Below are 115343 nucleotides of genomic sequence, written 5' to 3'. Positions count from 1 at the left end.
CCGTAAAGTGTACGCTCAGTACGCGCCTGATATCGCTCGCGATCGCTACTATGCGTTTCTCGATAAGTACTTCTTGGTTTTGCAAGTCCCTCTTGCACTTTCTCTGTACGCTATTGGCGGCTGGTCATTCGTCATCTACGGTGTGTTCGTCCGCGCTGTTTTGCTGTGGCACTGCACTTGGCTGATCAACTCTGCCAATCACCTGTGGGGGTATCGCAATTTCGAGAGCGACGACAACTCTCGTAATCTTTGGTGGGTAGCGCTGCTCACCTATGGTGAAGGCTGGCACAACAACCACCATGCGTTTCCAAAAATGGCTAAGGCCGGGCTGAAGCCGTGGGAAATCGATATGACCTGGTGGCTGATTAAAGGTCTGAAGTCAGTTGGACTGGCTACTAAGGTGGTGATGCCGCCGACAAAAGCGAGAATTTGATCCAAGAATTTGGTCGTAGAAACTAGTCGCTACCTATATATTGTTCTCACTCATCGATAGCGCTGGTCACTTAAATTACGCTCTAGATCTCACAGCACTGTGCGGGTTTAGGGCGTATTTTTTTGTGGGCTACTTTGCTCTCTTATAAAAAGGATTTCACTGTTATGGAGTGTGTGGAGTAAAGTGACGAATGCTACAAAAAAAGGTGCTCTAGGGGCTCGAATTTTAGATCTGAGTACAGTAGGAAAGTCTTTCTTTGTTCATGCTGAAAAATCCTGTAACTGCCGCATAGAGGGGCTTTGCGGCTGAGTGCATAATACTTGTACCTGCGCTGAGAAATGCTTGTCCTTAATGCCTGAAATACTAGTGGGTCTACCTCGAACAAATTTGCAAAGGACGCTGGCAAAGGGCTCTAGCGTTTGAGTGCAGGCTTAATAGTTCTAGTAAATTTGGATTGGGCGGTTGCGATCGCCCCGTCAAAACGCGGCTGCTATAAACGAACAAACAAAGTTTTCTATAGCGGCCATTCAGTCGGCCACCCGTGTTATGTTTCCCTCCTTAAAGAGAGTTATCACTTATTATCTGCGGCAGTTGACTGATCTTGTTCCATCGCAGTGGCCTCTGTTCTCAGACTTTGCCATTATCTTCGAGCGCGATCCGGCAGCTCGCAGCTGGCTAGAAGTGCTGTGTTGCTATCCCGGACTTCATGCAGTAACAGCCCATCGTCTGGCCCACTGGCTACATTGTCGGCATATTCCCTTTCTGCCTCGATTGCTCTCACACTTGGCTCGCTGTTTTACGGGTATTGAAATTCATCCTGGGGCGCAGCTAGGGGTGGCAGTGTTTATCGATCACGGAATGGGGGTTGTGATTGGAGAAACCGCTGTTGTCGGCGACTATAGCCTGATTTATCAGGGTGTCACTTTGGGAGGCACCGGTAAAGAAACGGGCAAGCGCCATCCTACTGTCGGTAAAGGCGTTGTGATTGGGGCAGGTGCAAACGTATTGGGGAATATCCACATTGGCAATCATGCCCGGATTGGCGCTGGCTCCGTCGTTTTGCATGCGGTTCCGGCTCACTGCACCGCCGTCGGCGTCCCTAGCCGCAATGTCGGTGAATGCAACACCACCGCAGCCCCGTTAGAACACGGCCACCTGCCCGATCTCGAAGCCGAAACAATACAGCATTTTTGGACTCGGATTCAACGATTAGAAGATCAGCTATACCATCTCAAGCTCTCTGCCCATTCGTCTTTAACTACACTGGAGTCTTCATCTCATGGATAACTACACTTCTGTTGCTATCTCTCGTGCCAGCCAGCCTGATTCAGACCCCGATGCTCTAGGCTATGTTGTTTCAGTTCCTCGGGTCGATCGCTGGTCAATCAATCTTCGCTTGCAAGAACTCGACATTCCCTGCGCCTGTCCAATTGATGGCACTTTGCGTGTCGATGCGAACGATCCGATCGAACTATTGCTGGTCAACAGCGTGGTACGCAGATTTGAAGTTTCTCGTCAGGGCGGCGTGGATTGGCTAGAGCGCTGCTGGAGTAGCCGGGTGGCCTGTGCTGTGGTTTTCTGAAAGTCTCACCTCAGACAAGTTCTGTGGGCAAAATCTGCTTTCGCTCGTTCAATTTAGATCGCTTTCTAGCGTCTGTTCAATTTACACCCTGTTCAATTTACGACCTATTCAATCCCTATTCAATCTTAGCTGTTTGGAGTAATCGTATGACTATTCAATCTGTTCAATCTGTTCAAAATCTTGTCCGAGCTTTTGGTGATGTTGGGCCTAATCCGGTCAGTCTCGAAAGAGAGGTGACTGTGCCTGTGTGCGAAGGGCTAAACCTAGCCTATGCCAGCTTTCAGGGACTGTATTTGCAGTATCAAAAGCAACATTTTGTCACTGAAGGGGCTGAATTTTATTCTATTCACGAATTTTTTCAGGAGAGCTATGGCCAAACCCAGGAACATGCTCACGATATCGCTGAGCGACTAAATGGGCTAGGCGGGATTCCGGCAGGTTCTTTTGGCCAGCTATCAGAACTCTGTTGTTTTGATCCTGAGCCGGAGGGCGTCTATGTTTGTCGGCAAATGATTGAAAATGATTTGTCAGCTGAGCAGGCGGTGATTTCTCTGGTACGCCGATTGGCCACTCAGGCCGAAAGTGTAGGCGATCGCGCCACCCGCTATCTCTATGAACAAATTCTGCTGACGACAGAAGATCGAGCCTTTCATCTAGATCACTTCCTGGTCGAAGACAGTCTCACCTTTGCCTTTTTGAAATAACCTGCGAGGCTGCTATGACGCTTTCATCTTCCACTTCACCTCAAACCTACCCGGCCCCCAATCCGGCCCCTATCTATATCAACGACACCACTTTGCGAGACGGCGAACAGGCCGCCGGGGTTGTCTTTGGTCTAGAAGAAAAAGTGGCGATCGCCAAATTCTTAGATGCCATCGGTGTTCAAGAATTAGAAGTGGGTATTCCAGCGATGGGACAAATCGAAGCCCAGTCAATTCGAGCGATCGCCACTTTGGGTCTCAATGCCAAAATCCTAGGCTGGAATCGCGCAGTCATCGCCGATATTCAAGCCTCCTTGAACTGCGGACTAAAGCGAGTCCATATTTCTATTCCAGTGTCTGATGCCCAGATTCAAGTCAAGTTTCAGGGCCGCTGGAATGCGATGTTGTTGCAGCTACGCGATGCCATCAATTTTGCCAAAGATCACGGCCTAGAGGTGAGTGTGGGCGGTGAAGACAGCTCACGCGCAGACGAACAATTTCTAGTTGATGCGGCTCAGTTTGCCCAAGAGTGGGGGGCGTTTCGCTTTCGATTTTGTGATACGGTCGGGATTCTCGATCCGTTTACTACCTTTGAGAAAGTGCAAAGACTTGTTGCTGCGCTAGAGATTCCGGTCGAGATGCATACCCACAACGACCTCGGCCTAGCGAGTGCGAATGCATTAGCCGGTGTTCGTGCGGGTGCTGGTTCGATCAATACCACCGTCAACGGATTAGGAGAGCGGGCCGGGAACGCGGCTTTAGAAGAAGTGGTGATGGCGCTAAAACATATCTATGGTATTAAGCTGGGTATCCATACCCAGCACTTACTAGAGCTATCGCGCTCTGTTGCTAAAGCCGTCAACTGCCCGGTTCCTCCTTGGAAGGCCATTGTGGGTAAAAATGCATTTGCCCACGAATCCGGCATTCACGCGCATGGGGTCTTGGCTGATCCCACCACTTACGAACCTTTTGATCCGATAGAAGTCGGTCGGCAGCGCCAGTTTGTTGTGGGTAAACATTCAGGCCGCCATCTGTTGAATCAGGTGATGCAAGGTGCGGGCATGAGGTTTGAGTCAGCTCAGAGCCAATCAGTGCTCGATGCGGTCCGCGATCGCGCCACCCAGCTCAAACGTAGCCTCACTGTGGATGAACTGCTCACCCTTGCGGCTGAAGCGCTGTAGGATTTGTCACTTGTCACTATAGCTAGTACCACAACACCAGCTATAGCAGCTATAGAACAACTGCTAAAGTGATCAGCCAATGTCCTAATGTCTGAGGGCATTGGCTGCATAAAACTCTCTGATCTCTGAACTTTTTCAATCTCTAGACTTTTTCAATCTGTATCTTCTCAATCTGTATCTTCTTAATGGTAGGAATCAGCGATGAAAGTGATGCTCCATACGGATCGCGCCGGAAAATTAATGGCCTACGTGGCCAAAAAAGACTTGGAAGAAGAAGTCACCCAGAAAGCACAATCAGATGACAATCATATTCTGACGCTGTCGAATGGCTGGGAGCTACAGATAGCTGGCTTAGGCGACCCTATTCACACGCCTCAAACGGTGCGAGCCAAACGGCTAAAGTAAATAGCTCTGTGTCTTTTTTCTCTCATTAACTGCTCTCCTTTAATCAACTGCTCATTCATCGTGCCTATTCATCGCTAGAGGAAACCTCGCATGTTGAACACTAGCTTGGCTGCCGCGTCAGAGACGATGGCAGACATTGTTTCTGATATCAAAGAAGATACGGCCTGGGTCGATCAATCCAATCGACCAGGTACCCGGCTAGGTGGCTTGCCACCTTGGATGTTTAATCTAAACGGCATCTTTCTGGGACTGCTGGGTGAGCCGCCGGATCAGGTCAGGTCGATTGTGCTAGTGGTCGACACGCTAGTTGAGGATGATTTGGCTGGCGAGCCAGAGACGATCGCGATTGAGCTGCCGACAAATCTACAGGCTGCTGTAAAACAATCGCTCAGGCAACGCTCTCTTCGACTGGGCGATCGCGTTCGTTGTATTGGTCGCAGTCAGCTCGACTACGCGGCGAACGTCGTTCAGCTCAAAGCCTACTGTCTCTTTTCCGAGTCTGCGACCATTTTGCCTGCCGCCACCCCAACTGTTCAGACAGGTTCATCTACTCAGACCGTCCCATCTGCTCAGGCAGCTTTAACTACACCCAGCCCCCAGAAGCAAAAGATCCTAGTCTGTCACAAATCAGGCTGTAAAAAGCGCGGTGGCCGTCAGCTTGCTTTGGCGCTAGAGCAGGCGCTGCAGACCTATCAGCTTCAAGATCGAGTAGAGATTCAATACACTGGCTGTCAAAAGTGCTGCTCAAAAGCACCTGCGCTGACAATTATGCCTGGCAAACACCGCTATTATGGTCTGAACCCTCAGGACCTGCCATCCCTGATTGAAAAACACTTTTGCGAGCTGCATTAAGTGCTGAGCTATGTCACCTTTCGACCCTCCCTCTTTCGAACATTCTGCCCCTGAGCGTTTGCCTCCCGAATCCTACTTTCACTATTTTGCCTATGGCTCTTGCATGTGCCCGGTCGATTTAAAGCGATCGCTTAGGGAAAATACCCATCCCTATGTGGTAGGCCCGGCCACTTTGAAGGGCTATCGTTTAGGGTTTCACTATTATTCTCATCAGCGGCAGTGCGGTGCGCTCGATATCTCGCCAGCGCCGGGTTGTGAGGTGCAGGGGGTGCTTTATCGGTTGCCTTTACGGTTTAGCGATCGCCTCGATCGGCGTGAAGGCGTCGAGCAGGGCGGCTATCGCCAAGAGCACGTTACCGTCAGCAGCGGCGGACGGGCCTACATCCAGGTGCGAACCTACGTCGTTGTCAAGAAAATGCCTGTAGAAGTTCCCCCCAATGACTGGTACTTTTCTGTGGTGATGCGAGGCGCTGTTACTTGCAATCTACCAGAGCACTACTGCTGGAGTCTTTTTGAGCACATGCGCGGCCTGCAAAAGGCAAGCTAGTTTTATAGCCTGGACCGGATGCATACTCTGCGAGAAGGCAAAGCCTACGGTCCAGGCGCGTCACTTGACCCGTTGCAACATAAAGCTTTTAGCCTGCAAACTGCACCTCAGTCAAGTGACCAACGCTATATAGTGAAGGAATCTCGTTAGCTTGCCACGTCCGCCATTCATTCGAGAACCCAAGGCACGAGACCGTTACTATACGGCTCTGCAAGAAAGATATCGAAAAACGCAGCGAGAGCTTTTTCGAGGGCTGTTGGCGCTAGTCGGCATTATTTTGGCCGGAACTCTTTGGTATTGGCTGGTGGAGGGCTGGCACCTGGCCGAGGCGCTCTACATGACTGTGATTACCTTGACGACCGTGGGCTTTTCAGAAGTTCGGCCACTGGGCGATCGCGGTCGGGTATTTACAACGGTGCTGATCTTTTTGGGGATTGCGGCGGTTGGATATATGGCCAATCGATTTACAGAAGCGATTGTCAAAGGCTACTTTCAAGAAGGCGTCCGCCTGAATCAGCGCCGTAAGCTTATGCAAAATCTCTCTAACCACTATATTTTGTGCGGATTTGGTAGAACAGGGCGGCAGATTGCAGAAGAGTTTTCCTTGCAAAAAATTCCGTTTGTCATCGTCGATACCGAAGCTGACCGGGTAGAGCAGGCCCAGACACTAGGCTTTGTGGCAGTGCAGGGCGATGCGACCTCAGACCATACGCTGCACTTAGTAAAAATCGAGTCGGCGGTTTGTTTGATCTCGGCATTGACTTCTGATGCAGAAAACCTGTACACCGTGCTCTCGGCTAGAACGCTGAATCCTCGGGTGCGGATTATCGCTCGCGCCAGCAGCAGTGAGGCTATCCAGAAATTACGGCGGGTTGGTGCAGATGCGGTGATTTCGCCCTACATTACTGGCGGCAAGCGAATGGCCGCCGCTGCCCTGCGACCCCAGGTGATGGATTTTATGGATGGCATTGTTTCGAGCGGCGATCGCACCTACTACATGGAAGAGTTCTTCCTCGATTCTTCAGCCTGTGCTCAGATTGGCCAGACGCTCAAAGAATCACAGCTAAGAGCGCTCACAGGCGTTTTGATTGTGGCGATTCGGCGTGATCAGGGCGAGCTAATCGTCGGCCCCACCTCAGATATTCGACTACAGCCAAAAGATTTTCTGATCTGTTTGGGAACCGCAGAACAGCTACAGGTGATGAACCGGCTTCTGTGTCCGCTGAGCTCAAAGCCTCTGCAAAAGCCTAATCAAATGCCCTAATGAAGAGGAAAAGGTGCTAAGACACAACACTAGCTGACAGCGATTCCATCCAGGCTTTTCGTCCATATATATGATTTTGAAGATCCTCAATTCTAAAGATCTGCCCGAGCTCATCCCACACAATGGCATCGCTACCAAACAACTCGACGGCTGATAGTTCATCATCATTAGGGGCGATCGCAACATAGCCATCATCAGTACGTTTTGTCATCTCTAACAAGCGAACTGGCCAAGAGGATTGCGAGCCATCGGCGAAAGACACGACAACCGCCTTGGTCTCTCGCCTGTACCTTACTGCTACCGCTTCATTCAGCTTCATAGTAAATTTTCACCTCTTCTTTGAGAAAATCTAAGTTTGCCTGACAGAACTGCAACGCCTTTTCCGTAAACTTAGGCGTTGTCCTGAATCTTTCCTTCTTTGACGGCTGCATTATCTGAGCAGTATCACCAGAAATATTGACCTTCACCTCATATTGATCGTCTTTTACATGAACATGAGTTGGCAGATGGTCGCCTGGGTAGACGATGATTCGCACTTTCCCTGCGAACCTAATAAGTATCGGCATTGATAGTCGCTCAGTCTAATACCTCTATTAGTCTAAGGCCGCTACCTCTATTAGTCTAAGGCCGCTAATAGCGGAGGTGAATGCCTAAAGTGGCTGAAAGGTTTATTGCGAAAACTTTCATTGTATCCCACTCTGTTAACGTTCAGTTTTCAACGTTTCCCACACTTTTGGGTGGTCTCCAACGTGATCGTCTCAGAGCGATCGCGCTTCAACAAAGTGTTGGCCGTGACGATGCCGACTAGAGCCAGCAGCGCCATCAGATAAAACACATAGGTGTAGGAGCCCAGCCAGTCTCGAATCTGCCCGGTGGCCAGGTTTCCACTCAGGGCACCGACACCGTAAGCGGTGAACACAATGCCGTAGTTCTGAGCGTAGTGGTCAGGGTCGAAAAATCGGAGGGTCGTGGTCGGTGCGATCGCCAGCCACCCGCCTAAGCAAAACCAAAATAAACAGAAGGCCAGTAAGTAGGTAGCGACTTGCCCGGACTGGGCAGTGGCCATCAGTATGCAGGCAATGAGAATCAGCACATAGCTGGCGATCGCCACATAGCGCGGCTCAAAGCGATCGCTCAACCAGCCAAACAGCGGCCTAGCAATCCCATTGAACACGGCAAACAAAGAGACGCTGCTAGCCGCTAAGGCAGGATTAACATTGATCATCTCCTCTCCGACTGGGCTCGAAATCCCGATCGCGCTGAGGCCAATTAGGGTGCCTAGCGCGTAGCAAATCCACAGCCCATAAAACGAACGACTCGTCAGCAAGTGTTTGGGATAGGTACGGGTGGGGGCTGTCGAAAGGGATAGCGAGGATGCTTGGCGAGGATGCCAGTCCTTTGGGGGGAGCTTAAGTGTAGTGGCGATCGCCAGAATTAGCAGGCCAAACGTCACGCCCAAGACGCGCAGGGCCGTCCTGAGGCTGTAGGCGCTGATCAAACTACTGGCGATCGGCGCACTGATCAAAGGAGAGAGCCCAAATCCAATAATGGTGATACCCACTGCTAAGCCTTTTTTATCTGGAAACCACTGCGCCACTACCGCCATCGGCACGCCATAGGTAGTTCCCACGCCTGATCCGGCGATCACCCCGTAGGCCAGTGTCATTGTCGTAATGTCAGTGGCAAAGCTAGAAAGAAAATAGCCCAGCCCTACCGCAATTCCGCCGATCACGGTGACCATTTGTGGTCCAATGCGAGGAATCAGAAATCCTGAAACTGGCATCAGAGCTGCATAAAAGACCAGTGCGATCGTGTAGGGCAACAGACTTTCGGTCGCGCCGATATTGAGTTCTGTTTCTAAAGGTTTGCGAAAAACGCTCCAAGCATAAACGCTGCCCGAACAAAGCAATACGTTCATGCCCAGTAAAATTAGCAGCCATCGTCCTCGCTCTGCTGATAATCCTAGAATCTTTACTTCTGAGGGCATAGTGACTTGTCGCTATAGAAAAAGGCCATTAAACAAAACTGTAGCAATGAGGCGCTAGAACCAACTTTCGATGACTATTGCAATGGCTCATTGTTTGCCCGCTCAGTTGCTACCACTTCAGCAATCCGATCTGGAAACTCTGAGAGATCGGCGTCCTCTCCTTTGGGCATCGGCGAGATGAATGTGTAGCAAGGGTCGCACTGGCCGGTATCAAAGACCTGAAGCACCCACTTATCCGGCAGTCCGGCTACGCCAATTTCAACCACTGTCCAGCTACTGCCGGTCTCTCTGGCGGAAATTATCAAGAAGAACGATTGATCTTCTGCCGGAATTTCCAAATCGTCCACTAGAAAAGTCATGGCTAGCTGTTCAGCCTTTGTAGTAGTCACCATTACTCTTTGTTTTACCTCTTGATAGTTGTTGTCACTTTATAGTTGTCACTTTATATAAGGCACAGCCCGCTGTCTGAAACCTCCTTGGCTAAAACTTCCAGCTAAAACTTCTAGCCAAAACTTCCAGTTAAAAATTTCTGTTCAATAGCAGTAATGACAGACGATGTGACTTTCAGTATGAGCCACGGTTCTCGTAGGCGGGTTCTTCTTCTTGAACCTTTCTCTTGAGTATGCACCTAGTGAATATCAATCCGGGAACTGCTGCCAGTCAATCGCAGATATCTCATATATTAATCGCGAATTGTCAGGTATGTGGTTGAACCAAATACTTTGTCAGGAAACGTGAAAATGAATAATAAAAAAACTATTAAACCGTATCAGAGGACATAGAACGCTTCGATACTCGATTGTTATACCTGTAGCGATAGAAACAAAGTTTTATAGAGGAGTTTATAGAGGGGTTCGATTCTTGTAGGGTGCTAATGGTCTATACCATCAAGGACGGTTGTCATGATTGCGATCGCTGTTGGTCTCAGTGTCTTAGAGGGGCTATCAAGCCTTCGGGACCGCAGGCAGCGTATCAGAAGGCAGGGTATTGGATTGACCCAACGCTTTGTGATGCCTGCCCGGATGTAGAGGTTCCTCACTGTGTACAGGTTTGCGATTCAGAGACTTCTCTAAAGCCTTTGTCATCGAGAAAGGGGCGCTGTAAGAGTACGCTGTTGCCGCCTGCTATACCCAGTATTTTTCTCAATGGAAAAACAACATCTTTTGCTTCTTGCATGGTGATTTGGGAAGCTTGCACAGTATTCTCTCACCGACAGTCGCTCTCTTGGCAAACTGATGCTAGCGGCAAGCTCTGCTATCGTCGATTGGTCAATCGAGGGCGTGGAGAAATGCGATTCCGGCTGGCAGCTGATCCTGAAGTCGCTCATCTAGAAAGAGCCAATCCTGACACGAATAATCCCGACGCGCTTAGCCATAGAACAGTAGATACTACGATAGACACTGATGCTGAAGTGCCTTTGCCAATGGCCGCAGATCCTGGCAGAGAGGCGATCGCAAGTTTTGACATTCGCGCCGCCTGCATTCATCTGATCTTTGCCGCCTATGCAGCCACGCTGGGTTGTCCTTGGGAAGAGTCTTTCGAGATCAACGATCAGCACATCGAAAAGTACCTAGGACTAGATAGACGCAAAGATCTCACCAAGCTAGAGAAACTCACTCTAATTAAAGAACTGGTTTACCAATCTTGTCGGCTACTGGTTTCTTTGAACTGGCCTCAGCAGGGAAAGGTACCTCCCTTTACACTCGCCGAGCAACCCATTTGGCAGCTGCTTCACACTCAATACTACTTTGAAAAAGATGCTCAAGGCTGCCAACATTTGATCGGTCTGAGCTTCACGATCAAATCTGGCGGCTGGGCTCAGCGCTTTCTCAACAGCAGAGACTATCGTAATCAAACGGCTTTTTATCAGTATGGCACCTTACCCCATGCCCTAATCGCAGAGGTCATGAGCAGCTGGCAACAGCATGAAGGTGCTGTTCGATTGTTGCTATGGTTGTTGTTTAAGCTGCGTTTGGGAGGAGATCATCGTCTGACGGTGCGTACTCTACTGCGAGTGGCCTACGGCGAGTCTCGCCTGCTAGAAGCTACGACCGTAAGGGGCGCTCATAAGCGTTTGCTCAAAACCTTCGAGCACGATCTCGAAAGGGTCTGCCGTCATGGATTGGAGCCTATCTTTGATCCAGAGACCTATCCGATTGAGATTCAGCCGCTGTGGGCTAAGGCGGCCAGAATTCCTGATGATGTGGATGAAGCACTGGACTTTTGGGCCGATCAGGCTAATCGCGTACTGACGGACAACGCGCCTAGAGATAAGTGGCAGCGGCTTTTGAACGCCCGCATTTTGGGATTCGAGCTGTCAGATGAGTGGCAGCAATCTGCTCGTCGCCCCGCACCCAAGCGTCGCCGTCGCCTCCCGTCCAAACGTCATTATCAGTCTCGTTCTTCTGTTCTCGATCGGGGCGCAGGTTCTGGTCAGTCTCTATTTGAACAGTCTCTATCTGGCCAGGCTATAAAGGCAGCGCGCGAGCAACAAAAGATCAGTCAGCGGGCTCTAGCCGATAGTTTAGGGAAGAGCCAGAGCTGGATTCGCGATATTGAAAAAGGGCGATTTAGTATCAGCTTTGAAGACCAGGTGCGGCTGCGTGAGGCGTTGGGAATTCAGTAGCGGCTAAGCGCAGCTTGCTATGGTTTGATTAAATCGCTGCCAGTTGTTGTCTAGTGAAATCGCCTGCCAAATTTCTGTAATCGCGCTTCGAGAGATTCTCTGCTGGGGGTTATGTTGCTTTAGGCGGTAGGCGATCGCCATCATCTCATCCTCTGACTGCTGTCTCAACAGCCGATGGTAGAATTCTCTCCAAGGCTTTAGCGCTGCCACTCGATCGACGATCTTCAGATCAGCAACGTTTGAATTTCCGAACCCTTTGCTTTCAAAGTAATTCCTAGAATAATTTGCAGGATGATTAGCAGAGTCGTTGGCTAAGCCTAAACTAGCTGGATTCGAGTTGGCCGAGCCAAAATCAGCACCGACTAAAAAGCTTAAGTCGGTGAAAATATTAGCTGGCTCTTCTCGCCATTGAACAGAAAACTGTTGTTGTAGTGCTTGAAAGAAATGGTGATAGTCAACTTGACTGGCAAACAAAAATTGCAAAGTAAGATCGATTAGGATTAACGCATCTTCATCTGGCAGAGTTTCAAACCCTAGCTTGCGTAGCATCCGCTGATGATAGGCACGTTCGTAGATTGTTGTAAAAGAGGTCAGCACGCTTTCCATCTCTGCTTTTGATATGACCGATGCCAAAGGCTCTTGCAGTTTTTCTAGGTTCCAACGACAAACTGTCGGTTGATTGCGATAGCTGTAGCGCCCTAGCCGATCAAAAGATGCCGCTGTGAAATGAGGGCTATAGGTATCAATAAAGGCGTAAGGGCCGTAGTCAAAGCCTTCACCAACGATGGACATATTGTCGGTATTGAGAACGCCGTGACAAAATCCTGCCGCCATCCATCCGGCTACCAGATGAGCGGTGCGCTGCACGAGTTCTGCGTAGAATTGAATGTCTCGATCTGGAGCGTGCCAGAGATGGCCGTAGTAATGCGAGATAATATGATCGAGCAGTCGCCGGACCAAATCGGGACGATCAAGATAGTCTAGTCGCTCAAAGGTGCCAAACCGGATATGTGAACGGCTAAGACGAACCATGACAGCTGAGCGAGTGGGTGATGGTTCGTCGGCTCGGGTCAACTCTTCACCTGTTTCTATCAGGCTGAGAACCCTTGAGGTAGGGATGCCGAGTCTATGCAGCGCTTCGGCGGCTAATACTTCTTTGATACCACCTAATAAAGACAGCCGACCGTCACGCCCGTGAGAATGAGGGGTCTGCCCGGATCCTTTTGTGCCTAAATCCAAAAGTTGCCCACTAGCTGTTTGCACCTGCCCATAGAGAAAGCCGCGTCCGTCTCCTAAATAGGGATTGTATTGGCCAAACTGATAGCCGTGGTAGCGCAGGGCTAAGCCTGATCTTTGTGCTCCTGATGTTTGTAGATTAGTTCTTGGCGAGTGAGTTTCTCGTGGCTGAAATAGTTGTTGAGATTTCTGTTGTTGAGATTTCTGTTGTTGCGGTTGCTGGCTGGAATGATCTCGAAACTGACCAAAAGCTTCAACAAAATGCTGGTCGCTGACCGACTCAGAGGACAATCCTAGCAAAGGAAGTAGACTATTGTTGCGAAAGCGGAGACGAGTATTGGAAAAAACCGCAGGTTGAACAGTGTCGTAAAAGTCTTCTCCTAGAGATGCCAGTGCAGCTTCATACTGTAATCCAAAGAAGGGATTAGGGGCAGGCATAGCTCTCCTGTTAGCCTGAGTGGTTGGGTTTAGTCGCTTTTGTCTAATAGCGTTTGGCCTGGTGGGCGATCGCATCAAATTCAAACCGCTGTTCGCTCATAGTCTCTCCATACAGGTTAAAGGTGACCAGTGGCTCTTTCCCAATTGCCTGCACACGGTGGATGGCCTCTGGAACGAAACTGATTACCTCACCGTAGCTCAGCGTTTTTTCGGCCACACAGACAATTTTGTTAGGAAGGTCTGGCTCAGGCGATCGCTGCCAGAAAGTATGTTTCTCTTGACCCTGTAGTATTGCAACAATTCCCCAAGTGCCATGGGTGTGAATTGAGGAGCTAGCACCCGGCTTAAGCGCTTCAATTTGAACCGTTAGAGGATAGCCCGTTTCATCGTAGAGATTCAAAAGTGCAGTGGGTGCCGCAGGCAAAAAGGTAGGGCGCTGGGTTCTGATCCAATAGGAATTAACGATGAGCTTGCGGACTAGCTGTCGTAGCACTGGTAAGCGATCGCATTGATGAGTTGTTTTCGTTTGCCGCAGTAGGTTTTCTACCTCTGTCAAAAACCGATGAAAGTAATAAGGAGATTCTAACAAATCCCAATCGCGGAGCGTTGGGCATGGCTGACAGTGCCCGTCTTCTGTAACTATCCAATCTTTATTCACGAATTATCTTTTGAACGGCTTGTTCTTAAAATTCTAGAATTTTCACTCTGAACTATTTGATTCCTATGTCGCCTTTGTATTCTGACTGGTAAAAACATGTACAAGCAAAAACATAAGCAAATTTTTGGGCAATCGCATTACCTGTCATAAACCTTGAGTTGCTGAGTTGCAAGAAAGAACAAACTCATATAAGAACCTCTTTGATAGCTATTAGAAATAGTTTGTAAAGAAAACATAAAACTGTATCGAGTGACATAGAACAGACTATATTGCATTGTTATACATAATACAGATGAAATATACAGATACAACAAAAGAAAATCTGTCTCAGCCGCCTTTTTTAACTGTGTTTTAGTCTCTTGCTCATTATTTTAGCTCTTTTGGTCGAGAGTGAATTTGATGAGGCAAATTGTTTTTTGGCTATTGCTAGCTGCTTGATTCTGTCGGTTCATTTTTCTTTTTGAACGCAAGTCTGAGACAGGCTAACCGAATAGAAAAAGCAGTATCGAGAAAGATACGAATTCTCTGAAATAGATATTTGTATAGTAGGTATCTATAAAAGTCTCTGTTGAGCTTGAAATATTGATGCAATTTTTGTTGAGTTGCTCTACCAGGTTTTTACCTGTGAAAGCTCTCTTTTTTCTAGCTCGCAAAATTAACAATCTATCAATTTCACTTCAGTTTGTCAGATGTCAACGTGCTATGAACTACACGATTAAAGAAAACTGTATTGCCTGCGATATGTGCCAGCCCCTATGTCCACAGGATGCGATCAAACCCAATGATGAAAGCGACGGTTATTGGATCGATCCAACGCTGTGTGATGGCTGCCCCGATCTAGACGTGCCTCTATGCGTTTCAGTCTGTGACGTGGAAGCACTAAAGCCTTTGCCGCCTAAAAAAGGACGATGCAAAAGTACTTTATTACCCGTCGCGATTCCAAGTATTTTTCTCAACCGCAAAACGTCACCTTTTGCCTCTTGCATGGTGATGTGGGAGACCTGTAATATTTTAGCCCAGCGGCAGGCTCTGCCTTGGAAGCAAGATGCTGAAGGCCAATTCTGCTATCGTCGGCCAGTAAATCGCAATCGAGGAGAAATGAGATTTCGGCTAGCGGCAGATGCTGAATCGAATTCTCCGAAGTCAATCGGCTTCGGATCTGGGGAAGAGGCGATCGCAAACTTCGACATTCGTGCCACCTGTATCCATCTAATTTTTGCCGCCTATGTCATGACGATTGATTATCCTTGGCAAAATGCTTTTGTCATAAATGACCAGCACATTGCTAAATATCTAGGACTCGATAAGCGCAAGGATCTCACTAAGCTTGATAAGCTTACCCTGATCAAGAATCTAGTTCATCAATCCTGCCAGGTTCTAGTTGCTCTCGACTGGCCTCAGCAAGGTAGAGTCAATGCTTTTAGCTTAGATGAACATTTCGTTTGGCAGCTGCTTGATACCCAATACTATTTTGAGAAAGACAGTCACGGACATCAGCACCTCATTGGTCTAAGCTTTACTATAAAAGCGGGACTGTGGGCCCAACACTTTTTGAACAAGCAAGAATACCGAGCCCAAACCGCCTTTTATCAGTATGGCACCCTGCCTCAATCGCTGCTTAGAGAGGTGATGAGCCGCTGGCAACAGCATGAGGGTGCTATCCGTATACTGTTGTGGAATTTGTTTAAGTTGAGGCTAGGCGGTGACCAGCGCATAAAGGTTCGCACCCTGATGCGAGTCGCCTACGGAGAAGAACAATTGCATCAGGCTGCCACCGTGCGCGGTGCTCACAAGCGACTGTTAAAAGCGTTTGAAAGCGACTTAGAAGCGATCTGCCAGTATGGGTTAAAGCCGCTGTTTGATCCTAAAACCTATCCGCTCGATATTCAGCCGCTTTGGGTGAGGGTGGCTAATATCCCCGATGATGTGGACGAGGAAGTTAACTTTTGGGCCGATGATGTCAATCGAGCTTTTGGTCTTACGGATAGTGCGCCCAGAGATAAATGGCAGCGCCTGCTCAATGCTCGTCTATTAGGCTTTGAAATTTCAGAGGAGTGGCAAGAAAATATTCGACGCCGCAAACCTAAGAAACGCCGTAAGCCCTCTAAATCATGGACTGTTGCTCAGACCGAAAAGCTCTCTGGCAGCGATATTAATTTGGCTCGCCAGCGGCAAAAGCTGAGTCAGCGATCGCTCGCCGAGCGCCTCGGCAAGAGCCAAAGCTGGGTTCGTGATATTGAAAATGGACGATTCAAGGTCGGCCAGAACGACCAAGTGCTGCTACGTAAAGTGTTGGATCTTTAATAATACCGTATGATTTAAAATTCTAGAATTTTCAACTCTGATCGCGAAAGGATTCAATCTCTTTGATCAGCCTGTTTATCTGCGCTAATCTTTCTTTTACTTCTGGTTTCTCTAACAGAAAAACCAGATCTTTCAAGCGCTGAATCCGATCATGAATCTGCTCTGCTATAGACGCTCCTGGCAGTGCGCTTTCAATTGGGAGAGAGTTTGCGATCTGTTCAATCGGCTGCTCTGTAGGCTGCCGTTCTGCAAGCTGCTGCTCCGTAGGCTGTTGATCTGTAGGCTGCTGCTCTGTAGGCTGATCTACAGGCTGTTTTATAGTTTCATCTGGCGATTGTTTGGCAGTTTCGTTCAGCGGTTTTTTGTTCAGAGGTGGCTCTCTTGATTTCACCGTGGCCCTGATTAAAGAGACAACATCCCCTTTGGTTTTCCCCTCAGCTTGAGAAATTAGCGGCGCGTGAAATGCCGCTGGCTGACGATTAACCAGGACGGCATTGGTCGGCGATAGCCTGCCAGCTTTGACAGAATCCAAGATCGGCGGCGCTAGATTAAGTAAAGGCAGACGATTAGAGACAAAGCTAGCCAGTTTCATGCCAAACTCGCCTAGTATTTCGTTGACTATTGCCACTTGTTGATTGCTAAATTCACCTGTATACTCAGTGCCACGTATGTGCGAATTGTTGATCTTATAGAGAGATGCTTTAATTGCCTCGTTGGATAGCCTCAACCTCAAAGACAACAAGCTAAGAATACTTTCAGTTTGTTCTATTAAAGAGATTTCTTCACTGAGCAAATGAGCAATTAGGGCCGCTTCTAGTGCGGTAGCATCGGACATTGGCCGAATAATAGCAGGGATGGTTGTCATCCCCAGTGTTTGACAGCAGCGCCAGCGCCGTTCCCCGCTAATTACCTCGTATTTCTCATCTTGCCCAGGCCTTAATAGAATAGGTTCAAGCACTCCATGCTTTTCAATAGATTCTTTCAGCAGCTCCATTTTACCTGGATCAAAATACAGCCTTGGCTGCTGCATATTGTTAGGTAGCTGCAAGGAAACAATCCGATCAATTCGTATCTCTAATGAGGCAGATTGCGCCTTTAAGCTCTTGATTTCTTCTTTCAGATGCGGAATAGTTTCCCCAGCTTGAGCTGCTTGAGTACGCCTATACATTGGAGTTCTCCTATGAATCTCTCCGTTTATATATAGCAAGCGCAATTATAGAGAGGCGCGATCACCCCTCTATCGGGACTAACTAGAATAATTAAGCTTGTACTCAGCAGCTCAAGCCCAGACACAGCAAAGAACGTGAATTTCTCTTGGGACAGGGGACGAGTATTTTAACACCGAGGGACGGGCGTTTTTATAGTGTGGTACGTCCATTGTGTACTCGGCCCAGAACATTCCTATAGCAGCCCACTAAAGACCCGCCAGCGCTGACCTACCACCCCTAGCTTGAGATGTAAAAGGCTAGCCTCCGGCCTATTGAAGGCCAATATTTGTGTACTCACCAGCAATCTATATGAGTAACCGACCTAGAGAAGCAACTGCTTTACCCGCGCTCGGTTTAGCGCTAGTCGATTGGGTGGTGACCAATCGTATGGATTTTGAGAAAGTTAGTAGAGCCTGCTACCTTGATTGGCAGTCCTCCTAGCAGCAACACCTTATCTTCAGGTTGGGCAAACTGCCTCTCTAGCAGGCAATCTTCCATCTGTTGAAACAAGACTTCTAAAGATCCGTCTAGCTGCTCTAGCAGCACCGGCCTAATACCCCACACAAGATTGAGCTGGTGGTAGACTTTGGGATTCGCAGTTAGGGCTACGATGGGCGCTCTAGGGCGCTCGGCGGCGGCGAGGCGGGCTGTGTGTCCAGTCTCTGTAAAGGTGACAATGCAGCGCAAATCTAGAACCCGATCAATTGCATTGAGTGCCTCGCTAATCGCGTGAGGATCGTCAATGGTAGAGGGAGGAAAGTTGGTATACTCAATTTCCGGTTCAACATCACTGGCAATTCGCGATAGCATCCCTACGGCTTCTACCGGATACTGACCCACGGCTGATTCGCCTGAAAGCATGACGGCGTCTGTCCCGTCGATAATGGCGTTAGCCACGTCACTAGCTTCGGCTCTAGTTGGCCTAGGGCTATGGGTCATACTTTCTAGCATTTGCGTTGCGGTAATCACCGGAATGCCTTTTTGATTACACAGACGAATAATTCTCTTTTGGATCAAGGGGACTTTTTCGGGCCGCATTTCTACGCCTAGATCGCCTCTAGCCACCATGATGGCGTCGCATTCGTTGACAATCGCTTCTAGGTTTTCAATGGCCTGCGGTTTTTCTAATTTTGCCAGCACCGAAACGTTTACACTCTGATGAGGGCTGTGCTGTGCCAGCAGCTTTTTCAAGACCTGCACATCCTCAGCCTGCCGCACAAAGCTTAGGGAAACAACATCTACACCCTGCTGAGCACCGAAGACTAGATCCTGCTTGTCTTTTTCAGTGATAGAAGGCATTTGCAGATTTAGCGTCGGCAGGTTCACCCCTTTTCGGCTTTTTAGCAGGCCGCCAGTCACTACTTGGGCGCGCACCGCTGTGCCCTCTACGGCTTCTATCCGTAGCTCTAGCAACCCATCGTCTAAAAGCACGGGCGTCCCTATTTCAGCGTCTGTAGCCAGGTGAGGATAGTCTATTTCCACTGTCTTTGAGGATTGATTGGCTTGCTGAGACACTTCTCCTGGCGCTTCTCCTGGCGCTTCTCCTATAGGTACTAGCCTGAGCCAGTCTCCGGCGGCAAGGGGTAGTCCTTCACCTGGCAGTTGACCGACCCGGATCTTTGGCCCTTGCAAATCTTGTAACAGAGTCAGCGGGCGCTGTAGCTCATGAGAAACTGCTCGAAGCTGCCGGATTTGCTGGGCGTGATCTTCATAAGAACCATGAGAGAAATTCAGCCGAGCCACGTTCATCCCTGCTTGCATCATCTGCCTAATCACATCTGGCGAGCGGCTAGCAGGTCCAATTGTCGCCACGATCTTCGTACGAGGATGCAAGAGACGTAAGCCGTTCATACTTTCTCAGCGCTGGCGCTTAGCTTGGCTAGATTTAGTTCTTCGCTCATGATGGCACTGTGCATCAAGGTATCGACAATCGAAGTGGCATTGTTGAGGACGTGGAAGTATTCCATCTTTTGGTTGATGGTTCTCAGGTCTGTTTTGATAGCAGATAGCTCAGCTTCGTCAGTCGCTTCATCGAGCTGACCGAGCAAGTAGCCCTGGGCCATTTTGTAGTAGGACTGCATATCGCGAGAGTAGCAGTGAAGGGCGGTGGCGACTTCGACAAGAGAGTGGTCTTGAATGCCGAATTCTGGTTTTTTAACGTCCATAAAGTGTTCTTGATGAGTGAAGACTAATCGTAACTTCTCGGTAGGTTAGTTGCTGGTTGGCTTTATGTTCTGTGGTTTGGGTTACCAACTGTTGGTAATTAAGACGACCGCAGAGCGAGCAGCGACTGAATAGAAGGATTGTTCAACCTTGGGAGCCTGTTCTATGGGACAAAAGTCTTGCGGGGCAGCTAAGGCGGTATCGATAATTCGCTGCCAGTGAGCTGGCTTAGAGTGAGCTGGCGGCGTCAGTGGTGGCAGCTCAAAGGTGAGCGGCTCCCAATAGGCATTAAAGATAACGTGCAGCAGCTCGCCGTACTGTCGGTAGCGCAGGGTAAAGGACAGACTGCGAGAATCTTCTGACCAGTCAGGCTGGCCTAGGGTGATGCCGTGCCAGCTAATTAGCGGTTCTAGCCTGTCTTCTTGAGGATCAAAGTCCGTGACAATCAGCTGTTCGTCATGTTTGAAGAGGTGCAAGGTTTGAATTAGATTAACGAGCTGCTGCACGAATCGGAGAAAATCTTGCTGGGTGGAGACATCATCCCAGTCGAACCAGCTCAGCGTATTGTTCTGGCAGTAGGCGTTGTTGTTGCCATGCTGCGATCGCAACACTTCATCACCCATCAGCATCATCGGCGTTCCTTGAGACATTGCCCACAGCACAAACATATTTTTGGCCTGCTGTCTTCGTAGGGCCTGAACGCTCGGATCATCGGTTGGGCCTTCTACGCCACAGTTCCAGCTCCAGTTGTCATTGGCACCATCACGGCTATCTTCACCGTTGGCCTCATTGTGCTTGTGGTTGTAGCTGACGAGATCGTGGAGGGTAAAGCCGTCGTGGCAGGTGACAAAGTTGATGCTGTAGTTCGGTCCCCGGTTGAGATGAGGATAGAGATCCGGGCTGCCCATAATCCGATGGGCGATCGCACCACATAGACCGCGATCGCTGCGGACAAATCGCCGCACTTCATCTCGATAGGGGCCGTTCCACTCAGCAAAGCGCTCTCCGGCGAAGCGTCCGACCTGGTAGAGCCCAGCGGCATCCCATGCCTCCGCAATAATCTTGATACCGGCTAGCGCCGGATCGGTATTAATTAGCCACAGAATCGGTGGTATCTCTAAGGGTTCGCCCGTGATCCCGCGAGAGAGCACCGACGCCAAGTCAAATCGAAACCCATCTACATGCATTTCCAAAACCCAGTAGCGCAGACAGTCAAGAATCAGATAGCTGCTGATCGTGCTGGTCTTGAGCGTGTTGCCGCAGCCGCTGTAGTTTTTGTAATGGGCTTTATCGTCTTCGAGGATGTAGTAAGACTCATTGCTCAGCCCTCGAAATGACAGCGTTGGCCCCTCGTGATTTCCCTCAGCCGTGTGATTGAACACCACATCTAAAATCACCTCAATGCCCGCTTTGTGCAAAGCTTTGACCATATCTCGAAACTCATCCACCGGTCCTAGGCCAGTTTTATTGGCGCTATAGCCCCAGTGCGGCGCAAAAAAGGCAACCGAACTATAGCCCCAGTAGTTCTCTCTGTCACCGGGGGCATCGCTGTCGTCAAACTGCTGTATTGGCATCAGCTCTACCGCCGTAACGCCTAATGACTGTAGATAGGGGATCTTTTCGATCAGGCCCGCGTAGGTGCCCCTGGTTTCGATCGGCAATTCTGAATTGGGATGCTGAGTGAACCCGCCAACGTGCAGCTCATAGATGACCGTGTCGGCATAGGACGTTTGGGGGTGCAAATCGTTCTCCCAATCATACTGCTGAGGGTCAATAACGACGCCTCTGAGTGCCTGCGGGCAGTTATCAAAGGGGGTGCTAGCTGCCTGACGAGAGTAGGCCGGCCAGCCGACCACTAAGCGAGCATAGGGATCGATTAATACCTTGTTCCGGTTGAACCGCAGTCCCTGCTTGGGCGCATAGGGGCCATCGACCCGATAGGCATATATTTGATTAGCTGCCAGTCCTTCTATAAAGATGTGCCAGTACTGAAACGTTTTGTTTTTCTCAGGGTCTAGCCATAGTGTTTTGTCGGGCCAAGCAGACTCCGGTGAGTCAAACAGCAACAGCTCTACAGCAGTAGCGTCTTTGGCATAAAGGCAAAAGTTCACGCCATTTTCTCGGACTGTGGCACCCAAAGGAAAACTGTCCCCAGGCTGAACGGTCAATCGGTTCAATGCGGTTTGGGGGGGCTGTTCTGAAATCAAGTTGGAATAGGGCATACGAGGCGTTTTCAAGAATTAGGATGCGGTTCACAGATAGGCTTGACGTAGTTTTGAAGGCACTGGCAGCTAGGTTTGCGAGTTTGTACAGCCGGTTCAAAGGGCGGATTGTGAGGGCAGATCTAGGGTCGCTGTGACCATATCTCCCTAGCTGGCGACGCGCGATCGCAAAGCCATGCCGCCGACAAAGCTGTTGCATCTGGATGTTTTCTGGCAAAATTTCGGCCACGATCTGATCGATACGTTCTTGTTTTGCCACCGTGATTAACATCTTCATCAGCTGGCTGCCAATACCCTGATGCTGATGGCGATCGCTTACTAGCATCGACAGCTCGACCGTCCGAGTGCCAGGAAACTGGCTGAGCCGTCCTACTCCTAGGATTGCTCGCTCGTCTCCTGCATTTGCTTCTACCACTAATGCGATCTCGTGGTCGTAGTCTATAAAACAAATGCGCGTCAGTCGCTCGTGAGCCGTCCGTCCGCTGAGCTTGAACATGTGGGCATAGCGCATGTATACACTTTCATCAGAAAGGGTTTGGTGAAATGTCACAATCAACGGTTCATCTTCAGGTTCGATCGGGCGAATCAGTACAGATTCTCCTGTTTTGAGCGTCCACTGGGCTTCGTACTGGTGGGGATAGGGGCGAATGGCGGGCTTGGGCAAATCCTCTGGGGGAGTATCCGCCGGATGCAAGATAATTCGAGCGTCGAGTGCGATCGCACAGTGGCGGTTATTTGTACCCTTTGCGGGTGTCACCCGTAGGGGATTAATGTCGATCTCTTTAATCCAAGGTTGTTCAATCACCAGCCGACTAAACCGAACCAGCAGCTGCTCTAGCCGCTTTAGATCAACCGCGCTGCGACCGCGAACGCCCTTTAGCGCCTTGTATATTTTGGTCTGTTCCATCATCCGCCGCGCCAGAGTCGTATTCAGTGGCGGCAGTCCGAGCGCCCGATCTTGAAACACTTCTACTAGCTCACCGCCGAGGCCAAATAACAGCACCGGGCCAAACTGAGGATCGACGCTGCTGCCTAGAATCAGCTCGTAGCCGTCTGTAGGCACCATCGGCTGCACCGTTACGCCCAAGAAAGCCCCTCGCTCTGTAGTGATCGAGGCGACAGCCTGCTGAATCGCCTCAAACGCCGAGTACACGGCCTGGTCGTTAGTCAAATTCAGATAGACCCCCCCCACATCGGTCTTGTGAGTGATGGTTTGTGACCACAGCTTGACCACCACCGGATAGCCGATGGTCTGGGCGCATTCCACAGCGGCGTCTGCGGTCACTGCCGTTTGGCTAACCACCGTCGGAATGCCATAGGCTGAAAGCACCATCTGAGACTCTAGCTCTGTCATTAGCGTTCTGCCGTCAGCGCGAACTCGCTCAATCAGGGTTTTAGCGACGTCTATCTGGGCAATTTCTTCGGCAAAGGCTGGCGTCTCGTAAAGGCTGCGTAAATTGCGATAGTAGCGCCACATCTGGGTAAACACCCGCGCTGCCGTATCGGGATAGGCCAGCGTAAAAATGCCAGCTTCGTTGAGCAGATCTTCACCGGGCTGCACCGTCTCTTGCCCCATCCAAGTTGCCAGCATTGGCCCGCCGTCCGCCGGACGCAGCGACTGAATCTTTTCAGCCGTCCGCTGCGGATCGGTCATTGCCTGCGGCGTTAGCACTACCAGCAGGCCATCGCTGTTGGGGTCTTTGGCCACGACTTCTAGCGCCTGCTGATAGCGCTCTGGAGTAGCGTCGCCCAGGATATCAATCGGATTGTGATGGCTCCACTGCGCTGGCAGGCAGGCATCTAGAGCTGCTTTGGTTTGGGGTGAGAGCACCGCCAGCTCGCCGCCATTGCGAATCAGCGAGTCGGTCGCGAGAACGCCGGGGCCCCCTGCATTGGTGACGATGGTGAGCCGATTGCCCTTGGGCCGAGGCTGCTTGGCCAAAATTTCAGAGAGATTAAATAGATCGTCAATGGTGTCTACCCGCAAGACACCGCAGCGCCGAAAAGCTGCGTCTAGAACCTCATCGCTACCGGTGAGCGCGCCTGTATGTGAAGCTGCTGCCGCCGCTGCGGCCTGCGTGCGGCCCGCTTTGATTACGATAATTGGCTTGGTGAAGGCGACTTCTCTAGCTGCCGATAAAAACGCGCGGGCATTGCCAATAGATTCCATATAAATCACAATGCTGGCGGTCTTTGGATCGTCTCCTAAATAGTTGATCAGATCGCCCCAGCCCACGTCCAGCATTGATCCCACCGAGACGAAGGCGCTAAATCCAACATTCTCTCTAAAGCTCCAGTCCAAGATTGAGGTGCAAAGGGCACCGCTTTGGCTGATAAAGCCGACATTGCCCGGACGGGCGATCGCACTAGCAAACGTGCCATTAAATCCGGTATGAGGGTTCATCACGCCCAGACAGTTCGGGCCAATCAGCCGCAGCCCAGACTCACGTAGCAAGTCCGAAATCTCTTGTTCTAGGGCGATCCCCGCCGCGCCGACTTCTCTAAACCCAGATGAAATCACAATCGCGCCTTTCACCCCCGCCGCTACGCAGTCGCGAATGGCTCCTGGCACAGCCGGTGCAGGAATCGCAATGACCGCCAAATCGACCGACTCTGGAATGTCTAGCAGATGGGCATAGGCCTTGATACCCAATACGCTAGAACGCTTAGGATTGACTGGATAGACCGTTCCACCAAAGGGGTTGCGAATCAGGTTCCACAGCAGCCGCCGTCCGACGCTAGTCGGTTTGTCGGTTGCGCCTATTAGTGCGATCGCCTGAGGATTGAAAAAAACATCTAGTGGCTGGCGACGGGTACGCAGCACGTCATGGGCCGGATCAGAACGTAAAGGCATTACAGAGGTCATTGGCTTCGTCCCAATCGAGGAAAATTTTTACAGGTAAACGTTGACAAGCAAGATACTTACTGAGCCTGTTGTCAGAAAACAAAGTATTCGCAGAGATAAGTGTTCGCAAATAAAGAGCTCAGCAGACAAACTATCGGCAAACAAACAGGTTCTAGCAAATTTTTAGCGAGATGTATTTCTGGCAAGATAGAATTTCTAGCAAGATAGAGGAATCTCTATCTTTTTCATGCTCTATCTTTTCTATTGGTTGATTCTATTGGTTGAACTGTATCAAGCAGTTCATTTCGCTCAAGTAGATGTTTAACATAGATATTTAGCAATGACTAAATATCTTTAAGCTGTAGAAAAAGTAAGATTAACCGTGACCTATCCTAGTAAAGAGGCAAAGGAAGCTTATGGATAAACGAAAAGTCAACAAACAGCTGTTGCACAAAAATGGTATCTAGGTGAATAGTCGCAAAAGCTCTCCAGTCTTTTTACCAGGTCTTTCTTATCAGGCTCTTTCGGCTTTCTTTTTTTGCTCCTACTTTTCCTTTTGTGAAGCTCCACGAGAATTCACAAAAGGAAAAGAGAGGTATCTATTGTTTTTGCCGGATCAACCCAATGAACAATCGAAGAAATAAGCACTAGGCTGGTCAAAGACCAAGCCCATAGTAGCGGAAGCAAACTATATTGAGATTTGTTTTTGATGACATTACGATCCAAACTCTCTTGAGTAGACTACGCTTGAACATATACAGCACACCAGCTACTAGACAAAAAGCTGCTGAACGACAGAAAGAAGAATGCCAGGTGGCACTGCTAGGTAACAGCCCTATCGATGCTGGCTGTCACTATCTAAACTGTCTGCTCTAAGCGCTGTACAGAGTGTGCTGTACAGAGTGCGCCGTACAGAAGGGGCTACGAAGAGCGATAAACACTGGTTTAATCATTTGAACGATTGTTCAACTATCTGTGTAATCTCCATAGCACGGATGGCTTTATACACAAACTTACTCAGCTACGTTTAGTAAAAATAGCAGTAGCCCCTTTGTACGGTGCCCTTGTTTATTGCTGCGTGTAGAGGGCTGCGTATGTATCTCGTATCCGTACTGCCTGTAAAAGATTGTTTCCATGCATTCCAGCTGGTCGCAGCCATGATGATGCCACACCTTAAGCCGAGGCTATGAATATGACTCTTTCTAACACTCAACCTGTTGCGTCAACTGCAGCTGAAGTCAACAGCGCTGATACATTAGAGGCGCTCATTGCATCGGTTAAAGTAGCCCAGACCGAATACGCCAACTATTCTCAAGAGCAGGTCGATCATATCTTTAAGATGGCGGCGCTAGCGGCGAATACGGCTCGGCTGCCGCTAGCGAAGCAGGCGGTTACAGAAACGGGAATGGGCGTCATCGAAGACAAGGTGATCAAAAATCACTTTGCTTCTGAAATCATTTACAACAAATACAAGCACGAAAAAACCTGCGGCATTATCGAGGCCGATCCGACCTTTGGCATCCAAAAGATTGCGGAGCCCATGGGAATTTTGGCCGGGATTGTCCCCGTCACCAATCCCACTTCTACCGCTGTTTTCAAAACTCTAATTGCACTCAAAACTCGCAATGCCATTATTCTCTCCCCGCATCCAAGGGCAAGGCTTTGCACTATCGCTGCTGCTCGCACCGTTTTGGAGGCGGCGGTCAAAGCAGGTGCGCCTCCTAACATTATCGGCTGGATTGATCAGCCTTCGATCGATCTTTCTCAGCGCTTGATGAGCCACGAGGCAGTCAGCCTGGTGCTGGCTACGGGTGGGCCGAGCATGGTCAAAGCCGCTTATTCGTCAGGGCATCCTTCGCTGGGTGTGGGCGCAGGGAATACGCCAGCGCTAATTGATGCTAGCGCCGATCTGAAGACGGCAATCTCTTCGATTCTGCTCAGCAAAACCTTCGACAATGGCATGATCTGTGCCAGCGAGCAGTCTGTGATTGCTGAGGAGAGTGTGTATGAACGCACCAAAGAAGAGTTTTTGAGTCGCGGCGCTTACTTTACAACGCCAGAAGAACAAGCGCGCCTAGCCGACAAGATTCTGTTGAATGGTCGCTTGAATCCAGAAATTGTTGGTCAGCCAGTCGCTAAGCTAGCGGACATGGTAGGCATTACGGTTCCTCGAAATACTCGGGTATTAATCGCTGAGATCGAAGAGATTGGCCCAGACGAACCACTTTCTTATGAAAAGCTCACGCCCATTTTGGCAATGTATCGGGCTAAGGACTTTGCCGATGGCCTAGATAAGGTTCAAAAGCTGGTGACTTTTGCGGGCAGAGGCCATACGGCAGTGCTCTATACCAAGCCAGATAATGCTGACCACATTCAACAGTTTGAATCACTGGTTGAAACTAGCCGCGTGCTCATCAACACGCCCGCTTCCCAAGGGGCGATTGGCGATCTTTATAACTTCCGGCTAGATCCCTCTTTGACTTTGGGCTGTGGTAGCTGGGGCGGCAATTCACTCAGTGCCAACGTGGAGCCGCGTCATCTGCTAAATGTGAAAACGGTGGCCGAGCGGCGAGAGAATATGCTGTGGTTTCGGATACCGCCAAAGATTTACTTTAAATCAGGGGCGCTGCCTGTGGCTCTAAGTGAGCTGAGCGATCGCGAACGCGCTTTTATTGTCACTGACAAACCGCTCTACGATCTGGGCATGACCACGCTGGTCGAAGACACCTTGAGCAGTATTGGGGTAAAGAGCCAAATCTTCTATGACGTTGAGCCCGATCCTTCTTTGGAGACAGTAGAGCGAGGGGTGGCGCTGATGCAGCAGTTCAACCCTGATGTGATTGTTGCGATCGGGGGCGGTTCGCCGATGGATGCAGCCAAAGTCATGTGGCTGATGTACGAGCATCCTGATATTGCCTTTGATGGACTGGCGATGCGGTTTATGGACATTCGCAAGCGGGTGTACGAGCTGCCGCCGCTGGGCGAAAAGGCTATTTTGGTCGCGGTGCCGACGACCTCTGGCACTGGCTCGGAGGTAACCCCATTCGCGGTTGTTACTGACCACAAAACTGGGATTAAATATCCGCTGGCCGACTACGCGCTAACGCCAACGATGGCAATTGTCGATCCTAATCTGGTGCTGAACTTGCCAAAGTCGCTGACGGCATTTGGCGGCGTCGATGCCCTGACCCATGCCTTGGAAGCCTACGCTTCTGTGATGGCCTCTGAATTTACTAATGGCCTAGCGCTAGAGGCGATTCAGCTGATATTCAAGTATTTGCCTCGGGCCTACAGCAACGGAGCTAATGATCCAGAAGCCAGAGAGAAAATGCATTACGCTTCGACGATTGCTGGACTGGCTTTTGCCAACGGATTTTTGGGCATTTGTCATTCGATGGCACATCAGCTAGGGGCGACTTTCCACATTCCCCACGGACTGGCCAACGCCCTGATGATTTCTCATGTTATTCGCTATAACGCCACCGATGCACCGTTCAAGCAGGCTACCTTTTCGCAGTACAAGTATCCGAATGCAAAGTGGCGCTACGCGCAGGTTGCCGATCATCTGCACCTAGGGGGGACTACCGACGATGAGAAAGTAAATCGCCTGATCGGTGCGATTGAACAGCTCAAGGCACAGGTGGATATTCCGACCGCACTTGCCGATGCGCTGTCGATTCCGGCAGACGAATTCTATGCTGAGGTAGATAGCCTGGCCGATCATGCCTTCGATGATCAGTGTACTTCGGCAAATCCTCGCTATCCCCTAATCGGCGATCTCAAGCAAATTATCATACAGGCATACAAAGGAGATTCGCCTTTGGTAGTCGGTGGCCTCTCGGAGCGTCTTAGAGAAATGGCTGACGTCTCGGGCTCTCGGCCAGAATCTAAGCCAGAGTCTAAGCCTGAATCGGAGGCAGAAACTGTTGTTTAGCTCGTTGCTTAAACAGTGGTTTGAATGAGTAGTTTGAATGAGTGGCTTGAATGATGACTTCAACAACAATAGCTTCGACACAAGCGGCTCGAACAATTGAAGAGACAGGTTCATTGGAAATTACTAATTAGGTAGGTGTTTTATGGTTGCTACTCCTTTAAGGTCATCGGCTTCAAAACAAGAGAAAATCGGCCAGCAGGCATGGATGGATTTTGCCGCAGGTCGCTGGAGCGAACAGATTGACGTGTGCGATTTTATTCAGCGTAACTACCGTCCGTATACGGGCGATCGCACGTTTCTGACCGACGCGACCCCTCGCACCCAACAGCTTTGGGCGCAGGTTTCGGTGCTGATGAAGCAAGAGCGCGAGCAGGGCATTTTAGACACTGATACGGCGGTGCCTACAGGCATTACGGCGCACGCAGCCGGCTATGTTGATGCGGGCTTGGAAGAAATTGTGGGACTGCAAACAGACCAGCCGTTAAAGCGAGCACTCATGCCCTTGGGCGGTATTCGCGTGGCAGAAAAGTCTCTTGAAGCCTACGGTTATGAGATTGATCCAGCCCTACACGAGATTTTTACTAAGTATCGTAAAACGCACAACGACGGTGTGTTTGATGCCTATACGCCTGAGATGCGAATGGCTCGCCATGTGGGCATCATTACTGGCCTGCCCGATGCCTATGGCCGAGGTCGCATTATTGGTGACTACCGGCGGGTGGCGCTCTATGGCATCGAGCGACTGGTGGCAGATAAGCAGGCGGCGCTGGCTGCCACCAACGTAGCGACAATGTCTGAGGCGGTGATTCGCGATCGCGAAGAAATCAATGAACAAATTCGCGCCCTCAAAGAGCTGCAGGCAATGGCTGCCAAGTACGGCCTAGACATCAGCCAGCCAGCCACAAACGCCAAAGAAGCGATCCAGTGGACATACTTTGGCTACCTCGGTGCGATTAAAGAACAGAACGGCGCGGCGATGTCGTTCGGTCGCACGTCCACTTTCTTGGATATTTACATTGAGCGCGATCTGGCCAACGGCACCCTCTCAGAATCTGCGGCGCAAGAGCTGATCGACGATCTGGTGATTAAGCTGCGTATGGTGCGATTCCTGCGTGCGCCTGCCTACAACGAACTCTTCTCTGGCGATCCGGTCTGGGTGACCGAATCTATCGGCGGCGTCGGTGAAGACGGCAGACCGCTAGTGAGCAAATCCAGCTTTCGTTTCTTGCAAACCCTGTACAACCTAGGGCCAGCGCCCGAACCCAACCTGACCGTGCTGTGGTCAGAGCAAATGCCCACAGCGTTTAAGCAGTTCTGCGCTCAAGTCTCGATTGATACCAGCTCTATCCAGTACGAAAACGACGACCTGATGCGCCCGCTGTATGGCGATGACTATGGCATTGCCTGCTGCGTGTCGGCGATGCGGATCGGTAAACAGATGCAGTTCTTCGGCGCTAGAGTGAATCTGGCGAAGGCTTTGCTATATGCCATCAACGGCGGCAAAGACGAGAAAGCAGGGCAGCAGGTCGCTCCGGTAACCGAGCCGATTACCGCCGATACCCTCGATTATGACGAGGTCATGGCCAAGTTTGATCCGACTCTTGACTGGCTTGCCAATCTGTATGTGAACACGCTCAATGTGATTCACTTTATGCACGATAAGTACTGCTACGAGCGGCTAGAAATGGCGCTGCACGATCCAGAAGTATTCCGTACCATGGCCTGTGGCATTGCTGGGCTTTCTGTGGTTGGCGACGCGCTCTCGGCAATCAAGTACAGCACTGTCAAAGTGTTACGCAATGAAGCTGGCCTAGCCGTGGATTACGAGATTGAAGGCGACTATCCCAAGTTTGGCAACAACGACGACCGCGTTGATAGCATCACGGCTGATGTAGTGACGCGCTTTATGAACAAAATTCGTCAGTGCCCAACCTATCGCAACGCTACGCCTACGCAGTCAATTTTGACCATCACCTCGAACGTTGTCTATGGCAAAAAGACGGGGAATACCCCTGATGGTCGCAAGGCGGGTGAGCCGTTTGGGCCAGGGGCGAACCCGATGCATGGCCGGGATACTAAGGGTGCGATTGCAGCTTGCGAATCTGTTGCCAAACTCCCCTACGACGATGCCCAAGACGGTATCTCTTTCACCTTCTCAATCGTGCCGCAGGCGTTGGGCAAGCAGCTAGAAGATCAGGTGAACAATCTGGTCGGCTTGCTAGATGGCTACTTTCACAACACTGGCCACCATATCAACATCAACGTGCTCAATCGCGACACCTTGCTGGATGCAATGGATCACCCCGAGGAATATCCGCAGCTCACCATTCGAGTTTCTGGCTACGCGGTAAACTTTATTAAACTCACCCGCGAACAGCAGCTTGACGTGATTAGCCGGACATTCCATGAAAGGTTCTAATCTGAATTCTCACTCTGCCTCTCATTTGGATTCTCATCTAGATCCTCAAAGAGGCCGAATTCACTCTATTGAAACTTGCGGCACCGTAGATGGGCCGGGTATTCGGTTTGTGATTTTCACTCAGGGCTGTCGTCTGCGATGTCAGTACTGCCACAATCCAGATACCCGCGACCCTCACGGCGGCAAAGCGGTGACGGTTGATGAGCTGATTCAAGAGATTAGAAAGTATCGCACATACATGAAATACTCCGGCGGCGGGGTCACGGTTTCAGGCGGCGAGCCGCTGCTGCAGCCTGAGTTTGTGAGAGAGATCTTTCGGCAGTGTCAGGCAGAAGGCATTCATACGGCATTAGATACTTCGGGGTATCCCGATTTTGAGCGCTCGAAGCCCGTTCTAGACCACACCGATCTGGTTCTGTTGGATATTAAGTCTTTTGATCCAAAGACGTATCATCAAGTGACACAGGTGTCGATTGAGCCGACGCTACACTTCGCCAAATACCTCAGCGAAATTCACAAACCAGTGTGGATTCGCTTTGTGCTGGTGCCGGGTTTGACCGATGCGCCTGATAATATCGCAGGCGTAGCGCAGTTTGCTAGTAGCCTCAGCTCTGTTGAGAGAGTAGACATTCTACCTTTTCATCAAATGGCTGCTTATAAATGGGAGATGATGGGCTACCATTATCTGTTAAAGGATACGCCTACACCCACCGCTGAGCAGGTTCAGCAAGCAGTTGATATCTTCGGGCAGTATGGCTTGAGCGTGAGTTGATAGGCTCCCACAAGGTGCCGAGAGAGTACAAGAACTTGTAGCATCTTCTATGACTTCTTTTATGGAGAGCGAATTCCTTTCGTCTATAGCTTTCCGCGCTTTGCTTACTACACCACGAAAGGCTACACCCTTTGTTCTATAACGCAAAGCGCCATAGCAGCGGTAGGAACCCGCGTCGTCGTACGGCGCTAGCGGTGAGACCCCGCGTCGCTTTGCGGCGCTAGGGAATGCTCACCAAGACAGGGAACGCCTACCAAGAAAAAGTGCGTAGGCTCTGCCTTCTCGAAGAGTATGCATCCGCACTTTGCTATAACACTACAAGGCTTCAATCTTCACGCTACCTCCCTCAATAGCATCAATCTGCAACCTATGGCCGTAGAGTAGAGCCATACCAAGCAGAGGTTCCGTTTCTGATTCTGCAATATAAATTTCGCGGTACTGTCCGTCCCAAATCACATTTGCGGCGTATAAATCAAACAAAGTTTCGCTGCCATCACCCAAAGTTACGATGTCAGAAGCACTCCAGGGTAAATCGAGGGCGGAGATGATCGAAGATGGCAAAGAAAGAAATCCACTGAATCCGGTATCGATTACAGTATCAATCACCTGCTGTTGTTTATTCATATTGCCAACCACTAGGGGAAGCGTTGCCTCGCGGCGTAAATTCACAACCCCGTAAATCATAGATTGTGCTTTAGGCTCCGGGCTCCAAAGTGATCAACAGCGCGATATCCGATCCGAATCACCCAAGGCTGAGCGTTGGGATATTGCTCAAATAGGCGATTGGTTGCGGGTATGACATTTTCATCGACCTCGAACTCTCCGGTTTCGATGTCGATTGCTACAATTTTGCCTTCGTTTCCAGCTTCAACCTGCTGCCGAATGCTAGATTCGTACAGTTCTAGCCCACGCCGAGCCAACTCTTCTTTGCTGTAACGTCGTTGACGTGCCGCCATAGTATTTACCTTACTGTAACTCACCATTTCTATTCTAGTTTGGCAAGTCGATTAGGGAAACTATTCTTCAGATTTCTGAAAACCTTTCACATTGGTTTTAATAATGCCCAATCCACTCCAAAAAGCCTGTGGATAGTTTAATTGGGCATTCTCTTGGGAGTTTGAGTTGAGTTCATAGCCGTCTTCGAGTTTCGAGTATGTGACAGCGCGGTAAATAGAACTATCCCACCCACCCATATGCTTTCTAAAGGCTGACTCATTTAGCGTATCTGGATATGAACCAAATCTAAGTTTGTGCAGCTCAATAAGAGAGATAGCACGCTTAAAGTTTTGGTCTGCATGACCTTGATCGAAGTTCCGACGCAACTTCTTTCCAGAATTGGACATATGATATGCAATCTGGAAAGGAGCAACAATAATCGCAAATATAAGCCAAAACGCCATCCAAGGGATTGTTAAGAGAGTTCGCAAAATAAGCGGTAAGCGAGCTAGCAAATTATTCAAGAATCTTATACAGTTTCTGTAACTTCGGTCAGTTAGACTGCTCTAAACATGCCCTGTGCAATATACGCGCTAACGTCGATCTGAGCGGCGGCCAGTATTTCTTAATTGCTGTCTAGATTTTCAATCCGTCCGCTCCTGCATAGCGTTATGCAGCATTTTGTCTGGCCATTCAATTGCTTATATTACTGAACTGGAATGATATCAAAGGTATCTTGATTGCCAATACGGTAGAATAAAAAGCCTGAATCAAGAGTTGGAATTTGTCGAACGCCTGTCCGTTCGGTTGCTAGAGCTAGTGATGCATCTGCTAAATCTATCGGTCGATCCTGATACTTTCCCATTAGCTCAAACAAGCGACTGTAATCACCTTCTTGAATCTCATAAGTCACTAACAATTTGTCTAAAAACAGTTTGTCCAAAAGTAGTTGCCCTAGCTGCTTTTGCATTTTCCATCCACCCCTGTGATCGCGCCGTTTACTAGTGCGTTTTAAATCATCCTTGCTTGCTTGAAGCTCTTGATTCCTAGTCTATTAACCGTGAGACAGGGCTATCGAGCGTTATCTACGCTAGCCATCGAAACAAACTAATAAATATAGTCCGGCAAATACTGCCTCTCCAACTATCGCTATCCATATCCCAGAACCAGCTGTTCCTCTAAAAAACTCGTAAACGCCATCCCCTAAATGACACGTTTTTCCATATAGGCAATCAAGCCACCGATATCCGTTTATCTAGATTGAGAGCGCTAGGTACCTCAGGTAACAATACGCCAGCTAATAATTACACCAGAATTGGTCGTATCGTTTCTGTATTGTCGGCGTCATCTCTTTCGTCATGTTTTCCTTATATTCTTACTGTACTCTGCAACTGCCTCACAGGAAATTTAAGCTGGGGACTTAACTTCTCCCCACTATCAAGTAGCCTTTTCTTAAGAAAGACATGACAAAGCCTATCTCGGTGGCGATTCGAGCTTTTATCGATACCTTCGACAGTACTCTTTTGGCTGATGAAGATCTAGATCATGTACTCGAAACCGTGTGTCTCAGCGCTGGCTTTGAGGACTTGCTGCTATCTCTGATTGAAAATAATGCCTATGCGCCTGAGCTAGGCCAGCAGTTTGCAGTCGCTGGCGCGATTAGAGGGCTGGCCCCCTGTCGTCGATTGCGAAGCGGATTGAACACACCTGTAGGCAGTTCCTTGAACTTGCTATCGAAGCTGCTATCGGCCTTCGATTTAGTGGTTGGGTTGGCCTGGTCTAAGCTTGCCTTGCGGGTGCAGTAGTCTTCTTTTGCCCGTCGTCGGCGGCTGACTGTATTGCTGCAGGGCTAGAAGCAGAGTTTCACGCAGACCTAGCCGATCGGCTGGTTGTGAGCAATCCTGCTTACTGACGTTTAAGTAGAGACTTTAATATGTCACAAGAGATATTTGACGTTGTTATGCCTCTTTTCAAAGTCAGGTGGAATACCTGTGCGGTTTTGGAGGGGCTAACTTACCACTACTCTCCTCGAACTATTCATATCATCACCCCCGCTGAGGAGGTGGATATCCTAGCAGACATTGCTAGAGATAGGGCGATCGCACCCCTACAGATTCATCCAGAGGAAGTCTTCTTTCAACCTTTAGGACTAACGAAGGCGTCTATCTGTGCGGAACTTGACCTAGGGAAGTCTCTCTACACCCCCGGTTGGTTTTACCAGCAACTGCTCAAGTTAGGAGCGTTTGAGGGGATCGCTGGTTTGAGCGAGTGGTATCTCGTTTGGGATAGCGATCTGCTGCCAGTGGCTACCTGGCCCATCTTCACCACGGCAGCAAGCGGCGGCCTAAAGCATACCTTTGCGCTGCTGCAGCATAACGGCTGGGGCAACGCCAGCATTGTCTCTAAGTGGGAAACCTGGATCAATGAAGTACTAGGCGTTCCTGCTGTAACGGACCCGATGGCCACTTTCATTCCTCATCACATGTGGTTTAAGCAGGCGCATCTAAAGTCTTTTGGTCAGCGCATAAATCAGTTTTTCAAGGCTAACGATCACTGGCTCTGCCTGATGATGCGATCGGCGAATCAGTTTGGCACTTTTGGCGAATACTGGTGCTATTCTTCTTGGGTCGTTAGTCAGGCTTCTGAGGATCTGTCCTTTCATCTCTATGAGCTGTACGGCGCTACCACGGAGCGCTTTTTTGATGATGGTACCGGACTCTTTTCCACCGCGCTGCGAGATTATTTGGTGAAGCAAGCTAACCCTGTCAGTGATGCTCTGTTCCCCGCTTACCGCGAAATCGATGATTTTATTCGGGCGGCGTACGGTGCTGATGCGCTGCCTTCTTCACTCTCTTTTGAGGGCAGTCCTCGCCATCTGAAGAAGGATGAAGAGAATATGCACATTGAGGAATTGCGATCGCGATGGAATCTACGCAGTGTAGAACCAGCCCCCACTACCTAAACGATATGGTTGAAGGAAAGGTATCCCTTTCTAGTTAAGGTTTCTACGCCTGCTTGATGAAGGGCACCAAATGCGTCATGTAGTCTTGTTTCCCAATAGAGACACCCGCCATCCGCAGAATGTCATAAGCCGTGACTAGGTGAAAGTAAAAGTTTGGCATGAGAAACTCACTAATGTAAGACTCACCCGGCAGCTTAAGGTAGTTTCCTTGCCCTAGCTCAATACGTGCGGGCTCTTCTGTCTTGGCGTCTTTAGCATTAATGCTTAAAAGCAGCGCTTTGGTATTGGCGATATGTTCGTATGCTTGCTCAAGAGAGTTGACCTCTGGATCTAGATTGTCCATGGGTTTGCCATCACACCATAGAGCAAAGTTGCGTGGCTGATTGCAGCTGAAGGCAATCTGGGTGCTCAGCGGCAGCATATCATCTGCAATTCGCTTTTGCAGGAACGACTCGCCGTCACTGAAATGAGTCTGAGCCATCTTTAAAAGGTGTTCGAGCGTTGTGAGGCGACTGTCGAAAATTGTTTTGGTTGAATCTATGTTCTGGCTTTTCATTCTGTGATTCCTTTGGCGTAACTCTTTAAGATCGAGCTCATCCCAATCCACCTTTAGACTATGCGATCGCGCCGCATAGCACATCGGCAGCTGAAGTTTTAGCCACCTATCCAAACAAGCGAGAACACCTCACGATCTTGTACTACTTGAAAGGCCAAACTAGGATGACTAATCAAAGTACTCTTCGACGTTCAAAACTATTAGAATGTTAATTGATGTCTGGGAGCTAGCGCTTATGTTGTCTGAACCAATGATCAATCGGCTAAACGAGCAGATTAATCTAGAAATGTTGTCGTCTCATCTTTATTTGCAGATGAGTTCTTGGTGTGCTTATAAAGCCTTGGATGGGTGCTCGGCATTGCTCAGCCAGCATGCGGATGAAGAAATGGCGCATATGCGTCGCCTAATCGATTATCTACAAGAAACGGGAGGGCTGGCGCTAGTCGGCGGTATGCAAGCGCCGCCCAAAGAGTTCAACTCTCTGCAAGAAATGTTTGAAAAGGTCTATGCTCACGAACAATTTATCACCAGCAAGATCAACGACCTTGTGCATCTTGCGAACACAGAGCCCGACTATGCCACGCTGCAATTCTTGCAGTGGTATGTTGCAGAACAGCACCAAGAAGAGTTCTTTTTCAAAAGTATTCTAGATAAGATCACGCTGATTGGCCTAGAAGATCGAGGTCTCTTTTGGATTGATCGTGAGATCGCCGCATTGGCAGCGTCTGGAAGCAAAGAGGTAACTGCAATTGAGTCAACACCCCAAATCTAGATACCATAGACAAGCAGATATATACCCTCACCTACCTTCATCAGTCAACAAAAGTAGCCGCAGCGGGTCTAAGCGGACTCGCCAAGGCAACGGCTGATCTTTTAGCCAGCGCCACTTTTCTTTGAAGACTTCTGCTTGCAAATGGTAGTCTTGCTCTCCATTCGCAGGACGGTGCAGCTTGAGGTAGAGCGTCATTCGGTGAGGAGTTTCGCTGGTGGCGGCTAGCCAGCAGTCAAAGGTGTTGGGTAAGGCGTTGGGCAAAGACGCCGGCTCTGGTCTTAAGAACGTGATTTGATGGGCGCGGATGCCGACTTGGGTCAGATTCGCGGCCACGGGTTCAACGGTCTCAAGACGGCACTGCCAGCGCTGAGCTTCGATGGTTTTCTCGTCTATAGCAACGGCGGCAGAGAAGTTTTTACAGCCAGTGAGCTGGGCGACTCGAACCGTTCGAGGCTGTTCAAAAATGTCGTGTTTGGGATTGTGAGCGATAATGCTGCCCTGGTTGAGGATTAATAGCTGGTGGCAAATCCGATAGGCTTCTTCTAGATTGTGAGTCACTAGCAAGGTGATGCCGTGGTAGCGCTGTAGACGGAGGCTGAGCTGCTGTTCGATTTGGCTACGCAGGTGGGTATCTAGGGCAGAGAAGGGTTCGTCTAGCAGTAGCGCTTCGGGCTCGCTGGCTAGGGCTCTGGCTAGAGCGACGCGCTGTTGCTGTCCACCGGAAAGTTCGTAAGGGTAGCGCTGGGCCAAAGGTTCTAGCTGAACGGCGGCGAGCTGTTGGCTAACGGCAGCTCTGACTTGCGCTGGAGATAGCTGTTGCGGTAGGCCAAAAGCAACATTTTGAGCGATGGTGAGATGAGGAAAGAGCGCGTAGTTTTGAAAGAGAATGCCAACTTTGCGATCGCAGCTGGGCAGATTGATCTCTTTTTCTGAATCGAACAGCACCCGGCCATTCAGCACAATTCGACCCGAATCCGGTGTCTCAATTCCTGCAATGCACCGCAGAATTAGGCTCTTCCCCGCGCCAGATGCACCCAAGAACCCCAGCGGCTTTTGATCGTCAGCCACGAAATTGACAGCTAACTCATAGTTAGATAAACGCTTGCAGATGTTGACTTCTAAGTAAGGCTGGAAGTGTGGCCGGATGAGTGGTGGTGCGGTAGCCAACGGCGTCGATGTCAGCGGTAAAGAGGTGGCTTGTTCTTTGCGACTAGGTGCTTGCTGATTAGGTGCTTGCTTGAGTCGACGCGAAAGTCTGGGTAGCCCTCCGAACGGTACTCTGGGCGACAGTCTGTTGAATCGTTGGCTAAAGCGCTGGCTGAATAATTGCTCGCATAGTTTTCTCAATGAACCATACGGCTGTAGCCGACGCTTGGCCGAGCTATTGACCACCAAAATTCCGCCTAGCGATATGCCTAAAACCAGCGCTGACCAAAAGGCTGCTTCACGAAAGTCCCCACTCTCTACCGCAAAGTAAATCGCCATCGGCAGCGTTTGGGTGCGGCCCGGAATGTTGCCAGCTAGCATGAGCGTAGCGCCAAATTCTCCTAATGCGCGGGCAAAGGCTAGGGTGATACCCGCGAGCAGTCCGGGAAGAGAGAGCGGCAGCGTAATCCGAAAAAAAACGGTCTGTTCTGAAGCGCCAAGGGTGCCGGCGGCTTGCTGCAAGCGACTATCGATCTGCTCGAAGGCGCTCAGCGTAGTTTTGTACATCAAAGGGAAGGCGACCACCGTGGCAGTAAGCACCGCTGCGTACCAGGTAAAAACAACATTGATACCGGTGTAAGACAACAGTGCGCCAAGCGGCCCGTTTCTCCCCAATAGCAGCAGCAGCAGAAAGCCCAAGACCGTCGGCGGCAGCACCATAGGTGCGAGAAAAAGACCTTCTAAGAGCGAGCGCCATCTTCCCCGATATCGCTGCATGAAGTGAGCTACCACGATGCCTAATGTTCCGGTGATCAAGGTGGCGATCGCCGCAATTCGCAAGGATATCCACAGCGGAGAGAAATCAATCATCTTTGAGGGTTACAGCCTATCGAAGCCAAATTCTACAAACGTTGACTGGATCTGCTCACTGAGAAGAAAGTCAATAAAGGTTTGAGCGACGTCAGGCTCGGCAATGCCTTCTACCGCTGCAATCGGATAGACAATTGGTGAGTGACTCTGTGGTGGCACCGTGCTGAGCACTTTCACTTTCTCAGAAAGCGCCGCATCGGTAGCATAGACAATTCCTAGCTCGGCGTTACCGCTTTCGACAGCGCCAAGCACATTGCGTACGGTATTGCCAAAGACAAACTTAGATTGTAGCGGTTCTAACATCTGAAAACTTTTCAGCGCCTGCTGTGCATACTGGCCAGCCGGTACGCTGCGAAATTCTCCTACCGCTAGGCGATCAATCAAAGGATTGATTTTGGCACTCTCTAGCTGAGACAGCTCGGTGATAGCTAGCTGAGAGTCAACAGGTGCAATCAGCACCAGGCTGTTGGCCAGTACATCTCGGCGGGAGGCTGGGTTAATCAAACGCTTGGCGGCTAACTTATCCATTTTCTCGGTAGCCGCAGAGAAAAAGATATCAGCGGGCGCACCTTGTTCAATTTGCTGTTGAAGTGCGCCAGACGATCCAAAGTTGTATTCGATGGTGATATTGGGATATGCCTGGCTAAACTGCGGTGCGATCGCGTCTAGAGCATCTTGTAGGCTAGCCGCTGCTGAAACCGTAAGCGTGGTAGCAGGTGAGGGAGCGGTTGACGAAATATTTTGGGTAGTGGCCAAGGGCACCCCCGTACAGGCACTCAACATGAAGGAGGCGATCAATCCGACTAAAAAAGGTGGAATAAATTGGCGACGCTTCATAGCTTTGCGGGAATTTCTGGTGAGTCTGCGGCTGGACTTGAAGTTGAGGCTTGAGCCGAGGCTTGATCTGTTGGATAAAGCCCCAGCTGGTGACTCAGCTCGCGGGCAATAAACACGAGAAACTTAGCCGAATCAGGATTATCGTGATGGGCAAAATAGCTAGCGGCTCTCATCAGTGCTTGGACAAACTCTCCATTGAGCAGGTCAGTTTCGCTATTAAGGATCTCAGGTTCTTTTCCGTTAGGGCACTGCAGCAGCCGATCGATTAATCTCAAATGGCGAAATTGAAGCGAGTCTTTTTCGGAAGTATTCGATGAGTCTGTCATAGGAGTTCTAGGAGGAATATGCTCCAAGCTAAACAATTGAGCTAAACCACTAGGGATCGAGGAATTAAACAATTCGTCTAAGCTATTGCTTCTTGTTTGATCCTCGATCCTAAGCTAAACAACAAGCTAAACAGCAGAATTAGTCGCTAGATATTCGAGCGGTAAGCTATCGGGTATCAAGGAAGGAGCAGCGGGTTCTAAATCCTTGAACAAGACAGTGCTGAGGTAGCGCTCTCCAAAGCTAGGCTGTACCATCACAATCAGCTTGTCAGCGTTTTCAGCCCGCTTACCCACTTCGATGGCAGCAGCCAGGGCAGCTCCGGTAGAAATCCCAGAAAGCAGACCTTCTTCTCTAGCAAGCCGACGGCCAAAAGCAATGGCCGCTTCGTCAGTAACAGTGACGACTTCATCGATTAGATCAACGCGCAGAATATCTGGAACAAAGCCAGCCCCGATCCCCTGGATTTTGTGTGGACCTGCACTGCCGCCCGAGAGAACAGGACTGCTCTCAGGTTCTACTGCGATCGCCCGAAAAGTCTCTTTCAGGGCCTTTAGCCGCTCGGCTATGCCGGTAATCGTTCCACCTGTGCCCACGCCTGCTACCACGATATCGACTTGACCGTCGGTGTCAGCCCAAATCTCTTCTGCGGTTGTTTCTTGATGAATTTGAGGATTTGCTGGGTTTTTGAACTGTTGAGGAACAAAGGCATCGGGCAACTTGGCCGCGATTTCTTCAGCGGCTGCGATCGCACCGCCCATTCCTTGATTTCCCGGCGTCAGCACTAGCTCTGCGCCGTAGGCTTTTAGCATAGCGCGTCGCTCCGTGCTCATGGTTTCAGGCATCGTCAAGATTAGTCGATAGCCCTTTGCCGCTGCTACCATCGCCAGCGCAATGCCTGTATTTCCAGAAGTAGGTTCTACTAGGACTGTTTTACCAGGAACAATCGCGCCAGCGGCTTCAGCCGCTTGAACCATATTGGCCCCAATTCGATCTTTGACCGAAGCCGCAGGATTCATCCCCTCTAGCTTGACCAAGATTTGAGCAACGCAGCCCTCTGCTTGAGGAATTCGATTAAGCTGTACCAGCGGCGTACGACCGATCAGCTGGGTGATGTCTTTCGCAACTTGCATTACGTTCTCCTAATTATCTTCAAGCTTCAGTTTAGCGACAGCAGGCGGATGTGATGAGCAGATGTAATGAGAGTGGCGGACTGGTAACGTGAGCTTATACCCTAGATAAAGGCCGCCGCCGAGCAACAATGTTGTAAATATGCCAGTGTTTTTCTTCTCCGAGCGCGGTTTTACCGGGATGCTCTTCTTCATCCAGCAGCTCTATATCAAAAGGGGTCAGCAGCTGTTCGACTTGCGATCGCGTGTGGTGGCTGCGGTTGGGATAGGCTATCCACGAGTCGCGATCGCCAAACAAATGTCCGCAGAATCGCCCGCCCGGTCGCAGCGCCATCGTTAGCTTGTGCCACAGGGTCGGAAAGTCTCCTAGGGGGCAAAAGGGCAGACAAAAGCTAGCATTGATCAAATCGATATTGGTGGGCAAGTTTAGCGTTTCGAATCGCTGTACCTGTGTGGTGAGACGGGTATGGTCAAGATCTGTGCGCTGGTGCAGCCGGGTAATCGCTTCTGGCTCTCCATCGATACCCAACACTAGCCAGCCTCGCCGGAGCAGCTCCACCGTATCGCGGCCATTGCCGCAGCCCAGGTCTACCGCGAACCCAGAAGCTGCTGTAACTTTAGACCCGGCTACAGAAGACTCAACTTCAGCTGACGGTAGGGCCGCAGCGAAGGCGTCAAGCGCTGCTATCAGCGTTGATCGAGGAGGGCGATCCGCCACCGCTTGATAGTAGTCAGTCCATGGATGATGACGCCTGCCTGTTGAAACTTTGGCATCATCACTCAAGTCGCTTATGAGATTCATACTCGCCTCCTTCAAGCCGCTAGGGCTGGAAAGTCCTGCTTCAATAGGGTGAGCCAGTCGGCAATCCGCTGGTCTGTTTTATCGCTTTCATTGACTTCATCGAGCGGCAGTCCAACAAACTTACCCTCTCGAATCGAGCTTGAATGTTCAAAGCAATAGCCTTCGGTCGAAACTGCACCGACTAGCTTGGCACCCAAAGCTTTGAACTCGTCGTAGAGCGTACCTAATGCGCCCACAAAGTGCTTGCCGTGACCATCACAATCGCCTGCTCCAAACAGCGCGATTGTCTTCCCAGAGAAATCTGGTTTGTCGATCTCCATATCAAAGAGCGGCTCTCGCCAGTCATTTTGAACTTCGCCAGCGCCCCAGGTAGAGCAGCCGAGCAACAGATAGTCGTATTTCAACAGATCTTCAGCATCGTCAAAGTCTTCTTCCATACTGTACAAATCACAGAGGTCTTCGCCGATTTCAGCCTGAATTTTTTCTGCGATCTCTTCAGTAACACCGGAGGTGCTGCCATAAAAAATTCCAATGCTTGCCATTTTTGATGACTCCTATCATTACAAACTGCTAACTACAAACTTTTAACTGCAAGCTTCTAACTACAAGCTTCTAACTGCAAACTTTCGGCATGACTTGATATGAAACTGCTCAAGCCGTTCAGCCGTTTAGCAGGTGCGAGTCCGTACATAGATTGCCTGCATCATGGCTTGGGTCAACACCACCGAGCTCACCCGAGTTTGAACAATCAGCCTGGGAAAGCGTTGTTCTAAGGTAATAGAGATACCAGGTGATAATCCCAGCCGTCTGATTTGATCGGCTACGGTCGGATCGCTATCTTGTATTCTTGCAATCACGCCGCGATCGCCTGCGTGTAACATATTCAAAGAAGTCGCAGCAATGATAGAACTTGTCAACATAGATAGTCTTTCACCTAGCGAAATGGACTCTGCGAAATGGACTCTGTGGAATAGAATCCGCAATATAAACGCTGCGAAACAGACCTGGAAAAACTGAACAACCTGGTCTAGATTAAGTAGGCTTCCATATGAGTTTTAATCGTTAGATCTGAGCGGGGATAGCTGGTACACAGTAGGGCAAATCCCTTTTCAATTTGTTCGTCTTCTAGAAAAGACTGATCTTCTTGATCGACTTCGCCTTCAACAATTTTGCCAACGCAGCTAGAACAGGCTCCGGCCTTGCAGGTGTAGGGCAAATCGATATCGTTCTCTTCTGCGGCATCAAGGATATAGACGTCGTCGTCTACGGGAATGGTGACATCGATCTTCCGCTTCTTATTGATTAAATGAACTTGATACGTTGCCATAATTAACTCTCCCAATAGATTCCAAAGGTTACGGTATTCAATCGATAGCTCCCGCTTGAATGATTTTTCTTAAACGCAGCGGCTTTAAGTGCAAGGCACGCCTGCTGGGCCACAGTCTCCGGCTTGGAAAGACTTGCCGCAGCCACAGGTATCTGTAGCATTAGGATTAGTGAACTTAAAGCCGCTTTCCAGTAAGCTATCGATGTAGTCCACCACCACCCCGTCTAGTAGCGGCGAGCTTTTGGGATCAACAAACACTTTTAGGCTGCCGACTTCTGTTACTTCATCCTCAGGGTTAGGCGCATTAGCGATTTTGATGTCGTATTCGTAGCCGTTGCAGCCACCATCTTTAACGGCAAATCGAACCCCTCTAGTAGAAGCTGATGCAGCAGTACTACGAACAAAGGTGCGTAGCCTCAATTCGGCTAGTTCAGTTAAGGTAACGGTCATGAGAAGTTCCTCTTGGGTATTGTCGAGAATAAGGCTGGGGATATCTGGGTGCGTACTGAGGGCAAGTAGAATAGTCAGAGCCATCAGACTGCCGTGAGCAAGACTGCCGAGAACAGAGGGCACGCTCTATGAGCAGCTTGTGCTTTTCAACAATCACTGGATATAGCATGACGCTCAGTAAAATGAGGCTCTTGACTAAAACAGAAGCCGTTGTTAGCCCTGCAATTAGGCAGGCCACACCCACCAGACCTGCCAGCACGCGACCAACTTCGTTTGGCTGCGTTCGTGCCAATCGTAGAGAGAGAACGGTAAGACCCAGTAGGACAAAGGTAAGTAAAGACATTGGTCGAAGAAAGAATTTAGCAGGGAGAGTTCAGAAAAGAGAAACAGGTGTGGAAGCTGGAATGCGATCGCCTAGAGCAGGCGACTGGCTAGGCGGATCGCTGTGGGCTGCGTCATGGCTGGCTAAGTGGCGATTAGCTGAGCCGCTAGATGCGCGGCTAGATGCGCGACTAACAGCGCCACAAACGGCGCAGTCAGGGTCGTGGTAGGGACGACGCTTGGCGAATTCAGCGCGGGCCAAATCCATCGTCAGCAGCTGGCCTAAGAGCGGTTCACCCAGTCCAGTAATCAGCTTGATCGCCTCTAGCGCCGCGAGACAGGCGAGCGTGCCAGAGACAGCGCCAAGGACACCAAATCCCCAGCGATCCCAGGTAGGTTTTTCAGGAAACAAACAGGTGAGACAGGGCGTTTCTCCAGGGACGATACTGGTCAAGTAGGCTTCCATGCCGTTCATGGCGGCCTCTATCATCGGTTTGTTTTGGCGTACACAAGCCGCGTTGAGTAAGTCTCTTTCTTTGAAATCGAAGGCGCAGTCGAGGGCGATATCGGCTGGCTGCAGCAGCGTATCGATGTTGCGATCGCTAACGTACTCGCAGACTGCTTCGATTTCAATATCGGGATTGAGCTGGGCGAGCGTTTCTTGAGCCTTGAATACCCGAGGATGACCCACCCAGTCATCGCTCATCAGCACCTGGCGGTTTAGATCGTCCCGCTGGAGATTGCCGCCTCTGACTAGAATCAGCTTGCCAACCCCTGCCACTGCTAGGTACAGAGCGGCAGTTCCCCCCAATCCGCCTACCCCCGTTACCAGTGCGGTTGTATTTTTTAGCTGAAGCTGGCCGGCCTTACCTAAGCCCGGTAGCATTATCTGACGGCGGTAACGTTCGACCTCGGTAGGCGTGAGGAGAGTGTTCATGATTCCACTTCGATATCTGAGACCATTACGACGTTGTTATGCTTTTCTTTGAACACTTTGAACAGCTTTTGTTCTACGGGTGAAGAGCTAAGGAACAGATCGTAAGCAGTTTGAAGCGCCTGTCTATAGGCACTTAACGTCTGGGCGTCATTTTGATTCTTATCAATATCCTGTGCTAGTTCTGAGAATTTTCGCAAAATGTGTAAGCGATTGATATTCAGAGTTTGGGAATCGTATGATAATTCCAAGAAATCAAAATACTCTTCCGCATCCTTCAGCCGATTGAACTGAGATACGGTTTTCGGCAAAGTATTCATGAGTGGGCCTCCAAAGTGTTGAGACGTTGTTTCAGCTCACGTAGCTGACAGTAGATGTCGTAGGTGCGGGCAGCAGCTTCGGGAAGCTGTTCGAGATTGACAGGTAGCCCTTCGGCGATGTCGTGCAGCTCCATCTTCATTTGGCCCGCTTTGCTGTTGAGCCGGCGGATCTGCTTTTTGAGGGCTTCAATGTCGAGGGCTTCAATATTGGTAGGGACGGCGGTTTGAGGCATGGCAGTAAGCGTGAGCGTCGTAATGAATAAACAGAAGAGATAAACCAAAAAATTTGGGTTGTATCTAGCTTAGGATCAAGAATCAAACAAGATGTACAGTTTCCGAGCCCTAATCCCCAACCCTTCTCCCGGAGGAGAAGGGGGCCGGATCTAGCTCCCTCGCCCTTTGGGAGAGGGCTGGGGTGAGGGTGCCAAGAAGCAATAGCTTGGACAAATTATTTAATTTTCGATCTTTAAACGTCGCAAACTTCGGGGAAGCGCTGGGCTAAATCAACGCCTTTTTTGACCAGCTTCTCGCCTTCAGCGCTAAGTTTTTCTAGAGAATCGAAGCCGAATCGGTGGGTATCTCTCAAAGTTTTGGAAACGAGAATAAGGCGGCCAGAGAAGACCAGGGCCCAGCCAAAGCCTTCGTGGCTAAGATCGACGACAACTTGAGAGAGCTGTCCAGTTTCAGTTTCAATGCGGATGGCGATCGCACGATAAAAAGCAAGAATTCGCGATAAGGTGAGCGGATCGACCTCTCCTTCTACAGAGATCGCTCGCCGTTCTTTTTTAGAGAGAATATAGGGTTTGATCAAAAGCTCATCTGCCCAATGACGGTAGGTGCCATAGGCATCGTTGGCTCGAATCTGTTGAACTAAGGCTTTTAGCAAAGCGGAGCTATCGATCACAACTGCCGGATCCAAATCGGCTGTAACTGCAGAACTCATACTACAATCTCCTCCACAACAGTGTTGATCGTATCTTCGAACTTATCTTTAGCCAGAGTCTTGTCTGGTTGACCTTTGAGTAGCGCTTTTCTTAGCCAAGGCGGCGGGCTACCCTGAAGCGTCTGCACCAGGCGAACCAGCAGCTCTTGAATGTCGGCATTTTCAGTTTGAGGTTTGATCGGTACGATGTTGCGTCCTATTAGCCGCGCCGCCGCGCCGCCACCGATGGTAGCCACGTAGACAATCGTGCAGCCTGCTAGCGCTTTGAGTTTGGGTGCTAGCTTGTCTTCATTGCCGTCTTGGTCAAGATTGCCGCCAAAGGTAAGCGCCTCTACAAAGCTAGACCCTTCGGTATTTATTTCATAGACATCGATCTGTTTGGCCGAGCCAAAATGGGCATCGATATGAACAGAATCGCTAGTAGCGAATGCAACTTTCATAGAATTGTCTCCTTTTTGCAAGATTATCTACAGGGTTTGTGAGCTTTTCTCTAATTTTCTTCAGACCTTTTTAGATCTTTTAGATCTCTTCTGTGGTTCTTTTTCTACAGTCCCTCTCGCCAAGTGTGAACTTGAGCATGGGCATGGGCTTCATCGGCTGCCATAAAGATGTTGCCAATATCGAATAGCAGCCGGGTAGTACCGTCGTAGCTCACGCTACAGCGGTGGCCATTGCCTAGGCGGTCAAAGATTGGAAAGCCCATACGATAGAGGGGAATATCTAACCGTTGAGCGATGGATTTAGCGCTAGAGCCAGCAATTAATAAATCCGACCCTTGAGCCAGTTCTTCAAAATCTTCTAGATCGCCGATGGTGACGGTATCAACGGGCAGATTTTTCAACAATTTTGACTTTGTTGTTGTGACGGCAGCTTGAACTTCGGCTCCCATCGTGGTGAGCCACCAGGCCAGGCTATGTAGCAAGTCAGGCTCTAGCGCTAACGCCACTTGCTTATGTCCAAAGAAGAAGTGGGCATCGAGAATGGCATCTTGAAGTTGACGCCGCTGCTGACGGAACTTTTCAGGCACAGGCCGATTGCTAATCTCGCTGAGCGTTTGCACAAAGCTATCGACGGCTGATAGTCCGGTGAGAGTATCAAACAGCTTGAATTCGGTGCCAAATCGCTGCTGTAGAATCTCGGCAGCTAGCTTCATGCTGTGGCCTATCGCTAGGGTAAAGGCCGAAGTATTGAGAGATTTTATTTGGTTAATAGAAGTGCCGCCACTAGTGTTGCCAGCGTAGCTGCTATCGGTCAGGTGGCCGTCAAGCGAGGTGGAAAGATCGGGCAAGACAACAGGATTGAGCCCAAAAGCTTTTACCATGTCTTTGATGGCTTGTGCATCGCCGGGAGCCAGCGCGGGACCCGCTAGCACAGTTACTTGAGACGGCAGCCCTGGCATTGCGTAGCTGTAGAAGGGATCGTCTGAACCGTCAGTTGAGCCATCGATCTGTCTATCTTGAGTGCGATCGCCTGATGGAATATCTCGAACAATCGCCTCAACTGCAGCTGCGTATCCATCTTGGAGAGCGCCTTTAAAGTCGGGGGTTGAGGCATAGGCAATAGGCAGGGTGGCGATTTTTGGATTGCGATCGCGCAATCCTTTCAAGATCCCTTGCATATCGTCTCCGCGAGTTTCCGTTAGCCCAGTTGTACACAGTCCAACAATCTCGGGATTTGACTTTTCTATTAGCGTCAAGATAGCGGTTTCTATATTATCTTCACCCCCCAAAATAGTAGTCACTTCGGTCATTGCCGTGGTTGACAGCGGAATTGCTTCTCTAAAGTGTCGCACCAGCATCACCTTCGCAAAGGCGGTGCAGCCTTGAGAGCCGTGCAGCAGTGGCATCATGCCTTTGATGCCCAGGTAGGCAAGGGCCGCACCGAGCGGTTGGCTCTGTTTAAGCGGGTTGACGGCAACGGATTTGCGACGGGCGAGAACTGTTGTAGGCGTTGCCGGTGAATGAGGGGAAGTAGAGGGGGTAGAGGTTTGTGTGAGATCCCAGGGGGCGGGCGATCGCACCTGCTGCCAAATTGGACTATGCAGTGCGCCATCTAGCTCTTTGGCCATTTCCACCATGCCGACATAGCCTGCATAGGGATGATGACGTTCCTGGTTAATATCTAAAAATGGAATTCTTGCTTTTAGGGCTGTGTACTGGTTGCGTCCCCCGGCAATCAGCATGTCAGCATTGGTTTTGGCGATTACCTCCAAAAGTTTTTTGGCATTGCCTTTGTCCATCATGATGCCACCAGTACCCAGCAGCTTTTTGATGCGGGCTTTATCTTCTTCTGTACTTTTTTTAGAGCTAGTCGCAACAACATCGACACCTAAATCTTTTGCCGCCGAGATAATCGACCAGCTTTTGACACCGCCCGTATATAGCACAATGCGCTTGCCTTTCAGCCGCTGCCGATAGGGCGCTAGTGCCTGATCGAGCTTGGCAGTTTCGGCCTGGATCAGACGTTCGGCTCTAGTTTGCAACTCGGTATCACCCAGCTTAGCTGTAACATTTCGCAGCAGGCGATTGACATCTTCTACGCCGTAGATTGATTCTTCGATGTAGGGAATGCCATAGCGCTCCTCCATCTTATGCGCCATGTTAATGAGCGCTTTAGAACAGATCATCACGTTAAGCTTGGCCCGGTGGGCGCAGGCAACTTCGTGATAGCGAGCATCCCCTGTAATCTTAGAGAGAACGCGAACGCCTAGCTTTTCCAACAGGGGCAGTATGCCCCACATCTCTCCGGCGATGTTGTACTCGCCAATTAGGTTGATGTCATAGGGCGTAATATGCTCTGGTTCCTCGGTGCCGACGACATGCTCTAGCAACGCCTCTCCGCCGATCCGATTGCCCAGATTTTTACTGCCGACAAACCCTGGCGAGGTGACAGGGACAACCGGAATGTCAAACGTCTCACTCGCGGCCTGACAGACTGCCTCTAAGTCATCGCCAATGAGCGCTGTGACGCAGGTAAGATAGACAAACACCGCCGCCGGACTGTAGCGTGACTTAACCTCGTGAATGGCTTTGTAGAGCTTCTTTTCTCCGCCGAAGATAATGTCGTTCTCACTGAGGTCGGTGGTAAAGCCCATTTTGTAGATCATTGGGCCAGAGGATAGGCTACCCCGAGAGCCCCACGAATTTCCTGAACAGGCGATGGGGCCATGTACGAGGTGGGCTACGTCGGTGATGGGCACCAGTGCAATACTGGCACCATCGAAGGCACATCCCCCTTGCGCTGCGCCGGGCTGGGCCGTTTGTTGGCAAGCTTTGTTCTTACCTTTTTCGCCTTTTTTATGATTATGTTCACAGCCCGGCTGGGTCAGGAGTTCATTGATTTTGCCAGCGCTCATTTTCATGGTTATACACCCTGTTCATACAAGAAGTCAGCCGCCCGAAAGCGAAGATCGACCAGTTCATCTGCTAGCGGATTGACCTCACACAAAGATGGCACGTGCAGGCAGTGACCCAACAAGATCAGGTCATGTCCGCTAGAGCAGGTATTGGGCACCAGCCGACAAACCCACTGGGCAAGGCGGACGTTATGAACTTCGAGGGCGTTTAGCCACGTTCGCACAGGCGCTAGCGGATGGACTAGTAAAGTGGATGGTTTGAAGGGTGAGGGTAGGAAACTCATGAGACTACCTCCGAGTGTGAGAAAACGTGTGAGGGGAAAAGATGAACAAGATGAAAGCTTTTACCAGTCTTCTTGTTCGATCAGCGGTGGCCAATCTTCGGCTAGCTCTAGCTCGCGGCCTAGACAGCCAACCACCTGGTTGGATTCGAGAAAATGAACCGAGTAGATATAGGCTCTTTGTAGGTAAGTGCCAATGCTGACAATAAAACCAATGTCGCCTGGCTTAGCGAGCAGTGCTCCTTTGTCTTTGCCGGGGAAAGTGCCATCGTTGCGAATTTTCTTGAGAATTTTCACGCGGCTACCTAATTCAAAGCTAGGGGCGGAATCAATTTCGATTTCTTCACTAAGGCGCATGGGAAGAGAAGGATGAAGTAGGAACGATGAATGATGAATGATGAATGATGAATGGGGAGTAGTGAAAAGGAGTTCCTAGTGTGTCTACTCCCCTGTTTGTATCTAGCGAATTAGATCGAAGGAGATATCTGTCTTCGCTGGTACATTGGTCTGGCGATCGAGTTCATCGAGGATGGTGTTGATGATCCAGTTGAACTGGTTGATCGCGCCTTGATAGCCCAAGGTGGCGTAGCGGTGCATGTGGTGCCGATCGAAGATCGGATAGCCAATGCGAACTAGCGGTGTGCCTGTGTCACGCCATAGATACTTGCCGTAGGAGTTGCCGATTAGCAGGTCCACTGGCTCAGTGAACATGAGCGATCGCAGGTGCCACAGATCCTTCTTGCCCCAGATAGTGGCATCTTGGCCGTAAGGACTGTTGGTTAGCACCTCACTCAGTTCAGCCTCAAAGTCTGTGTTCGAGTTGGTGACTACGATATGCACTGGCTCAGCGCCCATCTCCAACAAGAACTGAGTGAGATTGAACACATGGTCAGGATCGCCGTAGAGCGCGACTCGCTTGCCGTGAATCCAAGCTTGTGAGTCAGTCAATGCATCGACAGCGCGGCCCCTTTCCTGCTGAAGCTCTTGAGGAATTGGCTTACCAGTAATCGCAGAGAGATTCATCAAGAACTCGTCTGTTCCTTTGATGCCAAAGGGACGGAAGTTGTAGGTTTTTTGATCCCAAGTTTTGGTAATGGTCTCTTGCGTTTTTGGCGTGGTGTACTTCTGGAAGAAGAACGTGCCTTCGGCATTGATCGAATCGGCGGTATCTGCCAACGTGGTTAGCCCGTTGTACATTTTGAATTCGCCAGTATTAGGAGAATCAAATGTATCTGAATTATCAGAGAGGATGGTGTAGTCGATGCCGAACAAACCTAGAATTCGCTTTAGCTCGCGGATGTTGCCGATGTATGGATCAAAGCCCAGGTTAAAGTTGAACTTGCCGTTGGTAGTGTCAGCTTTCTTGTCTTTAGTTAGCGTGTTTAGGATGCTTTTCAGCATATTGTCGTATCCGGTGATGTGGGAGCCGACAAAGCTAGGGGTATGAGCGAAGGGCACTGGCAGCTCTTCTGGAATATGACCTTCTTGCTTGGAGGTGGTCACGAATGCACCCAGGTCATCTCCGATGACTTCTGCCATGCAGGTTGTACACAGCGCAATCATCTTAGGATTGTACAGCTTGTAGGCATTCTCCAGCCCTAGCTTCATGTTGGCTAGGCCACCAAATACGGCGGCATCTTCGGTCATAGAAGAAGAGACTGCCTGAAAGGGCTCTTTGTAGTTGCGAGTAAGGTGGGTGCGAAAATAAGCGACGCAGCCCTGCGAACCGTGGCTGTAAGGCAATGTGCCCTCAAAGCCAGAAGCAACAAATAAAGCGCCCAAGGGCTGACAGGCTTTCGCCGGATTGACAGTCAGCGAGGTCCGCTCAAAGTTCTTTTCGCGATACTCCCAAGACTTTGTCCATTCAGCGACTTCAGCCACTTTCTCATGAGAGTGCGCGCCTTCATACTGGCGCTTGTTGGCGAACAAGTCCTGGTACTCGTCGTTAACAAAAAGATCGAAATGGTCTTGGACTTTACCAGGCTCACCCACCGGAGCTTCGGCTTCATTGGCAACAGGTTCTGTGGGGGGCGTGTTTTGAGTATTGTCAAGGTTATCAGTCATGATGCTCTCCTTTTTGAGAGAAAAATCTATACAAAGAGAATTCAGGTGCGAAGAGAATTCGAGTAAAAAGAATTCGAGTAAAAAGAATTCGAGTAAAAAGAATTCGAGTAAAAAGAATTCGAGTATGGGTTTCGGCTTCGCTCAGCCCGCAGGCGGGGAGCTTAGGACTCCCCCACCGGAGCGTTTATAGTCAAGCGGCTGCTGTCTCCCAAGGGGTTTTGATCAGCGACCAGGTAGGATTGTTGATCGCCAAGTCCATATCACGGGCAAAGACTTCAAATCCTTCATAGCCGTGGTAAGGACCGGAATAATCCCAGGAGTGCATCTGGCGGAAAGGCAATGCCATTTTCTGGAAGACGTACTTCTCTTTAATCCCAGCAGCAATTAGATCGGGTTGAAGCTTTTTGGCAAACTCTTCAAACTCAAATCCGCTGACGTCGTCATAGATCAAGGTGCCTTCTTCGACATAGTCAGCAGTGCGCTTGTAGTCATCAGCATGGCCAAATTCATAGCCTGTGCCAATTACTTTCATCCCTAAGTCTGTGAAAGCTGGGATGACGTGACGAGGGCGCAAGCCACCGACCATCATCATCACTGTTTTACCTTCTAGGCGGGGGCGATACTTGGCAACAATGCTGTCCATGCGAGCTTGGTTTGCGGCAATCACTGCTTCGGTTTGCGCCTGAATCTTTTCATCAAACTGAGCCGCAATCTTTCGCAGCGACTTGGCAATCTGCGTGGGGCCAAAGAAGTTGTACTCTAACCAGCCAATGCCATACTTCTCTTCCATGAAGCGGCAAATATAGTTCATCGAGCGATAGCAGTGGATCAGGTTGAGCTTAGCTAAAGGTGCCATCACCACTTCATTAAAAGAGCCATCTCCAGAGAACTGAGAGATTACCCGCAGGCCCATATCTTCCATCAGCTTGCGACTGGGCCAAGCGTCACCACCAATATTGTAGTCACCGACAATGTTGACATCGTACGGGCCAGGCTCAAAGCCATTCGGCAGCTTGCGGTATTCGTCGGCCTTGGGCAATACCCAGTCGCGCACGGTGTCGTTGGCAATGTGATGACCTAGCGATTGCGAAACGCCTCGGAAGCCTTCGCAGCGAACAGGTATCACGGGCTTACCGGTTTCTTTTGCTTTTTCTCTGGCAACCGCTTCAATGTCGTCTCCAATTAGACCTACTGGACATTCCGATTCAATTGTGGTGCCTTGACTGAGGGGAAAGAGTTCTTCGAGTTCGTCAATAATTTTCTTGAGCTTTTTGTCACCGCCAAAAACAATGTCTCTCTCTTGAAAGTCAGAGGTGAACTGCATGGTACCAAAGGTATCGACTCCGGTGGTACCCACGTAATAATTGCGCCTACCTGACCAGGAATAGTAGCCGCAGCCCACCGGACCGTGGCTGATGTGAATCATGTCTTTGACAGGTCCCCAGACTACCCCTTTGGCTCCTGCATAGGCGCAGCCACGAGTAGTCATTACACCGGGAACAGATTTTTTATTAGACTTAACGCCGCAGTCAGAGGCTTCTGCTTCTTTAACGCCGAGGTGCTTGGAACGTCGCTTTTTACCTTTCTCGGGGTACGCTTCTAGCACCTCATCAATGAGATCTTTTCTATCTTCTACAGTAGTCATAATGCCCTCTCAGTAAGTGTAGGGAGTTGTGAGATTAGGATGGGAGTAGCGGCGGTGCTAAATCAGTATGCGTTTAGCTTTAGTCGTGGATATTGAATGCTGGTTAGTTGCTTTGGGAACCGACCCACCCCGTCACTACGTGCCATCCCTCCGAGGAGGGGATCTACTTCAGGCGATGAGCAGTCAGTGAGTTGCTTAACCCGAACTAACGCGAATAGCCTGCAGGCACGTCATAATAGGGCCAGCTTTTGAAGAGTGCTGGGCTGGTATGGAATTAACGCTGATAGCAAAGTTTTTTGGCGGGCTGGCGCTAGATTTGGCGAAGTCTGAGCTGAGTTCTGGGCTGGGCGAGGCGATTGACCGCAAGCTGAGCGATTCTGCGATTAAGGATGCTTTGAACCAGGCGGTCGGTGAGGCTGATGGGAAGGTGCCAAGGCTGTTTGCGACCTATGAGAGAGATGGACTGAAGGGGACTGATCGCTTTTTGAGTGAGGCGTTTCGGGGGACGGCTATTTCAGAACTGAAAAAGCCGCTACAAAAGCAGGGAAAGCCTGATGCGGCACTGCTGACCAAAGTGTTTTTGAGAGAGGCCAAAGCGCATCCTCGACTGAAGGCAATCGAGGCGGGTCTGGTCGAAGACTGGATGCAGGCATTCACTGAAGCGTACTTTCAAACGACCAACAATTTTCTCAGCTTTCAGGTTACGAAAGAACAATATTACCAACAGCTCAGAGCGAAGACTGGAAAGGTTGTGTTCTCTGGGATGGCGGTGGATGGCACGGTGGTGGATGAGCCGGGTGAGCTGGCCAGAATCTTTGTGATGCCAGATGTGCGGCGGCAGGATGCCAAACGCTATGAGAGCAGCGCTGATTTGGTGAGTACGGTGCCGTTGGAGATTGCACAAGACGAGCAAAAGCGGATTCTGTGGGAACAACAGCAGCAGTTAGCTCTGATGAAGGAGGAGAATTCTGGTCAGAAGGCTGTATCGGCTGTGGAACTGTTGAAGAAAAAGGACGAGCAGCGGATCGTTATTCTAGGCGCGCCGGGAGCGGGGAAGACGACCCTGATGAACTACTGGGTAGTGACGGCGGCGGCGGCACAATTGAAAAAGATACAGACGCAGGAAGGTGCTTCGTCTAGTGATTCTGCATCGAAGTCTGTATCAGATTCTCTACCGGGTTCGGTATTCGCAACGGCGGACTGTTTTCCGGTGTTGATTCGGATTCGCGATCTGGCGAGGGAGCCGGATCTGTCGGTGCTGGATTTTTTGACTAAGTTTGTGAAGGCAGACCTAGAGGTGGCTAGCGTTTCGACTGATTTCTTTCGGCATTGGCTGGAGACGGGGGAAGCGCTGATCTTGCTAGATGGATTGGATGAGGTGGCCGACGACGCTCAGCGCCATAAGGTGGTGGGAAAGATTGAGACTTTCCTGGGGGCGTATCCTCGCTGTCCGGCGATTATCACCTCTCGTCCGGCTGGGTATCGAGATGATTACTTTAGCCGCAGGCAGTATCCGCATTACGAGCTGCTGCCGTTTGATGATGACAAGATTGAAACCTTTATCAATCACTGGTACGACAGCCGGGTTGATTTGACTTCTGAGCGAGAACGGCGCAAAGATAGCCTGCGTAGCGCCTTGGAAAACAAACCGCGAATCAAGCAGCTAGCGCGTAATCCGCTGTTGCTGACAATTATTACGCTAATTCATCGATACAGAACTTTGCCCCGACAAAGGCACGAGCTGTACAACAGCGCTGTGGATACCTTGATCTCTAAGTGGGATGAAGATAAAGAGTTGACTACTCGGCACGTGCTGAAGTATCTAGACATTCCAGATATTCGGCGGCTGATGGAGCGGCTAGCCTATTGGATTCATACGCAGGGCAGCGTGGATGATGTGGAGAATGGAACGCAGATCGAGCGTAGTACCCTGATTGGGAAGCTAACTAAGTTTATAAAAGAGATAAAAGCTTCTGAAAAGTTGGAGACTTATGCGGCCAGGGCAGAAGCAGAAACCTTACTTGACAAGATTGTCAAAGACCGGGCGGGACTGTTAGCAAAGCAAGGGGATCGCCGCTACGCCTTCGTTCACAAAACCTTTCAGGAGTACCTTTGCTCAAAAGAGATTCTGTATCTACAAGAAGATCAGGACCCGGATGATGACAACTATGTACCCCACGCAAAACAGCATATAAAAAAGTATTTGCACGATCCACACTGGCGAGAAGTGCTGCTGTTACTAGTAGCTCAGCAGACTCCGAACCAAGCGAAAGCCTCATTGAAAACTATCTTAAAGGCTAGTAGCGAACATGAGCAGTGGCTACACCGGGATGTGCTGTTTGCGGGAAGCTGCTTAGCTGAGAATACAGAGATAAATGACCCAGCAACTATCAACGAGATTCTAACTAAGCTAGTGAACTTAGAAATTTTATTGCAACTACAGCCTAGCAGCAAATTGCGCGGTGAAGTTTTTCATGCCATCAGTGGCCTGAAAGATACGCCTTTTGCTCCGTCAGTGATGGCATGCTTGACAAAGCACCAGCAGAAGATAAAGCAGGAACGCTTTGATAGGTATCGAAGCAGGCTAGAGTCAGACAGTGTTGTCCAGCAAATACTACCACTGCTTCAAGATAGCCACCCTAGTGTGCGTTACCGCGCGACTAAGTCCTTAGGAGAACTAGGTAATAGCTCTGATACAGTAATTGATGCTTTGGTAAGACTACTTCAAGACGACTACTCCAATGTGCGTTATCACGCGGCTGAGTCCTTAGGAGAACTAGGTAATAGCTCTGATACAGTAATCTATACTTTAATAGGACTACTCCGGGATGACAACTGGAATGTGCGTTCTCGCGTGGCTAAATCTTTAGTACAACTAGGTCCTAATTCTAATGCAGTGATCGATGCTCTGTCGGAACTGCTTCAAGACGATGATCACAACGTGCGTTCCCATGCGGCTGAGTCCTTAATACGACTAGGTACTAGTTCTGACACAGTAATCAATGCTCTGTTGAAACTGATTCAAAGTGGCTGCTCTGATGTGCGTTATCGTGTGGCTGAGTCCTTAGGAGAAATAGATACTAGCTCTGATACAGTAATCAATGGGCTGTTAGAGTTACTTCAAGACAGCGACTTCGATGTACGGTCTTGTGCTGCTGAGTCTTTAGGAGAACTAGGTACTAGCTCCGATACAGTAACTAACGCTCTATTAAAATTGCTTCAAGACGACTATTCTAATGTCCGTTCTTGCGCGATCAAATCTTTAATACAACTATGTACTAGCTCTAACATAGTGATCGCTACTTTATTAAGAGTAATTCAGGATGATTATTGGAATGTGCGTTATCGTGTGGCTGAGTCCTTGGGAGAACTAGGCGATAGTTCCAACATAGCAATCTCCGCTCTAGTAGAACTAATTCAGGATGATTATTGGAATGTGCGTTGCCGTGCTGCTGAGTCCTTGGGAGAACTAGGCGATAGTTCCAACATAGCAATCTCCGCTCTAGTAGAACTAATTCAGGATGATAATTGGAGTGTGCGTTCCTCTGCTGCTGAGTCTTTAGTACGAATAAGTATTAGCTCTGACAGAGTGGTAGCTACTTTAGTGGAACTACTTCAAAATGGCGACTCTGAGGTGCGTTATCGTGTGGCTGAATCCTTGGGTGAACTAGGTACTAGCTCTGATGTGGTAATCGCGGCCCTACTAGGATTGCTTCGAGATGATGACCTTGACGTGCGTTCTTGTGCGGTCGAATCTTTGGGACAGCTAGGCATCAGCTCTGACACAATTACTTATAGTTTACTTAATCTATTAAAGAACAAGCGTTTTGACTCTATTCTTATGGATGATCGCGCCGCCCAATCCCTAATCACACTCTCCAAAAAATCAGACACTATCAAGCCTGCCCTCGTTCAGTGGATCGAACAGCACCAGCACGAACCCTACGTTGGCAAAGGCATAGACGCACTTTGGGAGATGACCGGCAGCTAGTCAGCGGCACAAGCCCAAACTTGACGCCAGTCGAAAATCAGCTTATCTTCAATAACTATGGCTGTGATGCCGATTGCAGTCAATTTCAGAACTCGATTCTACTTAGCACAGCCAGCAGGTGCTGACACACCCACTGACTGCTAACCCTCAAGGATTACCGAGCAATCCCGGACGGCTAAGGACAACTGTACCTTAGCCACCCCGACTTGCACTACATCTACTTGCGGGGTGGCTAGGCAGTTTTGAGTTCTGGTTTCCTTCAAACCCAAACCTCGGAGACCAGATCTCATGTTTCTTCCTTCCGTTCAGGGCGCAGCCGCGTCCACAGATTCTGTTGCACATTCTTCTACTTCCAGCGTGGTAGAGTCGCCTACCGTCAGCTCATCAGCAGAGGCCAGTTCAACGCCACCGCCAAGCGATTCCGGCAGCGCCTACGGCGAATACGAAACGGTGCGTCACATGCTGTTCGGCCCGCTCTCATCCATCCGCTACACCATTCGCCTGCTACACCAGCTAGGCTACGCCGAACCCAACGATTGGAGCAAGCCCATTTCTACAGGCAAACCCAATGAGATGATGGCAATACTGACCAAGCGAATCAGACTGTAATGTTGCCTCAGTTGCCGACCCACCCCGGCCTTCGGCCACCCCTGTCTTGGTAGGCATTCCCTAGCGCCGTGCGACGACGCGGGTTCCTACCGCTCCGAGGAGGGGATCTGTCCCGGCTGTGATATTCGAGTTTGTTGGATCGCCTTAAACTTCACGGCCTGAAGAAAGTCCCCTCCTCGGAGGGGTGGCACGAAGTGACGGGGTGGGTCTCGATGTATACCGCCAAACAGGTACCATCCTCACCCACGTCCCTCTCTACCCTAAACACTCACGTCGCCTTCAAAAAGATGTTTCAAAATAACGTCACAGACATCCACCGCTTTAACTGTGTTCGACTCAAGGTGTTCTGCTTGACGAGAGATCAGCAACGCCCCTTCACTCGGATCAGATGGAAAAGCACCGTGAGAGCCTTTGACCAAACTGGCATCTAGCGGCGTAAATTCCATCAAAGTGCGAAAACCTAGCTTCTTCTTCAGCAACGTTGCGGCAATTTTTGGCTTAGCTAGCGCAATAGAAGGATCAATAAACATCTCAACGGGGTCATAGCCCGGTTTGCGATGGATATCGACAGTACGAGCAAAATCAGGCGCACGGCTGTCGTCTAGCCAATAGTAGTAAGTGAACCAGGCATCAGGGTCAGCGACAGCAACCAGTTCTCCCGATCTCTCATGGTCTAGATGATAGTCACGCTTACCCGCTTCATCTAGAACCTTGGCAACGCCGTCAACCGCTTCGAGCAGCGCCTTCACCTTCGGCAAATCAGCAGGATCATTTACATAGATATGAGCAAGCTGATGGTCAGCCACCGCAAATACCCTACTCGCACCCGCGTCTAACAGCTCTCGTCCTAGCTCCTCTCGAAATTCCATCAGTCCTTCTTGTCGCAGCACCCGATTGAGATGCACCGGCTTTGAAACAGGCTGAATGCCATATTCCGAGAGTACGATTACTTGCGCTCCCCGTTTCTCGTAATAATCGATTAGATCGCCACAAACCTCGTCAATTTCTCGCAGATCGGTGGCAATCGCATCAGGGTCATTGCCGACTTTTTGACAGCAATAGTCTAGATGAGGGAGATAAACCAGCGTCAGCGTCGGGTCATGCTTGGCATCCACCCACTTAGAAGACTCTGCAATCCACCGGCTCGATTCAATCGAAGTCACTGGCCCCCAGAACTTGAAAAGCGGGAATTGTCCAAGCGCTTCTTGTAGCTGAGGTCGCAGGCTAGCGGGTTTGGAATTGATATCGGGCAGCTTGCGACCGTCTGCTGGATACATCGGGCGCGGCGTTACCTCATAGTCCGCCGTTGAGTACATGTTGTACCACCAGAACATATTGGCGCAGGTGAAGTTCGGATCGATTGCCCTGGCCTGGTCCCAAATTTTAGGAGACTGTACTAGCTTGTTCGACTGTCGCCAAAACTTGATTTCACAGTCATCGCGAAAGTACCAGCCATTCGCCACAATCCCGTGTTCGCTAGGATATTGCCCCGTTAGGTAGGTGGACTGAACCGCACAGGTGACTGCTGGGATTATGGGCGCGATCGCCACCTGTTTCCCTCGCTCCATCCAGCGCGATAGATAAGGGGTATGCTCACCGATTAGATTTTGGGTGAGGCCAACAACGTTTAGAACAACAGTTTTCTTCATAGAAATAGGTAGCGCTAGGTAGACAGTGCTAGACAGGCAACGCTAGGCAAAATTCTCCAAGACCCACTCGTACTCACGCTGAATAGAGGTCAGCATATCGAGCTTCATCTCAGCCGGCAACACGTCCCAAGTATAGGTTTCGATTTCAAGATGGGAACATCCTAAATTGTTCTTTAGCGCGGCTAGGAACGAGGTAATCTCTGCTTGGGTTGACTGAAACGCCTGGTATCGATCGACAAAGATCGGCACATGAAAGTGGGTGCGCCATTCTTTGGCATCGCTGCTGACAAAATGAGGCAGCGCCTTTTGCAAATCGGCATGTTGCTTTAGCTCACCATTGCCGCCACGTTCAATCACCTGATGCAGGTAGGTTGATTCGGCAAAAGCCTCAAGCTGCGTGGCCATCCACTGACGCTTTTCGACGTCACTAGGCAGCTCAATTTTTAGAGCCGCACTGAGCTGGCCTTTGCCAATCTTGATGCCCGCCGCCCGAAACTGTTCAAACACCTGCTGAGGGTGTTCATATTCCACCGCAAAGTGGCAGGTGTCATAGCAGATCTGAATGTGATTTAGCAGGTGCTGCTCTGCCTGCGCTTGAGAAATTCCTAGCTCTTTTCCTAGCTGGGCACCGCCGATCGGCAGTAGCCAGTCATTGAAATAGGCAATGACTTCAGCCGCATTTTCTAGCAGGCCGTCTGGCTCAGGCTCTAGATCGATATGTAGCTGCTGGCCCTGTTGTTCTAGTGTTACTAACCTAGCCGTGATCTGAGCCAGCTGCTGGGTGCTAACGGCAAATACGATATCACGAGCGTCTGAATCATTTACCCACCAGGGTTTGTAGGAAAGTGGAACAGTAGAGATGCCGCCATCCATACCGTCAGGCAAGAGCGCAGAAAGAATCTCTACCAGTCGCAGCGTATAGTCTAGCCGTTCGGGTTTTGACCAATCTGGGGCATAGACATTGTCTTTGACGACCTGATGATGAAATCCACCATACGGAAAGCCGTTGATCGTAAAGACGTATAGATCTTCTGCTTCTAGCCAGGTTTTGAATGCCTTTAGATGATCTTGTTCCAAGATTTCTCGCGCAGCTAGATCCGATAGCCTCAGCCCAATGCCAAAGGGTGATTCAGGAGAAAGTCGCTGCTTTAGGGCGGGCAGATAGGTTTCGAGATTTTGCTTAACTTCGGCCCAGGTTTCACCAGGGTGAATATTAGAACAGTAGGTTAGGTGCAGGGCGCGATCGCCTTCCCTGTTATCTTTTGCACCGTCTTTCACATTGGCTTTTACATCGGCCTGCATATTGCCTTGCGTGAGGTAATTAACTTGCATTTAGGACTCCTGCAATAGCGCGATCGCCTGACGATACACATCAAAATCCACCGCATGCACTTCAAAACCCACACCGATTGCTTTTAGCAGCATAATAGTTAGCTCACCGCCGAGGTGCTCTCTAAACTCACTCAATCCTCTGAAGATCGAGTCAGGATGACTGGGATGATTGAGGTAGCTACTTAGTTCAGGAACGTAAAGCTCAAAGCCGAGCGTCTGGAGCGTGCTCAGGATACGCTGCCAGCTATCAATATCGAGATGGCCCTGGAGGTAAGAGTAAGTGCTGTCTAAAGCGATACCAATGGCAACCGCTTCACCGTGACGCAGCGCATAGTCAGTCAGATGCTCTAAACGGTGGGCGGCCCAGTGACCAAAATCCAGCGGACGCGAGGAGCCCTTTTCAAACGGGTCGCCATATCCACCAATGTGCTCGACATGGTGCTTAGCGCAGCGATAAACCAGTTCTTTCATCGCTTCCATATTTCGTCGATCTAGCGCAGAAGCCGACGTTTCAATAAAGCTGAAGAAATCTGCGTCTTTGATCAAAGCGACTTTCACCGCCTCTGGAATGCCCGATCGCCAGTCGCGATCGCCCAAAGCCTTCAGAAAATCAAAGTCATTGAACACTAGCGTCGGCGGTGCAAAAGCGCCTAAAAAATTCTTCTTGCCAAAGGCGTTAATGCCATTTTTTACCCCCACGCCAGAGTCATTTTGAGCCAGTACAGTGGTCGGTACACGAATCAAGCGCACCCCACGATGAGCCGTCGCCGCCGCATAGCCAGCCATATCCAAAACAGCGCCGCCACCAATCGCCATCACATAAGAGTGTCGACAGATTGCTGTTCTATTCACCGCGTCTTGAATCTTCTCTACCCACTCTGCGCTCTGCTTAACAATCTCTCCACCGGGTACTATCAACGGCTCTGCCACCAGCGTAATCGCTTCTGAATAGCGCCTGGCATAGGCTTTTATCTGACTGACGAGCTGAGGGTGAGCCTGCGCTACGCCTGAATCGACTACAACAAAGACCTGGGTAGAAGACGTTTTTATCTGGGTCAAAACATCTGCGAGAAGTGGATTATCAGTGTCAAATAACCTTTGTGTGAAATGTACGTCGTAGGTAAAGCGAACGCTGAAGTCCTGCTGAAGCGGTTTGAGCTGAGTTTTAGGCTGAGTTTTGGGCTGAGTTTTTAGATGGGGGGCGGCAATAGTAAACGTCATATCAAAGAAGTTGGTTTAGTGAACAAGTATCAAGAACGGTTTGAGATCGGCAGAATTTTGTTATGTCACGGCAAAAAGCTTAGCCAGTCCTCTAGAAACGGGTAAAAGAGAGAGCACACCAAGGCCATAAATCCAGTGGGTAAATCCAGAGGCGATCGCAGCGTCTAGAACAATCAAACAGAGAATGCCAGCTTTGACAGCGGCTCGAATTTGCTCGGCAGTGGGGTTGAGCGCAGCGCGAACAAACGCAGGCAGTACTAAGGCAACAAACAGTAGAGCAAAAGGAAGAACGCATAGGCCACCGTAGCTAGGTAACAAGGTAAGGCCAGCAACACCCGCAATCACTAACCCCAGCATTAACAGGGCGACTATCCCGGTCGAACGGCTACCGCCATGAACTTCACCTCGGCTGATGGTCGTAATCGCTGCAATATAAACGATTGGAATCAGCGCCAAGAACCAATAGGATTGAACCGCAAGCGGCACAGCACTTACCCCCAAGAGCAAATTTGCGCCGCGACAAAGGCCCATATTTAGCGGCCCGATCAGGGGATTGTGCTTGGCGATCGCATCATAGCTAAGCGCCGCCACTGCAATGAATGTGGCTAGCAAAGCGCTTAACCCAGATACCTGAGCAGCAGCGACTACACCAATTGCTAATAAGACAGTTCCTAGAACAATGGCTTCTTGCTTGGATGCTCGCCCTGAAGGAATCGGTCGTTCCGGTCTTTCTTCAGCATCTAGATCAGCGTCAAACACATCGTTAAACACCACCCCACCGCCATAGAGTCCGGTGGTGGATAGCAATAGCCAGCCTAGTGGCATCAAACTTTGCGTGGATGTAGCCGCCAGGCCCGTGGTGATACTCAGCACTGCTGCGCCCGAAGCGGCATAGCCCAAGAGAATATCGGCCCAAGCGGTGAGGATATTGGCAGGGCGCATCATTTGCAGATAGGCCCAAGCGCTAGAATCGCGAGCGGTTGTTGCAGTCATGGTCGGTCAAAGTTGTCGTGGCTGAAGTTGTTGTGGCAATTCTGTAGGGGTAATTTCTGCACTGGCAATTTCCGCACTGAGTTTTAGCGATATCTACTCGATTAACAGCGAAGCCAACTCCTTCGAGTCGGTCACGGGCTGCTGCCCGCGCAGCACAGAATTACCGTCGTAAAGCTGTCTTTGATCAACTGCCGGTGGGTTAGTCCAGTCGGTTTCTTTCATTTCGCCACTTTGACCATAGGCACTAAGGGCATTTTCATAACAAACCTTGCGGATATGCTCGGCGGGAATACCCATTTCAGCCATCAGCTGAGCGGTTTTGGGAACGGCTAGCGGATCGCTGAGACCCCAGTCAGCAGCGCTGTCAACGATGATGCGATCGCAGCCATACTGACGCACCAGTTCCACCATGCGCTGATTTCCCATCTTCGTTTTCGGATAGATCGAGAAAGCTGCCCAAAAGCCCCGGTCTAAGACTTCTTTTGCCGTTTCTTCATTCGCGTGATCGATAATCACCTTAGCGGGGTCTACACCATATTCTGTGCAAACATCCATACTGCGAGAAGTGCCTTCTTTTTTGTTGCGATGAGGCGTATGCACCAGCACAGGCTTATCGACTTCTTTGGCTAGCTCTAGCTGTAGACCAAAATACTTATCTTCGGCTGGGGTCATCTCGTCGTAGCCAATCTCACCAATCGCCACCACGCCTTCTTTGCAGGCAAACATCGGCAGCAAATCCATTACCTCATCGGCAATCTCTGGATTGTTAGCCTCTTTGGGGTTAAGAGAAATCGTGCAATAGTGACGGATGCCAAACTGAGCGGCGCGAAACCGCTCCCAGCCTACCAAACTGCTGAAGTAATCTTTGAAGCTACCGGCGCTTGTACGCGGCTGACCCATCCAAAAGGAGGGTTCGATAATAGCGACCACGCCATATTCTCTAAGCACCATGTAATCGTAGGTGGTGCGCGCGGTCATGTGAATGTGCGGGTCGATAAAGGTCATCGCGCTAACGTCGTTTGTTTGAGTCATGGTTTTGAGAGATAAAGATGCTGAGTTTTGCAGAGTGAATATGGCGTTGAGCTGGGAGGTTGGGCTGGCGGTTGTTTGATATATCGTTCAAGCCGCTAGATACTGCTGGCTGAACTTGTCCCAGTCGAGCTGGCGATCTGCGATTTCAGCTTTTGCAGCAGGATGTTGGGACAAGAGCTTTTGAGCCGCAGGTAGCGAGGACTGGGCGCAGGCGATCGCAGCGGCAAGCTGTTGCTCTTTGCTAGGCAAATTCAGCGCCCGTTCAATATCACTGATGAACTGGTCGTTCAAGAAAGGGCCGATCAAACGCCAAAGCTCAGGGGTGACCTCACGCTTCGCGGCCCAGCGTTCGTGAGCATAGTCTGATAGCATGCGGGCCAGCTCAGGATTCGCTCGCCGATCGAGCTGTTGGATCAGATGCAGCGGACTTTCGACAAACACGGCCTTGAGCACCATTTGATTCCAGGCAAGCTGCTCGAAATGGTCGCCCGGAAAAGGATTGTTGAGCGCGATCGCATTAAAGACTGCCGTCATGCTAGTGCGTAAACCTTCAGCGGCGCGAGCAACAAACAGATGGGGATGGGGCAGTAGTGGCAAACTCTGGTACAGCGCGATTTGTTCACTCACGTCAGCGGCGCTAAATAGCTTTTCAATCGAGGCTTGATAGCTCTCAGCCGCTTTGTCCGGCAGCGATAAAAGCAACAAGGTTCGTCCAGCTTGATCAAGACTCCAACCGTTAGGTAGCCAGCCAGCTCGGATAGAATCCGCTTCTCGCAAATCGGCATCCGTCAGCGATAGATCAGCTTTGGTGGTGTAGCGAGGCACCGAACTAAACGTCGTAAACAGCAATCGGTCGGCAGCACCTTTCTCAGCGAGTTGTTTCAACCTGTTGTCTAACCAGGCCAGCCGCTCAGCAGGTATCTGCTGCTGAAGCCAGCGATACAGCAGCGCTTTAGCTTGTGGGATATTAGCTTGCGAGATGTTAGCCAGTGAGATATTAGCTGGCAAGATATCTGTGGAAGAAGTCATCATTAGAAGATTCGATAGGTGGTTTTTAACCAAGATCGCGATCGCTCAGCCGAGCTTGTTGGCAAAAAAGTTCAGCGTCTAGAAGAACGTAGAGAAGCAAAAATCAACAATGTATAGCAATGCGCGGATGCATACTCAACGAGAAGGCTACGCCTACGTGCAATTGGTAGGCGTTCCCTAGCTGCGGTGCGACGACGCGGGGTCGCACCGCAGCTATGCGCTTTGCGTTTTACGACTAGGGCTGTAGCCTTTCGCGGTGTAGTAAGCAAAGCGCGGAAAGCTAATAGACTGCCGATGACTGTTTTGAGCGTAACTAGCTCAACTTATTCGTGCCTGCTGCTTATGCACTAAAAAAAGGATCTTAATCAGGATATGAAAACTTGGTAAATATACTGACTTATTACAGAAACTACATAGATGACACTGAAGTAAAGCGCCAAAATTTCTTCAGCAACATCATCTACATAGGCTGCTGCCGCCCATAGAATAACGAGTTGTCAGTTGCTAAAAGCACTGTTGTCAGGATGTTTTAGAGATCACCTGCTTAACACAGAGACGGCGCTTAAGGTTAGTTACGTCAATAGTCAATACCTCAATACGCAAATCAATATGCAAATTAATTGCGTACTCGCTACAGCCAATAAATTTTGATGATTGATACAGCGAACTCTGTAACGATAGGTACTCAAAACTTTAATAATCAAAATAGTTCTGTAACAGATTTGTCAGATATCTCATACCTTTAGACTGAGGATGAGTGACTGCTTTTGAGGGTCGCTACGCCTTGAGCCTGCGGTTGGAGCCCCCAGAAAATGTCAGCTATTGCTAGAGTTTCCTCTTCGTTAAGCGCGAACCCTCTGTATTGGCAAGGGGTAATGGACGTCAATCCGCTGACAGCTTCTAGTCAAACTCGGTTGGCAAAGGTACTAGACTGCTTGAACTCGCATCCGGCAGCAGGCTGCATTTTAGCTGTCTATCGGCGCAAGGTGGTGGGGATTGCCACCCGTCAAGATTTGATGAGCGCTTTGGCACAAAATCCTGACTGGGCAAGTATGCGACTCGCTGAAATCGTGACGCGACCGGTGATCACTGTAGAGCATTCGGCGATCGCACCCATCGCGCCTATCATCGACTTATTAGAACAGCATCAGATCAGCTATTTGCCCGTGGTCGATGCCAAGGGGCATTTGCTGGGTCTAATCGATCAGGCTCGCCTGCTGCGAGTGCTGCAAAATCAGTTCACCCACGGCCTTTCATCAGAACAACCAGGGCGGGCTCAAATCTTTGCTGATATCACGCTCAAGATTCGTCAGTCTTTGCAGCTCAAAGAGATCTTGCAAACCACCGTCGATGAGATTCAGCGTCTGCTGAATGCAGATCGGGTATTGATCTATCAGGTACTGCCAGACAGCACGGGCAAGGCTGTGAGTGAAGCGGTAGTAGCGCCTTACCCTTCTCTTTTAGAAATTTCTTTTCCAGAAGAGGTGTTCCCAGAAGAATATCAGATGCTCTATGCCGAAGGGCGCATCCGCGCGATCGCCGATGTCCACGATCCAAACGCAAATATCTCTGAGTGTTTAGTTGAGTTTATCGACCAGTGGGATATCAAATCAAAACTGATTGTTCCGATTGTTCGCCCAATCAATCCCTCTATCAATAGTGTTGATAACGGTGCCGAAGATCCTACGGCGGTGCGTAAGCATCTGTGGGGACTGTTAATTGCTCATCAGTGCCGCCATCCTCGTCAATGGTCAGACTTTGAGCTTGATCTGATGCAGCAGCTTGCGGGGCAAATTAGTCTAGCGCTTTCTCAAGGTCAGCTAATGGAGTATTTAGAAGAGCGGGTTGATTTGCGTACGGCGGAGCTGACTCAGGCTAATGACGCTTTGCAGCAAGAGATTCGAGAACGCAAACAGGTAGAAAAGGCGCTGCGACGAAGTGAAGCGCAGCTTCGGCTAATTACCAATAATCTGCCAGTGCTGATTGCCTATATCGATCGTCACCAGCGCTATCAGTTTAATAATCAGCGCTATGAGCAGTGGCTAGGACGCTCACCAGTGGATATCACTGGACAATCGATTCAGCAGGTGATGGGCACTGCTCACTATCAGAGCATTCGACCTTATATTGAGGCGGTACTAGCCGGTGAACAGGTCACGTATGAGAGTGAACTCACCTTTCAAGATGGGCGCGATCGCTCGGTGAGTGTCACCTACATTCCTCATTTAGAGACGGCTAAGGACTCTTTTGCTTCACAGGCAGATCATGAGAGCGGCTCGAAGAACGGTCGACAAAAATCGACTCAGGTCAAAGGCTTTTTTGCGCTGACCACCGACATTAGCGATCGCAAAGCTATCGAACGGATGAAAGACGAATTCATTGCCGTTGTCAGCCACGAGCTGCGAACGCCGTTGACCTCTATTCATACGTCTTTAAAGCTGCTAGCAACCGGGCTACTCGGCAACTTACGCGAAGAAGGCCAGGAGATGCTGACTGTCGCCGATGAAAATACCGATCGGCTCGTGCGCCTAGTCAACAACGTCCTCGACTTGCAGCGAATCGAAGCTGGCGAAGTCACTATCGATGCCTATGCCTGTGATACTGCCGAGCTGATAGAAGAGGCCGTCGAAACCATCCAGACCATGGCGCAACAGCACCATATTAAAATCCGGGTTCACGCCGAGTCACTGTCAATCTGGGCCGATCCGGATTACATCGTGCGAACGCTGACCAATCTACTAGGCAACGCCATCAAGTTTTCTGCGGCTGGGTCAGTGGTTCACCTTAGCGTCGAAACCACTGATCCGGCTTTAGTAAATTCGGCTTTAGCCAAACAGAGCACAGATCGAGAAACCGCTCTGTTTTGCGTTCGAGATCACGGTCAAGGCATTCCGCACGAAAAGCTCGACAGCATCTTCGAGCGGTTTCAACAGGTCGATTCTTCCGACTCTCGCAAGAAAGGAGGCACCGGACTAGGGCTGACCATCTGTCGCAAAATTGTTGAACAGCATGGCGGCGAAATTTGGGCGCAAAGCCAGCTAGGACAGGGAAGCTGCTTTTTCTTTACTGTGCCACTATCGCCTCTACTAGTCGCGCGATCGCCGACTCAACCCTCATAGAACTATCCCTAGCATTATCCATAAAATTATTCTTGGCGCTATGCATTCACCCAAACGTATTTTGATCGTCGACGACGAAGAATCTATTCAAAAAGTAGTCAAGCTTAGTCTCAAAATAGAAGCTAGCTGGGAAGGGATAACCGCCTCTTCTGGAAAAGAAGGAATTCGTCAGGCCGAGAGCTGTCAGCCGGATGCCATTCTGCTTGATGTGATGATGCCAAACATGGATGGAATAGCCACCTTTGCCGCCCTAGAAAAAAATCCTAAAACCCGAGCAATTCCGGTGATTCTGCTCACAGCAAAAACGCAGGCATCCGAAAAGCGGCTCTTTCAAGAAATTGGCGTGGCTGGCGTCATCACCAAGCCATTTGAGCCTTTGTCTTTGGCTAGCAAAATTTCGCAGCTGCTGAACTGGATCTAGCCTCACTGCCCGTATAGACGGCCTATACAATTCTCCGCCCAGATTCATGCAAATCAGCAGACTCCAATAGACAGACCAAACATACATTTAATAGAATCGCCGCTCGAAAGAACAAATAGGAAAAGAGAAACAAAATACAGATACTAGCGAGTTCAAATTAGAATCCATATCAAAACCAACAATAAAACAACAGTGACACCAACAAGAGCTACATCAAAAGCTATATGAGAGTTTTACTAGTAGATGACGACAAGGCGCTAACTACGCTGCTAACTTCACAGCTAATGGCGCATAACTATGTTGTTGATTGCGTTGCCGATGGCGAAACGGGCTGGGCCTACGCTTCTACTTTTGAATACGACCTGATTGTTTTAGATTGGATGCTACCTCAGCTTAGCGGGGTCCGTCTATGTCAGCGCCTGCGCCAGCAAGGCTATGGTGTGCCCATTCTTCTATTAACTGTAAAAAATGAGCAGATCAATAAAATAGAAGGCTTAGAAGCAGGCGCGGATGATTATGTTGTTAAGCCCTTTGATATGGATGAGCTACTCGCTAGGATGCGGGTGCTGCTGAGGCGATCGCCCTTGGAAGCCGATACCGTTTTGAGCTGGGGTAAGCTACAGCTCGATTCGATTAGCGCTCAGGTGCATTACAGCGGTCGGCCCGTCTCGCTGACGGCCAAAGAATACTCGCTTTTAGAACTGTTCTTACGCTCTCCTCACCAGGTGTATAGTGCGACGGCTCTGTTAGATAAGCTGTGGTCTTCGGAGGAATTTCCCAGTGAAGCAACCGTGCGATCGCATCTCCGGCGGCTACGCCAAAAGCTCAGTCAGTCAGGCGCTGCAGCCGACTTAATTGAGACCGTACATGGACTGGGCTACCGGCTAAAGTCTCTCGTCATTGATGCCTCGCCTACAGCCGATACTAGTCTCTGCGATCAGCGCTCGGCCCGCTATCTAGAGGGGCTGACCCAAGCGTGGAAAGCCCACAAAGGAGAGAGCTTGGCCCGTTGGCAAACGCTCTTACAAATTTCCCAAACGCTGCAGGTAAAAAAGCTCAGCGAGCAGCAGCAGACGCAGGCGATGCAAATCGCTCATAGCTTGGCCGGCACGCTAGGCACCTTCGGCCTGATGAAGGGCTACCGACTGGCGCTTCAGGTAGAACAACTATTACTTCGCGCGGGCGATCGCGATAGAACGGACTTTTCTACGGCTCAAGCCGCTCAGTTTCATACCGTTGTGACCACGCTTGGACACGCACTCGATGAATCGCCTCGGCTGGTTTGTCCAGTAGAAGACAATCCACCCAACGCGCCAAAGGTGATGATGGTAGATGTTAACAGCATGTCCTATGTTCGGCAGCTAATGGCGATGGCCGTTGCCCAAGGAATAGAAACAAGCGTAGCGGCCTCAGTAGAAGCGGCTTCGCACTCGCTTTGCCTCGATCGGCCAGCCCAAACGTCAATAGAATTACTCGCACCGCCGCCGGATATGGTGCTAGTTAATCTAGTAGCCGGGGAAACCGATACGGTGCTAGACGAACCGATTTTGCAAAAGCTGCTGTTTTTTATTCAGCAGCTTTCGGAGCGCTGGCCACAAGTTTCTGTAACGGTCATTACGCCCCAGGCCGACTTTGGCAATCGCTTGGACTTAGTTCGTCGCGGCGGTGCGCTGATAATAGAGTATCCAGTTGCCCCCTCAGAGGTACTAGAAGCCATTAGCCGAACGCTGATACTAAACGTCTGCCCGCGCAAAATCATGATTGTGGATGACGATGCCCACTATCTCAAGCAGGTAGTGCAACTGCTGCATCCGTGGAATTTTGAAATTACGCCATTGACTAACCCGCAGCGATTTTGGACATTGTTTAACCAGGTGCAGCCTGATTTGGTCGTGTTTGACATTGAGATGCCTCATATCAATGGGTTTGAATTGGCTCAAGTGTTGCGTAGCCATGCCAAGTGGCAGCATCTACCGATTGTATTTCTTAGCGTACATAGCGATCCGGCTAAACAAGACCAGGCATTTGCCCTAGGCGCAGACGACTACATCACCAAACCTGTGCAGGGGCAAGCCTTGGCGACTAGACTGTTAAACCGCCTCAGCCAAGCCGCTAATCATCTTCACCGACCAGCGTAGCTACCCTAGCGCCTAGCCCTGACGCTTAGACAGTTTGGATAAAAGGTTTGCACAAGGTCTGCACAGTGAGTGAGGCAAGGTGAGAAGTAGAAAACAAGGTTCAAAAGATCATGGTTCAGCTCTCACAGCCGCCGTTAGCAAAGAAACAGCACCCTACTATTGCTCAGCTAGCCACAACGATTAAAAACATTTGGCACAAGCAGCTCATGGTGTTCCCTTACGAGACACCCGCCGATCTAGGCTATGTCGAAGGCAGCTTAGAAGGTGAACAGCTAGTTATTCAAAACCTGTGCTATCAAACTCTACAGTTTCGTAAGCTCCATTTAGAACTCGCTAGGGTCGGCAACAATCTCGATATCTTGCACTGCGTCATGTTTCCGCACCTTTGCTTCGATCTGCCTATTTTTGGAGTAGATATTGTAGCTGCTAGGGGCCAGATCACCGCTGCGATCGCAGATTTATCCCCTGTCTCATCAGATGGCACCCTACCTGCCAGCTATCAGCACGCCTTAGCGCGTCTGCCGGTGCCTCAATTTTCTAGTCCTAGAGTGCTGCCAGAATGGGGAAGTATCTTCTCAGAGCACTGCCTATTTGTGCGAATAGAGAGCCCTGAAGAAGCCGCTAGCTTCTTGAACCAGGTCGCAAAATACCTGTCAATTCACTGCCAGCTCGCCTGTGAGTCTACTAGAGTCGAAGATAGAGCCGCGCTCGCTTCTATATGGGCTGGGCAAAAGCACTACTGCCAACAGCAGCAGAAAAATGATAAAACCCGCCGAATTCTAGAGCGAGCTTTCGATAAAGAGTGGGCACAGCGTTACCTAGAGACAATGCTGTTCGATTGCGTTAGCTCAGATTCAAATATCCTTGTGCCCTGAACCTTTAATGTAACTGATCGTAACGTTTATTAGAGCGATCGCCATATCTATAAAGACTTGAAAAGCTTTTCACGCAAGACATTGAGAGTTTTGTAACTAGATAGATACAAACTTATGCACAATATCTGCACAAGCAAATTGATTAAATCAAGTCATTGGTTCGAGCTACCCAAGCCCGCGTGGTAAAACCGTCGGGAAATGTTCTTTTTTGTCTTTTTGTTTTTGCGCTGTGTGTGGTTCTGTAGCGAATGGCTTACTGCTTTTGGGGTAATGCCTTGAGGAATGTTTTATAGAAACGTTCTATCAGGGTTCGCCTCTATGTGTTAAGTCCGCTTGCGCTTACTAGGAAAAACAGCTATTCACCCCGTAACAGCACCCCGTGACAGTATCTATGGGAAAAGACTGTAAAAAGAACTCGGAGATCGCACTATATCAAATCAAGCCGACAGCCAAGAAAAGCCCGACTTTTCCTAGCTGAACTTTTCCTAGCTGGCTAGTGTCTGCTTGCTTGTCTGTCTGTGTTTTAGAGAAAGTAGGAGAGCAATTTCACATGTACGATGTTTTTACGAAAGTAATTTCTCAGGCTGATGCGCGCGGTGAATACATCAGCGCCGACAAACTTGATGCCCTAAATAAGCTGGTTTCAGAAGGGAACAAGCGAATTGACACCGTTAATCGCATCACTAGCAACTCCTCTGAGATCGTGTCGAGCGCAGCGCGATCGCTGTTTGCCGAGCAGCCACAGCTAATCGCTCCAGGGGGCAACGCCTATACTTCTCGTCGCATGGCTGCTTGCTTGCGAGATATGGAGATTATTTTGCGCTACGTCACCTATGCCATGTTTACCGGCGATGGGAGTGTTTTGGACGATCGCTGCTTGAACGGTCTGCGCGAAACCTACACAGCGCTTGGCGTACCGGGCGGTTCTGTTGCCGCTGGCGTCGACAAAATGAAGAATACGGCAATCGAAATTGCCAACTCCCGTGAGGGCATCACTCAGGGCGACTGTAGTTCTTTGATGTCTGAGCTAGGTGGCTATTTCGATAAGGCTGCTGCTGCTGTTGGGTAACCCGCCGCCGGGTAACAGTCTCCGTCTCCGCTAACCGCTTGTATCAACTATCTATTTCCATACATTTCAAAGAGAGATTCCAACATGAAAACTCCCATGACTGAAGCGGTTGCAGCCGCTGATTCGCAAGGTCGTTTCCTTAGCAGCTCAGAGCTACAGGTTGCCTTTGGCCGTTTCCGCCAGGCCCAAGCTGGACTATCTGCAGCCCAGTCGCTGACCCAAAATGCAGACAGCCTAGTTAACGGCGCAGCCAAAGCCGTCTATGACAAGTTTCCGTACACTACTCAGATGCAGGGCAGCAATTTCGCTTCTACCTCTACTGGCAAAGAGAAGTGTGCTAGGGATATTGGTTACTACCTACGGATGGTGACCTATTGCCTAATCGCTGGTGGTACTGGCCCCATGGACGAGTACCTGATCTCTGGCATCCAAGAGATCAACAAAACCTTTGATCTTTCTCCTAGCTGGTATGTAGAAGCACTCAAGCATATCAAAGCTAACCACGGTCTGAGTGGAGACGAAGCGGCTGAGGCCAATTCCTACTTTGACTATGCCATTAATTCACTCAGCTAGATATTTGTGCTGAATACCAGGCCAGATATCTGTGCTGTTTGAGTCCGCTTCCCCTTCTCCCTCAGGGAGTAAGGGGTTAGGGGATGAGGGCTACGAGAATCCGAAGCACTTCTTCGATTTATGTATACGCATTAGCCTCTACAAACAATGTTCTAGTCGTAGATGAAAGGAGATTAACTGATATGACGAGCGAAACTGCTGCCAGACGATTGGGGTTTGAGCCCTTTGTGCAGTCCGAACCGATCGAGCTGCGTCCCAATGCCTCTGAATCTGATATTCAAGGGGTGATCTGGGCAACGTATCGTCAGGTGCTCGGTAACGACCATGTAATGAGCGCTGAGAGATTGATCAGCAGCGAGTCTTTGCTCAGACAAGGCCATATCAGAACCTGTGATTTTGTGCGATCGCTCGCCCTATCTGAGCTCTACAAGCAGAAATTTTTCTACAGCACGCCCAATGTCCGTTTTATTGAGCTGAATTTTAAGCATTTATTGGGCCGCGCCCCCTACGATGAATCTGAGATTGCTGAGCATGTCGATCTCTATATTCAGCAGGGCTATGAGGCCGAAATTAACAGCTATATAGATTCGGCAGAATATCAGAGCAACTTTGGCGAGCAGATTGTGCCTTACTACCGAGGCTTTGCCACTCAAAGAGGACAAAAAACGGTGGGATTTGGCCGGATGTTTCAACTCTACCGGGGATCTGCTAGCAGCGATCGCGCCCGCGTCAATCACAAAAAAGGCACCCTCACCACAGAACTCGCTCGCAACTCGGCTAGCCCAGTCAGAACCGCCAACGCCAGCAAAGAGCTACAGGGCGTAACCGGTGGCGCTCGTGAGCAGCTCTATCGCATCAGAGTATCGCAGTCAGCCAGCCGGCAACGGCCCCAGGTTCGTCTGGGTATGCAGGAATATGTGGTGGCTTACGATCTGCTCTCATCCACGCTACAGCGACTCAACAAAAGAGGCTGTCGCATTGTGGATGTTTCACCCGCCTAGCGCTCTTCAAACGACCTCATTCAAGCGAACTCAAGTTTGTGTAGCTAACCAAACTTGCTCAGTCAAAATTTCAGTATCACCAGGAGAAACGATCTGTGGCTATCACAACAGCCTCTAACCGGCTAGGAACTGTTCCTTTTACCGACCAGCAGCCTGTCGAAATGCGACCTAGGGCCTCTTCAGACGACACCCAGGCAGTGATCTATGCTGCCTATCGGCAAGTCTTAGGGAACGACTATCTAATGCGCTCAGAGCGTTTAACGACGCTAGAATCTCTAGTCACTAGTGGGGCGCTGAGCGTTAGAGACTTTGTTCGCGCGATCGCCAAATCAGAACTGTATAAAAAAAAGTTTCTCTATCCCAACTTTCAAACCCGCGTAATCGAGCTCAATATCAAGCATCTGCTAGGCCGTGCGCCCTACGATGAATCCGAGGTGATTGAACATCTCGATCGCTATCAAAACGAGGGATTTGAGGCCGATATCGACTCTTATATCGATTCTCAAGAGTACGAGACTAACTTTGGCGATAGCATCGTGCCTTATTGCCGAGGGTTCAGCACCCAGACAGGCCAGAAGATAGCGGGCTTTACTCGCATGTTCAGTTTGTATCGCGGCTATGCCAATAGTGATCGCGCTCAGATTGCTGGCACGCCCTCTCGCCTCGCCCAAGAGCTGGCTCAAAATAGTGTCTCAGCGGTAGTGCCGCCCTCTTCTGGCAGTGGTGACAACGGCTGGGCCTATCGCCGCGCCAAGACCTCTACCAACAACAATCGCGCCTTTGCTAGACCCGGATCTGCTACAGGTCGTGATCGCCTATATCGAATCGAGATTGCTGGACAACGGCGGCCAGGCTATCCCAGCATTCGCCGTAGCAACCGGGTACTAATCGTTTCTTACGAAGCCCTCAACGAAACCCTCAAAAGGATCGCTCAAAGTGGTGCTCGCATCGCCAACGTCAGCAAAGCAGCCTGAGCACTTAGAAACTGTTCTTTACAGCCCGTTCTCATCTAGCCCTATTTATCCCATCTCATCATGTTAGGACAGAGCGCCACAAGCACCACCTCTAGCGTAGACAACCGAATCTTTATCTATGAAGTGACTGGCCTGAGCCAAAACGAGATCACCGCTCGTCAGCGCTCACCCATTCGCAGCAGCCAGAACCAATTTTTTCAAGTCCCCTTTCATCGCATGAGCCAGGAAATGCGGCGGATCACTATGCTAGGCGGAGAGATTGTCAACATCTCACCGCTAGAAAACGGTATAGAGTCCAAGGCGACAAAGGTGTCAGAGACACCCGCCTCAAAGTCTGTCGATTCTGAGGAAAGTCGTGCCGATGGCGCTGAGAAGAGCGCTGCTAATTAGAAGTACTCATCAGGAATGCTCGTAAGAAAAGAGTGCTGCTATAGCTAGTAAGGCTTTAGTAAAGCTTTACTAGCTAATACATATCAAGCCGAGACTATTCATCTGCCCAGCGCTTCTTCTAACTGGGCTTTTGCCGTTTCTAGGGCTTCAGGTAGCTTAGCCGCGTCACGCCCACCTGCTTGAGCAAAGTGGGGCCGACCGCCGCCGCCGCCGCCAGTCAGTTTGGCAATACCGCCGATAAATTTTCCGGCCTGCAAGCCTTTGCTAATTACTGGCTTGCTAAAAGCAGCAACTAGACTAACTTTGCCTTCGGCAGGAATAGAGCCTAAAACGACTGCGCCATCACCCAGCTTTTGCAGTAGCCTTTCAGCGGCTGTTTTTAGCGCATCGGCTTCTACCGCCTCTAGATTCGCCACAATCACTGGGATTTCGCCTACGGTTTCCGCTTGGCTCAAAAGCTGGTCGGATTTTGCCAGGGCAAGTTCCGACTTAAGCGCGACCAGACCTTTTTGAGCATTTTTGAGTTCGGTTTGCAGAGCAGTGACGCGATCGCTAATTTCTTCTGGCTTGGTTTTGAACCGGGCGCTGAGGTCTCTAACAATGCGATCGCGCACCTCTAGATAATCTAAAACGGCTGGGCCAGCCACCGCTTCAATTCGGCGAATGCCTGCGGCTACCCCGGTCTCAGAAATGATCTTGAACACGCCGATCTCAGCCGTATTGCCTACGTGAGTGCCGCCACACAGCTCCATCGAAATACCGGGGTAGTCAATCACTCGGACTTCATCGCCGTACTTTTCGCCAAACATCGCCACCGCGCCTTTTGCTCTAGCCTCGGCAATCGGCATCGTCTGCACATCAGCGCCGTGCGCTTCAGCAATCCAGGTGTTTACCTGCTTTTCTACCTGCTGCAATTGTTCTGGCGTGAGCGCCTGGGAAGCGTGAAAGTCAAAACGCAGCCGATCGAAATCAACCAGAGAGCCTGCCTGCGAAATCGACTCGTCTACCAGACTCTTCAGCGCCGCCTGTAATAGATGAGTAGCCGTGTGGTTGGCCTGGGCGCGGCGACGGCAGGATCGATCGATCTTGGCACTCACTTGAGCGCCCACAGCTAGGCTGCCGCGCTCTACTTTACCAAAGTGAACAAAGAAACTGCCTTCCTTTTTCACATCTTCAATGCGGATGACCAGGTTGTCGCCCGATAGATAGCCGCGATCGCCAATTTGTCCGCCTGACTCCGCATAGAAAGGCGTCTGGTCTAGCACTATCTGCACATCAGCCCCGGTTTTAGCAAGATCAACTGATTCTCCATCGATTAAGATCGCTTCAACCCGGCTTTGGCTATCGGCGCGCTGATAGCCCACAAACTCAGTCGAGTCAATTTGCTCAGCTAGCGTATCCAAGCTGCCTTGGACTGTTAGATCGATCGTTTCATGCGCGGCTTTTGATCGCTCTCGCTGCTGGGCCATCTCTGCCTCGAAGCCGTCAGTATCTACGGCAATTTCACTTTCTTCCGCGATCTCTTGGGTCAGCTCTAACGGAAAGCCATAGGTGTCATACAGCTCAAAGGCATCTTTACCGGACACTTGTGAAGGCTGTTCGGCTAAGATATCGGCCAGTCTCTTCTCGCCTCTTGCTAGCGTCTTTAGAAACTGGGTTTCTTCTCTATCTAGCTCATTTTTGATTGCGGTTTCGCGAGTGCGTACCGCTGGATAAGCCTCTTCAGAAAGAGCAATCGAACGATCGGCTACCACAGTCGTAAAGGGGCGATCGATGCCTAGCAACTTACCGTGACGCACCGCTCGTCGGATCAATCGGCGCAGCACATAGCCTCTACCGACATTAGAGGCGCTAATTCCATCGGTCACCATATGCATCACTGCCCGCACATGGTCGCCAATCACCTTTAGCGACACTTTCTGGGCATCTGTTGCCCGGTGATAGTCTAGGTCAACGATCTCTGCTGCCGTTTGAATAATTGGCAAGATCAGATCAGTCTCGTAGTTGTTCGGCACGCCTTGCAAAATTTGGGCCATGCGCTCTAGCCCTAGCCCCGTATCGATATTCTGAGCTTCTAAAGGCTCTAAGTTACCCTGGGCATCGCGGTTGTACTGCATGAAGACCAGGTTGTAATACTCAATAAAGCGAGTGTCGTCTTCTAGATCGATACTGTCGTCACCGCGTTCGGGATGAAAGTCGTAGTAGAGTTCCGAGCAGGGACCGCAGGGGCCAGTCGGGCCAGATTTCCAGAAATTATCAGCTTCGCCCATACGAATAATCCGCTCTTCGGGGATGCCGATTTCGTCTCGCCAGATGGCAAAGGCTTCGTCATCGTCTTTGAAGACGCTAGGCACAATGCGATCGGCGGGTAGCTTAAAGACTTCTGTCGAGAGCTCCCAGGCCCAGGCGATCGCCTGCTTTTTGAAATAGTCACCAAAGCTAAAGTTGCCTAACATCTCAAAAAACGTATGGTGCCGAGCGGTGCGGCCTACGTTTTCGATGTCGTTCGTGCGAATGCACTTTTGCGCGGTGGTTGCCCTCTCAAACTCAGCGGCGCGCTGACCCAAGAAAATAGGCTTGAAAGGAAGCATGCCCGCGATCGTCAGCAGCACAGTCGGATCTTCTGGCACCAGCGACGCGCTGATAAGAACCTGATGGTCTCTAGCTGCGTAGAAAGACAAAAACTGCTTGCGTATGTCAGCGCCGCTCAAGAAAGGAAGCTGTGGGGAGCTGAACTTTGAATTTGAAGAAGTAACAGACATAAGCAGAGGACCGCAGGCTCTATAAAAGCTCTGATTTTGGCAGAAGAGCAAAGCTCTCTAGGTTTGATTCAATTTATTTGATTCAATTTGATCAATGTTGCCATACTCTACGACGTTCTATGGCGTTTCGGACTAATTGATTAGAACTAACCGACTTGACTGTGCGCGTTGGTCACCTAGCAGCGATACCGCTCGCAGGGTGTTTCTGGTGGGCGTAGCCTTCTCTATAGTATGTGTTTGAAAGTGGCGCTGTAGTGTTATAGATATCAGGCAACTTATCTATGGATAAGATTAGGAACAAGATAGAGAAACAAGTACTAAGTCATGAACATTAACCAGTAATCTTTAATAGATAAAAGTGTTTAAAGATCTTGTTCCGTTTCGTGAAGAAACTGTCTGCTATTAAGGGAGACTGAAGCATTTGTATCGCTTTGATGGAACCCTTAGCTTAAGATGATTGATATTAAAGGATTGATATTTTTTGATATTTTTCTGTGGATAGCACCTCTGTTTATGCAGCTTTGGCTGTTGACAGGTCACTGAGAATGTCTGTTTTCAGCTTGTTTTTAGCCTAAGGTAGGCTATCCGCTATTTACTTTATTGTCTAAAGTTCTAGTCCGTTCACAGCTAAGTTTTGGTTTCAGCTACAGCAGAATTAGATTTTCATGAACAACGTGTTGCTATTCGGCGAAAAAGAATTTATCACCGGAGTGCGATCGCAAGTCCAAGAACTTAACGAGCTCACCATCACTACCGCTGTGACTACTGCCGAGGCGATCGCATCTGCTAGACACTCACCGCCCGATATTATTATCGCTCACATTCTAAAGCTCGTAGACCACTCAATTTTTAAAACATTTGGCCCAAATCAGAACGCTTATTCAATTGTCATAGAGCGAGCTCAGAGCGATGGCAGCAGGCACTGTCAGCAAGAAAGATACAGCCAGCTAGAGAAGATCCGCCTAGAGAAAACTGCGCGAGCTCTAGAGACGGGTGCAGATGCCTATATCTGGCTAGCATCCGAGAGCGCAGCTTGCGAAAATGAAATGTGCGAAAGTGAGATGGCGATCGCCGCAGGCGTCTCTTCTACTCATCACTCTTTGGCTACGAAGATAAAAGCGCAGACTCCTCAAACTAGACAGCGCAGCGCTTGGCACCTTCAGCTAGATCACTCTCGCCTCATCCAAGCCTATATCCAAAGCGGACTGCATAGAAATCAGCGCTATCGCAACCTTTCTAGAACTAACGACTGGCTTTCAGCAGTTGCCCTCAACGATTCATTGACGCAGATGAGCAACCGCCGAGCCTTTGACATCGCCCTACCCGATCAGATTCAAATAGCCCGCGCTAAAGAACAGCATTTGACTTTGATGGTGGTAGATATCGACCGCTTTAAGCAGGTAAATGACCGCTATGGTCACCTAGTAGGAGACGAGGTACTAAGATCTATGACTAGACGTCTGTCCGGTAACATGCGCTCCTACGATTCGGCCTTTCGCTACGGTGGGGAAGAGTTTGTCATCTTACTCAATGGCACAGATATCGGTGAGGGTAGTGAGATTGCCGATCGCATTCGGCAGTCTATTGCCGACAATCCTTTTCGGGTAAATACGAGTCACGATAGTCATCAGCTCATAACCATCGCCCTGACTGTCAGCATTGGCGTGGCTGCACTCAACCCTGAGGATGACGGTAGAGGACAGAGTCTGCTACATAGAGCGGATCAAAATCTGCTGAAGGCAAAAGCATCTGGGCGTAACCGAGTGATTAGTGAAGTTGGCATGTAACCTTAGTCGGCCAGGATCTAGATAGCATTGGTAAGAGCGCAATATGGCAACTTCTGCATTTCGCTTCAAGTTCTAGGCACTGGGGGTAACGGGCAACGGTGGGGGCCTACCCGATTCCGCTCGCTTCGACTTTGCTAGTCTCGACTCTGTTTGCTTCAATAATTTGCAGACAGCTTTCGACTGACGCTCGCTCAGACATCGCTGTGACCAGAGCGTTATAAGCATCCTTTTGCTTTTCTAACAGCGTTTGGGCCTGCAATAGCGCCCAGCGAATTTGAGTTTCGGTGGCGGCGGCGGTTCGCTGGGTCTGCTGCCACAAGAGCCTCAGCTTCATCTGATCGTCTTCACCACCTGCTGCGCTGCCATAGGTTTGAGTTTCAGCCGCGATTCCGGCCATCCATAAGATGCAATAGCGGTTGATTTGCTGGGCTGAGAGCGTGCCAGTCGCCAGCTCGGCTTCGATAGCGGCTGTATCTAAAACCACACCCCCTAGTCCGGGCATACCTGCTTTAGTCGCTTCCCAAGCGCTGAGGGTATAACTTTGTACCGGGATATCTAACAGGTGCGCGACCAAAAAATGCCCAGCTTCATGGTGAAGAATGCGCTGACGATATTCTGAGGACTGGCGAGAGACCAGATCAACTAGAAGGTTACCGCCTTTGCCCTGAGCGCCAAAGCGATCGATAGCAATCACACCCGCAATGCCTGAAAGCGCGATCGCGACTGCACCCGGTGAAATATTGATCAGTGGCCCTACCAAACTCAGCATGGTGAAGGCGAATACAGAGATCGCAAGCAGATTGAGCGTGGTAGGGTTCATTGCTGTAGAATTGCCAGCTATCTGACAGCTATCTATAGAACAATTCTAGACTCTCTTGGTTGCCGACGTACCGCCAATGCCAGGGTTCATAGGCTACCGACCCATTGTCCTTTGGAAAGGACAGCTCAAAGTTGTAAAAAGGGGCGTTGGCGACTAGCCACTTGTAGGCTGGCGTGGTTTCAAAGCTTTCTTCTAGGAAAGTAGCTGGCTGGCTCTCATCGACAAAATCAACCGCATAACCTGTGTGATGCTCGCTATATCCAGGCGGAGCGCTGACTTCAGCGCGGACGCTCGCACTTTCACCGCGCTCGGCTTTCAAATCAAAATAAAGATAGTTTTGATCCTCTATCGTTCTAAAACCGGAGATAACGCCTAGGTTTACACCGTCAGCCTTGGCCTCTGCTAGCATCGCCTCAATTTTTACCTTCGCCTCCGGCTGAAGCAGAATATTGCTATCGGGCGCTAGCGGTACTAATTGGCTGATGTCGGCCACGCTGTAGCGGCGATGATTCAGTAGCTGTTCGGGTTGAGCGCTATCGGCAGTTGGGCTATTTGTTGAGGCTTCAGCGGAGCTATCTGCTGAAGCGCTAGCCGTGGTGTCTACGGCATCGATAGCTGAACTGGCCGTAGGAACAGAGGTTTCGCCTGAGCGATCGGTCCCTCTACTTGAGAGCGCTGTATCACTATTCCCTCGCCAGCGCAGAACCGTATTTTTGGTATAGGCGATCGCACTGCCGATATAGAAGTTAGTACGTTCTTTCTGCCAAAGTCCAAGACCGCCTAGCCCCACCAGGCCCAAGAGCAGCAGCGAAAGCCAAATGCCTTTGCTAGAAGACTTTGATCGTAGATTGATGCTTTCAATCTCTGCTAGCGAAACTTCTGCTGATTCTCGACGAGCAACAGGAATTTCGTTAGAAGGCAGATCGGTAGGTGGCTTACTCACAGCAGCAGAATTAGGCTTGAGCGACGGGGTTTAGTGTATAGCAAATAGTGACGATTCAGCCATCGGTATGCACTGAGATAAGTTGATTAGCCAGGGATATCAGCTGTTTTAGCAACTTCAGCGACTTCAGTGGTCTCAGCTAATAGAGTCCAGTCCATATCCTCGTACTTCTCAAAGGGCTGATGAATCCAGGGGTTGTTCTGAAGGTAGTGGACAGCGTAGTCAGGCTCGATCACAGAGCAGTCTTTGTGCCAAAGCACGGCTGTGCGAATCTCATCTATGTAAAAACCATATTTGTGCTGTAGCCACGAGATGCTACGTTTCAGACTCTGACCAGAATCAACAAGATCATCGACTAGCAGAATATGTGAGCCGACGTTGGCAGTGGTCATGCTGAGGTCTTTAGAGAAAGTAATCGAGCCGCGAGTGCGGTTGCCTTCTCCACCATAAGAAGCGGTCGAGAGAATAGCTAGCGGACGATCAGAGATGCGGCACAGGATATCGCCGATTCGCAGACCGCCTTTGGCTAAACACACAATCTGATTAAACTGCCAGCCAGAGCGGTGTACCATCAGTGCCAGTTGTTCGATGCTGCGGTGGTAATCTGACCAGGTTACATAAAGATCGGTGGTCTGAGAGTCTAAAGCTTGAGAGTCTGAATCGTGAAAGTTCTGGGTTTGAAGGTCAGGGGCTTGAAGGTCGGGGGGCTGAAGACTTGAAGCTTGAAAGTTAGAGGGTTGGGAAGTGGGGGCTTGAAGGTCTGACATTGGATGAGGGGGCATCTTGCCTGCGAGTGCTGCCGGGCTTACACCACGGTTATTTATTTATACAGGGTTTATACAGGGTTTTCTTATGGCTAATTTAGAGCCACAGCCGCACGCCACGGTGAACTATCCGTCGCCCAAACTAACGCTACCAGTAAAGCTGGCTTATGGCGCGGGTGATATCGGCGCGGGGCTCACTTCTCAGTTTTTATCATTTTTTCTACTGATTTTTTTAACAGATGTGGTAGGAATGCGGCCTGTGGTGGCGGGTTCTGTGCTGGCAGTTGGCAAAGTTTGGGATGCGATTAACGATCCGCTGGTGGGATTGTTTAGCGATCGCATCAACACGCGCTGGGGCCGCCGCTATCCGTGGATGTTCTTGACCGCGATTCCTTTTGGGTTGTCCTACTGCTTTATCTGGATCGTACCGGGCTTTGAAAACGAATGGATGAGCTTTTGGTACTACGTTGCTATCACATCGGTCTTTCAGCTATTTTTCACCACCACCAATCTGCCATACAGTACGCTGACCGCTGAGATGACCCAGGACTACGACGAGCGCACCTCGCTGACTTCTTTTCGGCTGTCTTCTTCTATTGTCGGTGGTCTATCAATCTTGATTGCAGCAGGCGTGCTCTCTGAGGTAATCGAAGATGAAGGCCAAAGGTATATCGTGCTGGGAATCTTGGGCGGGGTGGTTTCGATTGTGACTTTGTACCTGTGCATTTTTGGCACTTACGGCTACATGGTCAAGAAGGCGACAGCGGCAGGGGTGTCGCTAGGCGATGTTGCCGAAGAAGAGCAAGAGTCCTTTGCTCAGCAGCTAAGGGTAGTGGTTCGCAATCGGCCTTTTTTGTTTGTAGTGGGGATCTATCTGTTTTCTTGGTTGGCGCTCCAGATTACGGCGGCGGTGATTCCGTTTTATGGCAAGTACTGGATGAATGTGGACGGCAGCCTGCTGGCGCTGATTGTGCAGGGGGCGGCGATCGCTATGATGTTTGTCTGTGCGGCGCTGAGCAAGCGAATTGGTAAGAAGAATCTGTATTTTTTAGGCTCAGGGATTTGGGTTCTAGTACAGGTGGCCCTGTTCTTTTTACAGCCGGGACAGACAGGGATTTTGTTTGGGCTGTGTGCGATCGCAGGCTTTGGTGTAGCGACGGCCTATGTGGTGCCGTGGTCTATTTTGCCGGATGTGATTGAGCTAGACGAGCTGAACACGGGGCGGCGACGCGAAGGCACGTTTTATGCTTTTATGACGCTGCTGCAAAAGATTGGACTGGCGCTAGGTATCTATCTAGTGGGCCTAGCGCTAGAAGTCTCCGGCTTTGATCAAAACCTGGATCAGCAGTCCGAGTCAGCGCTGACGGCGATTCGCTTCTTTGCGGGGCCAGTGCCGCTAGTACTTCTTATTTGTGGCATGGTACTGGTGTATTTCTATCCGCTAACAAGGGAAATGCACGCGGAAATCATGCTGAAGCTGGCAGAGCGAAAGCGGCTAGAGAAGGAAAGTATTTGATTCTGCGGCGGTTTGATTCTGAAAAAGAGCACACAGATGAACTCGCCATCCATGTGCTCTTGTCTGCTTTATATGATCTAGATACATGTGCTCTAGAGCTAGGGTGTATCAAAAGAGAATGATACGAGAATCAACCGCTAGCGTCACTTTCTAACTTTCTTTGGTTGAGTCATAGCCCTAGTTTATTCGGGTACGGCGGAAGGATAAACCATATCTGCAACAAATACGGGCTTGGTTTCGTACTCAGCTTCAATAGTTTTTTGTACAGAAAGATCCCACTGCAAATCGTAGTCCCTTTCAAAGTCGGCTGCGATGTAGGGACGCAGCACGCCAGTTGCGGTGACAATCTCATCTTCTTGAACTGTCGAGGCTAGCTCGCCAGGAATGACTAATAGATCGTCTCCACCAAACAGCTCATCTTCATCTAGGGTGAATAGACCAGATTCGAGAATATCTTCGACTTCGCCCTCTACGGCAATTCGCTTATCGTAATAGAACTCTGGATTTGCTGTGATATCACCTGGGTCAGGAGCCAGCGCAATTGATTGGGCAATAATAACGGGCTGGTCTTCGTACTCATTGTATAGATCAGCATCTAAGGTCAGGCCATATTCTGTAGAGACAGCCGTCATCGCAAAAGTCTCGACCTGTCCAGTGACCTGCACTTGAGTCTCACCGACATCAGGAACAACAAAAGGCTCTGAAGAAGCATTAATCACTAAGATGCCTTCTCCATTAAAGTAGTCATCGTCTGCCATCAAGAAAGCAGTCTCGTCGACGGTAGCTTCAACCTCACCCCGAATAGTCACCTCTTCACCTACGTAGCTGGCGGTGTCGTCAACTAGCTCTTCGCTGGTAACATTGGCTTCTTCAGCAGCGGTATCAGTAGTCTGAGGCGATCCACACGCTGGTAGCAAAAATAGAGAAGCTGCTGTCAATAGCTTGAAGGCAGTTGCCTGGCTGCTCGGTTTATTATTCACTGATCTAGTTCTCATATATTATCTCCTCAATTTATGTAATATTTCCCAACTCTACAATGTAAGCAGCTTCACCCCAGCATTAGTTCTCCCTTCCGGCCTAGCTGTTTGTATCTTAGGATACAAATTTCTGCCCAAAAGCAGGCAGACGTTTTGCTGCGGTAGCCTACGCTTACCTGCGTGACTCCATTGCTTACTCTTATATTTGACGCCGCGTTCTTATATGACCCTTTTCTCAAACTTAGAACTTAGCGGCACCCGGCTAAGGCACCGCCAAGGCAGCGTGTTTGACAGCGCTACCTTGATCGCTGGGACGACAGTTGGAGCCGGTATTTTGGCATTGCCGCTGGTGACGACACCCGCAGGATTGCTGCCTTCGACGGTTTTGATGCTGCTGTCGTGGCTGTATATGCTGATCTCTGGTCTGCTAATTGCAGAAGTAAATCTACGGGTAATGCAGCGAATAGGGCGATCGCAGGTAGGTCTATTGGCGACCATCCAAAACAGCCTGGGTCGGCGCGGTGCGATCGCCTCTGGAGCTGTCTATATCTTTATTCACTACGCACTACTCGTAGCCTATGTCTCTAGAGGTGGCAGTATCCTTACCGCTGCGCTAAAAAACTCATCCCTATCCTTTTCAATTCCTGCTCTTTCGACTGCCTGGATGGGTCATCTTATTTTCGTCCTGGTTTTTGGTGGCATTCTCTTTTGGGGAAGTGAGCGTTTCGTTAGTGGATTGAACAATATATTGGTGGCGGTTGTCGTGGCTGCTTTTGTACGGCTGCTGTGGCTGACTTTAGAGAAAGTCGAGGTCTCGCGCTGGGCTAATCAGCACTGGGAGGCAGCGGGCGCTATTATTCCGGTGATGTTTGTTGCTTTTGTATATCAGAATGTGGTGCCGATTGTCACTCATCAGCTAGAAGGAGACAAGCAGCGGGTGCGACGGGCAATTGTCTTAGGCTCTTTGGTACCGCTGGTGATGTTTGTCGTCTGGAATGCAGTGATTTTGGGTAGTGTGGACTGGCGAGGCGGCTGGCTCGACGGGCTAGAGCCGACTGAATTGCTAAGAGGCGGCTTGGGTCGACCTGAGATACAGACGGCAGCGTCAGTATTTTCTGAATTTGCGATCGCGACTTCTTTTATTGGGTTTGCGCTAGGTCTATTCAGCGTGTTTGAAGATGTTTTTAGAGACTTCAGGCCCAGCAATCTTATCTTGAGAAAAGTGCTATTTTATGCTCTGATTTTGTTGCCACCGCTAGCGCTATCGGCGCTTAATCCCAATATCTTCTTGAGCGCAGTGAGCTGGGCAGGGGCTTTTGGCAATTCCATCTTGTTCGGGATAGTACCAGCGCTAATGATGTGGAAACTTCAGGATAGAAAATTTCAGGATAATAGGCCAGAGGCTAACTTGAGCAATCGGCAGAATGAGACAATGGGTGAAAGAGCAGGTGAGCAGTTAGACGAGAATTCCACCGAGAAGTTAGGCAGAAATTCAGTGGTCGCATCTTTGCTCTTCTACGGCAATCGAGTTTTACTCAGTGTGATGATAGGGGTTGCTTTCCTCGTAATTATCCAAAATGCTGTAATGAAGCTAGGTCTGTGGCAGCACTGACGCCGTTGAATCTATGTCATTGAGGTTAGGCAGTCTATCTCCTTTGTTAGAAGCTTTTTGTTTAGCCACACCCCTATGCTGTCTAGAGAAATAAAATTAGGAAAAAATAAGGAGACTACATCTTTATGTTTAAAGCGACCACTCGCGCTGTAACAGCATTTGTTCGTCAGCTAAAGCAGCTTCAGATCGGCCAGCGGCTACAGAGCTTTGTTGCGATCGCCTTCGTTGGCATGTTTTTACTGACCACTAGCATAGACAGCTCTAGCCTCAGTGGCAGCACCAAAGCTATGCTCAATGACATGATCACCCGTGGTGAAGCGGACGGACGCCCGGTTACCACCGCTCAGTGGAGAGCCGAGAACAAGCAGCTAAAAGGCAACCCTGGAGAGCGGATAGAACGCATTGCAGAAGAAACCGGAGACGCTGTTGAAAACATGGCTGAGATCTACCCTGGCAATGCCAAGAGCGTTTTGCCTGGAATGTCTAACGATTCTCTAGAGCGAGACGACTAGTCTAATTGGTTCGAGTGATTGTGGAGAAAATTATTGGCTAAGTTTCCTTTTTCATTGTTAGGCATTGTTAGGCGGATAATCTGCTAAAGATGATCTATTAGAGTCAATAGATAGAGCCAATAAAACTAGTCAAAAGCCCCGGTCGCGATAAGACGATCGGGGCTTTGATTATGAATAGCTCAGTTTATGGATAGAGCAAGCACTAATAGCTGGACTACGGATGGACAGAAGCATCTATTAGAACCGCTATTCCACCGTGATCTCAATCTTCTTTGAAAGTACCGGATTGTCATGCGGTATATGAGTATAGTTACCCAGCAGCAGCTGAAGCGTATGTTCACCAGCGGGTAGCTCGATAGTGGCTTCTGTCTGGCCGCCGCCAAAGTGCCTGATCTGAGCTGTCGCCGGCAGCGGGTCTTCTAAACTAGGCAGCTCGTCTACGTCGATCAGTAGGTGGTGGTGCCCAGTGCCTGGTTTATCCACGCCAGCCGGAGCAATGCCCATTCCAGCTAGGCCGAACTTAACCGTGAATTCTGGGGAGACTGTTTGACCGTCGGTAGGAGAAATGATGTAGGCTTTTGTCTCCGTAGACGCATGAGAGGGCGCGGCGATCGCGCTAGGCACAGCCCCTCCTATGAGCAACATGCCCACAGTCAATAGAAGACAAGATACAGACCCTATCCAATCGCCTATTCGCTGACTCCTTAGATGGAGCAGAGCAGGCACCGCAGAAATCATATTGAAACCTCTTGACAAGACACGCTGTCGACTATTGTACCGTCTGATACAGCGCTGAGGTGGCTAGTATTGTGATCGACAGCTAGCAGCTCTATACCTAGCTCTATACCTAAAAGTATCTTCAGATGTACGTGTTTAGCGTCGACATACGAGAAAGCAGAACATGCGCTAAACGACTACCTTTAGGTAAAGGCATCTCTATTCGACTGCTGCGCGCGTGTCTAAGTCTCTAAGATAGTAGAGGGCAAAGCAGGCGGCTAGCATCGGCCAAGCAGCATAGAATAAAATATTGGCAGATTCAAACGGCGCTAGATATTTCGGAAAAGAGATTAGCGTAGAAGCGGTATGCATCAACAGCACGAGACCGTAAGTAATTCGCTTTTGAAAGCCAATCAGAAAGCCAAGCATAATTAATAGCTGAACCGCGCCTAATGCATACGATGCCAGCGCGCCAACTCCGCTGATTCCATAGAAAGATTCAAAGACAGCAGCAACGTGCTCTGGTCTGGCAAATTTATCAATTACCCAGATAAACATCGCGATAAAGATACTAATCCGAGTCAGTAGCAACACTAGTGAGACTCGCCGGGTGATCGGTGTGCTAACGACAGTGGGGCCATCTACGTTCATTTCTACCATGATAATTTCCCTATAGCTGGTGCGTTTTTGCTGTGATTTATTTTGGTGCGATCGCCCGATCAAAAGATGAGAGCCTTCTAAGAAGCCCCTAAAAAACTACTGATGGTCGGCGAATGCGATCGCCGTTAGAGATGCCGTATAATTTGCCTACTCAAGCCACATAATGATTCTTCAGCGGGCTAGCTATGTTTCACGACCTACTGACCGTTCAAAACCAAGCGCTAGTCCTACGCTTCTACAAAGCTTTTGACGATCGCCATCTGCAAACTGGCCTGTCTCTACTGTCGCCAGATTTAGTCGCGCATATGGCTGGTGTAGAAGCACCGCTCACACAGGCTGGATTTGCTGCGCTCGGCACAGAGGTATACAACGCTTTCCCAGACGGTCGCCATCATTTCAGCCAGACCGTTGCCCGTAAAGACAAGGTCACCACCTGTGGCATTTTCACTGGAACTCACCTCGGCAACTTTAAAGGAATTCCGGCTACCGGCAAGCAGATCAGCTTTAGCGTTATGCATATCGATCGCGTCAGCCACAGCAAAATTGTTGAACACTGGGGACTCGGCGATAGTCTTTCGATGCTGCAACAGCTCGGCATCAAGGTCGTCCCCGGCCCGAACGTTTTGATGAAAATGGGCCTAAAAGCTGGGAAAAACCTCACGGGCGGCACATTCGAGCGGCTGCGCTCTATCACCCAACCCGATCACTACCCTCAGCTTCCTGGGTATTAGACTGCTCATTATAATAGGAAGATGGACAGAAGAGTAGGAGATGTTTCTTGGACTAAAATATGTTCAAAGTTCTGCAAGCTAACAGACTGACGCTACGCGAGGTAAAAGACAAGTTTCAGCTTCGGCTAGAAAACAGTTCTGACTTTTTTACAGAATGGCAGGATGCTTCCTGCGAGATAGATGAGCATGGCAAAGAGACCTTAGATCAAGCTCAAGCTGGTTTTCTGTATCTAACCGAATATCCTGTGCAGGAAGCTTTAGTCAAGATGGTAGTTATTTCACCTGTGTTGTCAGTCGCTGGCTTTTATCAGCAGCCGTTTCGCACGTTCGCAGAGAAAGCCATGAGTATAGCGGTAGAAGCTGAGGAAGAAACCATCCGGGGTCGAATCGATGTTTTAGTCGTCGATGGCAGCTTATGGGTATCTGTCATTGAGGCAAAAGGCTCGCAGTTTAGCTTAAATATAGGGTTACCACAAACGCTTGCTTATATGGCGAGCAGTCAGCAGCAGGAACGCCCCTACTTTGGCTTGATCACCAATGGAACGGAGTTTGTCTTCGTCAAGCTTCAGGCGGATACTGGCCTGTATGCTCTATCTAAAACGTATTCTCTGAACAATCCAGGAAACGACTTGTATGAGATTGTTGGCGTTCTTAAGAAGCTTAGTACGCTATGAATCAAGTGCCTCCTCAACTAGTCCATATTTCCTGAGCTGATCAGCTAAACCCCTGCTAAATTCCTGTGCCTACAGGCACTTTATCGCGCTGAGGGTGAACGCTAGTGCCAGCCTGTATCGCTGTATGCAGGCGATTGAGGGCGCTGATGTATGCATAGGCAGAGGCGACGACGATATCTGTATTCGCTGCGTGACCAGAGTAGATTCTTTCACCGTGGCGCAGGCGGATGGTGACTTCGCCCATGGCATCAATACCAGCGGTGACTGATTGAACAGAATATTCGATTAGATCGTTAGGAATATCTACGATTCGGTTAATAGCTCGATAGATAGCGTCTACTGGGCCCGTACCAATAGAGGCATCGGTCAGCTCTTGGCCGTCGGGGGTGCGAATGGTGATGGTGGCTGTGGGCTGGGCATTGCTGCCACAAGAAACCTGAATCAGCTCGGCTTTGAAGTGCTCCGCGACTTGCAGGGTTTCGTCATTAACAATGGCTTCTAGATCGCGATCGCTAATCTCTTTTTTCTTATCGGCAATATCTTTAAACCGCAAAAATGCTCTGTTTAAATCCTGATCGCCGAGGTCATATCCCAATTCTTTTAAACGGGTGCGAAACGCATTGCGGCCCGAATGCTTGCCCAAGACAATTTGATTGTCATTGAGGCCGATCAGCTGGGCGTCCATAATCTCGTAGGTCAGACGGTTTTTCAGCACGCCGTCTTGATGAATGCCCGATTCGTGAGCAAAGGCATTGGCACCGACAATGGCCTTATTGGGCTGCACTAGCATGCCCGTAACATTAGAAACTAGGCGAGAAGACTTGTAGAGTTCTGGAGTCTTGATATTGGTGAGTGGTGCTTCGGAGTCTGTCGGTAAACCAAAGAACGGATTAAAATACTGCCGCCGCACGTGCAAAGCCATGACTAGCTCTTCTAAGGCAGCATTGCCAGCGCGTTCTCCAATTCCGTTGATGGTGCATTCTAACTGACGCGCACCTGCTTTGACCGCTTCTAGAAAGTTAGCAACAGCCAGCCCTAGATCATTATGGCCATGAACTGAGATGACTGCTCGAGCGATACTGGGGACGTTTTGCTTGATACCGCGAATCAGATTGCCAAATTCACCCGGCGTCAGATAGCCGACGGTATCTGGAATATTTAACGTGGTTGCACCAGAGCGGATCGCCTGCTCCAAAACTTCGTATAGAAATTCGGGCTCACTGCGACCGGCATCTTCTGGGGAAAATTCCACGTCGTCAGTAAAGCTGCTGGCCAAGCCCACCATCTCTTCAGTGATCGCCAGTACTTCCGAGCGAGACTTTTTGAGCTTGTACTTCATATGGATATCTGAAGTCGCAATAAAGGTGTGGATCCGACCTTTATCAGCAGGAGCCACTGCCTTGGCAGCCGCTTCGATATCTCTTTTAGTCGCCCTAGCTAAGCCGCAAATAGTCGGACCATCTGGCGTACCGATTTCGCTGGCGATCGCACGGACTGCTTCAAAGTCGCCAGGGCTAGCAAATGGAAATCCAGCTTCGATAATGTCCACATTCAGCCTGGCTAGCTGCCGGGCAACTGCCAGCTTTTCGGCTACGTTCATCGTGGCCCCAGGTGACTGCTCACCATCGCGCAGCGTGGTATCAAAAATCAGCACTCTATCCAATGCTGGCTTACCCAGTTCTGGTTTACCTCGTTCTGGCTGGGCCTGTCGCGGCTGAGCAGATTCTGGCCCGGAAGCCAGTCGATTAGAAGTTGGTTGAGAAGAGGATGTGCTGGCTGGGCTGAGCTGGGTCATTGCAAAGGGTTTTCGGTTTCGAAAATGGCGCTTCAACGTTAGCTTTCTATTTTAGAAGGCACTGTTCCAATCGGGGCAATAGATTTGGAAACAGACGCATAGATAATCCTTTGCAATGATCTTAGGCTTGCTGTGTGACGTTGGTTACCCGGTTGAGGTAGGGCTTGCTCTGCCGCTCTATCAGGCAGCTTGAGGAAACGCTATTTCGTCAAACCCGTGGTAGAAGGGACGCATTCGAGCAGCCAGCAGGTCACGCAGCTTAGGAATATCATTACTGCTATAGACTCTAAACTCACGCTGAACGTTTGTTGCTTCAGATCGCACTGCCTGGTTAATAACTAGCGAACCTTTGATATCAGATTCCGAACGATGAAAAGTACCGGGTGGAATGCGGAGGATATGACGGTTGGCATCTAGGCGCACCACATGATAAGGGTGAGCCCACTCGAAGTTGATCAGGTGAAAGGTACGCCCGCCCGAAAGCGCCAGTAGATTGTCTTCTTGGTAAGAATGGAGATAGAACTGCCAGGCGTTATTCGTATCGTTGTTTGGGCTGATGGCAGGGCCCTCGTGGTACACCAGATCTCTCGCGTTGGAGGTAGGAACGGTGATATCAAAAAACTGAACGCTAGGTGTGTCTCTGAACTTTTTAAAGTCGAGTAGCTGGAACATGACGAGGAAGAGCCCTTTAAATCGGAGCGTGTGGTTGAACTACTTTGATTACTTTGCCCACTTTCTCTAGTACAACTTTCTCTAGTACATTGGTAGTCGCTAGAATGCGATCGCCCCTAGGGATAGCTGGCCTGGAGATAGCTGGCCTGATGGCTTACAGCTTGTTCTTGCAAGCTGGCTTCACCTTAGCCTCAGCTTCATAGAGGAATCAAACCGTCTGATGACGCACATCTATGCGGAAAGCGAATAGATAACGGGTATGAACATCTTTCAGATAGAGGTGCTGGCGGCGATAGTAACGCACGGAACCTTCTCGGACGCGGCCATGCATTTGGAGATATCACAGTCTGCAGTCAGCCGGGCGATCGCATCTCTAGAAGCTGAGCTGGGCGTGCCGCTATTCATCCGGGGGCGTTCGGGCGCTAGGCTAACGCCTGTAGGCGAACGGGTAATAGTCCATGCCCATCAGATGCTAGATATCAGAGAACTGATAGATTACGAAGTCAATCTAGAAAAAGGGCTGTACAAATCGCGGTTGCGAATCTCTTCTTTTCGCAGTGCGGCTACTCACCTATTGCCAGCGAATATTGCTCGCTTTAGGAATCGATTTCCCTATGTAGAAGTTGTTCTTGTTGAGCTAGACCCTGCTGGAGTAGAACAGTCTTTGAGAGAAGGGCAAACCGATATCGGCCTAATCTCCCTGCCCCGATCGGAAGAATTTCGGACGGTTGAAATCACCCGAGATGAGTACGTAGTGCTATTACCAAAGAGTGAGCCGCCCCCACCCAAGGATTTAAGCTGGGAAGCGCTATCTGCGTATTCTTTTATTTTGTTTAACTACGCTGAATGTACCAGCGCGGTCAGAGAGCACTGGGAGAAGTGGGGACAGTCTTTTGAGGTGGCGTATGTGATCAAGGAAGATTCTACGATCGTCAGTATGGTAGCGCAGGGGCTAGGGGCAGCGATTTTGCCTCGGCTGGCGGCCATGCCAATTCCAGATGATGTGTATGTGCGATCGCTACCAGTTCGGCTAGATCGAGTCATTGGCGCAGCGACACTGGCTAGCACCCCACCTGCCCCGGCGGTCAAGATGTTTTTGGACTTGCTCGGTAGCTAGAAGCAAAGTCTGATTACAAACGCTCTTATTGTCGCAGTCTCTAATGCTATCCTCTATCTGCATTTATCTACGCCAGCTCAGCTTGAGATTGAGCCAGAAGTTCCAAAGGGTGACGAGGGCGATCGCGCTCACCTTGGCAACGTACTCATCCGCCGTATGCGTCCATTTCCCAACCGCTACTTGACTCACCAGAGCCGGAATCTGTTGCACAAACGGCAGTAGCAAAATTCCCTCAATCAAAAGATATTGCAGTGCAGCGCCGATCAAACAGACAGAGTGAAATTTTAAAAATCGTTGAAACCTAGCTGGCCAGCCCTTTTGCTGCTGGGCGATATCGGCAAATGTCCAGGCATCATTCCAGAAGAAGTTGTTGATGATGGCGGCTTCGATAGAGAAAAGGATACTGGGCGATCGCGCTAATCCAATCTCAGTTCGCAATAGATGAAAGACAATAAGGTCAACAAACACGCCGCTGAACCCAACAATGCCAAACCGCAAAAATCGAGCGAATGGTAACTGTTGTAATTTTCTTAGATAGCGAACTTTGGTGCTCATGAACCCAGCTCAATCGTAGGAACGGTTACGACCAGCGTTCCCAATGCAGCAGGCTGAGAGACTGAAGCCAAAATCATCGCGCCGAAACACCAATACTGAGATGCGATCGCAACTCGCATTCGTCATTCGCCAGTATTAAGCGCCAGTCTTTAGCTACGCCCCTGTGGTAGTGGTCTGAGACTGAATAGAAGTCCATTCCAGTAGAAAACTAAAACTAACCTAAGCGATAGCCAAAGCCGCGTACGGTTTTTAGATATTTGGGCTGGCTAGGATTTTCTTCTAGCTTTTCGCGCAGCCAGCGAATATGGACGTCTACTGTCTTGTTATCACCCATAAAATCGTAACCCCAGACCTGATCGATAATCTGGTTGCGCGACCAAACGCGCTTGGGCTGACTGAGCAGTAATTCTAGAATTTTAAATTCTTTGGGAGAAAGGCTGACTTCGGTGCTGCCTAGAAAGACGCGGCATTCATCGGTATGCAGGGCAATCTCGGCAAAGCGGAGGATGGATTTTTCGTCGTCGGGTTTGGCCTGTGACTGGCAGCGTCTTAGCAACGCCCGACAGCGGGCGATCAGTTCACGGATGCCAAAGGGCTTGGTGAGATAGTCGTCTGCACCGACTTCGAGACCGAGGACGCGGTCGGTCTCGGTGCCTTTGGCGCTGAGGATGAGGATGGGAATGTCGATGCCTTGATGCCGAACCAAACGGCAAAGGTCGAGCCCGTTCATGCCAGGAAGCATCAGGTCTAGAATAATCAGGTTGATGTCTGAGATAGCCTGCTGAGTTTTTTCTGCTCCGCCTCGCTCTAGGCCCCCTAGAATCATTTCTAACGCGCGTTGGCCGTTATCGGCTACGCAGACTTCAAACCCTTCATCAGCCAGGGATAGCGCCACTGTCTCGCGGATTAGCTCTTCATCCTCGACGAGTAAAACTTTGCCCAAACCGATCCGAACATCCGTTTGAAGCTGGGGCGAGGTCAACGCAACCATTGAGTATGTCCTATGTATATTTACGGCTAGAGACTATAGGCAAATCTTACCAGGTCTGCATGGCAATTTTGACAGCGCTTTTCTGACTTTTTCTGTGAAGATTTCGTTTGTATTTTCCAATACAAATGTCAATTGCTATACAGCTACAAAGTTCACTAGCTTGCCAGGTACAACAATCACTTTCTTGATCTCTTTACCTGCTAGGTAGCGCTGAGCAATCTCCGACTCACGAGCATAGTTTTCTAAGGCAGCTTTGTCGGCGCTAGCGGGCACTTGCAGGGTTCCTCTGGTTTTACCCATTATCTGAATAACTAGCGTAATTTCATCAGCGACTAATGCTGACGATTCGACTTTTGGCCAGGGCTGTTGATGAACAGAATCAGTAGAGCCTAAACCTATTGTCAGAGCAGACCACAGCTCGTCGGCAATATGCGGTGCAAACGGCGCAATTAGCTTCACTAAGGTGCAGATAGCTTCAGCGAAGACGGGGGTGGCTTTGTCCTGGGTATCGTTGATGGCGTTGCTGAGTTTCATCAGCTCAGAGACTGCCGTATTGAACTGATAGTCGCCTTCAATATCTTCGGTGATTTCTTTGATGGCGGTGTGGGTAGCGCGGCGAAGCGTTTTTTCGGCCTTGCTGAGCGCGCTCTGATCGATCTTGTCGCTGGTGCCCACTAGGCTAGCGGCGCTGTCAGACTGGGCAAATTCAGTTACGGCTCGCCAGACCCGATTGAGAAAGCGATACTGACCTTCCACATCGGCATCATCCCATTCAAGGTCTTTCTCAGGCGGCGCTTTGAACAGAATGAACATACGGGCAGTGTCTGCACCGTACTTTTCTAGAACAGAAATCGGAGAGATGCCGTTGAATTTGGATTTTGACATCTTCTCGAAAGAGACTTTGAGCGGTTCGCCCGTCTCTGGATCGACAGGGTTGTTCAAGTCGGCAATGTTCTCAGGAACGATAAATTGACCATCGGAAGTTTTGTAGGTGATTGCTTGAACCATGCCCTGAGTCAGCAGGCGCTGAAAGGGTTCGTCGAAATTGAGTAGGCCGCGATCGCGCAATACCTTAGTAAAAAAGCGAGAATACAACAAATGCAAAATCGCATGTTCAATTCCGCCCACGTACTGATCAACCGGCAGCCACTTGTTCACCCGATCTTTCGAGAAAACAGCCGCTTTATTATTGGCATCGGCATAGCGCAAGAAGTACCAAGACGAATCCAAGAAAGTATCCATCGTATCGGTTTCACGTTTAGCATCTGTTCCACAGCTAGGGCAGGCCACGTTCACCCAGTCGTCAAACTTAGCCAAAGAAGGCACGCTTTGACCCGTCAGTTCTACGTTTTCGGGTAGCTTGACGGGTAGGTCTGACTCAGGAACGGGAACGGTACCACACGCCGGACAGTGAATCACGGGAATCGGCGCACCCCAGTAGCGCTGCCGAGACACTAGCCAGTCGCGTAGGCGATAGTTAGTGGTGCCCTTGCCGAGTGATTCTTTTTGTAGGTGCGCGATCGCCACGCCCACACTTTTCTTTTTTCCTTTGCCCGCAGGCACCCCGTCTAGCGGCCCAGAATTCACCATCACGCCATCGTGCGGATAGGCTTCGCTCATCGTCGCGCCGTCAAAAGTTTCTCCTTCCGGCTGCACAACTACCTTGATCGGCAAGTCAAACTTACGGGCAAACTCAAAGTCTCTTTGGTCATGGGCAGGCACCGCCATAATTGCGCCCGTACCGTAGTCCATCATCACGTAATCAGCCGTCCAAATCGGAATCTCTTCGCTGTTAACCGGATTAGTCGCCGTGCTGCCCGTCCAGACGCCCGTTTTTTCTCTGCCTTCGTCCGTACGATCAATGGTGCTAAGTGCCGCTGCTGCCGCTTGATAGGCTTGTACGGCTTCGGCTTGCTTAGGCGTTGTGAGCTTTTCCATCAGCGGATGCTCAGGAGAAACCACCATAAACGTTGCGCCCCAGAGCGTATCGGGGCGAGTGGTGTAGATTTCTAGCTCGCCTGCACTGGTTTGAAAAGTGACCTGTGCCCCTTTGGATTTACCAATCCAGTTGGCCTGCATCGTTTTTACACGCTCGGGCCAGCCGGGAAGCTTGTCTAAATCGTTCAGGAGCTGATCGGCGTAGTCAGTAATTTTAAAGAACCACTGCTTTAGCAATTTGCGCTCGACTTTTGCCCCCGAGCGCCAGGAACGCCCTTCGCTGTCTACTTGCTCGTTCGCTAGAACAGTTTGATCAATTGGATCCCAGTTCACCGCCGCTTCTTTTTGGTAGGCTAGGCCCGCCTCAAAAAACTGCAAGAAAATCCACTGAGTCCAGCGGTAGTAATTGGGTAGGCAGGTGGTGACTTCGCGATTCCAGTCGTAGGAGAGGCCCAATGCTTTGAGCTGATCTCGCATCTGAGCAATGTTTTTGAGCGTCCAGTCAGCTGGGGGAACGCCGCGTTTGATCGCTGCGTTTTCGGCAGGTAGGCCAAAGGCATCCCAGCCCATCGGATGTAAGACGTTGTAGCCCTGCATGCGGCGAATGCGGGCAATTACATCGGTGATGGTGTAGTTACGCACATGGCCCATGTGCAAGTCACCCGATGGGTAGGGGAACATCGAAAGAGCGTAGAACTTTTTAGCGCCTGGGCTGAGATCCTCGGGCGTCTTGTTCAGATTGTTGTTGGCCCAGTACTGCTGCCATTTTGCTTCTATCTCTGCTGGGCTATATCGCACTTCCACGCCGCTACGGTTCCTTTTTTGTTCACTTGCTTAAGGTTGTATTTTAGAGGGTGAAGTGAATTTGAGGGCGTTTTGTGACTTTAGAATCTAATGAAATCTGATATTTCTGATTCCGATAGTTCTAACCCTGAGGCTGACCTTTCTGTCTTTGTCTATGGCACGCTGAAACCGGGAGGTCGCTTTCATGTTCGTTTTTGCGGCATGTATCTAACGGAGGCGATTCCGGCGATGGTGAAGGGGCGGCTATATAATTTTCCGCGTTTAGGCTATCCGGCAATGACAGTCGGCGATGACTGGGTGAAGGGCGCTCTGCTTAGATTTGCTCAGTCCCCTGAAATCTGCGCCGATATCCTCCAAGGTCTAGATAAACTAGAAGGCTATTCTCCTAAACGAGGTGATATTGAGAATGAGTACTTGCGCTGTGAGATGACAGTTTTTGACCGAGCGCAGCAGCCTTTGCAAATGGCTTGGGGCTATGTGATGTCTGAAGACGAGGTGCGATCGCGCGGCGGCATCTATCTACCTGACGGCATTTGGGCGTAATCAGCAGCTCGAACTGCGCGTCGCGTGGCTCATCAGCTAGCGAAATATCATCTTGAGGAAAAACACATGAGCGATCGACTAGATAGAATTGAGGCCATTTTAGAGAGCACGGCTGAGCGGCTTGACCGGATTACAGAGCATCAGGATAGAAACACCAACGATATCGACACGCTGGTAGGCGCGGTGAGCACTAATGAAGTTGGTATTCGAGAACTGACAACCAATATTGATCGACTCACTGCTAACGTTGATCGGCTAGCGAGCAGTTCAGCCGGAAGCAATCAGCGCTTTGACCTATTGCGCCAGGAGGCGATCGCAGACCGCAGAGAAGCTAGTCAGCGCTTTGACGATGCCGTTGACCAGATCAATGCAGATCGCGCCAATAATCGGGAAAGTTTCAACGCACTGATCTCACAGATGAATCGCGATCGCGCTGCTCAGCAAGAAATACTGCAAGGCTTGCTATTAGAACTCACAAGAGCAAATCGGTGAATCGAAGCTCTAGAAAGGGGGAGCGCGTAGCTGACTGATTTGGTTGATTGGGCTCGAAGGGCGATCACACTCTACACAACTATTTTGCCTGCTGTATGAAACGCGATCGCCCTCACTCATCTAGCTAAGCCTAAAGCTGTTTTCTCAGCAAACTCATCGCCTCCCCTTGCGTAGGCGTGATCACCAGCGCGTCTTCAATCGTCAGCACCGGACTCCATAGAATCGTTTCGGTGTAGTGCAGTGCGTGCAATAGGTGAATGGTTTGGCGGATGGCGTCGGGTTTGCCCAGCAAGATATGACGGATAGATTCGCCGGGAGCGTTGCCTGACGGTGTTAGGTGCGGGAGCGGTGAGGTTTGCAGGTTTGAGCGCTGGGCAGGAGGGCACAGATCGCGTATAGGATCGCCGATAGAAGGGCAATCACACAAGAAAGATGTGGGTTTCACGGGGTTTTTCTCCGGTATGTTTAGGGGTTGCTCAGGATGATGATCAAGCTGAGCGGTGGAAGAAAGACCCGCGAAAAACTCAAGCCACCCCAACTTGCTAAAGGTCAGGGTGGCTGTGGCATGATTATGCACAACCTCCATCGCTGGTTAGATCAGTCTTTGGGGGCTAGCTGGCGATGATCTGTTGGTGCAGTCATCGTCAGCGACTTAAATTTTTCGGGGCGGTTTGGCCACTAGATACGCAGATGCCTTCTTTAGCTAAAGTCAGCAAACGTAGCTAGTACCGTAAGACTCACCCTATCGCCTTTGTTTTTCGCCTGTCAATTATTTGACAGAGAATCCTCATAAATACACTTAGCTCAGAATCCGCTTAGTCCTAGGTGAATTCAGCTTAGAGTCTCTAGATCGACGCCCAATTCTCTTAGCTTTGCAGCAAGTGCTTCAGCCTTTTGTCGTTCTGCTTCAGTTTTTTGACGCTCTACCATTACCTGTTCAGCGCTCCACAGCAGCAGGCTGTCAGAGTCATCCCACCAGCGCAGCCAATGAGTTGTTTTACCTAGGCGCTCTCCTTTCCATATCCCTAAATTGAGCTGTAATTCTGGTATCCAAAATCGGCCATTCGCATTAGCGGTCTGTAGGACGTATTGACCGTTCTCAAGGCGGCGAACCTGCAAACTAGGCTCGTAGGGATTGTAGGTGACGTAAGTAGGCACCTGTAGAATCTGCTCATAAAAATAGAGCTTGCCATAGGGCGGCATTGACCTAATGGAAAGTTCACCACAGTCGTCAGCAGACAGAAATTCCATCACAACCGCTACCGGATCGCCTTCGGTATGTGGCGTATAGCTACGGCGAATAACGTCTTCTCGAATCGGTAGAACGTATGGAACGTAGAACCAATCGGGAGCCTTAACCACAGTGCGTTTGTCGATGTTGGCGACGAGGCCAAAGTTTGAGCCAATTAGCATCTCTGATTGGATAAGGCCATTCTCGCCGAGGGCATCAGTGAGAGCGGCGGCGAGTGGCGGCTGTTGAATATTTTCCACAGGGTCATCTGGCAGAACAAAATCGTCTGGAAGCGGTTCCCAAGTAACGACAGGCTGTTTCAAAGTGGCGGTAGGCTTTGTCGTTTGACGTTCGCTTGAAAGCACCATAGCGCTGACATCAAGTGTATGAGTAGGTCAACAATAGCACTTTCGTCTGAACGGTCATCTGGTTGACTCTTATCCGATTTTTGGCTACTCAGCTCTGATACGCAAAATCAAACTGAGCATTAAGCATTAATTTCCCCTTCCATAAAGTTCTCTTAACGACATAGAACTAACCCGTAGCAAATACTGAGGGAGTCAGTGAAGAACCCGTTCAACAGTAGGTATATCTATGCTGCGCGTTAACCCTTATCTACAACAGCCTTCTAGTGATGGAATGTACATCACTTGGTTCACCGAAGAGAATATTTCTGGTGAATTATCGATTACAGGACCAGGCTTGGACAGCCCTTTAACCTTTGTTACTAGCCCTACCTTTGAACCGATACTCGGTTATACAGATGCCGAGCTAAACCAAGAGATCGAAGGCTTAGAACCAGGCTCGTGGCTGCTTGGCAACGAGAACTACAAGCACACTGTAGACGTCACCGAACTTGCGCCGGACAGTACCTATGAGTATTCAGTGTCGGTTGGAGAAACCACTTTTGAATCCAGCTTTGAGACAGCCCCCACCGCTGAAGACTGGGACACAATTCGCTTTGTTGTACTCTCAGACAGTGAGACTGAACCTAGAGGCCGGGTCAATCGTCGTGACTGGCAGCAGGGAGCTTTAGACGAAGACTCTTTGTCCCGCCCAGGTGTAGAAGATAGCCTATGGGCAGAGACAATTGGCGTGAGCGGCGATCGCATTAACTATCCCCTAACGGAAAACGTTGGCTACAGAAACAATCTGGAGATCATCAACAGCCGAGATCCAGACTTCATGGTGATGCCAGGAGATTTGGTTCAAGGGGGAGGCTATCAACCGGGCTGGGATGAATTTTTTCGTCATAATGCTGGCGAATTTGATAGTGGCTTATCTGAGTACCCACTCCTACCCGCTTTAGGCAACTGGGAAAACTTTGGCGCACTCAACGGAGGCTATGGCGTTGACGAAGACGGGCGATATGGTCCCTTGTTTGGCCGCGAAAAGTATCATGTGTACTTTGATGCCCCAGCCAATGGCACCCTCGAACATCAAGATAACTACTATCGTACTGACTACGGCCCGGTCACGATTCTGACGCTAGACAGCTCGAACGGCGAACCAGATGACAGCCGCGACAACTATGACGGAGAAGGACAACCCCCCCAAGTTAGTGGTCGTGAGTACACAGGGCCTGGCACCGATACCCAAGAGAACGTCACCCGCGAACAGTACGAAGCGGCAGGCGGAACTGATCTTGCAGATTTTAACCCTGGTAGTCCGCAGTGGAATTGGGCGATCGCACAGCTAGAATCAGCCCGTGCAGAGGGCCAATATATTTTTGCACAGTTCCACCACGCACCTTACTCTAGCGGTACCCACGGCCTACCGATGAATCACGAAGATTCTTCTGGACAGGGCGGAACGCCGATGCGCCAGTATCAAACCCTGTTTGAGGAATACGGTGTAGTGGCAGTTTTCTCTGGGCACAGCGAAATGTTCGAGCGTAGCTTTGTCGATGAAGATAATGACGGAGAAGGGGTCTACTACTACGATGTGGGTGTTGCTGGAGATGGTATGCGTGGAGAGCGCACGGATGAGGATGGAAATCTCCTTGGCTACAACTCGTTCAGCCAGTGGACTGCCGATCAAAGCGAACCAGAACTGTGGCAAGAGGTAGACGGCGTCCTTCAAAATGTAGCAGGTGGAAAGCACTACGGACACCTAGAAGTTAACCTAGAAAATTTGGGTGAAGAGAACGGAGCGCAGATTACCTTTACGCCTGTTTACAGCTTTCCTGTTTTGGATACCAACTATGACCTAGTAGATACCGAGCGCCGGGTGTATGGAGACGAGATTGTAATCGAGCTTGCCAACACAGAACCGACAGTTGACATCGAAGGGACTGATAACGCCGAGACTTTAGAAGGGACTGATGCCAACGAGACCATCATCGCTCTAGACGGTAACGACACTGTAGCGGGCGGCTTCGGCGATGACCTGATCGACGGTGGTAGCGGTGACGATATCCTGCGTGGAGACACCAATAAGCGCAGTCCTCAAGATGGCATTGGCGGTAATGACATTATCTTTGGTGCTGACGGTAATGACCGAATTGGTGGCAAGGCGGGTGACGATATCCTCAGCGGCGATGCAGGCGATGACATGATTTGGGGCGATGATGGCGACGACATTATCTTTGGAGGCATAGGTAACGACGTGCTCGTGGGTGATAACAAGTCGAAGGGTAGCGGTAGCGATCTATTTGTTTTCGGTAATGATGACGGAACCGACACAGTTATAGATTTTGAAGTCGAGATTGATCGTATTGGTTTAATCGAAGGTGAATTGACCTTCGCTGAGCTGACAATTTCTCAAGATGGCAGCACAACGGTGCTAGGTGTCACTAGCACGGGTGAAAACCTTGCAATCTTGAATAATGTACAAGCATCTAGCCTAACAGCGAGTAGCTTTGAAGTCGTTGCTGATATCGCCAATTTGGAGGAAGCGATGGCGTTGATTTAGACTAGAAAGCAGAACTCATCAAATCCTTATGCCTAAGGCATTCAGAAGTTAAGCTAGTAGGGTGACGTAATGGGTTGATAGGTGGGTTGATGCCAAAGATTGAGAAGATTCTGGAGCGGGCGATCGCACATAAAGACATTTCGATAGAAGAAGGGATTGCCCTGCTTAAAGTGGAAACTGAGGCAGATAGAGAAGCCATTCGTCAGGCGGCAGATACGCTGCGACAGCGGCAGGCAGGCGATACGGTCACCTATGTACTCAACCGCAACATTAACTACACCAATATCTGCGAGCAGCACTGTAGCTTTTGCGCCTTTCGCCGAGACGCCGATCAAGTGGGTGCTTACTGGGTGGATTGGGGCGGCATTTTAGAGAAAGCGCAGGAGGCCGCCGCGCTAGGTGCAACAGAAGTGTGTATGCAGGGCGGGCTGAACCCTGAGGCCAAAATCAACGATTCTTCCCTAGCGTATTACTGCAAACTCGTAGAAACCATCAAAGCGGCTTCACCTGACCTACATGTCCACGCTTTTTCCCCGCAGGAGGTGCAGTTCATCGCCAGAGAAGACAGACTGAGCCTGAAAGCTGTGTTAGCCGCGTTACGCGATGTCGGTGTCGGCTCTTTACCGGGGACAGCCGCAGAGGTATTGGACGATAGCGTCCGGCGGATACTGTGCCCTGAGAAGACAACGGCGGCTGAGTGGCTGGAGATTGTCGGATTGGCGCATGAAGTGGGATTGCCGACCACTAGCACGATGCTGTCAGGCCATATTGAGACGGTAGAGCAGCAGGTGAAGCATTTGGATTTATTGCGATCGCTTCAACAAAGATCAAAAGCAGCAGGCCACACTGGAATAACAGAATTTATCCTACTTCCCTTCGTTGGACAAGAAGCGCCCAAACCCTTACGTCGTAGAGTTGGCAGAGATCAGCCTGCGCTAGAAGACGCGCTACTGTTGACCGCAGTTGCCAGAATCTTTCTAGGTAATTGGATTGTCAATCATCAGCCTAGCTGGGTAAAGCTGGGCCTAAAGGGCGCAACCGAAGCGCTGCGCTGGGGCTGCAACGATATCGGCGGCATCCTGATGGAAGAACATATCACCTCGATGGCTGGGGCCACAGGCGGAACCTGCCAAAGCGAAGCGGATCTGATCAGCGCGATTGAATCCATCGGCAGACCCGCTAAGCAAAGAGACACGCTATATGGTGAAGTGAAGCAGGGGGCTCAATATTCAATACAAGCTGCCTAAAAGCAGGGGCATAGCAGGTCAATCCATAGCCAATATGCTATTCAGACAAATGTTCCTGACGACTCTGTGCCGAAAGTTGTTCTACTCTATCCCGCTAGTCGCTCGATCAAATGATCGCCGACGCGCATTGCATTTGCCATGATCGTCAGCGAAGGATTGACAGCGGCGCTAGAAGGGAAGAAACTGCCGTCGACGACATATAGATTGTCGATATCGTGGGCTTTGCAGTTGAGATCTAGCACTGAGCTGGCCGGGTCTGTGCCAAAGCGACAGGTACCGACTTGATGTGCGATCGCGCCAATCGGCAAAATCTTACTAAAATACCAAGACAGCGGCAGCACGCTTCCCTGGCTATCGACCTCGCGCACTACACCAGTCCAGCGCTTGATCAGCCGCTTAAATGCCTTCATATTGTTCGGCGTGTAGTTCAGCGTAATCTTGCCATTCTTCACCGTCACTCGGTTGCTAGACTCGGGCGCGTCTTCTCCAGTCAGCCACCAATCTACTGTTCGTCTGGCCGCTATTCGCAGCGCCAAAGTCGGCGCAATCTTAGGCACATCTAGTGCCAGCATTCGATGGTTTACCTTGCCCAATAGCTGCACATGCCCCATGGGATATTCAAAACCCGGCTCACCCCAGTAATAATCATTAATCGCCAGCGTCTTTTGAAAGACGCTCTGATTCTCTTTTAGCGTCAGTCCAACAATCGCCGCTGCCAAATGCTTCATGAAGTTTCGGCCCACCTGGTCAGAGCTATTCGCCAATCCGTTCGGGTGCTGCTCATTCGCCGAATTTAGCAGCAGAACCGCAGAATTCACCGCACCGCAAGCAACAACAACAATATCTCCAGAAAAAACTCGTTCCTCTCCTTCAACCTCTGCCTCAACGCCAGTAATTTCTTTGCCAGAAGCGCTCGTGCGTAACCGATTCACCTTCGCTTCTGTCACGAGATGCACATTCTCTTTTCCCATAGTCGGGCGCATGCAGCTCACATCCGCATCAGCCTTGGCATCGATAAAGCAGGGAAAGCCATCGCAGGTATTGCAGCGAATACACTCGCTCAAGAACCTATCTTTCTCATTGAGCTTGACCGACAGTGGCAGATAGAACGGCTTTAGCCCTTTCGCTTGAAACGCCTTGTCAAGCCCAGCAATCCGGGGCTCATGACTCACGGGCGGAAAGGGATAATCGCTTTGGCGCGGCGGTTCTGTCGGGTCTAGTCCTTGTTTGCCATGTACCTGATAGAGTGCTTCGGCCTCGTCGTAATAGGATTCAAAGTTGGCATACTTCAGCGGCCAAGCTGGCGAAACGCCCTCACTCAGCTTTACTTCTTCAAAATCTTTTTCCCGTAGCCTAAACAGCGCGCCGCCATAAAATTTTGTATTTCCCCCTACCCAGTAGTTCACACCTGGACTGATATCCTTACCATCTCGATCTGCCCAAACTTCATCCGTTTGATATTTACCATCACGGAAAACAGCAGCGGTATTCCAATTATCCTTTTCTTTGGGTAGAAAGCCCCCTCGCTCTAGAACCAAAATCTTCTTGCCGCTAGGGGCCAGGCGATGAGCTAATGTACCGCCACCCGCGCCAGTGCCGATGATAATAACGTCGTAATGCTCAGAGGTTGACATAGTAGAGTTCAGAAAAGATGAGAGGTTAGTAGGAAGCAAATATCTAATAAGATCATAGTCTTCTTTCGTAAGCTCTGAGCGTCAACGGTCCTAGGATCAATATCAAAAGCAAACTCCATAGCAAAACGATACCAATTGAGCCAAAGGCTGACTCGCCCAAAGCCAGTGCTCTCATTGCTTCAGAGACAATAGAAACAGGGTTATGAACGATGATAGGTTGCGCCCAGTCTGGAAACCCTTCTTTTGGTACATAGCCAACGCTCATAAACGTTAGTGGCAATATCCACGGATTGATCGCAGCGGCGACGGACTCGGCTGACTTTGCCCCGATCGCAATATAAAAGCCGAATAGAGAAACTGACAGCGTAAAGACTATCGGCAGCAGCAAAAAGCCCAGCACGCTGAACAAATTTCCTTGAAAGCGAAAGCCGATCAGATAGGCGGCCAGCACGATTCCGGTGGTTTGGAATAAAAGACGCCCCCCGGAGGCGAGTAGTCGTCCGCCGACGGCGGCAAAGCGGGCAATCGGCATCGCCCGCAGTCGCACATCCATACCGTTGTCTAGATCCTCGTAAAAAAGATTGCTAATGTTTACTGTATTAAACAGCAGTCCCTGGACAATGATGAAAGGAAGCAAGAACTGAGCGTAGCTGCTGAAGCTGCCGTCTGAAGAGACAACTCTGGCAAAGCTGGCAGTAAAGACAAATAAAAGAGAAATTGGAAAGGCGGTCGAGACCAGTATGGAAGCTGGATTGCGAATCTCTATCAGCGTATTGCGCCAGGCAACCATGAGAATATCGTGGAATGTTCTACGCAAACCACCCTCGCGGCGGGAGGCGACCATTGCTGCGATCGCATCGGTATCTAGTTGTGGCAAGTGATTGGTCATACTGCTGTAGCCGCCAAATAATATCGGAAACAAGAACAAAATAGGCGATGAGAATCCTGACTAACGCTCAAGATAATCTCTTATAGAGTCGAACCGACCAAGCGCCTAGAACAATCAGCAGGCCAAGCAGCCAAGCCATACTAGCGATAAACAAGGCAAGACTTGCATCCCCGTTTAAGAGCGATCGCAGCGCATCGCTAGTAATGCTTACTGGCTGATAGCGGACAAAAGGCTGCAGCCAGCTTGGAAAGTTCTCAGTGGGGCTAAACCCATTACTCAGCAGCAGCAGCGGCGTATACGGGATGATAGAAACGGCGTCTACTAGCGTCGGATCGCGAAGCTTGAGTGCCAAGATGGTGTAGCCAGTGATGCAGGTAGCCGTAAAGGTAATAATTAGGGTGAAATAGCCAATCCAGGCAAACAGCCCCCCATAGAAACGAAAGCCAAAGCCATAGGCGACACAAAACAGAATAACTGTCGCGATCAAAGCTCGTACCATGTACGCCATCACCAGCCCAGCCACCACAGCCACCCTAGAAATAGGCATCACCCGGCAGCGATTCATCATGCCCGTTTCAATATCTTTGGCGAGCATAATAGACGAACCCAAACCAGCAAAGAAAAGCACTTGAATATTGATGATCGGCACCAGATATTGAATGTAGTCGATACCCTGGCGGGCCATCAGCTTTTGGCCAATAATCCAAAAGCCTGCTAGAAAGACCGTCGGAAAGATTGCGATCGCCACAATCACAATCGGATTGCGCTTTAGCCGAATCAAATTCCGCCCAGTAATCAACCAGCTATCTACTACTGCTCGCCGCCATCCACTCTCCTGCCGCTGAGCAATCATCCGCTGTGCCAGAAAGTCTATATCACTGTCTAGATTCATAAGGCGAGACTCCGCATCAGTAGACTAGACTAACAAGCATCCTCGCTTTGTGGCCATCTGCTCCAAGGCTATAAGGTTTCTATCGTCAGTTGTGGATATAGACACATGCAAACGCTAACTCGTATCACTTGGAACCCTGAAGTAATGGGTGGCAAACCGTGTATCAGAGGGATGCGAGTCGCGGTAGGAACTATTTTGGGGCTGATGGCAGCGGGCCGCAGTGAATCAGAAATTCTGACGGCTTACCCTTACTTAGAAGCCGATGACATCAAAGAATCGTTAGCGTATGCTGCTTGGCGAGTTGATGAAATCGAAGTCCCTCTGCAATCCGTATGAAGGTCTTGATTGAGAGGAATTGCAGCATGGACACCTTTTCACTTTGGCGACACTCTAATTGCTGATACCGCCAACTACAATGCCAACTACACCTACGGCAATGGACCAAAAGGAAACTATCGAAAACAAACGGTAGACGTCGGCAGTTTTCCGGCGAATGCATTTGGCTTGCACGACATGCACGGCAACGTATGGGAATGGTGTGCCGATCACTGTCATGAGAACTATGAGGGTACGCCTACAGATGGAAGTGCCTGGATAACAGGCGGAGATGACTCACGACGGCTGCTGCGGAGCGGTTCTTGGAACGATTTTCCCGATTACTGCCGATCGGCGTATCGTTACTGGGGCGCGCGCGCTTACTGGGACAACAGCATCGGTTTTCGTGTAGTTTGTGTCTCCGCCTGGACTCTTGCGTAGCCCTTTGCGCTCTTCCCCTCTTGCTCTTTTCCCTTCTTTATCTTTTCTCTCTTTTCTCTCTTTCGCGTGTGGAACCCACCCCGGACTACTGGTCAGCAGTCCGCCCCTCCCGAGGAGGGGAGCTGCATCAGGTTATAAGGCATTGGGAAATCAACTGGCACTGACGGTACGATGTCGTATGATTTATGTGGCTATGGTTGCTTCAGCTTCCAAGTAATAGTTGCGCTCTCAAAGAGGAGAACAGGTCATGAGCCTAACAATTTCTGATGCTGTACTCTCAGCTAGCGGGCTGAAGGCAGAGGAGCTATTCCTAGAGATCATTTTGCTACTTTTTCAGCGAGATAAGCTGAGCCTGGGAAAAGCAGCAGAGCTATTGGACATGCCACAGGTTCGCTTTCAGCATCTAATTGCAGAACGTGGCATCTGCGTTCACTATGACGTGGCCGAATTTCGAGAGGATATTGAACAGCTCAAGGCTCAAGGCTTGCTGTGATTGTTGTTAGTGATACCTCACCACTGAGCGGACTAGCAATTGTTAATCAGCTAGCGCTAGTTCATGCACTGTATGGACAGCTAGTAATTCCGTCTGCGGTAGCAAAAGAGCTAGAGCGAGGTGGACAGTACGATCCTAAAATTGCTCAGGTTCTGTCGTTGGAATGGGTAGAAATCAGATCAGTAATAGATCGGCGTTTGGTAGATGAACTAGAGTCTGCCTACAACCTAGATGTGGGTGAGTCGGAGGCGATCGCACTAGCTCTAGAGCTAAAGGCAAAGGCGCTACTAATAGACGAACGACTGGGCAGACAAGAGGCTAGCCGTTTAGGTCTCTCTATTACCGGAATGCTAGGTATTCTACTCGCCGCAAAAAAGAAAAATCTCGTCAGCGAGATTCGACTGATTGTAGATGAGCTAATTGGCAAAGCAGGATTCCGAATCAGCGCTCAGCTCTACCAGGAGGTAATGACTACAGCAGGAGAAGATAATAGATAGATGTATAGGCAAAGTAGAAAAACTGGATCAAAGTAATGTTCGGTAGCTTTTCAAGAGACCGACTTCTAGACTTGATGACACTCGCCTGGTAGATTTCGTCTAGATACAACTTGCGACAATCAATTAGGCTTTGCGTTCCATGACTGACGAAAATCAAATCTATGTGATTGTCGAAACGCTAGAGCCCGAAGAAACCACTGTTGTAGAAGGTACTCGTAGCGGCAGGGAAGATACCGGTCCTGGCTGGGACGCGGCTGAAATAGTACGAACAATTCAACAGCGCCGTGTCGCCATCAATGCCAGCAAGCTAAAAGCCGAAATGAAAAAGCTAATTGCCGTCGTTGATGATGTGTTCGAGCAGGCAGAACCCGCCCAAGCCAAAACAGGATTGAAGCTAGAGGAAGTGACCCTATCTGTAACAGTTAACGCCGAAGGTCAGCTCAGCATTCTCGGCACAGGTGGCAAACTTGGTGCCTCTAGCGGTATTACCCTGAAGTTTGCTAGGTGAAGTTAGTGTAAATAAGATTCAGTCTTTGGTGGTGTGGCCTGTGAGCTTAAAAAAGACATCGTCTAGGCTGGGGCGGCGCATAGAAATGTCGGTGATCGCAATACCAGCCGCTTCTAATCGCATCACAATCTCGGTCAGCGTATTCGCACCTTTAGGGGCTGCGATCGCCAAAGGCCCATTCTCTCCCATTTCTCCGGTCACCACATCGCCCATATCTGACAACAACTCTCTTACTTTCTTCACGTCTGCCAAATTCGCCAGTCGCAGCTCGCAAAACTTGCCACCGACGCGATCTTTTAGTTCATCAACAGTTCCTTCGGCGATCACTCGCCCGTGATCAATCACAACAATTTGATCGGCCAGAGCGTCGGCTTCTTCTAAATACTGCGTAGTTAGGATGATTGTAATTCCTTGCGCCTTCAGATCCTTGACCACGGCCCATAGCTGCTGACGGCTGCGCGGATCGAGCCCAGTGGTCGGCTCATCCAAGAAAAGAACCAGGGGCAGTACAACAATGCTTGCGGCTAGATCCAGTCGCCGTCTCATTCCACCCGAAAAGGTCTTGACCTGCCGATCGGCTGCCTCTACTAAGTCAAACTGAATCAAAAGTTCCTGGGCGCGGCGTTTGGCCGCACCTGACGAGAGTCTGAGCAACCGACCAAATAAGACTAAGTTTTCGCGAGCGGTCAGGGCTTCGTCTACGGCGGCGAACTGTCCAGTGAGGCTAATGAGCGATCGCACGGCTTCTGGCTGCTTGACCACATCATAGCCAGCAATGGTAGCCTGCCCACCATCGGGCACTAGCAGCGTCGTCAAACAGTTGATTGCTGTGGTCTTTCCGGCCCCATTTGGCCCCAGCACGCCTAGCACCATGCCCCGACTAGCCGACAGATTAATTCCTTGTAGAACAGTCGTTTTACCAAATCGTTTGATCAAATCTTTGACGTCTACGATGGGCACTCCAGACATTAAACTCACAACCCTTCACACTCAATAAAGTTAGCAAAGCCAAAGCATAGCGCGACGACTCCAAGTCTCCCTACGATCTGTATATGTATTATCCACATAAATATTTCTGAGGAACGATACCTGATTTCGTTCAATCAACGAAAATACGTAAATACGGATGTCCGCTTTGTAGCTTCAGGCTTCGGTCTTAGCGCCGATTGCTTTCTAAAAGTAGATCGCTAGGCTAGAGGTATCAAAGATAACTGACGCTTAGGTTAATACTGAGAACTGATACTAAGGACAGTGTTATCAGTCATACAGCCTCAGCTCAGCACTCGGCGCTACCATTTCTAGACATTTGAGGAAACTCGCATGGCACCATCACTTAAATCTGTATATCAACAGCGAGTAGCCAAGCTGATATACCGACGCGGGGTGACTCATCTGCGGCATCAATCTTATGGCAAGGCAGTCGCAGCGCTAACTCTGGCGATAGAAAAGGGATTCGTGCCGAGTGCTCAAGCCCAAGTAATGAGAGGAATTAGCCAGCTTCAGCTAGGAGATACGGCGGGTGCGATCGCCGACTTTGAAGTAGTGATTAATGCAGCAGCTAATAGCTCTGAGGAGCTATCAAAACCAGAATCGTCTCCACTAGAACTGTCTTCTCAAGCGCCTGCAGAAGTCTCTTTAGATATTCCTTTGGCCCAGGCATATCACCATCGCGGACAACTGCGATCGCAATCGGGTGATGCGGCAGGTGCGCTAGCCGACTGGTCAGCCGCGATCGCCTACTGGCCTCGCTACCCAGAGCCTTATTACAATAGAGCGCTAGCCCATCTCGAACAGGAAAAGCATCGACAGGCGCTCGCTGATTTTGGTAGTGCGATCGCCGCCGATCAAACCTTTGCCAAAGCCTATCTCTGTAGGGGAAATCTGCGTCATCAGCTAGGTGATACAGCAGGTGCGATCGCCGACTGGGAGCTGGCCGTCTGCAACGATTTCACCTTAGAAGACGCCAAGCAAAAGCTAGCGAATAGTCAGCAAGTGGCCTATGACGCCGAACTGAGTGATTTGCTAGCAGCCCCGCTCGCCCTCAAAGATCTATCCGTCAAAGTGCAGCACAGTGGTGCTCAGCTCAGCGTTCATATCTATCGAGCGGTTGGCACAGGTGTCAACTACTACACGCTACCCGATCTGATTCGTGAGCATTTAGTGCCTATGCAGCTGTCAGGCGTCAGCCACTTTCAGCTAGTTGGCCATGTAGAAGGCATCAGACGCAGCGAATGGAATCAGTCGTATGATCTATACAAAGGTCTCCCTTGCCCGCCTAGCAACTGGCAGGCGGCATTTTCTGCTCTGATGCTGTTTCCGCCATTTGGCATTCCTGCCTTCATTCAAGCGGCTCAGGTAAAAGACTTTTACAAAAAAGGCAAGTACATCGAGGCGCTGAGTGCCTCCAAAGCAGTCAAAGGTCTGTGCGTCGCTGGTGGGATTACGCTTGGTTTTTTCACCTTGTTGCCACTGGGCTACGCAGCTTACGACTCTATGAAAGAAGAACCTACGTTTCAAGTTTCAAAGCAGCTAACAGAAAGTAATAAGACGCCCTATCAAGAGATTTTTGAAGACTGACTTTGGTTATTGGAGTAAAACTTTCTAAGGGCTAGAATCACTCAAAATCCTACGGGGGGATTGATATCTAGTTAATGCGTAGTCGCTACAACCAAGAGCAGACTCTATCTTCACAGCTACCGTCGCTAGTGCAGCAAAATAATTCGATACGATACAATGATTGTGTGCTAGGAGAATCTGATTTCACAGTGCTTTCGTCCGTTCGTGATATAAGGTAGACCATGCTGAAGCTATCTAACGGTGTGGACCCGAGCTGAACGGATAGCTTCTACAAGTTGTTTACGTATCGCTATGAGCTATGGCTAGCCTTGAAGAAGCGGAAGCACTGCTAGATGATATGTACAATGCGTTTACTCCAACGCCTCTTCAGCCGGGAGATCCGGCCTATGTTGACTGCCGAGCAGTCCGTGGTGATGAAGATGTGGTGGAAGATCTAGGGCGTACAGTGCGTCGGTCTAGAGAGTACACCTACCAACTGTATTCGGGATATCGTGGCTCGGGCAAAACAACTGAGCTTCTGCGGCTAGGCGAGGCGCTAGAAGGTAGAGGACATATTGTCGTTTACTTTGCGGCTGATGAAGAAGACCTAAGCGTTCAAGATGCTCAATACACCGATATCTTGCTAGCCTGCACTCGCCATCTGTTGAAACGACTGAAGGCGGCAGATCCAGAGCCTATTTTGAAATGGCTGCGAGCTAGGCTGCGAGACCTCAAAGACGTGATGTTGACAGATATCAATGTCGATAAGGTGAACCTGGAAGTAGGCTTAAAAGAGTTTGGTCGGATTTCAGCAGCGGTAAGAGCAGAACCTGGACAAAGGCAGAAGATCCGCGAGCGAATAGAGCCCCATACAGAAACGTTGATCCAAGCACTCAATCAGTTTATCCAGGATGGAAGCCAGCATTTAGAGTCGGGCGCTAAGTTAGTTGTCGTTGCAGATAATTTGGATCGAATTGTTCCTATTTTTAGAGAAAATGGCCGCAGCAACCACGAAGAAATCTTTCTAGATCGACACGAACAGCTCAAGGCGCTGGAGTGTCACATCATCTATACGGTTCCTGTCTCGCTGGTATATTCGCGATGGGCAACAGAACTAAAAGACAACTATGGAATTCCTCTAGTACTACCTTCTATCCGAATCAGGCAAGAAGACGGTAGTCCCTATGAACAAGGTCTAGACACACTCAAGACAATTATTCAGCTAAGGTTGCCACATGAGTTGAGAGATTCTCTTGTTCCTGATGTCTTTGAATCAGAGGACGTTCTAAACGAACTATGCTTAGCGAGCGGGGGGTATGTCCGTGACCTAATCCAGCTGATGCAAGAGGCAATTACGAAAACGGAAGTCCTGCCAATAAAGTTGCGGGCTGTGTTGCGAGCAACTGATGCATTGCGAGACGTATACAAACGAGCCGTGGAAGAGAAGCAGTGGGCCGTATTAAAAGAAATTCATGAGTCTAAAGAGATTGCAAACGATGAGGTGCAGCGCGGTCTGCTCTTCAGTCGCTGTGTTTTAGAGTATCGATATTTTGATAACGCGGACAAAAAGCACACTTGGTACGATGTTCATCCTCTACTTTGGACGGAATTATCATGACTGATAAGCATCCAAAAGCTACGAAGGAAAGCTTTAGCTACAAAGCTTCTGACTCATCGTCTATGTTTGATTCTGTCTTTTCCCAAGATTCTGAAGCGACAGAAGTAATAGATGATATTCTACGGGCGCTGCGACGAAAGAAGGGGTTTGGCCTGTTCTTTGTTCAATGTAATCCGGCTCAAGGTCAGCAGGTCATAAAAGCGATCAAAGAGCGCTTCTACAAAAAAAGGATAGAAGAAGTAAAGCTCTCTAGAGAAAGCAAAGCCTTGTACGGAGATCTTTTAGAAAAGTATCATACTCAGCCATTCGAAGTTGCTTGTATCACAGGTGTAGAGCAAGCTCTGTACGATTATGAAGATACTAAACGGATCGGTGGCTGGAGTTGGGAGGAAGTTTATAACTACAGTTGGAAAGGCGTTCCTCCATTGCTAAGCCATTTGAATCGGCAAAGAGAAGCCTTTGAAACTAACTTGCCCGCGTCTTTAGTCTTCCTTGTTCCTGGGTTCGTAATAGATTACTTCGTCCAAAGAGCACCTGATTTCTTTGACTGGCGTTCTGG

General features: G+C 49.9%; 109 protein-coding genes (1 of these 109 running past the window's edge). 48 read left to right on the top strand and 61 right to left on the bottom strand.

What is annotated here, in order from left to right:
• The 9 genes from IQ256_RS02505 to IQ256_RS02465 form a co-directional block, all read left to right on the top strand.
• A protein-coding gene (locus tag IQ256_RS02505) for an acyl-CoA desaturase (protein WP_370623329.1) crosses the window boundary here: on the top strand, positions 1-433 show its 3' portion. Its footprint begins 440 nt before the window's first position; the window shows 433 of its 873 coding nt (coding positions 441-873); the start codon falls outside the window, past its left edge; it ends in the stop codon at positions 431-433.
• A 591-nt stretch (positions 434-1024) separates the two neighbouring features.
• Positions 1025-1720: a serine O-acetyltransferase gene (gene cysE / locus IQ256_RS02500; RefSeq protein ID WP_228024502.1), complete on the top strand. Its 696-nt coding sequence runs from the start codon at positions 1025-1027 to the stop codon at positions 1718-1720.
• Positions 1713-2015, top strand: a complete 303-nt coding sequence (locus IQ256_RS02495; RefSeq protein WP_193853928.1) for an Asr1405/Asl0597 family protein — start codon at positions 1713-1715, stop codon at positions 2013-2015. Before cysE ends, IQ256_RS02495 begins: the two co-directional genes overlap by 8 nt.
• Positions 2016-2161: 146 nt before the next feature.
• The gene (locus IQ256_RS02490) at positions 2162-2719 is read left to right on the top strand and encodes a Dps family protein (protein WP_193853926.1); all 558 of its coding nucleotides are present in this window, start codon (positions 2162-2164) and stop codon (positions 2717-2719) included.
• Positions 2720-2733: 14 nt separating this feature from the next.
• Positions 2734-3897: a homocitrate synthase gene (gene nifV, locus IQ256_RS02485; RefSeq protein ID WP_193853924.1), complete on the top strand. Its 1164-nt coding sequence runs from the start codon at positions 2734-2736 to the stop codon at positions 3895-3897.
• Between the two features lie 201 nt (positions 3898-4098).
• Positions 4099-4302: a putative nitrogen fixation protein NifT gene (gene nifT / locus IQ256_RS02480; RefSeq protein WP_193853923.1), complete on the top strand. Its 204-nt coding sequence runs from the start codon at positions 4099-4101 to the stop codon at positions 4300-4302.
• A 90-nt stretch (positions 4303-4392) separates the two neighbouring features.
• Complete coding sequence (locus IQ256_RS02475; RefSeq protein ID WP_193853922.1) at positions 4393-5154, top strand: (2Fe-2S) ferredoxin domain-containing protein; 762 nt, start codon at positions 4393-4395, stop codon at positions 5152-5154.
• Between the two features lie 58 nt (positions 5155-5212).
• Positions 5213-5701, top strand: coding sequence for a gamma-glutamylcyclotransferase (locus tag IQ256_RS02470; RefSeq protein ID WP_255516182.1), 489 nt, complete (start codon positions 5213-5215; stop codon positions 5699-5701).
• Positions 5702-5852: 151 nt separating this feature from the next.
• Positions 5853-6965: a TrkA family potassium uptake protein gene (locus tag IQ256_RS02465; RefSeq protein ID WP_193853920.1), complete on the top strand. Its 1113-nt coding sequence runs from the start codon at positions 5853-5855 to the stop codon at positions 6963-6965.
• 16 nt (positions 6966-6981) lie between these two features.
• Here IQ256_RS02465 and IQ256_RS02460 read toward each other — a convergent pair whose 3' ends face one another.
• From IQ256_RS02460 to IQ256_RS02445, 4 genes are all read right to left on the bottom strand, one after another.
• Positions 6982-7284, bottom strand: coding sequence for a hypothetical protein (locus tag IQ256_RS02460; protein ID WP_193853919.1), 303 nt, complete (start codon positions 7282-7284; stop codon positions 6982-6984).
• Complete coding sequence (locus tag IQ256_RS02455; RefSeq protein WP_193853918.1) at positions 7271-7531, bottom strand: DUF4160 domain-containing protein; 261 nt, start codon at positions 7529-7531, stop codon at positions 7271-7273. The genes IQ256_RS02460 and IQ256_RS02455 overlap by 14 nt, the downstream gene beginning before the upstream one ends.
• A gap of 149 nt (positions 7532-7680) precedes the next feature.
• Positions 7681-8952, bottom strand: coding sequence for an OFA family MFS transporter (locus IQ256_RS02450; RefSeq protein ID WP_193853916.1), 1272 nt, complete (start codon positions 8950-8952; stop codon positions 7681-7683).
• 74 nt (positions 8953-9026) lie between these two features.
• Positions 9027-9344 carry a hypothetical protein gene (locus IQ256_RS02445; protein ID WP_193853914.1) on the bottom strand — a complete coding sequence of 106 codons (318 nt, stop codon included), beginning with the start codon at positions 9342-9344 and terminating at the stop codon, positions 9027-9029.
• A 482-nt stretch (positions 9345-9826) separates the two neighbouring features.
• On the opposite strand from IQ256_RS02445, the gene IQ256_RS02440 reads away from it, so the two are divergent.
• A complete protein-coding gene (locus tag IQ256_RS02440; protein ID WP_193853912.1) occupies positions 9827-11578 on the top strand; it encodes a helix-turn-helix domain-containing protein in 1752 nt (583 codons plus the stop codon).
• A 3-nt stretch (positions 11579-11581) separates the two neighbouring features.
• On the opposite strand, the gene IQ256_RS02435 is transcribed toward IQ256_RS02440, so the two are convergent.
• Both IQ256_RS02435 and IQ256_RS02430 read right to left on the bottom strand, forming a co-directional pair.
• A complete protein-coding gene (locus IQ256_RS02435) occupies positions 11582-13252 on the bottom strand; it encodes a YdiU family protein (RefSeq protein ID WP_193853910.1) in 1671 nt (556 codons plus the stop codon).
• 43 nt (positions 13253-13295) lie between these two features.
• The gene (locus IQ256_RS02430) at positions 13296-13910 is read right to left on the bottom strand and encodes a cupin (protein ID WP_193853908.1); all 615 of its coding nucleotides are present in this window, start codon (positions 13908-13910) and stop codon (positions 13296-13298) included.
• A gap of 702 nt (positions 13911-14612) precedes the next feature.
• Here IQ256_RS02430 and IQ256_RS02425 point away from each other — a divergent pair.
• A complete protein-coding gene (locus IQ256_RS02425) occupies positions 14613-16214 on the top strand; it encodes a helix-turn-helix domain-containing protein (RefSeq protein ID WP_193853906.1) in 1602 nt (533 codons plus the stop codon).
• Between the two features lie 31 nt (positions 16215-16245).
• Here IQ256_RS02425 and IQ256_RS02420 read toward each other — a convergent pair whose 3' ends face one another.
• The 5 genes from IQ256_RS02420 to IQ256_RS02400 all read right to left on the bottom strand — a co-directional run bounded on the left by IQ256_RS02420 (position 16246) and on the right by IQ256_RS02400 (position 24661).
• Positions 16246-17382, bottom strand: coding sequence for a ParB/RepB/Spo0J family partition protein (locus IQ256_RS02420; RefSeq protein WP_193853904.1), 1137 nt, complete (start codon positions 17380-17382; stop codon positions 16246-16248).
• Between the two features lie 400 nt (positions 17383-17782).
• On the bottom strand, positions 17783-19273 hold the full coding sequence (gene pyk, locus IQ256_RS02415; protein ID WP_193853902.1) for a pyruvate kinase: 1491 nt from the start codon (positions 19271-19273) through the stop codon (positions 17783-17785).
• A complete protein-coding gene (locus tag IQ256_RS02410) occupies positions 19270-19587 on the bottom strand; it encodes a hypothetical protein (protein WP_193853901.1) in 318 nt (105 codons plus the stop codon). The genes pyk and IQ256_RS02410 overlap by 4 nt, the downstream gene beginning before the upstream one ends.
• A gap of 81 nt (positions 19588-19668) precedes the next feature.
• A complete protein-coding gene (gene glgX, locus IQ256_RS02405) occupies positions 19669-21723 on the bottom strand; it encodes a glycogen debranching protein GlgX (protein WP_228024501.1) in 2055 nt (684 codons plus the stop codon).
• On the bottom strand, positions 21641-24661 hold the full coding sequence (locus tag IQ256_RS02400; RefSeq protein ID WP_228024500.1) for a bifunctional acetate--CoA ligase family protein/GNAT family N-acetyltransferase: 3021 nt from the start codon (positions 24659-24661) through the stop codon (positions 21641-21643). Before IQ256_RS02400 ends, glgX begins: the two co-directional genes overlap by 83 nt.
• Positions 24662-25844: 1183 nt before the next feature.
• Here IQ256_RS02400 and adhE point away from each other — a divergent pair.
• The 3 genes from adhE (at position 25845) to pflA (ending at position 31777) form a co-directional block, all read left to right on the top strand.
• Entirely contained in the window at positions 25845-28586 is a 2742-nt protein-coding gene (adhE, locus tag IQ256_RS02395) for a bifunctional acetaldehyde-CoA/alcohol dehydrogenase (RefSeq protein WP_370623328.1), read from the top strand.
• A 142-nt stretch (positions 28587-28728) separates the two neighbouring features.
• Positions 28729-31005, top strand: a complete 2277-nt coding sequence (gene pflB, locus IQ256_RS02390) for a formate C-acetyltransferase (RefSeq protein ID WP_193853897.1) — start codon at positions 28729-28731, stop codon at positions 31003-31005.
• The gene (gene pflA / locus IQ256_RS02385; protein WP_193853894.1) at positions 30992-31777 is read left to right on the top strand and encodes a pyruvate formate-lyase-activating protein; all 786 of its coding nucleotides are present in this window, start codon (positions 30992-30994) and stop codon (positions 31775-31777) included. The genes pflB and pflA overlap by 14 nt, the downstream gene beginning before the upstream one ends.
• 315 nt (positions 31778-32092) lie before the next feature.
• On the opposite strand, the gene IQ256_RS02380 is transcribed toward pflA, so the two are convergent.
• The 4 genes from IQ256_RS02380 to IQ256_RS02365 all read right to left on the bottom strand — a co-directional run bounded on the left by IQ256_RS02380 (position 32093) and on the right by IQ256_RS02365 (position 33683).
• Entirely contained in the window at positions 32093-32461 is a 369-nt protein-coding gene (locus IQ256_RS02380; protein WP_193853892.1) for a clan AA aspartic protease, read from the bottom strand.
• Positions 32458-32733, bottom strand: coding sequence for a hypothetical protein (locus IQ256_RS02375; protein ID WP_193853891.1), 276 nt, complete (start codon positions 32731-32733; stop codon positions 32458-32460). Before IQ256_RS02375 ends, IQ256_RS02380 begins: the two co-directional genes overlap by 4 nt.
• 60 nt (positions 32734-32793) lie before the next feature.
• Positions 32794-33177, bottom strand: a complete 384-nt coding sequence (locus tag IQ256_RS02370) for a hypothetical protein (protein WP_228024498.1) — start codon at positions 33175-33177, stop codon at positions 32794-32796.
• 242 nt (positions 33178-33419) lie between these two features.
• Positions 33420-33683: a hypothetical protein gene (locus tag IQ256_RS02365; protein WP_193853890.1), complete on the bottom strand. Its 264-nt coding sequence runs from the start codon at positions 33681-33683 to the stop codon at positions 33420-33422.
• Positions 33684-34176: 493 nt separating this feature from the next.
• Here IQ256_RS02365 and IQ256_RS02360 point away from each other — a divergent pair, with 493 nt between their 5' ends.
• A complete protein-coding gene (locus IQ256_RS02360; protein WP_193853889.1) occupies positions 34177-34518 on the top strand; it encodes a hypothetical protein in 342 nt (113 codons plus the stop codon).
• Positions 34519-34646: 128 nt separating this feature from the next.
• Positions 34647-35675 (top strand): DUF6492 family protein, encoded by a 1029-nt coding sequence (locus IQ256_RS02355; protein WP_193853888.1) that lies wholly within the window; start codon positions 34647-34649, stop codon positions 35673-35675.
• Between the two features lie 43 nt (positions 35676-35718).
• On the opposite strand, the gene IQ256_RS02350 is transcribed toward IQ256_RS02355, so the two are convergent.
• Positions 35719-36231, bottom strand: coding sequence for a DUF1993 domain-containing protein (locus IQ256_RS02350; RefSeq protein ID WP_193853887.1), 513 nt, complete (start codon positions 36229-36231; stop codon positions 35719-35721).
• A 235-nt stretch (positions 36232-36466) separates the two neighbouring features.
• On the opposite strand from IQ256_RS02350, the gene ftnA reads away from it, so the two are divergent.
• Complete coding sequence (ftnA, locus tag IQ256_RS02345; RefSeq protein ID WP_193853882.1) at positions 36467-37003, top strand: non-heme ferritin; 537 nt, start codon at positions 36467-36469, stop codon at positions 37001-37003.
• A 27-nt stretch (positions 37004-37030) separates the two neighbouring features.
• Here the strand turns inward: ftnA and modB are convergent, their stop codons facing one another.
• The 20 genes from modB to nifD all read right to left on the bottom strand — a co-directional run bounded on the left by modB (position 37031) and on the right by nifD (position 53752).
• Positions 37031-39019 carry a molybdate ABC transporter permease subunit gene (gene modB / locus IQ256_RS02340; protein WP_193853880.1) on the bottom strand — a complete coding sequence of 663 codons (1989 nt, stop codon included), beginning with the start codon at positions 39017-39019 and terminating at the stop codon, positions 37031-37033.
• 9 nt (positions 39020-39028) lie between these two features.
• Positions 39029-39856 carry a molybdate ABC transporter substrate-binding protein gene (gene modA, locus IQ256_RS02335; RefSeq protein WP_193853879.1) on the bottom strand — a complete coding sequence of 276 codons (828 nt, stop codon included), beginning with the start codon at positions 39854-39856 and terminating at the stop codon, positions 39029-39031.
• The gene (locus tag IQ256_RS02330) at positions 39853-40182 is read right to left on the bottom strand and encodes a hypothetical protein (protein ID WP_193853878.1); all 330 of its coding nucleotides are present in this window, start codon (positions 40180-40182) and stop codon (positions 39853-39855) included. The genes modA and IQ256_RS02330 overlap by 4 nt, the downstream gene beginning before the upstream one ends.
• Positions 40183-40308: 126 nt before the next feature.
• Positions 40309-41313: a cysteine synthase A gene (gene cysK / locus IQ256_RS02325; RefSeq protein WP_193853877.1), complete on the bottom strand. Its 1005-nt coding sequence runs from the start codon at positions 41311-41313 to the stop codon at positions 40309-40311.
• Between the two features lie 94 nt (positions 41314-41407).
• Positions 41408-42112, bottom strand: coding sequence for a trans-aconitate 2-methyltransferase (locus IQ256_RS02320; RefSeq protein ID WP_193853876.1), 705 nt, complete (start codon positions 42110-42112; stop codon positions 41408-41410).
• A gap of 11 nt (positions 42113-42123) precedes the next feature.
• Positions 42124-42654 (bottom strand): flavodoxin, encoded by a 531-nt coding sequence (locus IQ256_RS02315; RefSeq protein WP_193853875.1) that lies wholly within the window; start codon positions 42652-42654, stop codon positions 42124-42126.
• A gap of 126 nt (positions 42655-42780) precedes the next feature.
• Positions 42781-43032 (bottom strand): FeoA family protein, encoded by a 252-nt coding sequence (locus tag IQ256_RS02310; RefSeq protein ID WP_193853874.1) that lies wholly within the window; start codon positions 43030-43032, stop codon positions 42781-42783.
• A 107-nt stretch (positions 43033-43139) separates the two neighbouring features.
• Positions 43140-43439, bottom strand: coding sequence for a 2Fe-2S iron-sulfur cluster-binding protein (locus IQ256_RS02305; protein ID WP_193853872.1), 300 nt, complete (start codon positions 43437-43439; stop codon positions 43140-43142).
• Positions 43440-43523: 84 nt separating this feature from the next.
• Positions 43524-43889, bottom strand: a complete 366-nt coding sequence (locus IQ256_RS02300; RefSeq protein ID WP_193853870.1) for an iron-sulfur cluster assembly accessory protein — start codon at positions 43887-43889, stop codon at positions 43524-43526.
• The gene (locus IQ256_RS02295; RefSeq protein WP_193853868.1) at positions 43870-44232 is read right to left on the bottom strand and encodes a hypothetical protein; all 363 of its coding nucleotides are present in this window, start codon (positions 44230-44232) and stop codon (positions 43870-43872) included. Before IQ256_RS02295 ends, IQ256_RS02300 begins: the two co-directional genes overlap by 20 nt.
• Before the next feature lie 30 nt (positions 44233-44262).
• The gene (locus IQ256_RS02290; protein WP_193853866.1) at positions 44263-45147 is read right to left on the bottom strand and encodes a HesA/MoeB/ThiF family protein; all 885 of its coding nucleotides are present in this window, start codon (positions 45145-45147) and stop codon (positions 44263-44265) included.
• Positions 45144-45464: a nitrogenase-stabilizing/protective protein NifW gene (gene nifW / locus IQ256_RS02285; protein ID WP_228024497.1), complete on the bottom strand. Its 321-nt coding sequence runs from the start codon at positions 45462-45464 to the stop codon at positions 45144-45146. Before nifW ends, IQ256_RS02290 begins: the two co-directional genes overlap by 4 nt.
• Positions 45461-45697, bottom strand: a complete 237-nt coding sequence (locus tag IQ256_RS02280) for a CCE_0567 family metalloprotein (RefSeq protein WP_193853864.1) — start codon at positions 45695-45697, stop codon at positions 45461-45463. Before IQ256_RS02280 ends, nifW begins: the two co-directional genes overlap by 4 nt.
• A 233-nt stretch (positions 45698-45930) precedes the next feature.
• On the bottom strand, positions 45931-46407 hold the full coding sequence (locus IQ256_RS02275; RefSeq protein WP_193853862.1) for a NifX-associated nitrogen fixation protein: 477 nt from the start codon (positions 46405-46407) through the stop codon (positions 45931-45933).
• Positions 46404-46847, bottom strand: coding sequence for a nitrogen fixation protein NifX (gene nifX / locus IQ256_RS02270; protein WP_193853860.1), 444 nt, complete (start codon positions 46845-46847; stop codon positions 46404-46406). The genes IQ256_RS02275 and nifX overlap by 4 nt, the downstream gene beginning before the upstream one ends.
• 104 nt (positions 46848-46951) lie before the next feature.
• Positions 46952-49768, bottom strand: coding sequence for a nitrogenase iron-molybdenum cofactor biosynthesis protein NifE (nifE, locus tag IQ256_RS02265; RefSeq protein ID WP_193853858.1), 2817 nt, complete (start codon positions 49766-49768; stop codon positions 46952-46954).
• A 2-nt stretch (positions 49769-49770) separates the two neighbouring features.
• Positions 49771-50046 carry a Mo-dependent nitrogenase C-terminal domain-containing protein gene (locus tag IQ256_RS02260; RefSeq protein WP_193853856.1) on the bottom strand — a complete coding sequence of 92 codons (276 nt, stop codon included), beginning with the start codon at positions 50044-50046 and terminating at the stop codon, positions 49771-49773.
• A gap of 60 nt (positions 50047-50106) precedes the next feature.
• On the bottom strand, positions 50107-50400 hold the full coding sequence (locus tag IQ256_RS02255; protein WP_193853855.1) for a nitrogen fixation protein NifZ: 294 nt from the start codon (positions 50398-50400) through the stop codon (positions 50107-50109).
• A 102-nt stretch (positions 50401-50502) separates the two neighbouring features.
• Complete coding sequence (nifK, locus tag IQ256_RS02250) at positions 50503-52107, bottom strand: nitrogenase molybdenum-iron protein subunit beta (protein WP_193853853.1); 1605 nt, start codon at positions 52105-52107, stop codon at positions 50503-50505.
• Positions 52108-52297: 190 nt separating this feature from the next.
• A complete protein-coding gene (gene nifD, locus IQ256_RS02245; protein ID WP_193853851.1) occupies positions 52298-53752 on the bottom strand; it encodes a nitrogenase molybdenum-iron protein alpha chain in 1455 nt (484 codons plus the stop codon).
• 268 nt (positions 53753-54020) lie between these two features.
• Here nifD and IQ256_RS02240 point away from each other — a divergent pair, with 268 nt between their 5' ends.
• Complete coding sequence (locus IQ256_RS02240) at positions 54021-57743, top strand: HEAT repeat domain-containing protein (RefSeq protein ID WP_193853849.1); 3723 nt, start codon at positions 54021-54023, stop codon at positions 57741-57743.
• 288 nt (positions 57744-58031) lie between these two features.
• Positions 58032-58352, top strand: coding sequence for a hypothetical protein (locus IQ256_RS02235; RefSeq protein ID WP_193853847.1), 321 nt, complete (start codon positions 58032-58034; stop codon positions 58350-58352).
• Positions 58353-58612: 260 nt separating this feature from the next.
• On the opposite strand, the gene IQ256_RS02230 is transcribed toward IQ256_RS02235, so the two are convergent.
• From IQ256_RS02230 to IQ256_RS02205, 6 genes are all read right to left on the bottom strand, one after another.
• Positions 58613-60001 carry an alkaline phosphatase family protein gene (locus IQ256_RS02230; RefSeq protein ID WP_193853845.1) on the bottom strand — a complete coding sequence of 463 codons (1389 nt, stop codon included), beginning with the start codon at positions 59999-60001 and terminating at the stop codon, positions 58613-58615.
• A 42-nt stretch (positions 60002-60043) separates the two neighbouring features.
• Complete coding sequence (gene eboE / locus IQ256_RS02225) at positions 60044-61333, bottom strand: metabolite traffic protein EboE (protein ID WP_228024496.1); 1290 nt, start codon at positions 61331-61333, stop codon at positions 60044-60046.
• Positions 61334-62554 (bottom strand): 3-dehydroquinate synthase, encoded by a 1221-nt coding sequence (locus IQ256_RS02220; RefSeq protein WP_193853843.1) that lies wholly within the window; start codon positions 62552-62554, stop codon positions 61334-61336.
• Between the two features lie 60 nt (positions 62555-62614).
• Positions 62615-63547 (bottom strand): UbiA-like protein EboC, encoded by a 933-nt coding sequence (gene eboC / locus IQ256_RS02215; protein ID WP_193853841.1) that lies wholly within the window; start codon positions 63545-63547, stop codon positions 62615-62617.
• Between the two features lie 93 nt (positions 63548-63640).
• Positions 63641-64579, bottom strand: coding sequence for a TatD family hydrolase (locus IQ256_RS02210; RefSeq protein ID WP_228024495.1), 939 nt, complete (start codon positions 64577-64579; stop codon positions 63641-63643).
• An 87-nt stretch (positions 64580-64666) separates the two neighbouring features.
• Positions 64667-65611: an EboA family metabolite traffic protein gene (locus IQ256_RS02205; protein WP_228024494.1), complete on the bottom strand. Its 945-nt coding sequence runs from the start codon at positions 65609-65611 to the stop codon at positions 64667-64669.
• An 809-nt stretch (positions 65612-66420) separates the two neighbouring features.
• Here IQ256_RS02205 and IQ256_RS02200 point away from each other — a divergent pair.
• From IQ256_RS02200 to IQ256_RS02160, 9 genes are all read left to right on the top strand, one after another.
• The gene (locus IQ256_RS02200; RefSeq protein ID WP_193853837.1) at positions 66421-68727 is read left to right on the top strand and encodes an ATP-binding protein; all 2307 of its coding nucleotides are present in this window, start codon (positions 66421-66423) and stop codon (positions 68725-68727) included.
• A gap of 40 nt (positions 68728-68767) precedes the next feature.
• Positions 68768-69148, top strand: coding sequence for a response regulator (locus IQ256_RS02195; RefSeq protein WP_193853835.1), 381 nt, complete (start codon positions 68768-68770; stop codon positions 69146-69148).
• A 224-nt stretch (positions 69149-69372) separates the two neighbouring features.
• Positions 69373-71286: a response regulator gene (locus IQ256_RS02190; protein WP_193853833.1), complete on the top strand. Its 1914-nt coding sequence runs from the start codon at positions 69373-69375 to the stop codon at positions 71284-71286.
• Positions 71287-71396: 110 nt separating this feature from the next.
• Complete coding sequence (locus IQ256_RS02185) at positions 71397-72161, top strand: phycocyanobilin:ferredoxin oxidoreductase (protein ID WP_193853831.1); 765 nt, start codon at positions 71397-71399, stop codon at positions 72159-72161.
• A 550-nt stretch (positions 72162-72711) separates the two neighbouring features.
• Positions 72712-73230 carry a phycocyanin subunit beta gene (locus IQ256_RS02180; RefSeq protein WP_193853829.1) on the top strand — a complete coding sequence of 173 codons (519 nt, stop codon included), beginning with the start codon at positions 72712-72714 and terminating at the stop codon, positions 73228-73230.
• A gap of 84 nt (positions 73231-73314) precedes the next feature.
• Positions 73315-73803 carry a phycocyanin subunit alpha gene (cpcA, locus tag IQ256_RS02175; protein ID WP_193853827.1) on the top strand — a complete coding sequence of 163 codons (489 nt, stop codon included), beginning with the start codon at positions 73315-73317 and terminating at the stop codon, positions 73801-73803.
• 182 nt (positions 73804-73985) lie between these two features.
• Positions 73986-74804: a phycobilisome rod-core linker polypeptide gene (locus IQ256_RS02170; RefSeq protein ID WP_193853825.1), complete on the top strand. Its 819-nt coding sequence runs from the start codon at positions 73986-73988 to the stop codon at positions 74802-74804.
• A gap of 95 nt (positions 74805-74899) precedes the next feature.
• On the top strand, positions 74900-75778 hold the full coding sequence (locus tag IQ256_RS02165; RefSeq protein WP_193853824.1) for a phycobilisome linker polypeptide: 879 nt from the start codon (positions 74900-74902) through the stop codon (positions 75776-75778).
• 60 nt (positions 75779-75838) lie between these two features.
• Positions 75839-76168, top strand: coding sequence for a phycobilisome linker polypeptide (locus IQ256_RS02160; protein ID WP_193853823.1), 330 nt, complete (start codon positions 75839-75841; stop codon positions 76166-76168).
• Positions 76169-76266: 98 nt separating this feature from the next.
• Here the strand turns inward: IQ256_RS02160 and alaS are convergent, their stop codons facing one another.
• Positions 76267-78930, bottom strand: coding sequence for an alanine--tRNA ligase (alaS, locus tag IQ256_RS02155; RefSeq protein WP_193853822.1), 2664 nt, complete (start codon positions 78928-78930; stop codon positions 76267-76269).
• 665 nt (positions 78931-79595) lie between these two features.
• Here alaS and IQ256_RS02150 point away from each other — a divergent pair.
• Positions 79596-80717, top strand: coding sequence for a GGDEF domain-containing protein (locus IQ256_RS02150; protein ID WP_193853821.1), 1122 nt, complete (start codon positions 79596-79598; stop codon positions 80715-80717).
• Between the two features lie 106 nt (positions 80718-80823).
• Here IQ256_RS02150 and IQ256_RS02145 read toward each other — a convergent pair whose 3' ends face one another.
• From IQ256_RS02145 to IQ256_RS02135, 3 genes are all read right to left on the bottom strand, one after another.
• Complete coding sequence (locus IQ256_RS02145) at positions 80824-81537, bottom strand: ATP-dependent Zn protease (RefSeq protein ID WP_193853820.1); 714 nt, start codon at positions 81535-81537, stop codon at positions 80824-80826.
• A gap of 28 nt (positions 81538-81565) precedes the next feature.
• The gene (locus IQ256_RS29380) at positions 81566-82480 is read right to left on the bottom strand and encodes a D-alanyl-D-alanine carboxypeptidase family protein (RefSeq protein ID WP_370623327.1); all 915 of its coding nucleotides are present in this window, start codon (positions 82478-82480) and stop codon (positions 81566-81568) included.
• An 86-nt stretch (positions 82481-82566) separates the two neighbouring features.
• Positions 82567-83247 (bottom strand): phosphoribosyltransferase, encoded by a 681-nt coding sequence (locus tag IQ256_RS02135; protein ID WP_255516181.1) that lies wholly within the window; start codon positions 83245-83247, stop codon positions 82567-82569.
• An 85-nt stretch (positions 83248-83332) separates the two neighbouring features.
• Here IQ256_RS02135 and IQ256_RS02130 point away from each other — a divergent pair, with 85 nt between their 5' ends.
• Complete coding sequence (locus IQ256_RS02130; protein WP_193853819.1) at positions 83333-84760, top strand: MFS transporter; 1428 nt, start codon at positions 83333-83335, stop codon at positions 84758-84760.
• 182 nt (positions 84761-84942) lie between these two features.
• Here IQ256_RS02130 and IQ256_RS02125 read toward each other — a convergent pair whose 3' ends face one another.
• A complete protein-coding gene (locus IQ256_RS02125) occupies positions 84943-85755 on the bottom strand; it encodes a hypothetical protein (RefSeq protein ID WP_193853818.1) in 813 nt (270 codons plus the stop codon).
• A gap of 205 nt (positions 85756-85960) precedes the next feature.
• Here IQ256_RS02125 and IQ256_RS02120 point away from each other — a divergent pair, with 205 nt between their 5' ends.
• Positions 85961-87349 carry an amino acid permease gene (locus IQ256_RS02120; RefSeq protein WP_193853816.1) on the top strand — a complete coding sequence of 463 codons (1389 nt, stop codon included), beginning with the start codon at positions 85961-85963 and terminating at the stop codon, positions 87347-87349.
• A gap of 125 nt (positions 87350-87474) precedes the next feature.
• Complete coding sequence (locus IQ256_RS02115; RefSeq protein ID WP_193853814.1) at positions 87475-87861, top strand: hypothetical protein; 387 nt, start codon at positions 87475-87477, stop codon at positions 87859-87861.
• 246 nt (positions 87862-88107) lie between these two features.
• Here the strand turns inward: IQ256_RS02115 and IQ256_RS02110 are convergent, their stop codons facing one another.
• On the bottom strand, positions 88108-88599 hold the full coding sequence (locus tag IQ256_RS02110; protein WP_228024493.1) for a DUF4399 domain-containing protein: 492 nt from the start codon (positions 88597-88599) through the stop codon (positions 88108-88110).
• A 198-nt stretch (positions 88600-88797) separates the two neighbouring features.
• Positions 88798-89238: a hypothetical protein gene (locus IQ256_RS02105; protein WP_228024492.1), complete on the bottom strand. Its 441-nt coding sequence runs from the start codon at positions 89236-89238 to the stop codon at positions 88798-88800.
• A 185-nt stretch (positions 89239-89423) separates the two neighbouring features.
• Here IQ256_RS02105 and IQ256_RS02100 point away from each other — a divergent pair, with 185 nt between their 5' ends.
• Both IQ256_RS02100 and IQ256_RS02095 read left to right on the top strand, forming a co-directional pair.
• Positions 89424-89969 (top strand): ester cyclase, encoded by a 546-nt coding sequence (locus IQ256_RS02100; RefSeq protein WP_193853812.1) that lies wholly within the window; start codon positions 89424-89426, stop codon positions 89967-89969.
• Between the two features lie 59 nt (positions 89970-90028).
• On the top strand, positions 90029-90643 hold the full coding sequence (locus tag IQ256_RS02095; RefSeq protein ID WP_193853810.1) for a restriction endonuclease subunit R: 615 nt from the start codon (positions 90029-90031) through the stop codon (positions 90641-90643).
• A gap of 55 nt (positions 90644-90698) precedes the next feature.
• On the opposite strand, the gene IQ256_RS02090 is transcribed toward IQ256_RS02095, so the two are convergent.
• Both IQ256_RS02090 and IQ256_RS02085 read right to left on the bottom strand, forming a co-directional pair.
• The gene (locus IQ256_RS02090) at positions 90699-92438 is read right to left on the bottom strand and encodes a 2-isopropylmalate synthase (protein ID WP_228024491.1); all 1740 of its coding nucleotides are present in this window, start codon (positions 92436-92438) and stop codon (positions 90699-90701) included.
• Between the two features lie 180 nt (positions 92439-92618).
• Positions 92619-93110 (bottom strand): redox protein, encoded by a 492-nt coding sequence (locus tag IQ256_RS02085; RefSeq protein WP_193853808.1) that lies wholly within the window; start codon positions 93108-93110, stop codon positions 92619-92621.
• A gap of 259 nt (positions 93111-93369) precedes the next feature.
• On the opposite strand from IQ256_RS02085, the gene IQ256_RS02080 reads away from it, so the two are divergent.
• Positions 93370-94227 carry a LysR family transcriptional regulator gene (locus IQ256_RS02080; RefSeq protein ID WP_193853806.1) on the top strand — a complete coding sequence of 286 codons (858 nt, stop codon included), beginning with the start codon at positions 93370-93372 and terminating at the stop codon, positions 94225-94227.
• 63 nt (positions 94228-94290) lie between these two features.
• Here IQ256_RS02080 and IQ256_RS02075 read toward each other — a convergent pair whose 3' ends face one another.
• From IQ256_RS02075 to leuS, 4 genes are all read right to left on the bottom strand, one after another.
• Positions 94291-94782 carry a GtrA family protein gene (locus tag IQ256_RS02075; RefSeq protein ID WP_193853805.1) on the bottom strand — a complete coding sequence of 164 codons (492 nt, stop codon included), beginning with the start codon at positions 94780-94782 and terminating at the stop codon, positions 94291-94293.
• Positions 94779-94901, bottom strand: a complete 123-nt coding sequence (locus IQ256_RS30000; RefSeq protein WP_255516180.1) for a hypothetical protein — start codon at positions 94899-94901, stop codon at positions 94779-94781. Before IQ256_RS30000 ends, IQ256_RS02075 begins: the two co-directional genes overlap by 4 nt.
• A 95-nt stretch (positions 94902-94996) precedes the next feature.
• Positions 94997-95773 (bottom strand): response regulator transcription factor, encoded by a 777-nt coding sequence (locus IQ256_RS02070; RefSeq protein WP_193853804.1) that lies wholly within the window; start codon positions 95771-95773, stop codon positions 94997-94999.
• Between the two features lie 135 nt (positions 95774-95908).
• Positions 95909-98515 carry a leucine--tRNA ligase gene (gene leuS, locus IQ256_RS02065; RefSeq protein ID WP_193853803.1) on the bottom strand — a complete coding sequence of 869 codons (2607 nt, stop codon included), beginning with the start codon at positions 98513-98515 and terminating at the stop codon, positions 95909-95911.
• 90 nt (positions 98516-98605) lie between these two features.
• Here leuS and IQ256_RS02060 point away from each other — a divergent pair, with 90 nt between their 5' ends.
• Together IQ256_RS02060 and IQ256_RS02055 are read left to right on the top strand one after the other, a co-directional pair.
• The gene (locus IQ256_RS02060; RefSeq protein ID WP_193853799.1) at positions 98606-99058 is read left to right on the top strand and encodes a gamma-glutamylcyclotransferase; all 453 of its coding nucleotides are present in this window, start codon (positions 98606-98608) and stop codon (positions 99056-99058) included.
• Positions 99059-99124: 66 nt separating this feature from the next.
• A complete protein-coding gene (locus tag IQ256_RS02055; RefSeq protein WP_193853790.1) occupies positions 99125-99550 on the top strand; it encodes a hypothetical protein in 426 nt (141 codons plus the stop codon).
• 130 nt (positions 99551-99680) lie between these two features.
• Here IQ256_RS02055 and IQ256_RS02050 read toward each other — a convergent pair whose 3' ends face one another.
• A complete protein-coding gene (locus tag IQ256_RS02050; protein ID WP_228024490.1) occupies positions 99681-99995 on the bottom strand; it encodes a hypothetical protein in 315 nt (104 codons plus the stop codon).
• A gap of 36 nt (positions 99996-100031) precedes the next feature.
• On the opposite strand from IQ256_RS02050, the gene IQ256_RS02045 reads away from it, so the two are divergent.
• Complete coding sequence (locus IQ256_RS02045; protein ID WP_193853788.1) at positions 100032-100175, top strand: hypothetical protein; 144 nt, start codon at positions 100032-100034, stop codon at positions 100173-100175.
• Between the two features lie 206 nt (positions 100176-100381).
• On the opposite strand, the gene IQ256_RS02040 is transcribed toward IQ256_RS02045, so the two are convergent.
• Complete coding sequence (locus IQ256_RS02040) at positions 100382-101149, bottom strand: Uma2 family endonuclease (protein WP_193853786.1); 768 nt, start codon at positions 101147-101149, stop codon at positions 100382-100384.
• 226 nt (positions 101150-101375) lie between these two features.
• On the opposite strand from IQ256_RS02040, the gene IQ256_RS02035 reads away from it, so the two are divergent.
• On the top strand, positions 101376-103694 hold the full coding sequence (locus tag IQ256_RS02035; protein WP_193853784.1) for a metallophosphoesterase: 2319 nt from the start codon (positions 101376-101378) through the stop codon (positions 103692-103694).
• 89 nt (positions 103695-103783) lie between these two features.
• Positions 103784-104941, top strand: coding sequence for a 7,8-didemethyl-8-hydroxy-5-deazariboflavin synthase subunit CofH (gene cofH / locus IQ256_RS02030; RefSeq protein ID WP_193853782.1), 1158 nt, complete (start codon positions 103784-103786; stop codon positions 104939-104941).
• An 86-nt stretch (positions 104942-105027) separates the two neighbouring features.
• Here cofH and IQ256_RS02025 read toward each other — a convergent pair whose 3' ends face one another.
• The 3 genes from IQ256_RS02025 to IQ256_RS02015 form a co-directional block, all read right to left on the bottom strand.
• Positions 105028-106575 (bottom strand): GMC oxidoreductase, encoded by a 1548-nt coding sequence (locus tag IQ256_RS02025; RefSeq protein WP_193853780.1) that lies wholly within the window; start codon positions 106573-106575, stop codon positions 105028-105030.
• A 52-nt stretch (positions 106576-106627) separates the two neighbouring features.
• A complete protein-coding gene (locus tag IQ256_RS02020; protein ID WP_193853778.1) occupies positions 106628-107464 on the bottom strand; it encodes an ABC transporter permease in 837 nt (278 codons plus the stop codon).
• 67 nt (positions 107465-107531) lie between these two features.
• Positions 107532-108356 carry an ABC transporter permease gene (locus IQ256_RS02015; RefSeq protein WP_193853776.1) on the bottom strand — a complete coding sequence of 275 codons (825 nt, stop codon included), beginning with the start codon at positions 108354-108356 and terminating at the stop codon, positions 107532-107534.
• Between the two features lie 105 nt (positions 108357-108461).
• Here IQ256_RS02015 and IQ256_RS02010 point away from each other — a divergent pair, with 105 nt between their 5' ends.
• From IQ256_RS02010 to IQ256_RS01990, 5 genes are all read left to right on the top strand, one after another.
• Positions 108462-108692, top strand: a complete 231-nt coding sequence (locus tag IQ256_RS02010; protein WP_193853774.1) for a DUF433 domain-containing protein — start codon at positions 108462-108464, stop codon at positions 108690-108692.
• Positions 108693-108701: 9 nt separating this feature from the next.
• On the top strand, positions 108702-109112 hold the full coding sequence (locus tag IQ256_RS02005; RefSeq protein ID WP_193853772.1) for a formylglycine-generating enzyme family protein: 411 nt from the start codon (positions 108702-108704) through the stop codon (positions 109110-109112).
• A 247-nt stretch (positions 109113-109359) separates the two neighbouring features.
• Positions 109360-109605 (top strand): UPF0175 family protein, encoded by a 246-nt coding sequence (locus IQ256_RS02000; RefSeq protein ID WP_193853770.1) that lies wholly within the window; start codon positions 109360-109362, stop codon positions 109603-109605.
• Positions 109602-110102 (top strand): DUF3368 domain-containing protein, encoded by a 501-nt coding sequence (locus tag IQ256_RS30265; protein WP_193853768.1) that lies wholly within the window; start codon positions 109602-109604, stop codon positions 110100-110102. Before IQ256_RS02000 ends, IQ256_RS30265 begins: the two co-directional genes overlap by 4 nt.
• Positions 110103-110241: 139 nt before the next feature.
• Positions 110242-110610, top strand: coding sequence for a hypothetical protein (locus IQ256_RS01990; RefSeq protein WP_193853767.1), 369 nt, complete (start codon positions 110242-110244; stop codon positions 110608-110610).
• Between the two features lie 18 nt (positions 110611-110628).
• On the opposite strand, the gene IQ256_RS01985 is transcribed toward IQ256_RS01990, so the two are convergent.
• Positions 110629-111579: an ATP-binding cassette domain-containing protein gene (locus IQ256_RS01985; protein ID WP_193853766.1), complete on the bottom strand. Its 951-nt coding sequence runs from the start codon at positions 111577-111579 to the stop codon at positions 110629-110631.
• Between the two features lie 351 nt (positions 111580-111930).
• Between IQ256_RS01985 and IQ256_RS01980 the strand changes: the two genes are divergently transcribed.
• The 3 genes from IQ256_RS01980 to IQ256_RS01970 form a co-directional block, all read left to right on the top strand.
• Positions 111931-113187 (top strand): tetratricopeptide repeat protein, encoded by a 1257-nt coding sequence (locus tag IQ256_RS01980; RefSeq protein ID WP_193853765.1) that lies wholly within the window; start codon positions 111931-111933, stop codon positions 113185-113187.
• Positions 113188-113485: 298 nt separating this feature from the next.
• A complete protein-coding gene (locus tag IQ256_RS01975) occupies positions 113486-114784 on the top strand; it encodes an AAA family ATPase (protein WP_193853764.1) in 1299 nt (432 codons plus the stop codon).
• Positions 114781-115343 (top strand): hypothetical protein (locus IQ256_RS01970; protein ID WP_228024489.1); only part of this gene is annotated, 563 nt, incomplete at its 3' end. The genes IQ256_RS01975 and IQ256_RS01970, both read left to right, overlap by 4 nt.

Source organism: cf. Phormidesmis sp. LEGE 11477 (assembly GCF_015207105.1).
Taxonomy (GTDB): domain Bacteria; phylum Cyanobacteriota; class Cyanobacteriia; order Phormidesmidales; family Phormidesmidaceae; genus Phormidesmis.
This window is presented reverse-complemented; position numbering and strand designations above follow the sequence as displayed.

What these genes read in the sequence shown, in the direction of transcription:
- IQ256_RS02495 (WP_193853928.1), top strand. Translation starts at nt 1,713, where the DNA reads ATGGATAACTACACTTCTGTTGCTATCTCTCGTGCCAGCCAGCCTGAT.
- IQ256_RS02490 (WP_193853926.1), top strand. Translation starts at nt 2,162, where the DNA reads ATGACTATTCAATCTGTTCAATCTGTTCAAAATCTTGTCCGAGCTTTT.
- nifV (WP_193853924.1), top strand. Translation starts at nt 2,734, where the DNA reads ATGACGCTTTCATCTTCCACTTCACCTCAAACCTACCCGGCCCCCAAT.
- nifT (WP_193853923.1), top strand. Translation starts at nt 4,099, where the DNA reads ATGAAAGTGATGCTCCATACGGATCGCGCCGGAAAATTAATGGCCTAC.
- IQ256_RS02475 (WP_193853922.1), top strand. Translation starts at nt 4,393, where the DNA reads ATGTTGAACACTAGCTTGGCTGCCGCGTCAGAGACGATGGCAGACATT.
- IQ256_RS02460 (WP_193853919.1), bottom strand. Translation starts at nt 7,284, where the DNA reads ATGAAGCTGAATGAAGCGGTAGCAGTAAGGTACAGGCGAGAGACCAAG.
- IQ256_RS02455 (WP_193853918.1), bottom strand. Translation starts at nt 7,531, where the DNA reads ATGCCGATACTTATTAGGTTCGCAGGGAAAGTGCGAATCATCGTCTAC.
- IQ256_RS02450 (WP_193853916.1), bottom strand. Translation starts at nt 8,952, where the DNA reads ATGCCCTCAGAAGTAAAGATTCTAGGATTATCAGCAGAGCGAGGACGA.
- IQ256_RS02445 (WP_193853914.1), bottom strand. Translation starts at nt 9,344, where the DNA reads ATGGTGACTACTACAAAGGCTGAACAGCTAGCCATGACTTTTCTAGTG.
- IQ256_RS02440 (WP_193853912.1), top strand. Translation starts at nt 9,827, where the DNA reads ATGGTCTATACCATCAAGGACGGTTGTCATGATTGCGATCGCTGTTGG.
- IQ256_RS02435 (WP_193853910.1), bottom strand. Translation starts at nt 13,252, where the DNA reads ATGCCTGCCCCTAATCCCTTCTTTGGATTACAGTATGAAGCTGCACTG.
- IQ256_RS02425 (WP_193853906.1), top strand. Translation starts at nt 14,613, where the DNA reads ATGAACTACACGATTAAAGAAAACTGTATTGCCTGCGATATGTGCCAG.
- IQ256_RS02420 (WP_193853904.1), bottom strand. Translation starts at nt 17,382, where the DNA reads ATGTATAGGCGTACTCAAGCAGCTCAAGCTGGGGAAACTATTCCGCAT.
- pyk (WP_193853902.1), bottom strand. Translation starts at nt 19,273, where the DNA reads ATGAACGGCTTACGTCTCTTGCATCCTCGTACGAAGATCGTGGCGACA.
- IQ256_RS02410 (WP_193853901.1), bottom strand. Translation starts at nt 19,587, where the DNA reads ATGGACGTTAAAAAACCAGAATTCGGCATTCAAGACCACTCTCTTGTC.
- IQ256_RS02400 (WP_228024500.1), bottom strand. Translation starts at nt 24,661, where the DNA reads ATGCCTTTACGTTCTGATCCGGCCCATGACGTGCTGCGTACCCGTCGC.
- adhE (WP_370623328.1), top strand. Translation starts at nt 25,845, where the DNA reads ATGACTCTTTCTAACACTCAACCTGTTGCGTCAACTGCAGCTGAAGTC.
- pflB (WP_193853897.1), top strand. Translation starts at nt 28,729, where the DNA reads ATGGTTGCTACTCCTTTAAGGTCATCGGCTTCAAAACAAGAGAAAATC.
- pflA (WP_193853894.1), top strand. Translation starts at nt 30,992, where the DNA reads ATGAAAGGTTCTAATCTGAATTCTCACTCTGCCTCTCATTTGGATTCT.
- IQ256_RS02380 (WP_193853892.1), bottom strand. Translation starts at nt 32,461, where the DNA reads ATGATTTACGGGGTTGTGAATTTACGCCGCGAGGCAACGCTTCCCCTA.
- IQ256_RS02375 (WP_193853891.1), bottom strand. Translation starts at nt 32,733, where the DNA reads ATGGCGGCACGTCAACGACGTTACAGCAAAGAAGAGTTGGCTCGGCGT.
- IQ256_RS02370 (WP_228024498.1), bottom strand. Translation starts at nt 33,177, where the DNA reads ATGGCGTTTTGGCTTATATTTGCGATTATTGTTGCTCCTTTCCAGATT.
- IQ256_RS02365 (WP_193853890.1), bottom strand. Translation starts at nt 33,683, where the DNA reads ATGCAAAAGCAGCTAGGGCAACTACTTTTGGACAAACTGTTTTTAGAC.
- IQ256_RS02360 (WP_193853889.1), top strand. Translation starts at nt 34,177, where the DNA reads ATGACAAAGCCTATCTCGGTGGCGATTCGAGCTTTTATCGATACCTTC.
- IQ256_RS02355 (WP_193853888.1), top strand. Translation starts at nt 34,647, where the DNA reads ATGTCACAAGAGATATTTGACGTTGTTATGCCTCTTTTCAAAGTCAGG.
- IQ256_RS02350 (WP_193853887.1), bottom strand. Translation starts at nt 36,231, where the DNA reads ATGAAAAGCCAGAACATAGATTCAACCAAAACAATTTTCGACAGTCGC.
- ftnA (WP_193853882.1), top strand. Translation starts at nt 36,467, where the DNA reads ATGTTGTCTGAACCAATGATCAATCGGCTAAACGAGCAGATTAATCTA.
- modB (WP_193853880.1), bottom strand. Translation starts at nt 39,019, where the DNA reads ATGATTGATTTCTCTCCGCTGTGGATATCCTTGCGAATTGCGGCGATC.
- modA (WP_193853879.1), bottom strand. Translation starts at nt 39,856, where the DNA reads ATGAAGCGTCGCCAATTTATTCCACCTTTTTTAGTCGGATTGATCGCC.
- IQ256_RS02330 (WP_193853878.1), bottom strand. Translation starts at nt 40,182, where the DNA reads ATGACAGACTCATCGAATACTTCCGAAAAAGACTCGCTTCAATTTCGC.
- cysK (WP_193853877.1), bottom strand. Translation starts at nt 41,313, where the DNA reads ATGCAAGTTGCGAAAGACATCACCCAGCTGATCGGTCGTACGCCGCTG.
- IQ256_RS02320 (WP_193853876.1), bottom strand. Translation starts at nt 42,112, where the DNA reads ATGAATCTCATAAGCGACTTGAGTGATGATGCCAAAGTTTCAACAGGC.
- IQ256_RS02315 (WP_193853875.1), bottom strand. Translation starts at nt 42,654, where the DNA reads ATGGCAAGCATTGGAATTTTTTATGGCAGCACCTCCGGTGTTACTGAA.
- IQ256_RS02310 (WP_193853874.1), bottom strand. Translation starts at nt 43,032, where the DNA reads ATGTTGACAAGTTCTATCATTGCTGCGACTTCTTTGAATATGTTACAC.
- IQ256_RS02305 (WP_193853872.1), bottom strand. Translation starts at nt 43,439, where the DNA reads ATGGCAACGTATCAAGTTCATTTAATCAATAAGAAGCGGAAGATCGAT.
- IQ256_RS02300 (WP_193853870.1), bottom strand. Translation starts at nt 43,889, where the DNA reads ATGACCGTTACCTTAACTGAACTAGCCGAATTGAGGCTACGCACCTTT.
- IQ256_RS02295 (WP_193853868.1), bottom strand. Translation starts at nt 44,232, where the DNA reads ATGTCTTTACTTACCTTTGTCCTACTGGGTCTTACCGTTCTCTCTCTA.
- IQ256_RS02290 (WP_193853866.1), bottom strand. Translation starts at nt 45,147, where the DNA reads ATGAACACTCTCCTCACGCCTACCGAGGTCGAACGTTACCGCCGTCAG.
- nifW (WP_228024497.1), bottom strand. Translation starts at nt 45,464, where the DNA reads ATGAATACTTTGCCGAAAACCGTATCTCAGTTCAATCGGCTGAAGGAT.
- IQ256_RS02280 (WP_193853864.1), bottom strand. Translation starts at nt 45,697, where the DNA reads ATGCCTCAAACCGCCGTCCCTACCAATATTGAAGCCCTCGACATTGAA.
- IQ256_RS02275 (WP_193853862.1), bottom strand. Translation starts at nt 46,407, where the DNA reads ATGAGTTCTGCAGTTACAGCCGATTTGGATCCGGCAGTTGTGATCGAT.
- nifX (WP_193853860.1), bottom strand. Translation starts at nt 46,847, where the DNA reads ATGAAAGTTGCATTCGCTACTAGCGATTCTGTTCATATCGATGCCCAT.
- nifE (WP_193853858.1), bottom strand. Translation starts at nt 49,768, where the DNA reads ATGAAAATGAGCGCTGGCAAAATCAATGAACTCCTGACCCAGCCGGGC.
- IQ256_RS02260 (WP_193853856.1), bottom strand. Translation starts at nt 50,046, where the DNA reads ATGAGTTTCCTACCCTCACCCTTCAAACCATCCACTTTACTAGTCCAT.
- IQ256_RS02255 (WP_193853855.1), bottom strand. Translation starts at nt 50,400, where the DNA reads ATGCGCCTTAGTGAAGAAATCGAAATTGATTCCGCCCCTAGCTTTGAA.
- nifK (WP_193853853.1), bottom strand. Translation starts at nt 52,107, where the DNA reads ATGACTGATAACCTTGACAATACTCAAAACACGCCCCCCACAGAACCT.
- nifD (WP_193853851.1), bottom strand. Translation starts at nt 53,752, where the DNA reads ATGACTACTGTAGAAGATAGAAAAGATCTCATTGATGAGGTGCTAGAA.
- IQ256_RS02240 (WP_193853849.1), top strand. Translation starts at nt 54,021, where the DNA reads ATGGAATTAACGCTGATAGCAAAGTTTTTTGGCGGGCTGGCGCTAGAT.
- IQ256_RS02235 (WP_193853847.1), top strand. Translation starts at nt 58,032, where the DNA reads ATGTTTCTTCCTTCCGTTCAGGGCGCAGCCGCGTCCACAGATTCTGTT.
- IQ256_RS02230 (WP_193853845.1), bottom strand. Translation starts at nt 60,001, where the DNA reads ATGAAGAAAACTGTTGTTCTAAACGTTGTTGGCCTCACCCAAAATCTA.
- eboE (WP_228024496.1), bottom strand. Translation starts at nt 61,333, where the DNA reads ATGCAAGTTAATTACCTCACGCAAGGCAATATGCAGGCCGATGTAAAA.
- IQ256_RS02220 (WP_193853843.1), bottom strand. Translation starts at nt 62,554, where the DNA reads ATGACGTTTACTATTGCCGCCCCCCATCTAAAAACTCAGCCCAAAACT.
- eboC (WP_193853841.1), bottom strand. Translation starts at nt 63,547, where the DNA reads ATGACTGCAACAACCGCTCGCGATTCTAGCGCTTGGGCCTATCTGCAA.
- IQ256_RS02210 (WP_228024495.1), bottom strand. Translation starts at nt 64,579, where the DNA reads ATGACTCAAACAAACGACGTTAGCGCGATGACCTTTATCGACCCGCAC.
- IQ256_RS02205 (WP_228024494.1), bottom strand. Translation starts at nt 65,611, where the DNA reads ATGATGACTTCTTCCACAGATATCTTGCCAGCTAATATCTCACTGGCT.
- IQ256_RS02200 (WP_193853837.1), top strand. Translation starts at nt 66,421, where the DNA reads ATGTCAGCTATTGCTAGAGTTTCCTCTTCGTTAAGCGCGAACCCTCTG.
- IQ256_RS02195 (WP_193853835.1), top strand. Translation starts at nt 68,768, where the DNA reads ATGCATTCACCCAAACGTATTTTGATCGTCGACGACGAAGAATCTATT.
- IQ256_RS02190 (WP_193853833.1), top strand. Translation starts at nt 69,373, where the DNA reads ATGAGAGTTTTACTAGTAGATGACGACAAGGCGCTAACTACGCTGCTA.
- IQ256_RS02185 (WP_193853831.1), top strand. Translation starts at nt 71,397, where the DNA reads ATGGTTCAGCTCTCACAGCCGCCGTTAGCAAAGAAACAGCACCCTACT.
- IQ256_RS02180 (WP_193853829.1), top strand. Translation starts at nt 72,712, where the DNA reads ATGTACGATGTTTTTACGAAAGTAATTTCTCAGGCTGATGCGCGCGGT.
- cpcA (WP_193853827.1), top strand. Translation starts at nt 73,315, where the DNA reads ATGAAAACTCCCATGACTGAAGCGGTTGCAGCCGCTGATTCGCAAGGT.
- IQ256_RS02170 (WP_193853825.1), top strand. Translation starts at nt 73,986, where the DNA reads ATGACGAGCGAAACTGCTGCCAGACGATTGGGGTTTGAGCCCTTTGTG.
- IQ256_RS02160 (WP_193853823.1), top strand. Translation starts at nt 75,839, where the DNA reads ATGTTAGGACAGAGCGCCACAAGCACCACCTCTAGCGTAGACAACCGA.
- alaS (WP_193853822.1), bottom strand. Translation starts at nt 78,930, where the DNA reads ATGTCTGTTACTTCTTCAAATTCAAAGTTCAGCTCCCCACAGCTTCCT.
- IQ256_RS02150 (WP_193853821.1), top strand. Translation starts at nt 79,596, where the DNA reads ATGAACAACGTGTTGCTATTCGGCGAAAAAGAATTTATCACCGGAGTG.
- IQ256_RS02145 (WP_193853820.1), bottom strand. Translation starts at nt 81,537, where the DNA reads ATGAACCCTACCACGCTCAATCTGCTTGCGATCTCTGTATTCGCCTTC.
- IQ256_RS02135 (WP_255516181.1), bottom strand. Translation starts at nt 83,247, where the DNA reads ATGTCAGACCTTCAAGCCCCCACTTCCCAACCCTCTAACTTTCAAGCT.
- IQ256_RS02130 (WP_193853819.1), top strand. Translation starts at nt 83,333, where the DNA reads ATGGCTAATTTAGAGCCACAGCCGCACGCCACGGTGAACTATCCGTCG.
- IQ256_RS02125 (WP_193853818.1), bottom strand. Translation starts at nt 85,755, where the DNA reads ATGAGAACTAGATCAGTGAATAATAAACCGAGCAGCCAGGCAACTGCC.
- IQ256_RS02120 (WP_193853816.1), top strand. Translation starts at nt 85,961, where the DNA reads ATGACCCTTTTCTCAAACTTAGAACTTAGCGGCACCCGGCTAAGGCAC.
- IQ256_RS02115 (WP_193853814.1), top strand. Translation starts at nt 87,475, where the DNA reads ATGTTTAAAGCGACCACTCGCGCTGTAACAGCATTTGTTCGTCAGCTA.
- IQ256_RS02110 (WP_228024493.1), bottom strand. Translation starts at nt 88,599, where the DNA reads ATGATTTCTGCGGTGCCTGCTCTGCTCCATCTAAGGAGTCAGCGAATA.
- IQ256_RS02105 (WP_228024492.1), bottom strand. Translation starts at nt 89,238, where the DNA reads ATGGTAGAAATGAACGTAGATGGCCCCACTGTCGTTAGCACACCGATC.
- IQ256_RS02100 (WP_193853812.1), top strand. Translation starts at nt 89,424, where the DNA reads ATGTTTCACGACCTACTGACCGTTCAAAACCAAGCGCTAGTCCTACGC.
- IQ256_RS02095 (WP_193853810.1), top strand. Translation starts at nt 90,029, where the DNA reads ATGTTCAAAGTTCTGCAAGCTAACAGACTGACGCTACGCGAGGTAAAA.
- IQ256_RS02090 (WP_228024491.1), bottom strand. Translation starts at nt 92,438, where the DNA reads ATGACCCAGCTCAGCCCAGCCAGCACATCCTCTTCTCAACCAACTTCT.
- IQ256_RS02085 (WP_193853808.1), bottom strand. Translation starts at nt 93,110, where the DNA reads ATGTTCCAGCTACTCGACTTTAAAAAGTTCAGAGACACACCTAGCGTT.
- IQ256_RS02080 (WP_193853806.1), top strand. Translation starts at nt 93,370, where the DNA reads ATGAACATCTTTCAGATAGAGGTGCTGGCGGCGATAGTAACGCACGGA.
- IQ256_RS02075 (WP_193853805.1), bottom strand. Translation starts at nt 94,782, where the DNA reads ATGAGCACCAAAGTTCGCTATCTAAGAAAATTACAACAGTTACCATTC.
- IQ256_RS30000 (WP_255516180.1), bottom strand. Translation starts at nt 94,901, where the DNA reads ATGCGAGTTGCGATCGCATCTCAGTATTGGTGTTTCGGCGCGATGATT.
- IQ256_RS02070 (WP_193853804.1), bottom strand. Translation starts at nt 95,773, where the DNA reads ATGGTTGCGTTGACCTCGCCCCAGCTTCAAACGGATGTTCGGATCGGT.
- IQ256_RS02060 (WP_193853799.1), top strand. Translation starts at nt 98,606, where the DNA reads ATGAAATCTGATATTTCTGATTCCGATAGTTCTAACCCTGAGGCTGAC.
- IQ256_RS02055 (WP_193853790.1), top strand. Translation starts at nt 99,125, where the DNA reads ATGAGCGATCGACTAGATAGAATTGAGGCCATTTTAGAGAGCACGGCT.
- IQ256_RS02045 (WP_193853788.1), top strand. Translation starts at nt 100,032, where the DNA reads ATGATGATCAAGCTGAGCGGTGGAAGAAAGACCCGCGAAAAACTCAAG.
- IQ256_RS02040 (WP_193853786.1), bottom strand. Translation starts at nt 101,149, where the DNA reads ATGGTGCTTTCAAGCGAACGTCAAACGACAAAGCCTACCGCCACTTTG.
- IQ256_RS02035 (WP_193853784.1), top strand. Translation starts at nt 101,376, where the DNA reads ATGCTGCGCGTTAACCCTTATCTACAACAGCCTTCTAGTGATGGAATG.
- cofH (WP_193853782.1), top strand. Translation starts at nt 103,784, where the DNA reads ATGCCAAAGATTGAGAAGATTCTGGAGCGGGCGATCGCACATAAAGAC.
- IQ256_RS02025 (WP_193853780.1), bottom strand. Translation starts at nt 106,575, where the DNA reads ATGTCAACCTCTGAGCATTACGACGTTATTATCATCGGCACTGGCGCG.
- IQ256_RS02020 (WP_193853778.1), bottom strand. Translation starts at nt 107,464, where the DNA reads ATGACCAATCACTTGCCACAACTAGATACCGATGCGATCGCAGCAATG.
- IQ256_RS02015 (WP_193853776.1), bottom strand. Translation starts at nt 108,356, where the DNA reads ATGAATCTAGACAGTGATATAGACTTTCTGGCACAGCGGATGATTGCT.
- IQ256_RS02010 (WP_193853774.1), top strand. Translation starts at nt 108,462, where the DNA reads ATGCAAACGCTAACTCGTATCACTTGGAACCCTGAAGTAATGGGTGGC.
- IQ256_RS02000 (WP_193853770.1), top strand. Translation starts at nt 109,360, where the DNA reads ATGAGCCTAACAATTTCTGATGCTGTACTCTCAGCTAGCGGGCTGAAG.
- IQ256_RS01990 (WP_193853767.1), top strand. Translation starts at nt 110,242, where the DNA reads ATGACTGACGAAAATCAAATCTATGTGATTGTCGAAACGCTAGAGCCC.
- IQ256_RS01985 (WP_193853766.1), bottom strand. Translation starts at nt 111,579, where the DNA reads ATGTCTGGAGTGCCCATCGTAGACGTCAAAGATTTGATCAAACGATTT.
- IQ256_RS01980 (WP_193853765.1), top strand. Translation starts at nt 111,931, where the DNA reads ATGGCACCATCACTTAAATCTGTATATCAACAGCGAGTAGCCAAGCTG.
- IQ256_RS01975 (WP_193853764.1), top strand. Translation starts at nt 113,486, where the DNA reads ATGGCTAGCCTTGAAGAAGCGGAAGCACTGCTAGATGATATGTACAAT.